The 112542-nt window shown below is 67.5% G+C and carries 112 protein-coding genes and 3 pseudogenes (1 of these 115 only partly in view); 26 read left to right on the top strand and 89 right to left on the bottom strand.

The features are described 5' to 3' along the window. The 6 genes from FPZ12_RS03620 to pqqB form a co-directional block, all read right to left on the bottom strand. Positions 1 to 375, bottom strand: the start of a protein-coding gene (locus tag FPZ12_RS03620; protein ID WP_144745533.1) for a LysR family transcriptional regulator. The gene continues 666 nt to the left of window position 1, outside the view; 375 of the gene's 1041 nt are visible here — the first part of the coding sequence; it begins with the start codon at positions 373 to 375; its stop codon lies beyond the left edge, outside the window. Positions 376 to 634: 259 nt separating this feature from the next. Then, positions 635 to 3028: an aminopeptidase N gene (gene pepN, locus FPZ12_RS03615; protein ID WP_144745532.1), complete on the bottom strand. Its 2394-nt coding sequence runs from the start codon at positions 3026 to 3028 to the stop codon at positions 635 to 637. Beyond that, positions 3025 to 4131: a pyrroloquinoline quinone biosynthesis protein PqqE gene (gene pqqE / locus FPZ12_RS03610; protein WP_144745531.1), complete on the bottom strand. Its 1107-nt coding sequence runs from the start codon at positions 4129 to 4131 to the stop codon at positions 3025 to 3027. The genes pepN and pqqE overlap by 4 nt, the downstream gene beginning before the upstream one ends. After that, positions 4128 to 4403 carry a pyrroloquinoline quinone biosynthesis peptide chaperone PqqD gene (pqqD, locus tag FPZ12_RS03605; RefSeq protein ID WP_144745530.1) on the bottom strand — a complete coding sequence of 92 codons (276 nt, stop codon included), beginning with the start codon at positions 4401 to 4403 and terminating at the stop codon, positions 4128 to 4130. Before pqqD ends, pqqE begins: the two co-directional genes overlap by 4 nt. Next, on the bottom strand, positions 4403 to 5098 hold the full coding sequence (gene pqqC, locus FPZ12_RS03600; RefSeq protein ID WP_144745529.1) for a pyrroloquinoline-quinone synthase PqqC: 696 nt from the start codon (positions 5096 to 5098) through the stop codon (positions 4403 to 4405). Before pqqC ends, pqqD begins: the two co-directional genes overlap by 1 nt. Beyond that, complete coding sequence (pqqB, locus tag FPZ12_RS03595) at positions 5095 to 6006, bottom strand: pyrroloquinoline quinone biosynthesis protein PqqB (RefSeq protein WP_144745528.1); 912 nt, start codon at positions 6004 to 6006, stop codon at positions 5095 to 5097. The genes pqqC and pqqB overlap by 4 nt, the downstream gene beginning before the upstream one ends. A gap of 361 nt (positions 6007 to 6367) precedes the next feature. Here pqqB and hxlA point away from each other — a divergent pair, with 361 nt between their 5' ends. From hxlA to FPZ12_RS03580, 3 genes are read left to right on the top strand one after another with little or no spacing between them, the layout of a single operon-like run. Continuing rightward, entirely contained in the window at positions 6368 to 6997 is a 630-nt protein-coding gene (gene hxlA / locus FPZ12_RS03590; protein WP_166462558.1) for a 3-hexulose-6-phosphate synthase, read from the top strand. A 24-nt stretch (positions 6998 to 7021) separates the two neighbouring features. Continuing rightward, entirely contained in the window at positions 7022 to 7300 is a 279-nt protein-coding gene (locus tag FPZ12_RS03585; protein ID WP_144745526.1) for a hypothetical protein, read from the top strand. A 40-nt stretch (positions 7301 to 7340) separates the two neighbouring features. Then, a complete protein-coding gene (locus FPZ12_RS03580) occupies positions 7341 to 7967 on the top strand; it encodes a GPR1/FUN34/YaaH family transporter (protein ID WP_144745525.1) in 627 nt (208 codons plus the stop codon). A 316-nt stretch (positions 7968 to 8283) separates the two neighbouring features. On the opposite strand, the gene FPZ12_RS03575 is transcribed toward FPZ12_RS03580, so the two are convergent. The 3 genes from FPZ12_RS03575 to FPZ12_RS03565 all read right to left on the bottom strand — a co-directional run bounded on the left by FPZ12_RS03575 (position 8284) and on the right by FPZ12_RS03565 (position 10973). After that, positions 8284 to 9036, bottom strand: coding sequence for a GntR family transcriptional regulator (locus tag FPZ12_RS03575; protein WP_144745524.1), 753 nt, complete (start codon positions 9034 to 9036; stop codon positions 8284 to 8286). Between the two features lie 111 nt (positions 9037 to 9147). Next, the gene (locus tag FPZ12_RS03570) at positions 9148 to 9438 is read right to left on the bottom strand and encodes an AtuA-related protein (RefSeq protein WP_424923568.1); all 291 of its coding nucleotides are present in this window, start codon (positions 9436 to 9438) and stop codon (positions 9148 to 9150) included. After that, on the bottom strand, positions 9351 to 10973 hold the full coding sequence (locus FPZ12_RS03565; RefSeq protein WP_144745522.1) for an acyclic terpene utilization AtuA family protein: 1623 nt from the start codon (positions 10971 to 10973) through the stop codon (positions 9351 to 9353). Before FPZ12_RS03565 ends, FPZ12_RS03570 begins: the two co-directional genes overlap by 88 nt. A 111-nt stretch (positions 10974 to 11084) precedes the next feature. Here FPZ12_RS03565 and FPZ12_RS46825 point away from each other — a divergent pair, with 111 nt between their 5' ends. After that, complete coding sequence (locus FPZ12_RS46825; RefSeq protein ID WP_144745521.1) at positions 11085 to 11822, top strand: FadR/GntR family transcriptional regulator; 738 nt, start codon at positions 11085 to 11087, stop codon at positions 11820 to 11822. Between the two features lie 64 nt (positions 11823 to 11886). Here FPZ12_RS46825 and FPZ12_RS03555 read toward each other — a convergent pair whose 3' ends face one another. The 21 genes from FPZ12_RS03555 to FPZ12_RS03455 all read right to left on the bottom strand — a co-directional run bounded on the left by FPZ12_RS03555 (position 11887) and on the right by FPZ12_RS03455 (position 31023). After that, entirely contained in the window at positions 11887 to 13197 is a 1311-nt protein-coding gene (locus FPZ12_RS03555) for an MFS transporter (RefSeq protein WP_166462557.1), read from the bottom strand. Positions 13198 to 13351: 154 nt separating this feature from the next. Further along, positions 13352 to 14533: a CaiB/BaiF CoA transferase family protein gene (locus tag FPZ12_RS03550; RefSeq protein ID WP_243769653.1), complete on the bottom strand. Its 1182-nt coding sequence runs from the start codon at positions 14531 to 14533 to the stop codon at positions 13352 to 13354. Then, a complete protein-coding gene (locus FPZ12_RS03545; RefSeq protein ID WP_144745519.1) occupies positions 14530 to 15336 on the bottom strand; it encodes a 2-keto-4-pentenoate hydratase in 807 nt (268 codons plus the stop codon). Before FPZ12_RS03545 ends, FPZ12_RS03550 begins: the two co-directional genes overlap by 4 nt. Further along, a complete protein-coding gene (locus FPZ12_RS03540; RefSeq protein ID WP_166462556.1) occupies positions 15333 to 16514 on the bottom strand; it encodes an NAD(P)/FAD-dependent oxidoreductase in 1182 nt (393 codons plus the stop codon). The genes FPZ12_RS03545 and FPZ12_RS03540 overlap by 4 nt, the downstream gene beginning before the upstream one ends. A 5-nt stretch (positions 16515 to 16519) precedes the next feature. After that, positions 16520 to 16714 carry a ferredoxin gene (locus FPZ12_RS03535; protein WP_144745517.1) on the bottom strand — a complete coding sequence of 65 codons (195 nt, stop codon included), beginning with the start codon at positions 16712 to 16714 and terminating at the stop codon, positions 16520 to 16522. Then, the gene (locus FPZ12_RS03530; protein WP_144745516.1) at positions 16698 to 17858 is read right to left on the bottom strand and encodes a CaiB/BaiF CoA transferase family protein; all 1161 of its coding nucleotides are present in this window, start codon (positions 17856 to 17858) and stop codon (positions 16698 to 16700) included. The genes FPZ12_RS03535 and FPZ12_RS03530 overlap by 17 nt, the downstream gene beginning before the upstream one ends. Next, positions 17855 to 18997 carry an acyl-CoA dehydrogenase family protein gene (locus FPZ12_RS03525; RefSeq protein WP_144745515.1) on the bottom strand — a complete coding sequence of 381 codons (1143 nt, stop codon included), beginning with the start codon at positions 18995 to 18997 and terminating at the stop codon, positions 17855 to 17857. Before FPZ12_RS03525 ends, FPZ12_RS03530 begins: the two co-directional genes overlap by 4 nt. After that, positions 18994 to 20031: an amidohydrolase family protein gene (locus tag FPZ12_RS03520; protein WP_144745514.1), complete on the bottom strand. Its 1038-nt coding sequence runs from the start codon at positions 20029 to 20031 to the stop codon at positions 18994 to 18996. Before FPZ12_RS03520 ends, FPZ12_RS03525 begins: the two co-directional genes overlap by 4 nt. Continuing rightward, positions 20024 to 20884, bottom strand: a complete 861-nt coding sequence (locus FPZ12_RS03515) for a VOC family protein (RefSeq protein WP_144745513.1) — start codon at positions 20882 to 20884, stop codon at positions 20024 to 20026. Before FPZ12_RS03515 ends, FPZ12_RS03520 begins: the two co-directional genes overlap by 8 nt. Before the next feature lie 39 nt (positions 20885 to 20923). After that, a complete protein-coding gene (locus tag FPZ12_RS03510) occupies positions 20924 to 21703 on the bottom strand; it encodes an SDR family NAD(P)-dependent oxidoreductase (protein WP_144745512.1) in 780 nt (259 codons plus the stop codon). A gap of 2 nt (positions 21704 to 21705) precedes the next feature. Then, a complete protein-coding gene (locus FPZ12_RS03505; protein ID WP_144745511.1) occupies positions 21706 to 22569 on the bottom strand; it encodes an alpha/beta fold hydrolase in 864 nt (287 codons plus the stop codon). Between the two features lie 26 nt (positions 22570 to 22595). After that, positions 22596 to 23567, bottom strand: coding sequence for a zinc-binding dehydrogenase (locus FPZ12_RS03500; protein WP_144745510.1), 972 nt, complete (start codon positions 23565 to 23567; stop codon positions 22596 to 22598). Further along, on the bottom strand, positions 23567 to 24085 hold the full coding sequence (locus tag FPZ12_RS03495; RefSeq protein WP_166462555.1) for an aromatic-ring-hydroxylating dioxygenase subunit beta: 519 nt from the start codon (positions 24083 to 24085) through the stop codon (positions 23567 to 23569). Before FPZ12_RS03495 ends, FPZ12_RS03500 begins: the two co-directional genes overlap by 1 nt. Beyond that, positions 24082 to 25407, bottom strand: a complete 1326-nt coding sequence (locus tag FPZ12_RS03490) for an aromatic ring-hydroxylating oxygenase subunit alpha (protein ID WP_144745508.1) — start codon at positions 25405 to 25407, stop codon at positions 24082 to 24084. Before FPZ12_RS03490 ends, FPZ12_RS03495 begins: the two co-directional genes overlap by 4 nt. 82 nt (positions 25408 to 25489) lie before the next feature. Further along, positions 25490 to 26293, bottom strand: a complete 804-nt coding sequence (locus tag FPZ12_RS03485; RefSeq protein ID WP_208025722.1) for an enoyl-CoA hydratase-related protein — start codon at positions 26291 to 26293, stop codon at positions 25490 to 25492. Beyond that, entirely contained in the window at positions 26290 to 27510 is a 1221-nt protein-coding gene (locus tag FPZ12_RS03480; RefSeq protein WP_144745506.1) for an acyl-CoA dehydrogenase family protein, read from the bottom strand. Before FPZ12_RS03480 ends, FPZ12_RS03485 begins: the two co-directional genes overlap by 4 nt. Beyond that, complete coding sequence (locus tag FPZ12_RS03475) at positions 27510 to 27932, bottom strand: acyl-CoA dehydrogenase family protein (protein ID WP_144745505.1); 423 nt, start codon at positions 27930 to 27932, stop codon at positions 27510 to 27512. Before FPZ12_RS03475 ends, FPZ12_RS03480 begins: the two co-directional genes overlap by 1 nt. A gap of 19 nt (positions 27933 to 27951) precedes the next feature. Next, a complete protein-coding gene (locus tag FPZ12_RS03470; protein ID WP_144745504.1) occupies positions 27952 to 28572 on the bottom strand; it encodes an acyl-CoA dehydrogenase family protein in 621 nt (206 codons plus the stop codon). After that, positions 28569 to 28997 carry a Zn-ribbon domain-containing OB-fold protein gene (locus FPZ12_RS03465; RefSeq protein WP_166462554.1) on the bottom strand — a complete coding sequence of 143 codons (429 nt, stop codon included), beginning with the start codon at positions 28995 to 28997 and terminating at the stop codon, positions 28569 to 28571. The genes FPZ12_RS03470 and FPZ12_RS03465 overlap by 4 nt, the downstream gene beginning before the upstream one ends. Before the next feature lie 14 nt (positions 28998 to 29011). Beyond that, the gene (locus tag FPZ12_RS03460) at positions 29012 to 30163 is read right to left on the bottom strand and encodes an acetyl-CoA acetyltransferase (RefSeq protein ID WP_144745502.1); all 1152 of its coding nucleotides are present in this window, start codon (positions 30161 to 30163) and stop codon (positions 29012 to 29014) included. Continuing rightward, on the bottom strand, positions 30163 to 31023 hold the full coding sequence (locus FPZ12_RS03455) for a MaoC/PaaZ C-terminal domain-containing protein (RefSeq protein WP_144745501.1): 861 nt from the start codon (positions 31021 to 31023) through the stop codon (positions 30163 to 30165). The genes FPZ12_RS03460 and FPZ12_RS03455 overlap by 1 nt, the downstream gene beginning before the upstream one ends. Positions 31024 to 31427: 404 nt before the next feature. Here FPZ12_RS03455 and FPZ12_RS03450 point away from each other — a divergent pair, with 404 nt between their 5' ends. Then, a complete protein-coding gene (locus tag FPZ12_RS03450) occupies positions 31428 to 33023 on the top strand; it encodes an AMP-binding protein (RefSeq protein WP_144745500.1) in 1596 nt (531 codons plus the stop codon). After that, positions 33007 to 33891, top strand: coding sequence for an SDR family oxidoreductase (locus FPZ12_RS03445; RefSeq protein WP_144745499.1), 885 nt, complete (start codon positions 33007 to 33009; stop codon positions 33889 to 33891). Before FPZ12_RS03450 ends, FPZ12_RS03445 begins: the two co-directional genes overlap by 17 nt. 18 nt (positions 33892 to 33909) lie before the next feature. On the opposite strand, the gene FPZ12_RS03440 is transcribed toward FPZ12_RS03445, so the two are convergent. Continuing rightward, positions 33910 to 34881, bottom strand: coding sequence for a DUF7064 domain-containing protein (locus FPZ12_RS03440; protein WP_144745498.1), 972 nt, complete (start codon positions 34879 to 34881; stop codon positions 33910 to 33912). Between the two features lie 17 nt (positions 34882 to 34898). Then, complete coding sequence (locus FPZ12_RS03435; RefSeq protein ID WP_243769664.1) at positions 34899 to 35846, bottom strand: phosphotransferase family protein; 948 nt, start codon at positions 35844 to 35846, stop codon at positions 34899 to 34901. Between the two features lie 303 nt (positions 35847 to 36149). Between FPZ12_RS03435 and FPZ12_RS03430 the strand changes: the two genes are divergently transcribed. From FPZ12_RS03430 to FPZ12_RS03420, 3 genes and pseudogenes are all read left to right on the top strand, one after another. Further along, on the top strand, positions 36150 to 37184 hold the full coding sequence (locus tag FPZ12_RS03430) for an MBL fold metallo-hydrolase (protein WP_144745496.1): 1035 nt from the start codon (positions 36150 to 36152) through the stop codon (positions 37182 to 37184). A 103-nt stretch (positions 37185 to 37287) separates the two neighbouring features. Further along, positions 37288 to 38443: pseudogene (locus FPZ12_RS03425) on the top strand (acyl-CoA dehydrogenase family protein). Between the two features lie 54 nt (positions 38444 to 38497). Beyond that, positions 38498 to 39196, top strand: a complete 699-nt coding sequence (locus FPZ12_RS03420) for a TetR/AcrR family transcriptional regulator (RefSeq protein WP_166462553.1) — start codon at positions 38498 to 38500, stop codon at positions 39194 to 39196. Positions 39197 to 39225: 29 nt separating this feature from the next. Here FPZ12_RS03420 and FPZ12_RS46265 read toward each other — a convergent pair whose 3' ends face one another. Both FPZ12_RS46265 and FPZ12_RS46260 read right to left on the bottom strand, forming a co-directional pair. Then, positions 39226 to 39537 (bottom strand): PaaI family thioesterase, encoded by a 312-nt coding sequence (locus FPZ12_RS46265; RefSeq protein WP_279537769.1) that lies wholly within the window; start codon positions 39535 to 39537, stop codon positions 39226 to 39228. 342 nt (positions 39538 to 39879) lie between these two features. After that, positions 39880 to 40983 (bottom strand): annotated as a pseudogene (locus FPZ12_RS46260) (CaiB/BaiF CoA transferase family protein); the annotation flags it as partial. 128 nt (positions 40984 to 41111) lie between these two features. Between FPZ12_RS46260 and FPZ12_RS03410 the strand changes: the two are divergent. Beyond that, on the top strand, positions 41112 to 42083 hold the full coding sequence (locus FPZ12_RS03410) for an NAD(P)H-dependent flavin oxidoreductase (protein WP_144745494.1): 972 nt from the start codon (positions 41112 to 41114) through the stop codon (positions 42081 to 42083). A gap of 53 nt (positions 42084 to 42136) precedes the next feature. Here the strand turns inward: FPZ12_RS03410 and FPZ12_RS03405 are convergent, their stop codons facing one another. From FPZ12_RS03405 to FPZ12_RS03305, 21 genes are all read right to left on the bottom strand, one after another. Continuing rightward, complete coding sequence (locus FPZ12_RS03405; protein ID WP_144745493.1) at positions 42137 to 43336, bottom strand: NAD(P)/FAD-dependent oxidoreductase; 1200 nt, start codon at positions 43334 to 43336, stop codon at positions 42137 to 42139. A gap of 4 nt (positions 43337 to 43340) precedes the next feature. Continuing rightward, a complete protein-coding gene (locus FPZ12_RS03400) occupies positions 43341 to 43535 on the bottom strand; it encodes a ferredoxin (RefSeq protein ID WP_144745492.1) in 195 nt (64 codons plus the stop codon). A gap of 10 nt (positions 43536 to 43545) precedes the next feature. After that, a complete protein-coding gene (locus FPZ12_RS03395) occupies positions 43546 to 44856 on the bottom strand; it encodes a phytoene desaturase family protein (RefSeq protein WP_144745491.1) in 1311 nt (436 codons plus the stop codon). Between the two features lie 13 nt (positions 44857 to 44869). Then, complete coding sequence (locus tag FPZ12_RS03390) at positions 44870 to 45733, bottom strand: SDR family oxidoreductase (protein ID WP_144745490.1); 864 nt, start codon at positions 45731 to 45733, stop codon at positions 44870 to 44872. Positions 45734 to 45752: 19 nt separating this feature from the next. Next, positions 45753 to 46913, bottom strand: coding sequence for an acyl-CoA dehydrogenase family protein (locus FPZ12_RS03385; protein WP_144745489.1), 1161 nt, complete (start codon positions 46911 to 46913; stop codon positions 45753 to 45755). Positions 46914 to 46915: 2 nt separating this feature from the next. Next, the gene (locus FPZ12_RS03380; RefSeq protein ID WP_144745488.1) at positions 46916 to 48106 is read right to left on the bottom strand and encodes an enoyl-CoA hydratase-related protein; all 1191 of its coding nucleotides are present in this window, start codon (positions 48104 to 48106) and stop codon (positions 46916 to 46918) included. A 67-nt stretch (positions 48107 to 48173) separates the two neighbouring features. Beyond that, positions 48174 to 49364, bottom strand: a complete 1191-nt coding sequence (locus tag FPZ12_RS03375) for an acetyl-CoA acetyltransferase (RefSeq protein ID WP_144745487.1) — start codon at positions 49362 to 49364, stop codon at positions 48174 to 48176. Beyond that, positions 49361 to 50686: an OB-fold domain-containing protein gene (locus FPZ12_RS03370; protein WP_144745486.1), complete on the bottom strand. Its 1326-nt coding sequence runs from the start codon at positions 50684 to 50686 to the stop codon at positions 49361 to 49363. Before FPZ12_RS03370 ends, FPZ12_RS03375 begins: the two co-directional genes overlap by 4 nt. After that, positions 50683 to 51891 carry an acetyl-CoA C-acetyltransferase gene (locus tag FPZ12_RS03365; RefSeq protein WP_144745485.1) on the bottom strand — a complete coding sequence of 403 codons (1209 nt, stop codon included), beginning with the start codon at positions 51889 to 51891 and terminating at the stop codon, positions 50683 to 50685. Before FPZ12_RS03365 ends, FPZ12_RS03370 begins: the two co-directional genes overlap by 4 nt. Next, positions 51888 to 53150: an acetyl-CoA hydrolase/transferase family protein gene (locus FPZ12_RS03360; protein ID WP_144745484.1), complete on the bottom strand. Its 1263-nt coding sequence runs from the start codon at positions 53148 to 53150 to the stop codon at positions 51888 to 51890. The genes FPZ12_RS03365 and FPZ12_RS03360 overlap by 4 nt, the downstream gene beginning before the upstream one ends. Beyond that, positions 53147 to 53371, bottom strand: a complete 225-nt coding sequence (locus FPZ12_RS03355) for a hypothetical protein (RefSeq protein WP_144745483.1) — start codon at positions 53369 to 53371, stop codon at positions 53147 to 53149. The genes FPZ12_RS03360 and FPZ12_RS03355 overlap by 4 nt, the downstream gene beginning before the upstream one ends. A gap of 9 nt (positions 53372 to 53380) precedes the next feature. After that, positions 53381 to 53866, bottom strand: coding sequence for an aromatic-ring-hydroxylating dioxygenase subunit beta (locus tag FPZ12_RS03350; protein ID WP_144745482.1), 486 nt, complete (start codon positions 53864 to 53866; stop codon positions 53381 to 53383). Then, positions 53863 to 55128 carry an aromatic ring-hydroxylating oxygenase subunit alpha gene (locus FPZ12_RS03345; protein WP_150980180.1) on the bottom strand — a complete coding sequence of 422 codons (1266 nt, stop codon included), beginning with the start codon at positions 55126 to 55128 and terminating at the stop codon, positions 53863 to 53865. Before FPZ12_RS03345 ends, FPZ12_RS03350 begins: the two co-directional genes overlap by 4 nt. After that, the gene (locus tag FPZ12_RS03340) at positions 55125 to 56831 is read right to left on the bottom strand and encodes a class I adenylate-forming enzyme family protein (protein ID WP_144748696.1); all 1707 of its coding nucleotides are present in this window, start codon (positions 56829 to 56831) and stop codon (positions 55125 to 55127) included. The genes FPZ12_RS03345 and FPZ12_RS03340 overlap by 4 nt, the downstream gene beginning before the upstream one ends. A 72-nt stretch (positions 56832 to 56903) precedes the next feature. Then, on the bottom strand, positions 56904 to 58508 hold the full coding sequence (locus tag FPZ12_RS03335) for a class I adenylate-forming enzyme family protein (protein ID WP_144748695.1): 1605 nt from the start codon (positions 58506 to 58508) through the stop codon (positions 56904 to 56906). A gap of 30 nt (positions 58509 to 58538) precedes the next feature. Then, the gene (locus tag FPZ12_RS03330) at positions 58539 to 59312 is read right to left on the bottom strand and encodes an enoyl-CoA hydratase/isomerase family protein (protein WP_144748694.1); all 774 of its coding nucleotides are present in this window, start codon (positions 59310 to 59312) and stop codon (positions 58539 to 58541) included. A gap of 2 nt (positions 59313 to 59314) precedes the next feature. Beyond that, entirely contained in the window at positions 59315 to 60124 is an 810-nt protein-coding gene (locus tag FPZ12_RS03325; protein WP_144748693.1) for an enoyl-CoA hydratase/isomerase family protein, read from the bottom strand. Between the two features lies 1 nt (position 60125). After that, the gene (locus FPZ12_RS03320) at positions 60126 to 60902 is read right to left on the bottom strand and encodes an enoyl-CoA hydratase/isomerase family protein (protein WP_243769652.1); all 777 of its coding nucleotides are present in this window, start codon (positions 60900 to 60902) and stop codon (positions 60126 to 60128) included. Between the two features lie 4 nt (positions 60903 to 60906). Then, entirely contained in the window at positions 60907 to 61692 is a 786-nt protein-coding gene (locus FPZ12_RS03315) for an enoyl-CoA hydratase/isomerase family protein (RefSeq protein ID WP_144748691.1), read from the bottom strand. 11 nt (positions 61693 to 61703) lie between these two features. Next, entirely contained in the window at positions 61704 to 62444 is a 741-nt protein-coding gene (gene fabG, locus FPZ12_RS03310; RefSeq protein WP_144748690.1) for a 3-oxoacyl-ACP reductase FabG, read from the bottom strand. Beyond that, a complete protein-coding gene (locus FPZ12_RS03305) occupies positions 62441 to 62893 on the bottom strand; it encodes a MaoC family dehydratase (RefSeq protein ID WP_144748689.1) in 453 nt (150 codons plus the stop codon). The genes fabG and FPZ12_RS03305 overlap by 4 nt, the downstream gene beginning before the upstream one ends. Between FPZ12_RS03305 and FPZ12_RS03300 the strand changes: the two genes are divergently transcribed. The 4 genes from FPZ12_RS03300 (at position 62874) to FPZ12_RS03285 (ending at position 66785) form a co-directional block, all read left to right on the top strand. Then, the gene (locus FPZ12_RS03300; protein WP_243769651.1) at positions 62874 to 63785 is read left to right on the top strand and encodes an SDR family NAD(P)-dependent oxidoreductase; all 912 of its coding nucleotides are present in this window, start codon (positions 62874 to 62876) and stop codon (positions 63783 to 63785) included. The genes FPZ12_RS03305 and FPZ12_RS03300 overlap by 20 nt on opposite strands. A 1-nt stretch (position 63786) precedes the next feature. Continuing rightward, on the top strand, positions 63787 to 64407 hold the full coding sequence (locus FPZ12_RS03295) for a TetR/AcrR family transcriptional regulator (RefSeq protein WP_144748688.1): 621 nt from the start codon (positions 63787 to 63789) through the stop codon (positions 64405 to 64407). Positions 64408 to 64477: 70 nt separating this feature from the next. Continuing rightward, positions 64478 to 65632 (top strand): acetyl-CoA C-acetyltransferase, encoded by a 1155-nt coding sequence (locus FPZ12_RS03290; protein ID WP_144748687.1) that lies wholly within the window; start codon positions 64478 to 64480, stop codon positions 65630 to 65632. Positions 65633 to 65636: 4 nt separating this feature from the next. Further along, positions 65637 to 66785, top strand: a complete 1149-nt coding sequence (locus FPZ12_RS03285; RefSeq protein WP_144748686.1) for an acyl-CoA dehydrogenase family protein — start codon at positions 65637 to 65639, stop codon at positions 66783 to 66785. 44 nt (positions 66786 to 66829) lie between these two features. Here the strand turns inward: FPZ12_RS03285 and FPZ12_RS03280 are convergent, their stop codons facing one another. Beyond that, positions 66830 to 67786 (bottom strand): NADPH:quinone oxidoreductase family protein, encoded by a 957-nt coding sequence (locus FPZ12_RS03280; protein WP_144748685.1) that lies wholly within the window; start codon positions 67784 to 67786, stop codon positions 66830 to 66832. 57 nt (positions 67787 to 67843) lie between these two features. Here FPZ12_RS03280 and FPZ12_RS03275 point away from each other — a divergent pair, with 57 nt between their 5' ends. After that, the gene (locus tag FPZ12_RS03275; protein ID WP_144748684.1) at positions 67844 to 68290 is read left to right on the top strand and encodes a hypothetical protein; all 447 of its coding nucleotides are present in this window, start codon (positions 67844 to 67846) and stop codon (positions 68288 to 68290) included. On the opposite strand, the gene FPZ12_RS03270 is transcribed toward FPZ12_RS03275, so the two are convergent. The 16 genes from FPZ12_RS03270 to FPZ12_RS03195 form a co-directional block, all read right to left on the bottom strand. Continuing rightward, entirely contained in the window at positions 68276 to 68491 is a 216-nt protein-coding gene (locus FPZ12_RS03270; protein WP_144748683.1) for a hypothetical protein, read from the bottom strand. The genes FPZ12_RS03275 and FPZ12_RS03270 overlap by 15 nt on opposite strands. Then, entirely contained in the window at positions 68488 to 69555 is a 1068-nt protein-coding gene (locus FPZ12_RS03265) for a peptidyl-prolyl cis-trans isomerase (protein WP_166462552.1), read from the bottom strand. The genes FPZ12_RS03270 and FPZ12_RS03265 overlap by 4 nt, the downstream gene beginning before the upstream one ends. A gap of 188 nt (positions 69556 to 69743) precedes the next feature. Continuing rightward, entirely contained in the window at positions 69744 to 72047 is a 2304-nt protein-coding gene (locus FPZ12_RS03260; RefSeq protein WP_144748681.1) for an MMPL family transporter, read from the bottom strand. Then, positions 72048 to 73337 carry an MlaD family protein gene (locus tag FPZ12_RS03255; RefSeq protein ID WP_144748680.1) on the bottom strand — a complete coding sequence of 430 codons (1290 nt, stop codon included), beginning with the start codon at positions 73335 to 73337 and terminating at the stop codon, positions 72048 to 72050. A 7-nt stretch (positions 73338 to 73344) separates the two neighbouring features. After that, entirely contained in the window at positions 73345 to 74601 is a 1257-nt protein-coding gene (locus tag FPZ12_RS03250; RefSeq protein WP_243769650.1) for an MlaD family protein, read from the bottom strand. Between the two features lies 1 nt (position 74602). Next, positions 74603 to 75895, bottom strand: a complete 1293-nt coding sequence (locus FPZ12_RS03245; RefSeq protein ID WP_144748679.1) for an MlaD family protein — start codon at positions 75893 to 75895, stop codon at positions 74603 to 74605. Next, positions 75892 to 77166: an MlaD family protein gene (locus FPZ12_RS03240; RefSeq protein WP_144748678.1), complete on the bottom strand. Its 1275-nt coding sequence runs from the start codon at positions 77164 to 77166 to the stop codon at positions 75892 to 75894. Before FPZ12_RS03240 ends, FPZ12_RS03245 begins: the two co-directional genes overlap by 4 nt. Beyond that, positions 77163 to 78584 carry an MlaD family protein gene (locus FPZ12_RS03235; protein ID WP_144748677.1) on the bottom strand — a complete coding sequence of 474 codons (1422 nt, stop codon included), beginning with the start codon at positions 78582 to 78584 and terminating at the stop codon, positions 77163 to 77165. The genes FPZ12_RS03240 and FPZ12_RS03235 overlap by 4 nt, the downstream gene beginning before the upstream one ends. Continuing rightward, positions 78581 to 79810, bottom strand: a complete 1230-nt coding sequence (locus FPZ12_RS03230) for an MlaD family protein (RefSeq protein ID WP_144748676.1) — start codon at positions 79808 to 79810, stop codon at positions 78581 to 78583. The genes FPZ12_RS03235 and FPZ12_RS03230 overlap by 4 nt, the downstream gene beginning before the upstream one ends. Before the next feature lie 4 nt (positions 79811 to 79814). Continuing rightward, positions 79815 to 80558, bottom strand: a complete 744-nt coding sequence (locus tag FPZ12_RS03225) for an ABC transporter ATP-binding protein (RefSeq protein WP_144748703.1) — start codon at positions 80556 to 80558, stop codon at positions 79815 to 79817. A 78-nt stretch (positions 80559 to 80636) separates the two neighbouring features. After that, on the bottom strand, positions 80637 to 81485 hold the full coding sequence (locus FPZ12_RS03220) for an ABC transporter permease (protein ID WP_243769649.1): 849 nt from the start codon (positions 81483 to 81485) through the stop codon (positions 80637 to 80639). Between the two features lie 10 nt (positions 81486 to 81495). Beyond that, the gene (locus FPZ12_RS03215; RefSeq protein ID WP_243769648.1) at positions 81496 to 82323 is read right to left on the bottom strand and encodes an MlaE family ABC transporter permease; all 828 of its coding nucleotides are present in this window, start codon (positions 82321 to 82323) and stop codon (positions 81496 to 81498) included. A 122-nt stretch (positions 82324 to 82445) separates the two neighbouring features. Then, entirely contained in the window at positions 82446 to 82826 is a 381-nt protein-coding gene (locus tag FPZ12_RS03210) for a hypothetical protein (protein WP_144748675.1), read from the bottom strand. Positions 82827 to 82841: 15 nt separating this feature from the next. Next, complete coding sequence (locus FPZ12_RS03205) at positions 82842 to 83459, bottom strand: response regulator transcription factor (protein WP_144748674.1); 618 nt, start codon at positions 83457 to 83459, stop codon at positions 82842 to 82844. Then, on the bottom strand, positions 83449 to 84135 hold the full coding sequence (locus tag FPZ12_RS03200) for a sensor histidine kinase (RefSeq protein WP_144748673.1): 687 nt from the start codon (positions 84133 to 84135) through the stop codon (positions 83449 to 83451). Before FPZ12_RS03200 ends, FPZ12_RS03205 begins: the two co-directional genes overlap by 11 nt. Before the next feature lie 33 nt (positions 84136 to 84168). Then, positions 84169 to 85629: an aldehyde dehydrogenase family protein gene (locus FPZ12_RS03195; RefSeq protein WP_144748672.1), complete on the bottom strand. Its 1461-nt coding sequence runs from the start codon at positions 85627 to 85629 to the stop codon at positions 84169 to 84171. 43 nt (positions 85630 to 85672) lie between these two features. On the opposite strand from FPZ12_RS03195, the gene FPZ12_RS03190 reads away from it, so the two are divergent. Continuing rightward, positions 85673 to 86464 carry a coniferyl-alcohol dehydrogenase gene (locus FPZ12_RS03190; protein ID WP_144748671.1) on the top strand — a complete coding sequence of 264 codons (792 nt, stop codon included), beginning with the start codon at positions 85673 to 85675 and terminating at the stop codon, positions 86462 to 86464. A gap of 53 nt (positions 86465 to 86517) precedes the next feature. On the opposite strand, the gene FPZ12_RS03185 is transcribed toward FPZ12_RS03190, so the two are convergent. The 8 genes from FPZ12_RS03185 to FPZ12_RS03150 form a co-directional block, all read right to left on the bottom strand. After that, entirely contained in the window at positions 86518 to 87774 is a 1257-nt protein-coding gene (locus FPZ12_RS03185) for a cytochrome P450 (protein ID WP_144748670.1), read from the bottom strand. Between the two features lie 15 nt (positions 87775 to 87789). Further along, positions 87790 to 89325, bottom strand: coding sequence for an acyl-CoA synthetase (locus tag FPZ12_RS03180; protein WP_144748669.1), 1536 nt, complete (start codon positions 89323 to 89325; stop codon positions 87790 to 87792). Positions 89326 to 89355: 30 nt separating this feature from the next. Next, the gene (locus tag FPZ12_RS03175) at positions 89356 to 89928 is read right to left on the bottom strand and encodes an RNA polymerase sigma factor (RefSeq protein ID WP_144748668.1); all 573 of its coding nucleotides are present in this window, start codon (positions 89926 to 89928) and stop codon (positions 89356 to 89358) included. Between the two features lie 26 nt (positions 89929 to 89954). Then, positions 89955 to 90359, bottom strand: coding sequence for an SCP2 sterol-binding domain-containing protein (locus tag FPZ12_RS03170; protein ID WP_144748667.1), 405 nt, complete (start codon positions 90357 to 90359; stop codon positions 89955 to 89957). Between the two features lie 129 nt (positions 90360 to 90488). Continuing rightward, a complete protein-coding gene (locus tag FPZ12_RS03165) occupies positions 90489 to 90761 on the bottom strand; it encodes a cytochrome C oxidase subunit IV family protein (protein ID WP_144748666.1) in 273 nt (90 codons plus the stop codon). Then, positions 90758 to 91345 (bottom strand): cytochrome c oxidase subunit 3, encoded by a 588-nt coding sequence (locus tag FPZ12_RS03160; RefSeq protein WP_144748665.1) that lies wholly within the window; start codon positions 91343 to 91345, stop codon positions 90758 to 90760. Before FPZ12_RS03160 ends, FPZ12_RS03165 begins: the two co-directional genes overlap by 4 nt. After that, positions 91342 to 92043 carry a hypothetical protein gene (locus FPZ12_RS03155; protein ID WP_144748664.1) on the bottom strand — a complete coding sequence of 234 codons (702 nt, stop codon included), beginning with the start codon at positions 92041 to 92043 and terminating at the stop codon, positions 91342 to 91344. The genes FPZ12_RS03160 and FPZ12_RS03155 overlap by 4 nt, the downstream gene beginning before the upstream one ends. A gap of 99 nt (positions 92044 to 92142) precedes the next feature. After that, the gene (locus FPZ12_RS03150; RefSeq protein WP_144748663.1) at positions 92143 to 93333 is read right to left on the bottom strand and encodes a phosphotransferase; all 1191 of its coding nucleotides are present in this window, start codon (positions 93331 to 93333) and stop codon (positions 92143 to 92145) included. A 1823-nt stretch (positions 93334 to 95156) separates the two neighbouring features. Between FPZ12_RS03150 and FPZ12_RS46820 the strand changes: the two are divergent. Together FPZ12_RS46820 and FPZ12_RS03135 are read left to right on the top strand one after the other, a co-directional pair. Beyond that, positions 95157 to 95294: pseudogene (locus tag FPZ12_RS46820) on the top strand (helix-turn-helix domain-containing protein); the annotation flags it as partial. Further along, positions 95242 to 95712 carry a bacterial transcriptional activator domain-containing protein gene (locus FPZ12_RS03135; RefSeq protein ID WP_341771199.1) on the top strand — a complete coding sequence of 157 codons (471 nt, stop codon included), beginning with the start codon at positions 95242 to 95244 and terminating at the stop codon, positions 95710 to 95712. The pseudogene FPZ12_RS46820 and the gene FPZ12_RS03135, both read left to right, overlap by 53 nt. 378 nt (positions 95713 to 96090) lie before the next feature. On the opposite strand, the gene FPZ12_RS03130 is transcribed toward FPZ12_RS03135, so the two are convergent. Then, positions 96091 to 97284, bottom strand: coding sequence for an MFS transporter (locus tag FPZ12_RS03130; protein ID WP_144748660.1), 1194 nt, complete (start codon positions 97282 to 97284; stop codon positions 96091 to 96093). A 95-nt stretch (positions 97285 to 97379) separates the two neighbouring features. On the opposite strand from FPZ12_RS03130, the gene FPZ12_RS03125 reads away from it, so the two are divergent. After that, positions 97380 to 97754, top strand: coding sequence for an ArsR/SmtB family transcription factor (locus FPZ12_RS03125; RefSeq protein ID WP_144748659.1), 375 nt, complete (start codon positions 97380 to 97382; stop codon positions 97752 to 97754). Between the two features lie 14 nt (positions 97755 to 97768). Here FPZ12_RS03125 and FPZ12_RS03120 read toward each other — a convergent pair whose 3' ends face one another. From FPZ12_RS03120 to ligD, 3 genes are all read right to left on the bottom strand, one after another. Then, the gene (locus FPZ12_RS03120) at positions 97769 to 98221 is read right to left on the bottom strand and encodes an IclR family transcriptional regulator (RefSeq protein WP_166462550.1); all 453 of its coding nucleotides are present in this window, start codon (positions 98219 to 98221) and stop codon (positions 97769 to 97771) included. Between the two features lie 587 nt (positions 98222 to 98808). Beyond that, entirely contained in the window at positions 98809 to 99477 is a 669-nt protein-coding gene (locus FPZ12_RS03110; RefSeq protein WP_144748657.1) for a tyrosine-type recombinase/integrase, read from the bottom strand. Positions 99478 to 99550: 73 nt separating this feature from the next. Then, a complete protein-coding gene (gene ligD / locus FPZ12_RS03105) occupies positions 99551 to 100564 on the bottom strand; it encodes a non-homologous end-joining DNA ligase (protein ID WP_144748656.1) in 1014 nt (337 codons plus the stop codon). Positions 100565 to 100618: 54 nt separating this feature from the next. On the opposite strand from ligD, the gene FPZ12_RS03100 reads away from it, so the two are divergent. From FPZ12_RS03100 to msrB, 4 genes are read left to right on the top strand one after another with little or no spacing between them, the layout of a single operon-like run. Continuing rightward, positions 100619 to 101347, top strand: a complete 729-nt coding sequence (locus tag FPZ12_RS03100) for a TVP38/TMEM64 family protein (protein WP_144748655.1) — start codon at positions 100619 to 100621, stop codon at positions 101345 to 101347. 20 nt (positions 101348 to 101367) lie between these two features. Further along, positions 101368 to 102924 (top strand): serine/threonine-protein kinase, encoded by a 1557-nt coding sequence (locus tag FPZ12_RS03095; RefSeq protein WP_144748699.1) that lies wholly within the window; start codon positions 101368 to 101370, stop codon positions 102922 to 102924. Between the two features lie 17 nt (positions 102925 to 102941). Continuing rightward, on the top strand, positions 102942 to 103232 hold the full coding sequence (locus tag FPZ12_RS03090) for a hypothetical protein (protein ID WP_144748654.1): 291 nt from the start codon (positions 102942 to 102944) through the stop codon (positions 103230 to 103232). Positions 103233 to 103242: 10 nt separating this feature from the next. After that, positions 103243 to 103665: a peptide-methionine (R)-S-oxide reductase MsrB gene (gene msrB, locus FPZ12_RS03085; RefSeq protein WP_144748653.1), complete on the top strand. Its 423-nt coding sequence runs from the start codon at positions 103243 to 103245 to the stop codon at positions 103663 to 103665. Positions 103666 to 103669: 4 nt separating this feature from the next. Here the strand turns inward: msrB and FPZ12_RS03080 are convergent, their stop codons facing one another. The 5 genes from FPZ12_RS03080 to hemE are packed head-to-tail and all read right to left on the bottom strand — an operon-like array spanning position 103670 to position 109302. Then, entirely contained in the window at positions 103670 to 104785 is a 1116-nt protein-coding gene (locus FPZ12_RS03080; protein ID WP_144748652.1) for a baeRF11 domain-containing protein, read from the bottom strand. A 15-nt stretch (positions 104786 to 104800) separates the two neighbouring features. After that, positions 104801 to 106138, bottom strand: coding sequence for a CoA transferase (locus tag FPZ12_RS03075; protein ID WP_144748651.1), 1338 nt, complete (start codon positions 106136 to 106138; stop codon positions 104801 to 104803). After that, the gene (gene hemQ / locus FPZ12_RS03070; protein ID WP_144748650.1) at positions 106138 to 106830 is read right to left on the bottom strand and encodes a hydrogen peroxide-dependent heme synthase; all 693 of its coding nucleotides are present in this window, start codon (positions 106828 to 106830) and stop codon (positions 106138 to 106140) included. Before hemQ ends, FPZ12_RS03075 begins: the two co-directional genes overlap by 1 nt. Before the next feature lie 19 nt (positions 106831 to 106849). Continuing rightward, the gene (gene hemG, locus FPZ12_RS03065; protein WP_144748649.1) at positions 106850 to 108226 is read right to left on the bottom strand and encodes a protoporphyrinogen oxidase; all 1377 of its coding nucleotides are present in this window, start codon (positions 108224 to 108226) and stop codon (positions 106850 to 106852) included. Continuing rightward, positions 108223 to 109302, bottom strand: a complete 1080-nt coding sequence (gene hemE / locus FPZ12_RS03060; RefSeq protein ID WP_144748648.1) for a uroporphyrinogen decarboxylase — start codon at positions 109300 to 109302, stop codon at positions 108223 to 108225. The genes hemG and hemE overlap by 4 nt, the downstream gene beginning before the upstream one ends. A gap of 86 nt (positions 109303 to 109388) precedes the next feature. Here hemE and FPZ12_RS03055 point away from each other — a divergent pair, with 86 nt between their 5' ends. The 3 genes from FPZ12_RS03055 to FPZ12_RS03045 all read left to right on the top strand — a co-directional run bounded on the left by FPZ12_RS03055 (position 109389) and on the right by FPZ12_RS03045 (position 112506). Continuing rightward, positions 109389 to 109952 (top strand): DUF3000 domain-containing protein, encoded by a 564-nt coding sequence (locus FPZ12_RS03055; protein ID WP_166462548.1) that lies wholly within the window; start codon positions 109389 to 109391, stop codon positions 109950 to 109952. A 463-nt stretch (positions 109953 to 110415) separates the two neighbouring features. Further along, positions 110416 to 111132: a response regulator gene (locus FPZ12_RS03050; RefSeq protein WP_144748647.1), complete on the top strand. Its 717-nt coding sequence runs from the start codon at positions 110416 to 110418 to the stop codon at positions 111130 to 111132. Positions 111133 to 111198: 66 nt separating this feature from the next. After that, the gene (locus FPZ12_RS03045; RefSeq protein ID WP_150980178.1) at positions 111199 to 112506 is read left to right on the top strand and encodes a ribonuclease D; all 1308 of its coding nucleotides are present in this window, start codon (positions 111199 to 111201) and stop codon (positions 112504 to 112506) included. Positions 112507 to 112542: the final 36 nt, after the last annotated feature.

The following is a 112542-nucleotide window of genomic DNA, read 5'->3' as shown; positions in this document are numbered from 1 at the left end:
GCCGAACGAGAACCGGGAACGGTTGAGCCATTCGGGAATCAGATGCTCGGAAATCGCCGGGCTGCCCGCGACACGGAGTCGTTTCGCTTCCGAAGAACGGGCCCCGGAGCCGAATTCCAGCAACTCCCGCGCCGCCTGCATCACATTGCGGGCGTACTTCGCGAGCATTTCCCCGTCCTCGGTCAGCTTCGAACCGGCGGGAGAACGGTCCAGCAGGCGAAGGCCGAGCCGGCGTTCCATCGCGCTGATCCGGATGCTGGCGGCGGGCTGGGAAAGGCTGTGCGCCTGCGCCGCCTTTCCCACGCTGCCGTACCGCTCGACCGACAACAGCAGGTCGAGGTCCGCGAGCTGGGGCATCTTTGACGGAAGAACCATTTCTTCACCCTCTCGCTCGGCACCGGCGGATCGCGGTCTTCAGCGAGACTGCCCGGCGGCGGAATACCCGGTCAATCCGCGGGAAACGAACGCAGGGGGCGCGACCATGAACGGTGCGCGCGGGGTCATCTACGGGCGGGCAGGCCGCTCCGGCGGCCGTGCCAGTGCTCACATTCCCTTTCGTGACACCAGGACCACCGTTCGTCCTCAATGGCCCGTCGTTCGTCCGGCCGGGTTCGTGGCGATTCCGGTGAATCGGTCACACCGCGTCGCGGACGCGAGCCGCCCGCATGATGAGGAGCTCGGCGCGCTCCTCCCGGACGACCTTGCGCACGTCGTCGGGCAGCAGCCCGCGCTCCAGCAACTCATCGGTGTCTGCCAGCACGCGCTGTCCGGCGTCGGTGAACCGCGGATACAGGGCACCGGCGAACGCGAGGACGAACTCGCGCCGAGGTTCTCGCGTCAGACTCTCCAGCGCCCGCCAGTAGCGGTCCGCGTACGGCGTGAGCACCGATTCCTGGCCCGGCTGCCGGAATCCCGCCATGACGGCCTTCTTCTCCGCCAGCGAAAGACCGTCATCGAACAACCGGTTCCACGCTTCTTCTTTACCGGAAGGGCTTGCGGCTTCGGCCGTCAAGGCGTTGCGGTGGCCACCGTCCCCGGGGTCGGCTTCTCGCGCGCGATCCAGGAGTCCGTCGATCTCGCCTCCGGTCGACGCGAGCCGGAACAGGCTCCGCCACCTGAGGTCGGGATCCACTGCCAGCTCCGGCCAAGGCGACCGTCCACACGCGAGTTCGCGCAGCAGATCGCCGTCCTCGACGACGCTGACGAGTACGCGCGCCAGCACCAATTGCCGGTCGCCACCCGGAACGGCACCGGCCAGTTGTTCCCGCACCCGGCCCGCCAGCACGCGAAGCCCCCTGGGATCCCCATAAACCTGCACCGCCGTAACAGCACGCTCCAGGAGCGCCTCCACGATGCCATCGCTCTCCACCCGCCCATGCGCGAGTACGGCGGACGCGTACTCCCGGGCGGCGACGCGCGCGTCGAGAACATCGTCCCAGAGCGCTCCCCACACGACCGCACGCGTTCGCTGGTCATCCATAGTGGACAGACAACGTAACGCCGCCTGCCGGGACCGCGGGTCCAGCCTGACCTTGACATAGCAAGCCGCGTCTGCGTTCGGCACCAGCAGATCCGCCGACGGCGTCGTGTCGCACGGCACCAGCTTGCCGTCGTGCTCGTCGAACGCCGCGACGACCGGATTCAGGTGGCGCGGCGGAACCTCCGGATCGGGCAGCTGCGCCACCCGTCCCTCCACTCTGGACACTTCGACCGTGTTGACCCCGGGCCGCAGCAACCACTCCGCCACCCAGCGATCCAGGTCTTCGTCCGACACCGATCGCAGCGCCGCCACGAAGTCGTCGAGCCCGGCGTTGCCCCACGCGTGCGCCCGCAGATACGTCCGCACCCCGGCGATGAAGGACTCCCAGCCGAGGCGTCCGGCGAGTTCGTGAAGGACCGCCGCGCCTCTCCGGTAGACGATCGGGCCGAAGTTCGACCGCGCGGCGTCGGTGTCGGCCGTGGTCACCCGGATCGCGTGGCTGGTCGGCAGCTGGTCGGCGTGCCGGGCCGGCGGCAGGTTGTGGTGCTCGAACGCGGTCCAGCCTTCCCCGTACCGCGTGACCTCCGGCTGCGCGACGACCGACATCAGCACCGCGAAGGCCTCGTTCAGCCACAGGTCGTCCCACCAGCGCATCGTCACGTAGTCGCCGAACCACATGTGCGCCATTTCGTGCATCAGCAGCTCGGACCGCCGCCGCCGCTTGTCCTCGGTGACGCGGTGCGCGAAGAGGAACCGTTCGTTGAGCGTCACGCAGCCCGGATGTTCCATGCCCCCGAACGCGTACTCGGGCGCGAAGACGTGGTCGTACTTCGCGAAGGGATACGGGAGCGCGAACAGCCGCCCGTAGAAGTCGAGACCGCGGCCGACGACCTCGAAGATCTCGGCCGCCTCGTCAGTAAGCCGTTCGAAAAGCGAGCTCCGCGCGTACAGCGCCAGCGGAATTCCGTGGTGGCTCGAACCGACCCGGCGGAACGGGCCCGCGCAGAACGCGACCAGGTACGTCGGCAGCGGGGGCGTCCGGCCGAACCGCCAAGTCGGCCCGGACTCCACCGGTTCGGTGTTGGCGACCACCACCCAGTCGTCCTCGGCGGTGACGCTCAGCTCGACCGTCGCCTTCAGGTCGGGCTGGTCGAAACACGCGAACACCTTGTGCGCCGCGAAAGGCTCGAACTTGGTGTGCAGGTAGACCTGTCCGTCGAGCGGGTCGCGGAACCGGTGCAGACCCTCACCGGTGCGCGAATACGGCGCGGAACCGGCCACCCGGACCGTGTTCGCGCCCGGCCGCGCGGCGAGCCGGACGCGCGTCCCGTCGTGCGCGTCGGGCACCTCGGAACCGTTGTGGGAAACGGAATCGACCTCGCCCGCGAAGTCGAGGAAGACGACCTCGCGGCCGGTCCTGGCCTGGAAGCGGACGACCGTGACCGTCGTGAATTCCCGCTCCCCCACGGTAAGATCGAGGGCTACTTCATACTCGACGTCGAAGACCTCGGCCGACCGCTCCGCCGCTTCATCCTGCGTGAGGGTCATCGTCCTCGCGCCGAAACCGTGGGACGGCGGTACACGAGCTCGCCGTCCGCGACCTCCTCCTGGTTGGCCCGCACGAGCGCGTCCCGCACCAGGTGGTGGTCCGGCGAATACCGGCACACCGGGTCGGTGCGGCCCGCGTCGCCGGTCAGCGCGAAGGCCTGGCACCGGCAGCCGCCGAAGTCCAGTTCCTTGCGCGGACAGCCGCGGCACGGGTCGGGCATCCACGCGGTGCCACGGAAAGCCTCGAACGCGGGAGAATTCGCCCAGATCCACGCGAGATCGTGCTCGCGCACCGAAGCGAACTCCATCGTCGTGATCTCCGCCGCGACCGGGCACGGGTAGACCACGCCGTCCGGGGCGACGGTCAGCGCCGTCCGCGCCCATCCGCCCATGCACGGCTTGGGGTAGGGCTCGTAGTAGTCCGGGAGGATCCAGAGCAGTTCCAGCTGCTGCGCCAATTCGGCCTTCCGGCGTTCGTAGACGCCGACCGCCTCGTCCAGCTGGGTCTTGCTCGGCATCAGGAGTTCGCGGTTGCGCAACGCCCAGCCGTAGTACTGGGCGTTGGCGAGCTCCAGCCGTTCGGCGCCCCAGTCCACGCAGACGTCGATGATCGCGTCCAGCCGGGCCAGATTCAGCCGGTGCAGGACCACGTTCATGTTCAACGGCAGCCCGGCGTCACGGATGATCCGCGCGGCCGCTTCCTTCTTGTCGAAGCGTTTGCTCGCCGCGACCAGGTCCGTCGACTCGGCGGCGTCGCCCTGGATGCTCAGCTGGGCGCTGTTGAGCCCCGCCGCGACGAGCGATCCGGCCCGGGACTCCGTGAGCCCGAGGCCGCTGGTGATCAGGTTCGTGTACAGGCCGAGGCGGCGGGCCTCGGCGACCAGTGTCTCCAAATCGCCGCGCACCAACGGTTCCCCGCCGGAGAAGTGCACCTGCACGACACCGAGCGCGGCCGCTTCGCCGATCACCCGGATCCAGTCGCCGGTGGTGAGCTCGTCCTGCCTGCCGAGCAGCGCCACGGGGTTCGAGCAGTAGACGCAGTGCAGCGGGCACTGGTGGGTCACCTCGGCCAGCAGGCCGAACGGCTGTGGTGTCCCGTTCACCGGACCACCACCCAGCCCCGCCCGCTGGCGTCCTCGAGGAACTTCATGACGTCGTTCGTGAGATCGGTCGCCTCGAAATCCCGCTCGAGCCGGTCGACCAGCTGCCGTACGGTCCGGCTGCCGTCGCAGAGGCCCAGTATCGCCGCCCCGGACTTGTTCAGCAGCACGACCCGTTCCGGCAGCAGGAGCAGTTCGACGTCCCGGACGCTGTCGTGCTTGAGCATCGCCTTGGTCACCAGCCGCGGGATGGCCGTCAGATCGTCGGTGTCCATCACGAGCTCTTGCCGTAGGCGAGTTCGACGGCGTCGAGGAGGCTCCAGAGTACATCGCACTTGAACTCCAGCGCCCGCGCGCACGCGTCCTGCTGTTCGCGGGATTTCGCGTTGTCCAGCACCAGTTCGAGCAGATGCGCGATGTCCTTGGGCTGCTGGGTGAGCCGCGCCCGGAAGTACTCCAGGCCTTCCGCCGCGATCCACGGGTAGTGGCGGCTGACGTCGGTGATCCGCCTGCTGAGCAGATCGGGCGCGAACAGCTCCGTCAGCGCCGACGCGACGGACTCCAGCCACGGCTGCCGGCGGCAGAAGTCCACATAGGCGTCCACGGCGAAGCGCACGCCCGGCAAAACCGTGTCATCGTCGAAAAGCTGCTCGCGGGTCAGGCCGACCGATTCGCCGAGGCGGACCCACTTCTCGATGCCGCCTTCGTTCCCGGTGCGGCCGTCGTGGTCGATGATGCGCTGGATCCACCGGCGCCGGTCCTCGCGGCCGGGGAGCTTTGTCAGGATGAACGCGTCCTTCACCGGCAGGTTCACCTGATAGTAGAACCGGTTCCGCACCCACCCCCGGAACTCCTCCTCGGTGAGCGTGCCCGCGTGCATCCGTTCGTTGAACGGGTGCAGATGGTGGTACCGCTTTTCACCGATCGACCGCAGCCGCGCTTCGAACTCCTCCGTGGACCAGGCGTTCATACTTCCACCTCCAAACCGGCTCGGCCGACCTCGATGCCAAGGTCCGTCAGCCACCGCCGCTCCCGGGACCCTTCGTCGAGGATCGGGTTCGTGTTGTTGATGTGCGTGTAGATCTTCCGTTTCGCGCCGAGCGCGGCCAGCGCGCGGGCGGAGCCGTCGGCGCCGCTGACGGGCATGTGCCCCATCGAGCGCCCGGTCCGGTTTCCCGCGCCCTGGCACGACATTTCGTCGTCCGTCCAGAACGTGCCGTCGAGGAACACGCAGTCGGCCGCCGCCACCTGTCCGGCGAACTTCTCGTCCCAGCGGGGAAGCGTCGGCGCGTACACCACGATTCCGCCCGTCACGGCGTCTTCCAGCCGGAAGCCCACTTCCCATTCCGCGGCCGCGTCCGCATGCGGCGAATGCCGTGAACTCCCGACGTAGCGCGGAGCTTTCGAGCCGGTCAGGAAAGCGGTTACCCGCAGCCGGTCGTCCAGCTCCAGCGGGGTGCCGATTTCGATCCGGGACCAGGACAGGGCCGCGTAGTCGCCGAGCAGTTCCCGGACGGGGAAGAACGAAGTCAGCGCGTCGAGCACGGGGGAAGTCCCGTACACCGTCAGCGTCGAGCCCTCGCGCAGCATCAGCAGACCTATCGTGTGGTCGAACTCCGCGTCGGTCAGGAGCACACCCGCCACCGGCGTTTCGCGGATCCCCGGGCCCGGATGCAGCGAACGGTCCGCCGCGATCTGATGATGGACGTCCGGGGTCGCGTTGAGCAGAAACCACCGCTCACCGGTTCCGGAAACCGCTATTCCGGCATGGCTCGACGCGAATTCGGGTTTGGCCCGCGCCGTCCGGCACCCGCCGCAGGCGCAATTCCACTGCGGATAACCTCCGCCGGCCGCGACTCCAAGGCAGTGAATGAACATGTCAGCGCCACGGCGAGCCGGGACCGGGGCTGTCCGCGCCCACCGCGGAATCAGGCTCATCGCATCTCATGGCGTCCTCCCGCAAGTTCGATCCTGGTCACGGCCGCCGCCCTGAGCTCGGCTTTTCCGACACCACCTTCCGTGCCCGCGGCGGGGCCTGGCAACCGATCGCGAACGACCGGCGCCGGATCACGGACGAACGGCGACCGTCCCGCCACGAGCGGATCACGGCTCTCGGCGGTTATTCGGAGTTCGCATTAGGGGATTGCGTTTCCGGATGTGCGGAGGTGTTGTCGGCATTCAGGGCACCGGGCGAAAGTGGTGGGACTTATCCGGTTCTCGTAATGCTGAGGAGTTCGTTGTGCAGCTGCAGGTTGCGTTGGATGTCCTGGATCTTCCCGCCGCGCTGACCCTGGCGAATCAGGTGTCCGAGCACGTGGACATTCTCGAATTGGGTACCCCGCTGGTGAAGTCGGCGGGTATCGGTGCGGTGAGCGCGATCAAGGCCGCGCACCCGGACAAGCTCGTGTTCGCCGACCTCAAAACCGCCGACGCCGGTGAGCTGGAAGCCGGTTTGGCGTTCGAGGCGGGCGCCGACCTGGTCACCGTGATGGGCGCGGTCGACGACGACACGATCCGGGGTGCTGTCGCGGCGGGCCGTAAGTACGGCAAGCAGGTCGTGGCCGACATGATCAGCGTGGTCGAGGGGCGGGTGGCGCGGATTCGTGAGGTCGCGAAGCTGGGCGTGTCGTTCGTGGAAATCCACGCCGGTCTGGACGAGCAAGCGCGTCCGGGTTACTCGATCGATCAGTTGCTGGAAGACGGGCGTCTGGCGGGGGTGCCGTTCTCCATCGCCGGTGGCGTGAAGGTCGACACGATCGGATCGGTGCGGGAAGCCGGCGCGAAGGTCGCCGTCGCCGGCGGCGCGATCTACAACGCGCCCGACCCCGGCGCCGCCGCGGCCGAACTCAAAAAACGCGCCACCCGCTAAGCCCCTACGGAGAAAGGAATCGGTGTGAACGACCAGAAGTCCGGTGCCCGGGCTCGTTCACAGGACAGTTACTGCGCCTTGATGCTGCAGGCCGCCGGCGTGCTCCGGCTGCGCTACGTGGAATGCCGCCACGACACCAGCCTGTCCCCCGCCGCGGCGAACGAACTGGCGGACACCTTCGAGGGTTTCGCCAAGGGGGACCCCGAATTCGACCAGATCGACCCGAAAGAGGCGATCGCGCTGGCGCACCGCCTGCTCGACGACGACCACCCGGAACTGTCGCGGATGTGGCCCCCGGCCTGACCGTCACCCGGGATCATTCGCAACTCGACGAGGAGTAACGATGACCACCACTGCCGCTGCCACCGAAGCACCCGCGGTCTCCGCCCCCGCCGCGCCACGGGGCGACCCCGCCCTGATCGGCGTGCCCACCTTCATCGTCGGCGCGACCGCGCTCGGCCTGGTGCTGACGGGCTACGTCCCGGCCGCCGCCGTCGGCGCCTCGATCGCGATCATCCTGCCCGCGACCGGCGTGGGGCAGCTCGTCGCCGCGGTCTGGGCGGCCGCGCTCGGCGAGAGCGCGGTCGCCGCCGTGTTCGGTGTTTTCGCCGGATTTTGGCTCAGCTACGCGGCTTTGGTGCTCGGTCTGCTCCACGGCTGGTTCGGCATCTCCGCCGACGCGGCGATCGCGACCCAGGGCCTGTTCCTGATCGCCTGGCTCGTCACGATCGGCCTGCTGACGCTGACCACCTTGCGGCTGCCCGTCGCGTTCACACTGCTGTTCGCCCTGGTCGACCTCGCGCTCGCCCTCGTGCTGTACGGCACGGTGGGCGGCTCCACCGTGGCCACCACCGCGGGCGGGTACGCCGTGTTCGCGTTCACCGCGGTCGGGGTGTACCTGTTCGCCGGCGCGGTCTCCGCCGCGACCGGCGGCAAACCGCTGCCGCTCGGCAAGCCGATCCTGAGCTGAAGCCGCATCGGGTGGGCGCCGAGAACCGGCGCCCACCCGATGACCTGCTTGAGTTCGGCGTTTTGCCAGGTCAGTCGCGCGCCTTGGACGCTGCACGCGCTTCGGTTCTCCCGGCATCTTCGGAATGCCTACCCCTTCAGCGATGTGCGACCTCGGGTTTTCCCTGGCTGGTCAGAAGCGTTTCAGCCCAAGATGCCAGGCGAGCTGTTGATCTTCGTCAGCCACGGCATCCCGCCTACAAGCCACAGCGACGCCGAGCCGATCGACCACGACAACACGCCTTCTCGCAGCCTCAAAATTAACCTCAGAAAACCACTCATGAGGGTGACACAACCCGCTCCAACACCCCGTCAGTTGGCTCGAATACTGTCAACCACTTCAGAGCCGAAGTTGGGGCACAAATGTCCACTCGGAGTGAGGACGTCGAAATCAGCGCAAAATCGGCAATAGACGGTTCAACGAGACCTGACGATGGTCTCGCCACAGCTCCGGCCAAACGCTTGCCGTCTCCGGCGCGCAGGGCGTCGAGCATGCCGTCGTGATCTTCGGCGAGGACGGCGGCGTCCGACAGGACACTGACCGACAACGCCCGGTACGCCACGGACATCCGCCAGATCCGGTCGATCTCCTCGACCAGCAGCCGCTGCGCTGACAGGGCGAGCACGCCGGCGTGAAAGCGGTCGTTCTCGCGCATCACGAGATCGACACCGGTTCCCGCGCTCCGGACGGACTCGTTGATGGCGGCCAGTTCGGCGAGCGACTCCTCCGACGGCGCCGGCAGCTTCGCGAGCACGGCGGTCTCGAGGAGATCGCGCGCCAGGTATAGTTGGTTCATCTCGTCCGCGCTGAACTGCGTGACGAAGTAACCGCGGTGCCGCTCGTATGCGACCACGCCGTCCTGCCGCAGGATCCGCAATGCCTCGCGGATGGGCCCGCGGCTGATGCCGATCTGCCGGGACAGATCCTCCTGCCGCACCTGCTGTCCCGGGACCAGCTTGCGATGCATGACGAGATCGCGGATCGCCGCGGCGGCGCGCTGGACGGCGCCCGTCCCTTCGTTGACTTCCACGGCCCCCGGATGACGGTCATGGGACAAATGCTATCTGTGACTCACGGTCGGACCCGTGGGCATCTGTCGAGACGTGTTCCATCAGAGCTCCGTCCCCCAGGCCGAAGTCGATCATCGCGCGCCGCTCGCCCGGACCAGGGACGCCGGAATGTCCACAACCTTGGCCGCCAGGTACTCCCCCAGCCCTTTCGCTTGCGGGTCGATCCGCAAGCAGGACGAGACGCCCTGCTCCAGGTAACCAACTAGAAGGAAGTTGAGCGCGGGCAGGGAAGGGAGCTCATGGCGTTCGACCCGGAGCCCGTCCGCCTCGGGAATCAACTCGTGCAGCCGTTCCACCGTGAGGTGCTCCCGTAGCCAGGCGTAGGCCTCGGCACTTCGTGCCCAGACACCGAGGTTCGCCATTCCACCCTTGTCCCCGGAGCGAGTACCGACGACCGCACCGAGGGGAAGGCGCACGGTCGGGCCTGCCGGGCAGCCGGTAGTTCCGGCGACGGGACGGGAAGGGGCTTCCCGTCCGTAACCCAAGCCTGCCAAGGAATATCGGCCGCCGGGCTCTCGTCCACCGGCACGCTGACCTGCACGTTTTTCTTGGATACAAGACAGGGCCATTGGACTCCGAAGAGCCGTTCCTTCTGCGGCGGCGTAGTCAGGTAAAAGCCGGGCACGTTCGAGGTGCCCAGCTGGACGATGCGGTCGGAGAAGTTCTTCCTGCTCACCTTCGCGCGATCGTGGTCGCGCGCGCTGATGACCACCCATGCGGACTCCTGAGCCTGATCACCGTCGACGTCCCTGGCCGGGCCGACGACCGTCCACCGGAACGCATCGAAAGTCTCGGGGGCTCCGACAGCGCGCTCGACGGCACGCTGCAACCAGGCCGGTTTTTCCTTCAGGTGCAAGCCGGTAAGGCCAACCGTCATCGTGTTGCGATAGCCGCCCTCGAAAGTCAGCGACAGCTTCGTCAGATCGTTCGGCGCCCGGCCGCGTGCTCCGCGCACCCGAACCCGGTTGTCCCCTTCCCGGACCACCGTCACCTGCGACAGGTCCACGATCACATCGGGGTTCAGGTACTCCGGGCCACCGATTTCGTACAGCAGCTGAGCGGAAACGGTGTCGGTGGAGACGAGCCCCCCGGAGCCCTTGGACTTGGTGATCACACAGGTCGCGCCCTCGGCGATCTCGGCGATGGGCATGCCCGGCAGCCCGAGATCACCGTGCTCGTGGAACAGCGCGAAGTTGCCGCCGGTGACCTGGGCGCAGCATTCGATGAGATGCCCCGCCACCACCCCACCGGCGAGCGAGTGCCAATCATCCCGTGCCCAGCCAAAGTTCCAGGCCGCTGGTCCAACGATCAAGGACGAGCCGGTCATCCGCGGGCAGATCACGATATGCGCACCCGCGCCAAGCGCCGCGACGATCGGCCACGCGCCCAGATAGGCGTTGGCCGTCAGGATGTCGTGCTCGGCTACGACCAGGTCCTCGCCCGTGTCGACGTTGCGAAGCACGCCCTCGGGGCCGAGCAACCCCGCGAGGTCCGTTTTGAGGTCATCGCCTGTCACCGCGGCGACCCGTAGGGTCACACCCTGCTTCGCGCAGGCCTCGCGCACCGCGTCGGCGCAGGCAAGTGGATCGAGCCCGCCCGCGTTCGTCACCACCTTCACCCCCTGGTCGGCGATGCGTGGAAGGTGCCGCTCGAGCTGGTCGACGAAGGCCGCGGCGTGGTCGACGCCTCCTCGCAGCTGGTTCTTGCGCAGCACGAGCATCGTCAGCTCAGCGAGATAGCCGCCGGTCAGAATGTCGACGCCGCTGTCGAGCAGTTCCCCCATGCCGTCCGGACGATCGCCGTGATAGGCCGAGAACTGTCCGACCCTGAGCGCACGATTGGCTGTAATATTGGAGCCTATCTTCGGACAATGGCACCCTGACACCTCTTCCGTCAACCGGTCGCCCTGGTGAGGACGCGCGAAGTCCGGCCGGTAAGGCGACCCCGAGAACGATCTCGGCACCGGTACAATGGTGGAGCCAATGACCCGAACCGGGAGGCGCTTCACTTGACCGATGAGGTGACGTTCCAGCCCGCTCGCCCCAGGCGGGCCATCGACGAGATCATCTCGCAGATCCGGGGCTCGATCCAGCGGGGCGAGCTTGAGCCAGGCGATCGCCTGCCGTCCGAGCGCGCACTGGCCGAGCAGTTCGCGGTCAGCCGCAACACGGTACGGGAAGCGTTGCGGATGCTGGAGATTTCCGGCCAGATCACGCTGAAGAAGGGCCACACCGGAGGCGCGTTCATCACCAAGCTAGATCACAGCACCGCCGCCCGATCCGTTTCGGACGCCTTGCAGGCGACCAATGTCTCGCTGTCCGATTTCACCGAGGTGCGGATGTGGCTCGAGCCGGCTCTGCTGCGAGCCGTCTGCGAACGCATGACCGGGGAGGACCTCCAAGCCCTCGAGGACAACGTCGAGCAGGCGTCGAAACTGTCGGCCGTCGGCGACTGGGAGCGCAAGGGTGCCGTGCACGTCGAGTTCTTCAATCTGCTCGCGGACGCGACGCGCAACCCCGTGATGCAGGTGCTCGTGCGTTCGCTTTCGGAGCTGCTCCGGGAAATGGTCATGGCGGTGGGCCCGTCCACCGACGACGACATCATCCTTCGGTCGCGACGCCGGCTCCTCGGCCATCTCCGTAAGCGGGAAGCCGAGAAGGCGGTACAGGAGGCCGAGCGGCACCTCAAACGCATCCACCGGATGTGGCTCACCGGGGCCTACGAGGGCTCGTACTTCCGCTCTTGAGCCACGCAGCACGAAAGGCGCCGTCCCACCGGGTCTGTGACGGGAAGGCGCCCTTCGGCGTGATTCAGGCGTTGATCCTCCTGGCATCGCGTTCGGGGTTCACCAGCAGCGCCAGCGCCACGCCGCCGACCACGACGAGGGCACCGCACAGCAGGAAAACGTTCCCGTAACCCGAGGCTTCGTCAGGTGCAGCCGAGATCATCGCACCGGCGACCGCGGGGGCGATGATGCCGGCGGAGTTCTGCAACGCGAGGAAAACCCCGAGGACACCGGCACGCTGGCGGGCGGGCGCGAGGCTCCCGATCGCGGCGTACATCAACGGCATCGAGCACATGCTGATCCCGTAGCCGAGCACGAACAGACCGAGGACGACGTACGGCGAGTGCAGCAGGGTGAGGAGCACGATCAGCGCGCCACCGATCACCAATGCCGCCCCCGCGACGAGTCCACGGGCGACGCGCGCCGAACCTCCGCGAGCCAGCACGCGATCGGTCACGAAGGCGCCGCCGATCATCGCGATCATCGCACCGAAGCTCGGCAGGCCGAAGAACGAGCCCGCCTGCACCTCGGAGAACCCGAGCGCGGACTCGAAATACGACGGCAGCCAGGTCATCACGACCGTGATGAGCGCGTACTGGGGGAACGTGCCCACCACGGCACCGATGAACGTCCCGCTGAGGAGAATCCGCCGGAGCGGCACTTTCGGCTCCGCTACGGCTTCATGCCCCTCCTCGGCCGGCTTGACCGCACTGTAGGGCCCTTCCTTGCCGATGAAGAGCCAGAGCAGGCACCACACGGCGCCGAGCACCGCGAGCGTGAAGAACGCCGCCCGCCAGCCGAAGCCGATGATCACGAACGTCATCACGGGCGCCATGACGAACTTGGCGATCGAGGAGCCGGAGGTGATCAGGGAACTGGGCAGCCCACGGCGTTCCGGCGTGAACCAGCTGTGCGCGGCGTGCGTGGCCATACCGTTGGATGGCCCCTCGGCCGCGCCGAGCAGGATCCGGCTCACGAGAACGACCGTCATCGAGCTGGTGAACACGATCGGCAGCTGGCACAACGACCACAGGGCGACGATCACCAGGAGGATCCACCGGCTGGAGATCCGGTTGGCGAGGAAGCCGATCACGATCCCGCTGATGCTGAACAGGAAGAAGAACGCGCTGCCGAGGAACCCGAACTGCGCGGGCGTGAGGTGCAGGGAAGCCATCATCGGCTTGGCGGCCAGGCCCAGGATGGAGCGGTCGGCCCAGTTGACGACCATGAACAGCACGAGGACGGCCACCACGAGCCACGCGCGACGGGAGGTTCCCGGTGTCGCCTCCTGTGCCGGAACAGCTGAAATCCCCCCGGGGAGTTGTTGCATCGACATTGTTCCTCCGTTGGAACGATTCTGAGGTGCGAACAGACAGACCCGGCTTATTGGCTCAACCATTGAGCCACAATGTGACACTCAGGTCAATAGCGGCCCGAGTCACGGGTGACCGAAAACCCTGTGAAGACAACGATTTCCCGCTGGCGGGAGATCAGGTGCGAAGCCATTCCCGCACGGACTCGTTGTGCTGTCCGAGAGTCGGCGGGGCAAGATGCTCCTGTCGTCCGGCGGCATGAGCGTTGTCGTCGAAGCGCACGGTCGGTCCCGGCAGCGTCAGCGTGCCCTGGGTCAGGTGGTCGACCTCGATGAGAAGTCCTTGGGAGGCAACCTGTTCCCAGGCGTACACGTCATCGAGGCCGCGCACTTTGCCTGCCGGGATCCCGGCCTCGGCCAGCCGCCGCAGCCAATGCTCCGCGGGCCGGGCCGCGAGCATGCCGGTGATCTCCGCTGTCAGCTCGCTCCGGTTCGCGACGCGGAGGGAGTTCGTGCCGAACCTCGGATCGTCGGCCGGAATGCCGACGACATGAGCGAAGGAGCGCCACAACGCTTCGGAGCCGCAGGCGACTTGCACCGGCGCTGTTTGCGTCTCGAACAACCCGTAAGGCGCGATCGAGGGATGCTGCGCGCCGGTCGGGACCGGCACTTCCTTCCCGACGGTCCAGCGGGTGCCCTGGAACGCGTGGGCGCCGATCATCGCCGCGAGCAGAGACGTCCGCACGACGCGGCCTCGCCCGGTACGCGCCCGTTCGCAGAGAGCGGACAGCACACCGATGGCGCCGTTCATCCCGGCCATCAGGTCGGCGATCGGCACGCCGACCTTGGTGATGGTGCCCTGCTCGTCTCCGGTGAGGCTCATCAGGCCGCCCTCGCCCTGCAGGATCTGGTCGTACCCTGGCCGCGCGCTTTCCGGCCCGTCGTGCCCGAAGCCGGTGATCGAGAGCCGCACCAGACCAGGGTTCAACGAACGGAGCCGGTCATCCCTGTAGCCTAGGCGCGCGAACCCGCCGGGGCGGAAGTTCTCGACGAGTACGTCCGCGCGGCGCACCAGTTCGTCGAGCGTGCCGCGATCGGCCCCGGCCTTCAGATCGAGGGTGATGGATTCTTTGTTCCTGTTGGCGCAGAAGAAATAGGTCGATTCCCGGTCTTCGTCGCCGCCGACGAACGGCGGCCCCCAGCTGCGGCTGTCATCCCCTGCTGGGCTCTCCACTTTGATGACCCTCGCGCCCATGTCACCGAGCATCATGGCGGCGTGCGGGCCCGCGAGCGCACGGGAGAGATCAAGTACCAGCATCCCGTCGAGCGGCCCGTTTGATAGCTCTTCTCCGACTGTCACAAGCGTTTCCTTTGCTCGAAGCCAGCCGACACTGTGCCGAGTCCGCTGATCTCCGCGTGGTAGGTGGCGCCGGCCCGGACTGTCGCCATTGGCCCCAGCGCGCCGGCGAGGACGATTTCGCCCGCGCGCAGGGTGAGGCCCAGGTCTCGGAGCTTGCGGGCCAGCCACAGCACGGCGAGGACGGGATCACCGAGGCAGTCGGCTCCGGTTCCGTGGGAGACCACCTCCCCGGCCGTGGTCATCGTCATCCGGGCGGCGATGAGATCAAGGCCGTTCAGCGGGGTTTTCTTGTCGCCCAGTACGAACAGCCCTGAGGAGGCGTTGTCGGCGACCGTGTCCACGATCGAGATGTCCCAGTCCCCAACCCGGCTGTCGACGATCTCCAGTGCCGGTTGGACGTAAGCGACCTTTCGCTGGACCGCGGCCGGCGTCAGCTCCGGATCGTCGAGGTCCCCGGCGAGGACGAAGGCGACCTCTGCCTCGATCTTCGGCGCGATCAGGGAGGCCAGGTCGATCGGCTCGCGCCCAGTGCGGAGCATGTCGTGGAACAGGACCCCGAAATCCGGCTGGTCCACGCCGAGCTGGCGCTGCACAGCCGGAGAGGTCAGCCCGATCTTGTGCCCGATGACGCGGCCGCCGTCGCGCAACCGGCACAGGGTGAGCAGTTCCTGGACGGCGTATCCGCTGTCGATGTCCCCGGGCTCGAACAAGTCCCGGATCGGCGGTACCGGACGGTGCAGTCGCGCGGCCGTCCACAGTTCACGGCAGGCTTGCCGGACGGTGAGTTCGTCGACCGCGGTCATGAGGCGATCGCTCTCTCGGTGCCTTGGTCCGCGTGTCCGATGAGGGCGCGGCAGCGCATCAGCTCCCGTGTCGCGCCGAGTCCGAGCGCGCCGATGACGGTGCCCGCTTTCCGGTACAGCACGACATACTCGTCGGTGCCGAGGCTGCCGTGGCTGACCCTCGAACTGTCGTAGCCCTCCGAGGTACCGAGGAACTGCAGGCGGCTCCCGTACTGATCGGACCAGAAATACGGCACCGACGGCGCGGGCGCGGAGGATCCGAGAATGGCGCGGGCAACGGCGGTGCCCTGTTCTTTCGCGGTTGTCCAGTGCTCGACCCGCATGTGCCGCCGCGCCGTGGGGTACCACCAGGCGGCGACATCCCCTGCCGCGTAGACGTTCCGGCGGTTGGTGCGGCCCGAATCGTCACACACGACACCGTTCTCGACACGCACGCCGGAACCGGCGAGCCAGTCGACGACCGGTTCCGCACCGAGGCCGAGCAGGACCACGTCGGCGTCCAGCACCGTTCCGTCGGTCAGCACGACCTGCTCGACCTTGGCCTCGCCCGAAAGCCGCGCGACCCCCTGGCCGCACAGCAGGCGCACTCCGTGCTTGTCGTGGCGCCGCGCCAGCGACAGGGCGACGTCGGCGCCGAACAGGTGCTGGAACGGGCGTTCCCTGGCTTCGACGATGGTGACGTCCGCACCGAGACTCACGGCCACCGAGGCCACTTCCGCGCCGATGAACCCACCCCCGACGATGACGAGCTTCGGCGCGCCGGACAGTTCGCGCCTCAGCGCGACGCTGTCGTCCAGGTTCCGGATGGTGTGCACGCCCCGCAAGGGCGGCATGCCGGGCAGCCGGCGCGCTCGCACCCCGGTCGCGATCACCACCGCATCACCACCGATCTCGCCGCCGCTGTCCAGCGTCACCATCGGGCGCGCCGGGTCGAGCGCACGGGCCGGCTGCCCGAGCACGAGCTCGATTCCCTGGTCCCGGTAGTGCTGTTCGGGCCTCAGCAAGCTCTTGCGCGCGTCCCAGTCCGGCTTCAGCGCACCCTTGGACAGCGGCGGTTTGTCGTAAGGCAGATGCCGGTCCGCGTCGACGAGGGTGATCCCGCCGTCGTGACCGGCCTTGCGCAGCGCGTCGGCCGTCGCGACGCCCGCGACGGAGGCACCGACGATGACGACATCCATCGCGCTCACTCCTCGATCACGATCGCGTCGGTCGGGCATGCCTCTGCCGCGTCACGCGTGCAGCCCCGCAGGTCCTCGGGGATCTCGCCGTCGATCAGGAGGACGGCGATCTGGTCGCTGTCGATGTCGAACACCTTCGGCGCCACGCTCAGGCAGGCGGCGAACCCACAGCATTTGTCTTCGTCAACTCGAACTTTCATGTCGCTTCCCGGTTTTCGTGCTTTCCCGGCCACGGCCGAGTACCGCTTCGTTGTCGGCACCGAGTGCGGGGACCAAGGCCGGTGCCCGGTCAGCGCCGAACGATTCCGTTTGAAACGGCAGGCCCACGTAGTCGTAGGTGCCTGCCGCGTCCTCTGCTCGGCGCAGGGTTCCGCGTGCGCGAAGCTGTTCGTCATCGAGCACGTCCTCGACCGTGCGGAACCGGGCACACGGAACTCCCCTGTCCAGCAGGTATTTCTCGGCTTCGGCCGCCTCCTGGTCCGCGGCCCAGCCTGCGATCACGTCCTGCCATGCCTCCCAGTTGTGCTCGCGCGCGGACATCTCGGCGAAGCGTGGGTCGGTGAGCAGGTCCGGACGCCCCATCGCCTCGGCCAGCGTCCGGAAGTTGCGATCGGTGATCGCGGCGATGATGAGGAACTCGTCGCCGGCTGGGACCGGCCGGTAGACGGTCTTGCCCAGGCTGGGGCCGGTGTCCTGCGCGGCCTGCGTTTCGTAGACCAGCGTCGAGAGCATGATGTCCAGCAACGCGATGTCCAGGTGGTCCCCGCGCCCGTGGTTGCCGCGGGCCAGCAACGCCGAGACGATTCCGCCGTACGCGACCTGCCCCGCCATCACGTCCGCGACGAAGATCCCTGTGGAGGCGGGCCGGTCGGCGTCGCGCTGGTAGTTCATGTTCGTGATGTCGTAGCCGGACATCGCGTGCACGATCGGCGCGTAGGCCGGGTACAGCGCCTTCGGACCGGTCTGGCCGTACCCGGAGATCGAGCAGTAGACCAATCCCGGGTTCACGCGCGCACAGGTTTCGTAGTCCAGGCCCAGTTTCGCCATCACCCCGGGGCGGAAGTTCTCGATGAGCACGTCCGCCCCGGCGACGAGATCCACGGCCTGCCGGTGGCCGTCCGGGTCCTTGAGATCGAGCATCACACCGCGTTTGCCGGCGTTCAGGGAGCCGAAGTAACTGCTCGCGCCCGCACGCAACGGCGTGCGCTTGCGCATCGGATCCCCTTCGGGCGCCTCGACTTTGATCACTTCGGCGCCCGCGTCGGCGAGCAGCCGCCCGCCGTACGGGCCGGCGATCATGATCGTGAAGTCGAGCACCCGGATGCCCTCGAGTGGCAGGCTCATCGCAGGATCCGCTTGGCGATGATGTTGCGCTGGATCTGGCTCGTGCCCTCGTAGATCCCGAGCAGCTTGGCGTCGCGCATGTAACGTTCGACGGGGTGGTCGGACATGTAGCCGTGACCGCCCAGGATCTGCACCGCGTCGGCGGTGGCCCGGTTGACGGTGTCGGCGGCGAACAGTTTGGCCATCGACGACAGCCTGGTCACTTCGTCACGGGGCGCGCCGCTGTCGTAGGCCTGGGCGCAGTCGTAGACCAGGTGTCTGGCCGCGGCGATGTTGGTGAAGTTCTCGGCCATCATCCACTGCAGGCCCTGGTATTCGACGATGCGCCGGCCACCCGCTTCGCGCTCCTTGGCGTAGTTGATGGCGTAGTCCAGCGCGCACTGCGCGGCACCGACCGCGATGGCGGCGACGGTGGGCCGGTTGAGGTGCAGTCCGTGCATCGCGGCACCGAAGCCGTTGCCCTCTTCGCCCACCATGTAGGCGTCGTCGACCACGACGTCGTCGAGGAAGATCTCGTTGTTGGGGACGCCGTGCTGGCCCATCTTGTCGTTGTGTTTGGCGACCTTCCAGCCTTCCTGGTCGGTGTCGACGAGGAACGCGCTGATGCCCTTGCTTCCGGGCTGGTCGTTGGTGCGGGCGAACACCAGGGCGTACTTCGCCATGCTGCCCCAGGTGATGAACTGCTTGGCACCGTTGAGGATCCAGCGGTCTCCGTCCTTGGTGGCCTTCGTCTTCATCAGGGACGGGTCGGAGCCGGCGTCGGGTTCGGTGATCGCGATGCAGGTGATGGTCCGCCCCTGCGCGAGCAGCGGCATGATCTCGCCGAGTAGTTCCTTGCTCGCGCCGGTGAGGATGGCGTTGACGACGATGGAGTTCTGGCCGGCGAGCTGCGCGAGCGCCATCGACCCGGCCTCCGCCACCGCCTCGCGGGCGAGGCAGCCGGAGAGCAGGTCGCCGCCCGGGCCGCCGTACTCCTCGGGCACGGCCAGCTGCACCAGGCCCATGTCCCCGAAGACGTCGACAAGGCCGGCCGGGAACTCATTGGTCTTGTCGATCTCGTCGGCGACCGGGCGTACGTGCTTGTCCGCCATGTCCCGCACGGCCGCGAGGAAGTCCTGGTGGTCCTGATCGAGTTTCATACCGCATGTCCGTTCTTTGTGGTGGAGGGAAAACGTGCGCGCTCGGCGCTCGTGCAGCCGAGAAAATCCAGGGCATTGCGAGTCGTCGTGTCCCGCCAACGCCCACCGAGCCGCAGTGACTCGGCGCCGAGGCGGTAGGAGGCGGCGATCGGTGATTCCATGGCGGCGAACGGGTAGTCCGATCCGACGACCATGTGCTCGGGCCCGAAGGTGTCCTCGGCCAGTGCCAGCGCGCCCGGGTCGTAGGTGAGCCCGTCCGCCCAGAGCGTGCGCAAGGCCTGCCAGGGCCCGTCCCGCGGTGGCGCGTCGTGCTGACGTTGCCAGCCGTTCAGGAGGCGGCCTCGAAGCGCCGGGACGCCCGCGCCCCCGTGCGCCAGGCAGATCCGCAGGGCGGGATGCCGGTCCAGAACTCCGCCGAACAGCAGGGAGCCGACTGCGAGTTCGGTCTCGATCGCCCTGCCGAGGCCGAAAGCCAGCCCGTGATGGCAGGAGCGCTCGGGCGCGACGGGTTGCCATGGGTGCACGAACACCGCCGATCCCGAGGCTTCCAGCTCGGCGAACACCGGGTCCAGTTCCTTGTCGTGCAGCTGAAATCGGTGCGCGTGGGTGCCGATGGCAACGCCGTGCATCCCGAGCTCACCGGGCAGACGCTTGATCTCGGCTACCGCTGCTTCGGGGTCCTGCAAGGGAATCGCGCCCAAACCGAACAACCGGCCCTGCCCGGCCGCGATGAGTTCCGCGAGCCGGTCGTTCTGTTCCCTGGCATACCGTCCGGCGATTTCCGCGGAGGCGTCGTAGAGGAACGTGAACGGGGTCGGCATGACGACCTGCCCCACGACCTCGTCCCGGTCCATGTCCTCGAACCGTGCTCCGGCGTCCCAGGCGGACGGCCCGAGGGTCCGCACATGCTTGCCGCGCTGGAAAACACGGACCTGGTCGCCCTGCGCTTCGAGCACCGGCCACCCTTCCCGCACCGCCTGGTCCGACGGCGGTGGCAGATCCCGCGGGAAGAAGTGGGTGTGGACATCAAGCATTGAGATCCACCGGTGGCAGCCAGACGTTCGACGCCCAGCGGGCCCGCGCCATCGACCGCGGCCGGTGGTCCGGGTCGGTGATCTTGCCGTGCTCGATGCAGAATTCGACGGTCGACGGCCCGGGGAGGCCCTTGGCGTAGAACCCCATCGAGCCCGACGTCGGGTGCCGCAACAGGTCGCGGGAGAACGGCTGGTCGTTCTCGATGAAGTTCTGCCGGACCCGCATCAGGTCGTCGATCCCGTCGAAGTGGAAAGCGACGTGGTCGAGCAGCGGCGGCTCACCCCGGCCGGCACCGATCACCAGCGAGTGGTGGAACTGGTTGGCGGCGCGCAGGAAGATGGTGCGCTCCAGGACGCGGTCGGACTCGAGCATCCCGAGGACCCGCCCGTAGAAGTCGAAGGACTTCTCCAGATCGGCCACGGCGACCACCGCGTGCAGCATCGCGGAGGGGTTGATCCACGGCTTGGTGGGCGGGACGCCCATGTTTCCCATGCCCGTGAACAGCTCGACGAGGTAGCCGTTGGGGTCGCGGAAGCGGATGGCCGGGCCGGTCCACTCCCCCTCGTGGTCGGTGACCTCGACGCCTTCGGCGGTCAGCCGGTCGCGATAGCGGTCGAGATCGCCGGGCTCGACCACTTCGAAGGCCAGCTTGCGGATCCCGGCCTCGCCCTCGGTCCGGTGCAGCACGATCCAGTGGTGGTCGGTGCCACCGCGCAGGTGGATCACGTCCTCGGTGCGTTCGGACACTTCGAGCATCGCGTACTTCGTCCACCGGGTGACCGCGTCGTCGAGGTCGGTCACGTCCAGCACCACGTACCCCAGGCGCTGCGGGATCAGTTTTTCTTCTGGCATCAGGTTTCTCCTTGTTCTGTTCGGCTGCGTGACGAAGCGTCAGAGCATGGTCGAGCCACCGTTGATGCTGAGCACCTGACCGGTGATGAACGACGCCTCCTCGCTGGCCAGGTACAGCACGGCGGACGCGACCTCGGCGGCTTTGGCGAACCGCCCCACCGGGATCAGGTTGCGCGTCTTCTCGAACCGCTCCACCGCCTCCGGTGGCCGCGACAGCGTGAACGGGGTTTCCGTTCCGGTCGGCGCGACGGTGTTCACCGTGATGCCGCCGCCGGCGAACTCCCGGGCCATCCCGGTGGTCAGGCCGTGCACTCCGCCCTTGGCGGCGTTGTACATCGCGTGCTCGAACAGCCCGTTGCGCACCGAGTCCGCACCCACGTTCACGATCCGGCCGTACCTCTGCTCGGACATGACCGGTACCACCGCGCGGGAACACCAGACGGTGGTCCACAGGTTGCGGTCCACGGTCTCGCGCATTGTTTCCGGTGTGTGGTCGAGGAACGGTTTGATGATGCCGCCACCGGCGTTGTTGACCAGGACGTCAAGCCTGCCGAACCGGCCGAGCGCCTCGTCCACCAGCTGCCGCGCTCCGTCCTCAGTGGACACATCGGACCCGACGTAGGCCCACTTCGGTGCATCCGCACCGAGAAAGCCCGCGACCTTCTGCTCCCCGTCGGGTGCGCGGTCGGCGGCGACGACGTGCGCTCCCTCGCGGGCCGCACGGGTGATGATCGCGCTGCCGATTCCGCCCGCAGCCCCGGTCACCACCACCACCTGGTCGCGGAACCGGTCACCCACGATCGCTTCGTGTACTGACATGGTCAACGGCCCAGCAGGAAGTCGAGGTGGATCCGGTTGAACGTCTCCGGGTCCTCGAACTGCGGCCAGTGACCCGCGTCGGTCATCACCGCGAACCGCGAGTCGGGGATCCAGTCCGCGACCTGCTTGCCGATCTCCGGCGGCGCGGTCGGGTCGTGGTCGGTCCACAGCACCAGCACGGGGCACGCAACCTTTTCCCAGTGGTGCTGTTCCAGGCAGTTGCGGTCCTGCCCATCGGGATCGGTGTGCCGCTTGAGGATGTTGGTCATCCGCGCGACGTACTCCGGGTTCCGGTAGATCGTCAGCCGGGTGTCGACGAGGTCCTCGTTGATGTCGGAAGGGTCGTGCACCAGCCATTCCAGCCGCTTGCGCACACTCTCTTCGCTCGCGTTGACCACCGCGTCCATGGACAGCGTCGCCAGCCGCTGGACGACGTCCTCGGGCAGCCGCAACGCCGCGCCGGTGTTGAGCACGATCTTGTCCACCCGGTCGGGGTAGGTCAGCGCGAACCACCCGGCGATCCCCGCGCCCATCGACTCACCACTGATCGAGACCTTACGGATCCCTTCCGCGTCAAGGAAAGCGCGAAGGTGCTCCACGTAGTCCTTGAAGTCGTAGGCCTGGTCGGGCTTGTCGCTGAAACCGTGGCCGACCATGTCGATCGAGTAGGTGTGGAAGTGCTCGGCGTGCGGACCGAGGTTACGCACATAGGCTTCGGCGTGGCCCCCGGTGCCGTGGATGAAGATCAGCGCGGGCTTGTCCGCGCTGCCCGATTCGAGCACCCGGGTCGCCACCCCGCCCGCGTCGACCCAGCGCTGCCTGAACTCCACTCCCCGCAGATCCGACCACACACTGTGGTACGTCATGAGAAACTCCTCTCGTTGTTCCCTGGTCAGAAAATGACGACGGGCTTGCCCGGCTCTCGCGGGGCGGTCAGGTGCTCGTATCCCGACCGGATGTCGGCGAACTGGATGCGTCGTCCGGTCACAGGCTTGATCCGGCCGGCGTCGACAAGTGGTTGCGCGACACGGCGAAACTCGTCCACGCACGCGGCGATCTCGTCGAGTGTCTGGTTCTTCCACGTCGTTCCGGTCACCCGCGCGCGCCGGGCGGCGAGGTCGGCAAGATCGAGTGAGGCGGACCGACCGCCCAGCCGCCCGACCGAGACCAGGCGCGCCCGTGTGCGGGCGACGGTGACGCTTGCTTCGAACATCGCGCCGCCCACGTGGTCGATCACGATGTCGACGCCGGTGGAACCCGTCTGCTCCGCGAGCTCGCTTTCGTTGTGCACCACAAGATCCGCACCGACATCGCGCAACAGGGAATCGGCGTGGAGAGACCGTGTGGTCGCCACGACCTCCGCTCCCAGGCAGTGCGCGAGCTGCACCCCGGCCAAACCGGCCGACGACGTCGCACCTGTCACCAGCACCCGGTCCCCGCTGTGGAACCCGGCCAGACGCACGAGCGCCTCGAACTCGGTCAGCAGAGCCATCGGCAACGCGGCACAGTCCGCCGACTGCAGCCCATCGGGCGACGGCAACAGCAAACGCTCGTCGACAGCGACGTACTCGGCGTAGGCGCCACCGCACATCGCCATCACCCGCCGGCCGACGGTGGCCTCACGGACGTCGGCGCCCACCGCGGCGATTTCGCCCGCGAACTCCAGGCCCGCGATGTCGGGACTTCCGGGGCGACGGAAGGCCTGCTGGCGGTAGCGGCCCCGACGGTGCAACAGATCCGCCCGGTTCATGCCCGCCGCGTGGACCGCGACGAGCACCTCGCGGGGGCCCGGCTCGGGCACCGGAACCTCGGCCAGCTCGATCTCCCCGTCGATGGGGACCGCCGCACGCATCTTTCCGCCCATCACAGGATGATCGAGAGGACGCCGCCGACGTCACGTAAGGTGTGGTGCCCGAGCACCGCGTGCTTCCGCGCGATCCGGAACGAATTTTCCTTCTGCCGCAACAGGTAGCGCACATCGGCCACATAGGACGTCGTACCCGGCACGCGCGACCGGTGTACCACCGCGGTGCAGCGCACCGCCAGATCCCCGGAATCGTCGTCGCGCAGGCGAACGTTGCTGATCACGCGCGAGGTGGTCGACCGGGGATTCTCGATGTGCGCGTAGGTACTCATCAGGCGCTGGACACGTCCCTGGAGGCCGACGTGGTCGTCGTCGATCAGGTTCAGGTCCAGGTCGACGTCACCGGCGGGATTATCGGTGGCCGGCACCACGTAGCGGCCGTCCGGAGTGAACAGGTCGCGCCACTCCTCCAGCTTCCAGGCGTCCAGCAGTTGTGCCTCGTAGTAAAGGAAATCCTCGACGGCCGCGCGGTCGAACCGCTTCGACGACGCCTGCTCGGCATCCGGGAAGTCGATCACGCCTTGCCTCCCATCAGTTCGTCCCAGCGGCGCCAGAACGTGCGCATCTGCAGCTCGTCCCAGTTCGCGGGGTCCACTTTGTCCATCCCGCGGGAAACGTCGCTCCACCCTTCGCCGGGACGACTCTGATAACCCCGCTGACAGGACTCGAGCGCTTCGTTGTCGTCCGGTGTCGCGAGACCGGCCGGCCCGAGGAAGGACAGGAACGACTCGTTGCGCACCCGCCGCGCTTCCGGGGTTTCGTCCTTCGGGGCCAGCGACCACGCCGTCACGTTCATGTGCCCGGGCGTGTTCGGGTAGAAGGTGCGGATGATGACCGCCATGATGTTGTTGATCACCAGATTGGGGAAGACCAGCATGTTGAAGTCGAGGTTGGCGATCAGTTCGGCGCGCTCGGCGCCGTGCACCTGCTCGAGCCGCCGGTAGGACTCCTCGACGACCGCCTTGGTGTCCTCCCCCATCGACGGCTGCCAGCGCGCGATCGGCCGCCCCCACGGCGCCTGTTTGACCGTGACCGTGTGCCCGTTGCCGAGATCGAAGGCGTGCGAGGCTTTCCAGTCCTTCTCCGTATTGCCCGCGATCTGGTCCCCGCGCGATTTCTGGACGTCCAAATAGGTCTTGTGCACCGGGATGGCGTGGTAGCCGTCTGAACTGTTCTCCGCCAGGAGTTTCCAGTTCGACTTCATCGAGTACTCGTGCGTGCCGGACTGGACGGCCATCCCGATGTCCGCGGCGGCCTGGTCCGCGGTCAGGTCCAGGTAGTACTTGGCGTCAGCCAAGTAGTCCACGAGCGGTTCGGCCTCGTCGTTGAAGGTGAGGAAGACGAACCCGCGGTACTGGTCCACCGACGTGGGCTGGGCCAGGCCGTGGTCCTCCTTGCGGAATCCCTCGGGGAAGCCATCCTCGTCCGGCATGGACACCAGGCGGCCGTCGTTGTCGAACGACCAGGAGTGATAGAAGCAGCGGAACCGCCGCTGGTTTCCCCGCCGCTCACGGCACACCTCCGCGCCACGGTGCGAGCACGAGTTCAGCAGCACCCGGATCTCTCCGGCGGAGTTGCGCGTGAACAGGATCGGCCTGCCCGCCACCTCCCGCGCGACGAAATCGCCCGGCTTCGGAATTTCGGAAACGTGGCCGACGTAGATCCAGCACCTGGCGAACACCTCCTCCCGCTCCCTGGCGAGCACGGTGTCGTCGGTGAACGCCGCACGATTCACAAGGAACCTGTTGGGAGAGCGCAGATCCCGGATGAACTCGGTTTCCCGCCCCGGGATCCGGATCACCTCGGCGACCTCGCTGGTTCGAGGTGCGAAGCCAGTCATCAAGACTCCTTATTGGTTCATTGGTTGGGCCATTGAATCATAGAGGGTGGCCCCTCCGTCAAGTCGAGACAGGTGACCGGCCTCAGTCCGCCGGGTTGATCACCGCAGGCAGCGCTACCGATTTCGGCGTCGGCCAGCATGGCGGACGCCGTTCCAGGAACGACTTGGCACCCTCGGCAGGCTCATCGAGAGTGCGCACCCAGTCGTAGACCCGTTGCTCGATCTCTCCACCACGATGAGCATCTGTCTCCTGTGCGCAGGTCCACAGGAGACGCTTGTTGGCGGCCACCATCGCCGGTGAGGTGTTGGTGGCGATGTCAAGCGCCAGTTCCCGCGCCGCGGGCAGCACTTCGTCTCGGGGCAGTGCGCGTGCCGCGAATCCGATCGCGGCTGCCTCCGCGCCGCTGAAGAACCTGCCGGAGATCATCAGCTCGAGCGCCCGGGACAATCCCACGAGCCGGGGCAGGATCCACGCCGAATGCGCTTCCCCGCTCACCCCGCGTCTGGTGAACGGGAACGCCAATTTCGCGTCCTCCGCGACGTAGCGAATGTCCCACTGGCTGGCCATCGTCAGCGCGACACCCACAGCCGCGCCGTTGATCGCGCCGATAACCGGTGTTCGCAACTCCCAGGCACGATGGCGGTACACCACCGGGTCCTTGCGGAACGCCTGCCCGTCACCGCCGGCGGAGAGATCGCTGCCCGACGAGAACGCCCGGCCGGCCCCGGTGACCACGATGGCACGGACATCGTCGGCCGCGTCGAGTTCGGTGAACGTCTCCCACAAGCCGACGATCATGGGCTGGGTGAGTGCGTTGAGCCTGTCCGGCCGGTTGAGGGTCACCGTGGCGACCCCAGCGTCGCAGTCGACGAGCAAGTCGGTCACCACGACTCACCTGCCCCGGCCTTTCCCAGGTCCCGAAAGGGAATGCCACGGTCCACAGCGGGTTCGCGCGGGAGCCCGATTAGCCGTTCCCCGATGATCGTGCGCTGGATGTCGTCAGTACCGCCGGCGAGCGAAGCGGCACGGGATCGCGACAGCGCCTCGGCAAGTCCCTCGCCCGACGCTTCTAGCCACGCAGTCGCCTCAGCCCCGGCGATCCGGAACGCGAGCTCCGCCGCCGACTTGGTCAGCCTGGCCTTGACGACTTTCGCGATCGAACCGGCCGGACCGGGATCCGTTCCGGCTCGCACCTTCGCCTGGATGCCGGCGCCGAGCCCGGCCAGCGCGCGTTCGCGCAGGTACAGGTCCGCGATCGTGCGGCGGATCTCGGTGTCGTCGTCCCTGCCGTGTTTCCGGGCCAGCTGGGCCAGATCGTGCGCGGAGACCCGGGACAGCTTCCGCGAGGACGCTCCGATCGAGGTCCGCTCGTTCATCAGCATCACGATCGCCGCGTTCCAGCCGCCACCGATCCCGCCGACGACCTGGGTGCCGGGCACACGCACGTCGTCGAGGAAAACCTCGTTGAACTCGGCTGAGCCGGTCATCTGCCGGAGCGGGCGAACCGTGACCCCCGGCTGGGACATGTCGACGACGAACATGGTCAGTCCCTTGTGCTTCGGCTCGCCGGCATCCGTGCGCACCAGCGCCAAACCGAAATCACAAGCCTTGGCGTGACTCGTCCACACCTTCTGCCCGGTGATCACCCACGCGTCGCCATCCTGCCTGGCCGACGACCGGAGACCGGCTAGATCGGAGCCCGCACCGGGCTCCGAGAACAGCTGGCACCAGACCTCTTCCCCGCGGACGAGCGGCCGCACGTAGCGCCGCTTCTGTTTCTCGGTGCCGAGCGTCAGCAGGGTCGGACCACACATGCCGAGGCCGACGAGGAGCAGCCGGGCGGGCGGATCGAATGCGGCGAGTTCGTCGGCGAAGGCGCGCTCGTACTCGACAGTCAGTCCCTGGCCGCCGTATTCGGCGGGCCAGGAGATACCGGCGAAACCGGCGTCGTGCAGCGCCGCTTGGAACTCCTTGACGCGAGCCACGGCCTCCTGATCGGAGCCGTCGTCGGCGCCGTCATCGGCTGCCGTCCACTGCACCAGGTGCTCGGACAGCCACGTGTGTGCCCTGTTCCGGAACTCGGAGACGGATTCGGCCGTCATCACATCACCTCCGCCGCGATCAGGTCACGAAGCTCGTCCACGTCGCCGAAGAGCGGGGCGGTCCCGAACGCGCGCCGGAAATACAGGTGTGCGTCGTGTTCCCAGGTGTAGCCGATCCCGCCGTGGTTCTGGATGTTGTCCGCCGCCAGTCGCTGGTACGCCGTGGCCGCGGCGACCTTGGCCAGCGAGGCCGGCAGCCCGGAATCCTCACCCGCGCAGATCGAGGCGACCGCCGCCTCGACCAGAACCCGGGCGAGCTCGACCTCGACCAGGTCGTCGGCGATGCGGTGCTTGACAGCCTGGAAGGATCCGATCGCCCTGCCGAACTGGACACGCTCTCGCGCATAGGACGCCGATGCGTCGAGACAAGCTTGCGCACCACCGAGTTGCTCCGCCGCCAGTGCGGTGGCGGCTAGCGACATCACCGGCTCGATCGCCTCCTCACCGGACAGCCGCCGCGCGACCGCCGATTCGAACCGGACACTGGCTTTGCCGCCTTGTCAGGTCGTAACCGGTCAGCATGTCGACCTCGACCCCGGTAGTGGCCCTGTCCACGGCGAACCACCCGCGGTGCTCACCGTCACGGACCGCGAGCAGGAAAAGATCAGCCCCGCCGCCATCGAGAACGTGGGACTTGCCACCGTCCGCCCGCCACCCGTCGCCGTCCGAGCAGACGGTCACGGGGTGGTCGATTTCGTCGGCCACCGCGATCGTCGCCATGGTCCTGCCTGCCGCGATTCCCGGCAGGATCTCACCCCGCAGCGAGCGGTCCCGGCAGCTCGAAACCGCCTCGACCGCAAGGACATGGGACAGGCAGGGAACGGGGGCCAAGGTCCGGCCCAGCTCGCCGAGCACGACCGCCGCGGCGTCGAATCCGGCATCCGCGCCGCCGAACTCCGCCGGCACGGTCATACCGACGACGCCGAGTTCGGTCGCCAGCCGGTCCCAGGCAGCACTGTCGAAGCCCGCCTGCGAGTCCATGACCTCGCGCACCCGCTCGGCGGGCATCCGGTCGACCAGGAATTCGCGGACGGTGCCGCGCAGGTCATCGATTTCGCTCATCGTGCCCTCCAGTAGGGCACGCCGACCTCGTCGTCGACCTGGACCATGTAGACCTCGACCGGCATCCCGATCCGCACCGCTTCCGGATCGACACCGGTCACGTTGCCCATCAGCCGCGGCCCCTCCGCGAGTTCGATCATGGCGACGACGTAGGGCACTTCTTCCCGGAACGGCGCGACCCCGGTCTGACGGATGACCGTGAATGTGTAAACCGTGCCCTGGCCACTGCTGCGTTCCCAATCCGGCGCCGCACCGCAGGACGTGCACAGCGCGCGGGGGTAGTGCTGAGCGTGTCCGCAATCGGGGCATCGCTGGATGAGCAGTTCCCCGCGCGCGCAGGCGGCGAAGTACGGTGCCGTCACTTCGTTCGGTTCAGGGCGTGGCCGGCTGTCGATCCGGTTCGCGATCACGTCCGCGTTGGTCACGGTGATCTCCTTCCTCATACCGGCTTCGCGCCGAGGACCGTCACGCCCATCGCAGACAGGTAACCGCCGGACCCGGCTGCCACGGCGATCTCGCAGTCCGGTGTCTGCACCTCGCCGGCCTGCCCACGCAACTGCCGGACAGCTTCGGCTATCAGGAACAGCCCTCGCATGCCCGGATGGCACGCGGACAGGCCGCCGCCGTCGGTGTTCATCGGCAACCGGCCGCCCTTGCGGATGTGTCCTTCCTCGACGAAGGGGCCGCCCTCCCCGAGCTTGCAGAAGCCGAGCGCCTCGATCAGCATCAGCGCGGTAATCGTGAAGCTGTCGTAGGTCATCACCGTGTCGACGTCTTCCGGCCTGATACCGGCCTGCCGGTAGGCCTCCGCCGCCGCGGCTGTCGCCGCGGTCGTGGTGAAGTCGGGCATCTGGCTGATGTTCCAATGAGTCTGGCCCGCGGCGGCCCCGAGCACGTATACCGGCGGCTGCCGCAGGTCTCGCGCGCGTTCGGCGGTCGTCATGATGAACGCACCACCGCCGTCGCTGACCACGCAGCAGTCGAGTTTGTGCAGCGGGTCGGCGATCATCCGGGAATCGAGCACATCCTGGACCGAAAGTGGTTGCCGGTATTGAGCTTTCGGGTTGTACGCGGCGAACTCGCGTGCGGCGACCGCGATCTGGGCCAGCTGTTCCGGTGTAGTGCCGAACTCGTGCATGTGGCGGAGGGCGGCCATCGCGTAGGAGCCGACGAGGACATTGCCGTAAGGCGCTTCGAAGCTGCCCCAGGTATCCGGCGCCTGCACCCCGGCGGCACCGCCGGTGCCCAAGGTCCGGCCACGAGCCGACAGCTGGTCGGATCCGTAACTGACCAGGACCGTGTCGGCGTAGCCCGCCCGGATCGCGGCCGCCGCGTGCTGGACGTGAAACTCGAACGAGGAACCACCCAGTGAGGTGCCGTCGACCCACCGGTGCTCGATCCCCAGGTATTCCGCTATGTCCGCCAGTTTGCTGTCGGCGTTGGCGTATCCGTCGATGTCGGACTTGCGCAGCCCGGCATCGGCCAGCGCACGGCGCATCGCGAGAGCATGGTGCCCCCGGACGGACAACAGCGGTGCCTTCGGGTAGTCGGAAAGACCCACCCCGCAGATCACGGGTGTGCGGTCGGCCATCATGCCTCCTCGACTCGGACCCCGGCGCGGCCGCGGTCCAGCACGACCGTGCCGTCCGGCTTGGTGACCTGGAAGACAGCGGTCGACGGGCTGTCCTGCCAGATGTTCACGGTCAGCTGCTCGCCGGGGAGGACGGGCGCCGACATCCGGGCGGCGAACGACGTGACCCGCCCTGGATCACCCTCGGCGAAGGAGCGCAGAACCGCGCGGCCCGCGAAACCGTACGTACACAGCCCGTGCAGGATCGGCCGCGGGAAGCCCGCGCGCCGGGCGAAGCCTGGGTCCGCGTGAAGGGGATTGCGGTCGCCGTTGAGACGGAACAGCAGTGCCTGCTCGGGCCTGGTCTGGTACGTCGAGCTCCAGTCGGGCTGCCGCTCGGGGCGGGCCCACGCCGTTTTTGGCGCCCTGGCTCCCCCGAACCCGCCCTCGCCGCGAAAGAAAAGCCCGGATCGCACTGTCGCGATGGTTTGCCCGTCGGTCGCGTCGTCGAAATCGGCTTCGACCACGACCAACGCGGCTGACCCCTGGTCGTGGATGCCGGCGACGCGGGACCGGATCACGACGTCGCCGGCCGCCGGGAGTGGGCGATGGAGTGTCAGTTCCTCTTCGGCGTGCACGACCCGGGAGCGGTCGAAGGTCCCGAGCTCCCCGGACAACCGACCGGGCACCAGGACCGAGGCGAACGTCGGCAGCACACGCTGCACCCGGTCGCCGTCGGTCTCGGTGGTGAACTCGAGTTCGGCGGCGGGGTCGGCGGCGCCCGCCCCGACGCCGAGCGCGTACAGGATCGCGGCGGCCGAGTCCCACGATCGCTTCACCGGAGGGCGTTCGCGCCCGACGACTGCGAGATCGAGAGGCATCAGGCGGCGCCTCCCTGCGGATCATCGTGGTCCGGGGCGACGGCCGGCGTTGCGCGGCCACTGCGATCGGCATGCTCGTCATCGAGCAGCATCTTGCGCTCCAAAGCGTTTCGTAGTGGGTACCGGCGGATCCGGGCGGGCTCGCCACAGTCCGGGTAACAAGGCTCGCCGGGCTCGACGGTTCGAATGTTTGGTAGGACCATTGAGCCATCGGCATACTCCGATGTCAAGCATCGAATCATTGCCGTGGAACAAAAACCAGCCTTGACAGCCATCTGACGATCTGAACAGAATGGCCCAACCAATGCCTTCCGCAGAAGGCCGAACCGGGGGCGGCGTGCCCGACTGTCCCACCGCGGGTCTTCCTGCCAGCCGAACTGATCGCGGCACCGGAAAGGACGACGATGTCGACCGCTGTCGAGAACCCTCCTGCCGAGCAATGGCGCAGGATGTCCCACGGCGAACAGCTCGCCCGCGCGGCCCGCCGCTTCCCGGACCGGATCGCGGTGCGCTGCGGCGACCGCTCGGTCACGTACCGGGTCCTGGACCAGCGGGTCACCCGGGTGGCTCATGGTTTGCGAGGTCTGGGCATCACCGCGGGGTCCCGGGTCGCGATCCTGATGCGGAACACCATCGAGGTCGCCGAGATTTTCTATGCCTGCGCCCGGATCGGCGCCATCGCCGTTCCGGTCAACCACCGTCTCGTCGCCGACGAAGTCGGCTACATCCTGCGTGACTCCGGCGCCGGAACGCTGGTCGGCGAAGGCACGCTGGGCGACGTCGCCATCGCGTCCGCACAGCTGGCCGGCATCTCACCAGTCGTTTTGACCTCACCCGCCGAAGCGGGCGAAAACGTGCTTCGCTATGAAGATCTCGTCGCGTCCTCACCGGATGAACCGTTGGCTGTGGACGTCCCCGACGGGTCGCCGATGGCCATCATGTACACGTCCGGGACGACGGGCTCACCCAAAGGCGCCGTGATTCCTCACTCGGCGATGACGCTCCAGTCCCTCGCACGGGCCCACATCCAGCAACTCGTTCCGGGCGAGGAAGTGTGGCTGTCCGGCTTGCAGCTGTTCCACGTTGGGGGGCTCAACGCACTCGTCCTGTCCATCCTCCTCGGCGGACAGGTGATCATGCTCGCCCCTCGCACGAGACCGGCGGAAATCGTCGATCTACTCGAACGGCACCGGGTGACCACGTGCAGCCTGGTACCGACACAGTGGCAGGAAGTCTGCGCACCGGAGCACATCGAGCACCGGAGTTTCCACCTCCGCAGCATCAGCTGGGGCACCGCACCGGCAGGCCCGGATCTGTTGCGGCGCTTGGACGAGGTGTTCGGGCAGACCCGGATCTTCAATATATTCGGTCAGACCGAAACATCCGGGACCGCCTGCACGCTGACCGGGGACGAGGCCAGGAACAACCGGGGATCGGTCGGGAGACCCGTCCTGAACGTCGAAGTGCGGATCGTCGACGAAGAGATGCGGGACGTCCCGGCAGGGGACATCGGTGAGATTGTCTACCGCGGGCCGACGATCATGACCGGCTACTGGAACAAGACCCGCGAGACCGCGGAAGCGTTCGCCGGTGGCTGGTTCCATTCGGGAGACCTGGCGCGGATGGACTCCGCGGGGCTGCTCTGGATCGTCGACCGCAAAAAGGACCTGATCATTTCCGGTGGAGAGAACATCTACCCCGCCGAGCTCGAACGCGTGATCGGCAGCCATCCGAAGGTGAGCGAGGTCGCCGTTGTCGGCACACCACACGAGCGCTGGGGCGAGTCACCGCTCGCCGTCGTCGTGCCCGCCGATCCACTGGCGCCCCCGACCGAGTCCGAGATCATCGAGCACTGCAGGGAAAAACTGGCTTCCTACAAGAAACCCGGCGCCGTGGTGATCACCGCCGCCCTGCCGCGCAACGCCACCGGAAAAGTGCAGAAATTCAGGCTACGCGAGATACACCGGAGCAAGGGAGAACAAGGTGAGCGAACCCGTTGAGGAGCGCGTCGTCATCGTCACCGGCGCGGGGCGGGGCATCGGCAGGGCGGAAGCGCTGGAATTCGCACGTCAGGGCGCCAAGGTCGTGGTCAATGATCTGGCCGGTGACGACGACCCCGCGGGCGCAGTAGTCGACGAGATCCGTTCCCATGGTGGAGTCGCGGTGGCGAACCACGACGACGTGTCCACTTGGGACGGTGGGCGACAGCTGATAGGCACGGCGCTCTCGGAGTTCGGCAGGCTCGACGTGCTCGTGAACAACGCGGGCATCCTCCGGGACCGCATGTTCGTCAGCATGACCGAGCGGGAATGGGACGAGGTCATCGCAGTGCACCTCCGCGGCACCTTCGTCACCAGCCGCCATGCGGCGGGCCATTGGCGTGAGCTCAGTAAGAGCGGTAAGGCGGTCGATGGCCGGATCATCAACACCTCCTCGTCTTCGGGGCTGTACGGCAATGTCGGCCAGTCCAACTACGGCGCAGCGAAAGGCGCCATCGCATCGCTCACGATCGTGCTCGCCGAAGAGCTCGCCCGCTACGGCGTCACAGTGAACGCCATCGCCCCTGCCGCCTTGACCCGGATGACCGAGGCCCTGCGAGAGCGAACCGACGCCGAGAAGGCCGAGATGGATCCGGCGAACATCGCTCCACTCGTCGCCTGGCTCGGCAGCCCGGCGTCCCGCGCGGTGACCGGGCAGATCTTCAACATCAAGGGTTCCCGGATCAGCGTGGCCGAAGGATGGGTCGCCGGCCCCGAAGCCGACAACGGCACGCGCTGGACGCAGGAACGGCTCGACGAGCTGATGCCCGGCCTCGTCGCAAAAGCCCGCGGTCGTTCCGACATGGACGGACACCCGATCCCACGCTGACGGCCGCGCCGGGCTCGCTCAGACTCCGAGCCCGGCAGGCCTGCCCTCGACGATTTGGTCCAGGTATTCCGACATGCCGTGTAGCACACGCCCGTCGGGCAGGGCCCACTTCGTCAGGCCTTCCACGATTCTGGTCGTCTGCACGACCCCGTCTGCGGCCTCACGGCGGTGGCGCAAGGGCACCTTCGCGAGGACCGTGCCGTCCAGCTTCCATTCCCTTCCAGCGGATCGCAGGACCACCGTCATCGCCACCTGCTCGTCCCGGTCGTCTCGTTCACTTGCTATTTCCAGCGAATCGAGCTCGCTGAGAGTATCGCCGTCCCAGACGAAACCGCCCCGCAGAGCCGATCCGTCGCGCTGGCCGAACCACGCGCCCATGAAACCGAAGTCTTCGGCGGCGCCGTGCACCCACCGGTAGAACCAGGGAGCCTGCCAATGACGCGGCCCCCAGGAATGGTCTCGCAGACCGTGCCCGGAGATCTGCACGACCCGACGGCCGACGCGCAGCCGTCCCCGCGCGGACAGCAACTGCTCATAGTGGTTGGGGGCGAACGCCCCGCCGGCCGTTTCGAAGGTGTGCGCCGACGCGGGTGCGGTCGCGGTGATGTCGAGTTCGAGTGCACAGGGCAGCTGCGGACTGGAGCGGAACGCGGTCCGGGGATCGCTGAGCGCGGACGGATCGTGGATCAGAAAGACGTCACCGCAGTAGGAGACCTTGTGCCGACGCATCGGCTCTCGGACGACGAACCGCAATCGGGCGGCGTCGAACCTGTCGTTCGACGACACCTCCGGACGTCCGAAGCTGAACGCGACCTCGCCATCCGGAAGGTACAGACAGACCGTCATCTCGCCGCGTCCCTCGTTGGGCCGATTGGCGAGCCGGACAAACCCTCCCAGCCGCTCGTTCGGGTCGTAGAAGTGGAAGTACATCGACTCGTTGAAGTTCGCCTCGGCACCGACCGGGTGCGTGTAGTCGTCTTCGGGGCGCACGGATTCTCCTTGCGGGATCAGAGAAGTTCGAGGGCTTCGGTCAGCAGAGCGTGGATCGTCCCCTCGAGTTCGGCCGAGGACGGGGTTCCGCGCACACCGCTGTCACCTCTGCGCCGCAGGACGCCCTGCAGGAGAGTCGCCGCCTTCCAGTGGGTGAACGCGCGGTAGTAAGGCAAATCCGTGACATCGATTCCGGCCGAGTCGGCGTAACCGGCCACGACTTCGTCCCTATCGAGGAAGCCACCGACCCGGGTAGGGCTGGGGATCGCCGTCGCCGGCTCCGCGGGTGACCGCCAGTCGTCCGCGAGCCAGGCAAGGTCTGCCAGCGGATCTCCCAGTGTGCACAGTTCCCAGTCCAGCACCGCGTTGATCCGCCCCGCGGCGACCACGACATTCGAAAGCCGGTAGTCGCCGTGGGTGATGACCACCCGTTGCTGCCCGGGTATTCGCGCAGCGAGCCGTGTACGGCATTCTTCCCACTCCGAGTGCGGCTCGCGGCCGACCGTCCAGCTCGACCAGTTCCGCGCGAGGCGGGCCAGTTGCCGTTCCAGGTAGGCATCAGGGCGCCCCAGGTCTGACAACCCAACCTCGGCCGGGGAAACGGCGTGCAGAGCCGCCAGTACCCCGGCCACATCACGACTCACCGTGAGACGCTCGCGCGCCGGGAGCCCGGCCGCGTCTTGTTCATCGTTCAGCACTTCACCCTGAGCATGCTCCATCAGGTAGAACGGGCCGTCGATGCCCGCTTCGTCCTGGCCGCTCGCCACCACCGCGGGCACCGGGACCGGGCTGCCCGCCAACGCCGTGAGGACGCGCACCTCGCGGTGAACGTCGTGCGCGGTCCGGTCGTGCCGTCCGGGAGGAGGCCTCCGCAGCACCCAACGGTGGCCCGCTTCATCGGTGACCGCAGCGGTCAGATTGGACTGCCCGTTGCCGATCCGGCGAACCGTGACGGAGCCATGCACCTCCGGCGCACGATCGGCCAGCCAACGGGCGAGCGTCCCGTCATCACGGTCCGCTCCAGCCCGATCGTGGCCGTCCTCGGCACTTGCTTCCCGCACTGGGACCACCGGCCTGACTCCTTCGCCTCGACGACACGCATACTTTTAATCTATATTTGAAATTTTGTCGAAGTCAAGAAACCGGAAGACAGCCTCGAGTGTCATCAATAACACATGGATCGCCATGGGTGGCACCGTGAGATCGTGAGCCAAATTTCTAATTTACGTTAATCTGGATGGCAAATACGAGCAGATGAGGAAGCACGAATGACAGCCGAGACAGCAGAGCAGCCGGCAGACTGGACCGAACCCGGGGCACATGCCGTCACCTCCGGCATACACCGGATTCCGCTGCCACTCCCCCTGACCGGCCTCACCACGGTCAACGCCTACGTGCTCGAAGGCCCGGACGGCCTGGTTCTCGTCGACCCCGGCTGGCAAAGCGACGTCAACGAGCAAGCGCTCACGGTCGCTCTCGGCGATCTGGGGCACCGACTCCAGGACATCTCCACCTGTCTCGCCACCCATCACCACTGGGATCACTACACCCAGGCCTACGCCTGGCGGGACTCGCTGGGCATCTCACTCTTCACCGGTCGCGGTGAGCAGCACAGCATCAGTGCTTACGACCGCCACAGCACCCGTTTCCCGGAGCACCAGACGTTGCTGGCGAGGTGCGGGGCGGACGACCTGGCAAAGCGACTCCAAACCGAGCCTGCGCCCGACTACGAGACCGGCATGCCATTCGGGCCACCCGACGGCTGGCTGGACCATGAAGACCGGATCGCCCTGCGCCACGGTGAACTGGAAGTCGTCGCCACTCCAGGACACACGCGTGGACATACGGCTTTCGCGCATGCGACAGCCGGCGTGTTGTTCTCCGGCGACCACGTGTTGCCGAGGATCACCCCGTCACTCGGCTTCGAACTGTCGCCGGAACCTCGGCCGCTGCGCTCCTTCCTTCGCTCGCTCGAGCTTGTCCTCGGCCGACCGGATTCGGTACTTCTCCCGGCGCACGGACCGGTCACGACCAGCACGCACGCCCGCGTGCATGAACTGCTGGAGCACCACCGGGAGCGCCTGGACAAGGTCGCCGACGTCCTTACGGCCGGCGCGAGCACCGCCTACGAAGTAGCCGAGCAGTTGCCCTGGACCCGCCACCAGCGGCGGCTCGACCACCTCGAACTGGAGCACCAGATGTCCGCTGTCATGGAGATCGAGGCACACCTGGACGTGCTGACCTTGCTCGGCCGGGCCAGTTCCACCGAGACGCCGTCCCACCGGCAGTACCTGCCCGCCTGACGGCGCGCTCCCGCGCCCTGGATCTCCAGCTCGTTGCATCCTTGCATATTTTAATCTAACTTAAATTGAAGCCAGCGATCGAACCCGCACAAAGTAGCCAGCGGTGGCCACGCTCTCGCCCGAGGTAGCCGGAGTCGTCAAGACCGTCCGGGAATGGGTCGACGCCGAGGTGCGCCCGGTCGTCCGCGAACTCGAGCACGCCAACGAGTACCCGGAGAAGCTCATCGAGCAGATGAAAGAGCTCGGCATCTTCGGTCTCGCGATCCCCGAACCCTATGACGAGGCACCGGTCTCCATCCCTTGCTACGTCGGCATCACCGAGGAGCTCGCCCGTGGCTGGATGAGCCTGGCCGGGGCCATGGGCGGGCACACGGTGGTGTCGAAGCTCCTGCTCGCCTTCGTGACCGAAGAACCGAAAGACCGCTTCTTCCCCGGATGGCCACCGGCGAGGTCCGCGCGACAATGGCATTGACCGAACCGGGCGGCGGATCGGACCTCCAGGCCATGACGACGGTCGCCCGCCGCGACGACGACGGCTACGTGATCAACGGGGCGAAGACCTGGATCAGCAACGCACGCCGCTCGCAGCTGATCGCCTTGCTGTGCAAGACAGATCCGGCCGCGACACCCCGGCACCGCGGAATCAGCATCCTGCTCGTCGAGCACAGCCCGGGCCTGACGGTTTCACGGGATCTGCCCAATTGGGTTACAAGGGCGTGGAGAGCTGCGAACTGTCGTTCGACGGCTACCGGGCCCCGGCCGACTCCGTACTCGGCGGCGACGAAGGTCACGGCTTCGCGCAGATGATGAAAGGGCTGGAAACGGGCCGGATCCAAGTGGCGTCGCGCGCGCTCGGCGTCGGGCGAGCCGCCTTCGACGACGCGTTCGCCTACGCGCAGCAACGCGAAAGCTACGGCAAGCCCATCTGGAAGCATCAGTCCATTTCGAACTACCTCGCCGACATGGCGACCAAGCTCACTGCCGCACGGCAGCTCGTGCTGCACGCCGCAGAACGTTTCGATTCCGGGCAGCGCTGCGACATGGAAGCCGGTATGGCGAAACTCTACGCATCGGAGGTCGCCATGGAGGTCGCGCTCGACGCCGTACGCATCCACGGTGGCTACGGATACTCCACCGAGTACGACGTGGAGCGCTACTTCCGGGACGCGCCCTTGATGATCGTGGGTGAGGGAACGAACGAGATCCAGCGGAACGTCATCGCGGGCCAGCTGGTCAACCGGGGCGGCCTGGCCCGCTGACACCCGGGAGTGTGGGTACGGGTCCACCACCCGCGGAGCAGATAGTATTGATTCGTGGCTAGAAAACCGGCTCGTAAAGAGCACGACGAGGCAGGCGGCACCAAGTCCGCGACCACACGTTTGCGGATCCTCGACGCTGCCGCACACGTGCTGAGCCGAAAGGGTTTCGCGGGTACCCGGCTGACCGACGTCGCCGAGACCGCGGACATGCAGGCGCCCGGCATCTACTACTACTTCCCGTCCCGGGAAGACCTGATCGAAGAAGTCATGTGGTCGGGGATCGCGCACATGGCCCAGCACGTGCAAGGAACCCTCGACGAACTGCCGCCGGAAGCCGCACCGCTGGACCGCATCGAGGCCGCTGTCGAATCGCATCTGCGCTACCAGCTCGAGATCTCCGACTACACGACTGCCGCGATTCGGAACGCGGGACAGATTCCGGAGAACATCCGGGCCCGGTACACCGCCGAAGCGAACCGGTACGGCGATATCTGGCGCAAGCTTTTCGAAGACGCGCGGCGAGAGGGCGTGCTGCGGCCGGAACTCGATGCGAGGGCGGCCCGCATGCTCGTACTGGGCGCGCTCAACTGGGCAGCGGAATGGTGGAACCCGCGGCGCGGGTCGCTCGATCAGGTCATCCGCACCGCCAAGTCCATTGTGCGGAACGGGCTGAGTAGCGAGCCCGAGGCCGAAGCCGAGCGGCCCGCACCCCGAAAGGCGCGCCCCAGGAAGGCCGCCAAGGCGACCGGCTAGACACCGATGTGGCCAGGGCCGCCGCACCGTCAGTCGTGCGCGGACTCCGGGGAAACCTTCGCCACCGAGCCCGCGAACATGGTTTCGACCTGGTCCGGCCGGAGCCGCACGAACCGCCCCCGCGCCTCGACCAAGGGCGTGTCCGGATCGGCGGCCGTGGTGATGGCACCGGTCACCGTAGTGTGCCTGCCGCTCACTTCGACCGCCTTCGCCCAGATCCGGAGCGGGACCTCGAGCGGCACCGGACGCAGGTATTCGACGGTGAGCCCCTTCGTCACGCCGTTCCTCGCACTCGCGGCCACGGCGTGGCCGAGGACCTGGTCGAGCAGCATCGCGCTCATCCCGCCATGCCCGTACATGTGCGGGCCTTCGTAAGCCCGGCCCAGGGTGCACCAGCCGATCGCGCTGTCGCCGTCGATCTCGATGCGCATCGGCGGGGCGATCGGATTACCGGCCCCGATCACCGGGTTCAGCATGCGCACGCCGTTTCTGAGGTCGTCGACAGACGCCTGCTCCGGCAGCGGACGAACACGGGCCGCCAACGTCGGAGCGAGCCCACGCAGCGTCCTGGCGGTGCCCTCGAGCACGGCCGACGGGACCTCTGTCCGGGTGGTGAGATCGACCAGGGAGCGCAGTGCGGCGCCGAGTTCGGTCACTGCGGCGCGCCGTCGTCCCGATTCGTCTACCTGCTCCGAAGCTCCCAGTGCGGCGAGAATTCCGGCGGTGTCCTGCCCAGGCACAGGCGGCGAAGTGCCGAGGGACGCGGGCGTCCGGGAGAACCTCGGCGCCGGCGCGGGCTGGAGGAGCCCGTCGCGTTCGACGAGCGAGCCACGCGCCTTTAGATGCGGGTGAGCCGCGGCTTCGCGAAGGCTGAGTACAGGAGCGACGCAGGCGTCCGACTGAGCGAACACCTCGGCCCACTCGGCTTGGGTTCGCTTCTCGAACACCTCCGCGATCCGCTTGCGCAGCGCGGGCCAACGGTCCCGGTCCTGCTGGTCCGCCGGGTCTTCGTCGAGGCCGAGCTTGTCGAGGAGTTCGGCGTAGAACTTCCGTTCGAGTGCTCCGACAGCCATGTGCCTGCCGTCCGCCGTCCGGTACACCGAGTAGAAGGGTGTACCACCGTCAAGCAGGTTCACACCCCGCTCATCCACCCAGGTGCCGTTGGCAAGGAAGGCGTGCGTGCCGGCCAACAGGTGAGCGGCGCCATCGACGATGGCCGCGTCGACGACTTGCCCGCGCCCGCTACGCCACGCCTCGTCGAGGGCCGCCAGGATGCCGATGACCAGGTAGGCACCTCCGCCACCGAAATCACCGACCAGGTTCAGCGGGATCTGCGGCGGGCCGTCCGCAGGCCCGATCGCGTGCAAGGCGCCCGTCAGTGCGATGTAGGCGATGTCATGACCGGCTGTGGTGGCGAGCGGACCGTCCTGCCCCCACCCCGTCATCCGCCCGTAGACCAGCCGGGGATTACGCGCCAGACACTCGTCCGGCCCCACGCCCAGGCGTTCGGCGACCCCGGGCCGGTATCCCTCGATCAGCACGTCGGCCCGCTCGACCATTGTCAGGACGGTTCGCACCGCCTCGGGATCCCGCAGATCGAGCAACACCGACTTCTTTCCCCGGTTGAGGATGTCGGAATGTTCGTGTCCCGGGAAGAAGGAGCCGCCGGGACGATCGACCCGGACTACCTCGGCACCGAGATCCGCGAGCGTCATGGCGGCGAACGGGCCCGGCCCGATGCCCGCGAGTTCGATCACCCGGCGTCCCGCCAACGGCCCCGATGTCATGACCACACCCCTCACCGACACCTCTGTTCTAATGCAAGTTAAGCAGATCGACCGCCGCCCCTCGTGCCACTGAGAGCTATCTCTCGACCAACTTTCTATTTTAGATTAAATTATTGTACACTGCGGTCATGTTGCGAACACGCTTCACGGAGACTTTCGGAGTGCAGCACCCGATCGTCCAAGGCGGTATGCAATGGGTCGGTCGCGCCGAACTGGTGTCGGCAGTGGCGAACGCGGGCGCCCTGGGTTTTCTCACCGCGCTAACCCAACCGACGCCGGAGCACCTGGCGAAGGAGATCGCACGCTGCCGCGAAATGACCGACAAGCCGTTCGGGGTCAACCTGACGATCCTGCCCTCGATCAACCCACCGCCCTACGCCGAATACCGGGACGTGATCGCCGAATCCCACGTCCCGGTCGTCGAAACCGCGGGGTTCAACCCGGCCGAACACCTACCGGCGTTCCGGGCCGCCGGGGTGAAGGTGCTGCACAAGTGCACCAGCGTCCGGCACGCCGTGAAAGCTCAGGAACTGGGCGTCGACGGAATTTCCATCGACGGCTTCGAATGTGCCGGCCACCCTGGCGAAGACGACATCCCCGGGCTGATACTCATTCCCGCGGCCGCCGAGAAGATCACGATCCCGATGGTGGCTTCCGGTGGCTTCGCCGACGCGCGTGGCCTTGTCGCTGCCCTGGTGCTGGGCGCGGACGGAATCAACATGGGCACCAGGTTCGTGGCCACCGCGGAAGCTCCGGTGCACTCCCGGGTCAAGGAGCGGCTCGTCGCCGCCAGTGAACTCGACACCGAACTGATTTTCCGCCCTCTGCGCAATACCGGGCGGGTGGCGCGCAACGCGGTGAGCACCGAAGTGGTGTCCATTCTGGACCAGGGTGGCGCCTTCGACGATGTCCGGGAACTGGTGGCCGGAGCCCGTGGCCGGAAGGTGTTCGAGACGGGCGACCTCGACCTCGGGATCTGGTACGCGGGAATGGCACAGGGCCTCATCCGCGACATCCCGGCCGTAGCCGTGCTGATCGAGCGGATCATGACCGAAGCCAAGAGCCTGATCCACAACAGGCTGGGAAGTTTGCCGGCCTGACGGTTCAGGACGATGGCAGGCGACCGGCCGTGGCAACCACCACGGCCGGTCGTTCAGGCCGCTTTCCGGCGCTCGGCGAAAGCGAGCGCATCGGTCCAGCTCGTGCGCTTCATGATAAGGCCGCGGTACTTCATGATGACGTTCTGCCCGTTCACGGCGAGCGCGCCGGCGAGCCGGTCGCCCTCCCGGTACAGCGCGGCCATGCGGCCACCGGCCTCTGGATCACCTTCGACCACGCGGATCTCGTCAGTTGCCGGTACGCCGACGAACTGGATCCTGCTGTCGTACCAGTCGGACCAGAAGTACGGGACCGTCGAGTACGGCTTGGCGGACTCCGCATCGAGCGCGTTGCGGGCCGCCGCGGCCCCCTGCTCCGCGGCGCTCGTCCAGTGCTCCAGCCGCATCGGTCGATCGAACAACGGGTTCTGCCAGCGCGCCACGTCACCTGCCGCGTAGACGCCGTCCGCGCCGGTGAACAGGTACTCGTCGCACACGACACCGTTGTCCAGCCGAAGGCCGGAATCCTCGAGCCAGCCCGTCGCCGGTACCGCCCCGATGCCGACCACGACGAGGTCGGCATCGATCGTGGTCCCGTCCGTCAGCACCACCCGCTTCACCTGGCCGGCGCCTTCGAGTGCCGCCACGCCTACACCACAACGGAGATCGGTCCCGTTGCGCAGGTGCAACGCCGCGCAAGCACTGCCCATCACCTCACCGACAGCGCGCGCCAAAGGCGTCGGAAGCGCCTCGACCACGGTGACGTCAACGCCCCGTTTGCGTGCTCCGGAAGCGACTTCGGAACCGATGAAGCCGGCGCCGATCACGACGGTGCGGGCGCCAGCGTCAAGCGCAGCGCGCACCGCGATGGCGTCATCCAGCGTCCTGAGCGTATGTACTCCGGTCAGGTCGCTGGGCAGCGTGCGGGCGGTGGCGCCGGTCGCGATCACCAGCGCGTCGTAGGGCAGGCTGCTCTCGGCGAGACGCAGTTCCTTCGTCACGGTGTTCAGCCCGGTAGCGGGAGTGCCCAGCTTCAGGTCGACGTCGAGTTCATCGCGAAGCACCTCCTCGGAGCGGAAGATCGTCGCCTCCGGCACCGCGTCGTCCAAATAGGACTTGGACAGCGGTGGCCGGTCGTAGGGAAGGTGCTCCTCCGCGCCCACGAGAGTGATCCGGCCGTCGAATCCGGCTTTACGAGCACCTTCCACCGCTCGCAGACCGGCGAGCGAGGCCCCGACAACGACGAGGTTCCGCATGAGATCAGTCCTTTTCCAATCGCAGCGCCTCGGTCGGGCAGCCCGCGACGGCGGCCTCGACATCGGCAAGCAGCCCCTCGGAAACGTGCTCGGTCTTCAATTCCAGGTCTCCGGCGTCGTTCACCTCGAACACGTCGGGTGCCAGCGACTCGCAGATCCCCAGCCCGGTGCACTTCACGCGGTCGACGGTGATCTTCATGGTTCTCTCCTCACTTCGGGCTGTGTTGGCGCGTGATCTGCTCGACGACGAGCTTCGCGGTCTCCGCACAGGCGGTCGTGCCGCCGTTCGCGTACTCCTTGACACCGTCACCTACGTTCCACAGATTCGGGATCGGCGTGGTGTTGGGCAGATCGAAACCCGCGACGGCGCGCTGCGGGGGCCATTCGTCCCGGGTGGTCGCCCAGGAAATGATCCGCGCGCCGTCGAATCCGGGGATCTGCTCGCGAAGATCCTCCAGCAGGAGTTCCCTCTCCGCCGCCTCGTCGAAATCACCGACAGCGGGCTTCGGCACGGCTGTCCCGACATAGAGGTGCCAGCCTTCCGGCGCCATTTCCGGGCAGATGTCGGTGAAGTTCGCGACGTAGCACAGGCGGCGTGTCTTCGCGAAGCTCAGCATGCCAGGAGCGTCGACGAGTCGTTCCCGGCTCGCGAAGTTCACGGTGACCATCCCGCACGGCCGGTCACCACTTTGCACGGTTTGCCGGTATTCGGCGGGCAAGTTGTCTTCACCCACCAGCTTGACCGTCCCGGCTGGGCCGACGTCGCTCACCGCGAACCCGGCCGTGACCTCGACCTGCCGGCCGTCCCGGTCGACGGTCGCCCCGGTGACCCGGCCATCGGTGAGGTGCAGCTTCAGCACCTCGGCTGAGGTCCACACCTCACCACCGTTGGCCGTGATCGTCTCCGCGAGCGAGCGCCAGATGCCGATCGTGCCTTCAGGGCAGAAGCCGAACTTCTTGAAGGCGCTTTTGCGCGTGAAATAGGTGAGGAAAACGCGCGCGGGCAGCTCTTCGGAACCGACCGCGAAGACCGAGCCGCACATGTTGCGGAAAATTCCGTGCACGGACTCGTTCTTCGTGTATTTCGCGACCCAGTCCGCAGTGGACAGTTCATCCTCGGGCAGCCCGTCGTCCTTGCGCGCCGCGCCGAGGCCGCTCACGAGTTTCGCGCCCTGCCGGGTCAGCTTCGACAGCAGGAACCCCCAGCCGCCGCCGGTGACGTCGACGTCCTTGCCGCCGATCCGGTACAGGATCGGCGGATTGGGCCTGCGGATGTCGAACTTGGCGCCGACCTCCTCGAAGGTCTCCTGGGTGATGCCGTCGACCTCGATCACGATCGCGCCGTTGTTGACCTTGAATCCGTCGATGTCGCGGGTGGACGCGCGACCGCCGACGTGCTCGAGCCGCTCGACGACGAGCGTGCGGTAGCCGAGGTGGGTCAGCCGGGCGGCCGTCATCAGGCCACCCGCGCCGGCGCCCACGACGAGGGCGTCGAAGGTGGTGTTCTGGGTGTCGGTCATCGATTCGCCTCTCTCAGCCGACTGGATTGGTACCGGGGACGGACCCGGTCATGTCGGTGATCTCGCTCCACCGGGCAGCCACCTCGTCGACGGTGGGCACGTCGCCGAAGGTCACCCCCTTCGACTGGAAGTACTGCACCCGGTGGACCTGGCCGCCGCCGGCAACGATCACCGAGCCGCTGTCGGTGCACTCGTCGGCGAGCAGGTACGCCACGATCGGCGCGATCTGGGCAGGATCGAGCTTCTTCAGCAACTCTGGCGGGGCCACGTCCTCGGTCATCCGGGTCGCGGCCATCGGAGCCACCGCGTTGGCGAGGATGTTGTACTTGCGGCCTTCCAGCGCGAGCGTGTTGGTCAGCCCGATCAGGCCCGCCTTCGCCGTGCCGTAGTTCGACTGGCCGAAGTTCCCGTAGATCCCGCTGGTCGAAGTCGCCATGACGACCCGGCCATGTCCTTGCTCGCGGAAATGCGGCCACGCGGCGCGGGTCACGTTGAAGCCGCCGAACAGGTGCACCCTGAGCACGGATTCCCAGTCGTCGTCGCCCATCTTGTGAAAGGCGCGGTCTCGCAGGATGCCGGCATTGTTCACGAGGCCGTCCACACGGCCGAAGTGGTCGATCGCGGTCTGCACGATCTTCGCCGCGCCATCGGAAGTGGCGACGCTGTCGTAATTGGCGACCGCTTCACCGCCCGCGGCGCGGATTTCCCCGACCACGGTGTCGGCCATGGACGTGCCCGCACCGGAACCGTCCCTGGCTCCGCCGAGGTCGTTGACGACGACGCGCGCTCCCCGGCTCGCGAGCAGCAGTGCGTATTCACGCCCCAGCCCGCCGCCTGCGCCCGTTACGACGACGACTCGGCCCTCGACTCCTGGCATGGTTGTGCGCTCCCTTCGGTCAGTACGAGTTGGGCAGCCCGAGGCTGTGCTGGGCCACGAAGTTCAGAACCATTTCCCTGCTGACCGGCGCGGTTCGCATCAGGCGGATGACGAACCACAGGTCGGCCAGGCCGTACTCCCGGGCGAGACCGTTGCCGCCGTGTGTCTGGATCGCCTGGTCCAGTGCTTTCAGCCCGGCCTCGGCGGCGGAATATTTCGCGATGTTGGCCGCTTCGGCGGCGTTGCGGCCCGAGTCGAACAGCTCAGCTGCACGCATGGTCGCGAGGCGCGCCAACTCCACCGCGATGTGGGATTCGGCGAGTGGGTGTGCGATGCCCTGGTGCGCACCGATCGGTGTCGACCACACCTGACGCTGGCAGGCATAGTCCCGCGCCTTCGCGACGGCGTACCGGCCCACACCAGTGCACAGCGCGGCGGCCAGGATCCGTTCCGGGTTCAACCCGGCGAACACCTGCCGGAGTCCCTTGCCAGCTTCCCCGATCAGCGCCTCCGGGCCGACACGAACCTCGTCGAGGAAGACGGTGAACTGCCGGTCCGGCGAGGTGAGTTCGGTGTCGATCCGTTGCAGCGTCAGTCCCGGGCTGTCGATCGGAACCACGAACAACGACAACGGCTTGCGGCCGCCCGGAGCGCCTTCCCCGTCACGCGCGACCAGAAGAAGTGCTTCGCTTTCGTCTGCGGCCGAGATGTAGTACTTCCCGCCCGAGATGACCCAGCCGTCGGTGTCCTCGCGGGCGATGGTGGCGACGTTGTGGCTGTTGGACCCGGCATCGGGCTCGGTCAGGGCGAACGCCATCTTCCGGCTGCCGTCGGCGATGCCCGGCAGCCATTCCGCCTTCATCTCGGCCGACCCGTGAGCCGCCAGGATCGAGCCGCAGATCGCCGGCGAGATCACCGCGATGAGCAACGGGATCCCGTGCGCGGCCAGTTCCTCGACGACAATGGTCAGCTCGGTCAGGCCCGCCCCACCGCCGCCGTGTTCTTCGGGCAGGTGCACTCCGAGCAGCCCGGCCTCGCCGAGTTCTTGCCACAGCTCACCGATGTGCTCGCCACGTCGTGCTCGCTCGGCGTAGTACTCATGCCCGTACTTGGCGGCGATCTTCGCCACGCTCTCCCGGAGCAGGCGGTGCTCGTCGTTGTCGATGACCAGTCCGGTCATGTTCACCTTCCCTCGAATATCGGAGTTTTCTTCGCGAGGAAAGCCTCGACGGCCCGCCCGGCATCGGACGTCGCGCCCGAGCGCACGATGGCCTCGGTTTCCTTCAGCAGTTGATCGGACAATGTGGACGACCACGAATCGCGAAGGAGACGGCGGATCTCGCAGTAGGCGCGTGTCGGGCCGTCGGCCAGCTTTCGCACCGCCGCCCAGGCCCGATCCTCGAGCGCCTCGTCGGGTACGACGTGCGACACCAGTCCCCACTCGGCGGCCTCGTCGGCGTCGAGCACGCGCTGCTCGTAGTAGAGCTCGAAGGCCCGGCGGAGCCCGACAAGCCTTGGCAGGAACCAGGAGTTGGCACCATCACCCGAGAGCCCGAGCCCCGTGAAACCGGTCGCGAACTTCGTGCCTTCCGCGGCGAACGCGATGTCCGCGACGTACAACAGGCCGAGCCCGCCACCCGCGACCGCGCCTCGTGCCGCCGTGACGATCGGCGCCTCGAGCCCGCTGAAGATTCTCAAAGCCTCGTGGTATGGGCTGGTCATCCGCCGCAGAACAGCAGGCAGTTCACCCGGTTCGGCCTCCGCGAACGCGGAAATGTCGCCACCGACCGTGAACGCGCGCCCCTCGCCGGTGACCAGCAACGCCCGCAGGTCATCGCGTGCCGCACAGCGCAGCGCTACCTCGTACAGTTCGTCCGCCGCGGCCTGGTTCAAGGCGTTCCGGGCTGTCGGCCGGTTCAGTCGCAGTTCGCCGACCCCGTCGGTCACTGTGAATTTGACGGTTTCGAGATCCACCGGCGCGAGCGCCTCCGCCCACCGGCCACTGTCGGTGAGCTGCTCCAGCCCGGAAATCCGGTCGTCGGAGAACGAGAGCACGTGCACGAATTCCGCGTCGAGGTCGCCGCCACCACGCGCCTTGCCCTGGTAACGACCACGTACCTGCAGCCTGCCGTCATCCAGCAGAGCGAACTCGGCGGGCACGGCGTGCGCGGCGTAGCTGCGCCCGATCCGTCCCCAGAACTCACGGCGCATCTCCGCCGGCCCGTGGTAGTCCCCGCCGAGCCCCAACGGCAGTCCTTCCGTGGCGTGCCCCTCGAACGCGGGGTGCAACAGCCGGTCCAGCCCGTCACGGTCACCTGAGGACAGTGCCCGGTACAGCTGGGTGGCCAGTTCTTGCGCCGCCGCGCGATCCATGGGCCAACCTCCGCTTCGTCGCGTGCTCACTTCTTGAATTTAATATAGATAAAAATATCCGGTGCAGTCAACCACGCTCGGAGCCCACCACGGAGACGAACGACACGCAGCTCCCCGGGCGCCCGCCGAGGTTGTGCGTCAGCGCGAGCCGGGGATCGGCCAGCTGCCGCTCTCCCGCGGCCCCCCGGAACTGAAGCCAGACCTCGTAAAGCATTCGCAGGCCGCTCGCTCCCACAGGATGGCCGAAGGACTTCAGCCCGCCGTCAGGGTTGACCGGAAGCCTGCCGCTCAGCTCGAACGCGCCGTCGAGGATGTCCTTCCACGCCTGGCCACGTTCGGCGAAGCCGAAGTCTTCCATCAGCACCAGCTCGGTCGGGGTGAAGCAGTCGTGCACTTCGGCGAAGGAGATCTCGTGTCGTGGATCCGTGACACCCGCCTGCGCGAAAGCGTCCCGTGCGCTGCGGACGACTTCCGGGAAGGTCGTGTAGTCGTATTCGCTGTCGGACGCGCCCAGCGCCGGCCCCGCGGCCAGTGCCAGGCCTTTGACGAACATCGGGCGGTCCGTGTACTCGAACGCGTCTTCGGCCCGGACGATCAGAGCCGCGGCGGCGCCGTCGGAGACTCCGGAACAGTCGAAGACGCCGAGCCTTCCGGCCACCTTCGGTGCGCGCTCGATCTTCTCCTTCGTCACCCCGGACCGGAACTGCGCCTTGGGGTTTCGGGTGCCGTTGTCGTGGTTCTTCCAGGCCACATGGGTCATCGCCGACCGCATGTCGGCCGGGTCCACCGAATATCGTGCGCAGTAGGCCGGATCGAGCAAGGAGAAGGCCGCCGGCGCGGTCAGGCTCAGCTCGGGGGCCGTCCCGTCCCCCGGCGGATCGGCCCGCAGCAGCCCGGAAAACCCGGAGTCCTTGAGCTTTTCCACCCCGATCGCCATGACTCGGTCGTAGGCGCCCGACGCCACCGCGTAGCAGGCGTTGCGGAATGCCTCCGATCCGGTCGCGCAGTAGTTCTCCACGCGCGAAACAGGCTTGTAGTCCAGCGACAACGCCTTGCTGAGTGTGAGACCGGACTGCCCCGACCCCAGGGTGCCCAGCCAGTAGGCATCCACGTCGTCGCGGGCGACCGGCGTCGTCTCGAAGACCTCTCCAGCAGCATCGACCAGCATGTCTTCGGCCGAGGACGCCCAATGCTCGCCGAACCGCGTGCAGCCCATCCCGACGACGGCGACGCGGTCACGGATTCCCTTGCTGCTCACAAGCGCGCCTTCCAGAAGTAGTTGTGCACACCGCCGGCGGTGAACAGGCGGCGAAAGGACAGGCCAACCCGGGTGCCGACCGCGAGCTCTTCCGGCAGCGCGTCGGCAACTTCGAGTGTGTACCGGCCGCCGCCGTCGAAATCGACGACAGCCTCGATCAGGGGCGGGGACGGGGAAAACGCGAGCCGGTCGACGGTGTAGGTGGCGACGGTGCCCTGTGCGGACGCGAGCCGGCGGGGTTCCATCTCGTCCACGGATCCGCATTTCTTGCACCCGCGTTGCGGAGGCAGGTGCACGAACCCGCAGCTGCCGCAGGCACTGCCGGTAAAGGAGAACTTCCAGGCCGCCGTACGCGAGCTGGGCGGAGCGGCGGGCAGGTCCGGCTCCGGCCGGCGTGGTGGCTCACGTTCGAGCCATCCTCGCCAGTTCAGGTAAGTCAGGTAAGGGACTTCGACGCCGTCAGCGAGCTGCCCAGCCACGGACCGCGCCTGCCGGGCCGCCGGAAGACGTTCCGTGGTCCGCAAGACGATGGCGTCGCAACCGTCCGCAGCCGACAAAATCAGCACCGTCTCCCCCACGCCCGCCCGGTCGAGCACGTCCGCCAGCCCGAGCGCGAAGTCCGCTGCCCCCGAATGGCCGATGGGCGAGGACGTGGCGCCGGGAAACACACGAGCCGCCTGCTTACGCACACCGGAGTTCGGCGACACGACGACCACGTGGTCAGCCTCGCCGAGCCCCGCCAGCTTCAGCGCTTCGACCGCCGTTTGCCGCAGCAGCGGCAGATAGGTCTCAAGACCGAACCGCTCCTCCCACTGGCCACCTGCCGCGTCGCCGGGTTGACGCCAGCGGTCGAGCAGCTCGGCTGAAAGGGAATGCTCCGCCAACACCTCGGCGATGCCTTCCGGTTCGTCGCCGAACAGGAAAGCCACGGCGCCGTCGCCTCCACCGCGTTCGTCGCCGGACCCGGGCCGTCCGGTCCGCACGTCCGCGACAACGGCCAGCCCGCCCGCCGCTCGCGCCGCCCGCCACGCGGCGAAACCCGAGCGAGCCGAACCGGCGAGGTCGGCGGCGAACACCGCCTGAGGCAACCCGAGAGCCGCGTGGATGGCCGACGCGTTGGTCTTGTCGAAGTACGCCGGCGAAGTGGTCGCGAAATACAGGACTTCCGGCGCGGCGTCGTGGTCACGCAGCAGCGCGGACGCGGCCTCGACGGCCATCGTCGTGCTGTCCTCGTCGAAGGAGGCGGCAACCCGATTGTCCTTTTCAGACAATCGAAGCCGATGTTTGGGCAGATAGGCCGAGTAGGCGAGGAGTGTGCTCATGAGACCCCTTCGAACAGTGCCGCCATGCCTTGCCCGCCGCCGATGCACATGGTTTCCAGCGCGAGGTTTCCTTTGCGGCGACGCAACTCGTGCAGCACGGTGGTCAAGATCCGTACCCCGGTGGCCCCGATGGGATGGCCGAGCGAGATGCCCGATCCGTTCACGTTCAACCGGGCCTCGACCTCGTCTTCCTTGACACCCCAGCCTTTGAGCACGCCGAGCACCTGGCAGGCGAAGGCCTCGTTCACCTCGATCAGGTCGAGATCGTCGAAGGTGACGCCGGTGCGGTCGAACAGCTTGGCGACCGCGGGCACGGGTCCCAGGCCCATGGTGGCCGGGTCACATCCCGCGGCTGACCAGCCGCGCAGGAAACCGAGCGGTTCCAGGCCAAGCTCACCGAGCTTGTCTTCGGCAACGATCAGGCAGGCTGCCGCGGCGTCGTTCTGCTGGCTGGCATTGCCCGCCGTCACCGTGCCACCCGGCGTGATCGGCCGCAGCCTGGCCAATGAGTCAGGTGTGGAATCCGGGCGGACACCCTCGTCCTCGGTGAAGGGCAGCGGGTCTCCCTTGCGCTGGGGGACTTGGACCGCGATGACCTCGTCGGCGAACTTGCCGTCCCGCCAGGCGGCGGCAGCGCGCTGGTGGCTGCGTGCCGCGAAAGCGTCCGCCTGCTCGCGGGTGACGCCGTGGCGCTCGGCCACGTTCTCGGCGGTTTCGATCATTCCGCTGATCGGGCCGAATCGCCATTCCGGCTGGGAACGCTCGCGCCCGCGGTCGAGGCGGTCGTAGAGCGCCACGTTGCCTGACCGGCTGCCCCAGCGAACACTGGTGGTGTAGTGCTCGATCGAGCTCATGCTCTCCACGCCACCGGCCACGACAACGTCGGCCGCGCCCGTCTGGACCATCATCGCGGCCGTCACGACCGCCTGCAGTCCACCACCACAGCGCCGGTCCGTCTGCAGACCGGGAACCTCGACCGGCAAACCGGCGTGCAGCGCTGCCCACCGGCCGATGCACGGCGCCTCCGAGTTGGCGTAGGACTGCGCGAACACCACGTCTTCGATCCGCTCGGGGTCCACAGTGGACCGAGAGAGCAGCTCCTTCAGCACGGCCGCGGCCAGCTCCTCGGCCGGAACGCGACGCAAGGCGCCGCCGAAGGCACCCACCGGCGTGCGCACCGGACTCACGATGGCGGCTCGCCTCATACCAGTACTTCCCTTCTGTCGATCGCCCCTTCGAGCGCCTGGCGATGCCCGGGATGGGCGATCGCCAGCAGCCGCTCTTGCCGTACCCGCAACGACTGTCCTCGCAGATCGGCGACCCCGAACTCGGTCACCACGAACCCCGCATCCGAACGCGCGGTACTCACCGGGCCGGACAACGACGCGACGATCCGGCTCGCGTCTCCCGCGGTCGCCGGAAGCGCGACGACCGGGACTCCTCCGCGCGACCGGGCGGCCCCGCGGAGGAAGTCCGCCGCACCGCCGACGGCGCCCACGTAGTCCGCGCCCGCGACCTCCGCGTTGACCTGCCCGGACAGGTCCACCTCGAGCGCCGAATTGATGGCCACCAGGCGGTCTTGCGCCGCAAGGACTTCGGGATCGTGGGTGTATGCGGTCTCGCGCAGGACAACAGCCGGGTTGCGGTCGGCGAAGTCGAACAACCGCCGGGTTCCCATGAGTAGCCCGGCGACGGCATGACCTCGGTCGAGACTCTTGCGCGCGTTGGTGATCACGCCGGCTTCCATCAGATCGGCCACCGCGTCGTTGAGCAGCCCGGAATGCACGCCGAGGTCCCGCCGGTCGACCAGCTCAGCCAGCACCGCCTCCGGCAGGGCCCCGATCCCGAACTGCAGCGTGGCACCGTCGTCGATCAGCCCTGCCACGTTGGCCGCGATCCGCCGGGTGACATCCCCGGCCCGTCGAGGCGCCACTTCGGCGGGCGGCCGCGACGTATGCACGACGACGTCCAGTTCGTCCTCACGGAGGCGCCTGCCCGATGTCCGCGGCGCCCGGTCGTTGATCTCCGCGATGACCACACGTGCGGTGGCGATCGCGGCCGACACGTAATCGTCGGCGAGTGCCAGCGAGTACCTTCCGGTTTCGTCGGCCGGGGACAGCTGGAGCAGCACCACATCGGCACGAAGCGAACCGGCTGAGAGCAGCTGCGGAAGGGTCGAGTAGTGCACCGGCACCACGTCGAGCGCCCCGGCACGGTACAGAGCCCGGTTCCCGCCGCTGCCGCAGTACGACACGAAGGACAGGTGGTCCCCGTGCTCCGGCTGGATCGTGCCGGACGCCGGGATGCCCAGGAAGCACCGCACAGGGCCCAGTTGCTCCCGGTGCGCGGCCAACTGTTCGGTCAGCGTGAGCGGTTCCCCGCAGGCTTGTCCCCAGACGATCGTGTCGCCAGGGCGGACGAACTCCGCGAGGTCAAGCTCTCCCGGGGTGTTCAGGACCTTCACACATCCTCGCGCCAGCGGTCCGCGGCGGGGTCGAGCAATCGCTGCAGATGTCCTTCCGGCAGCCAGACGATCGTCTCGAGCTCCAGCGCGTCCAAGTGGCGGACGCGGCCGGTCCGCAGATCTTCCAGCCGCAGTCGCGGCCCGTTGCCGTCGTGGTCGGTCGAAACAGCGATCTCGGCGAACTCGCTGCCGACGACGTTCCGGTATTCCTTGTCTGCCACAGCTTCTCCTCAGATCAGGAACGCCATCGTGGGGAGTGCCTGGTCAGCGTTGACGAGGTCCACCTTCTTGTAGGCGAGCTTGAGCTCGCCGTCGACGACGCGCAGCCGGTAGGTCGTCCGGCCGGCCCAGATCTCGGTGCCGCGGACCCGCGACTCGGCGAGCACGAAGTTCGCGGCGACGACCGTGTCTTCGCCTTCGACACCGAGAAATTCCACATTGGACACTGTGCGGCGCAGGTTCGACGGCGGTGACTGGGAATACCGCTTCCCGGTCCGCAACTGCTTGAGCCGGGTGGAGATGCGATTGCGGTTGTCGTAGACGACCGCAACGACAGTCGCCGGATCCGACGTGTCGTCCCCGGCCGGCACCCAATACAGGGCGTCGTCCGTCCACAGCGCTTCCCACGCGTCGTAGTCGTGTTCGTCGGCATAGCGCGCCTCGCGGAAGAGGAACTGCTCGACCTGCCGGATGTCCAGCTCTGTCGCGGCGGTCATTTCCCGTCCTCCATCAGCTTCTTGTAGTGCGCCCAGAAGCCACGCATACCGGTCTCGTCCGTCGCGGTACCGATCTTCAGGCCGCGCTCGTCGACCTGCTCGCGTGCCAGCCCTCGCCGGATGTCCAGCCACTCGGGGCGAAGCTGCTCGGCCCCGCGCTGGTTGCGCTCGTACATCTCGGTGTCGTCCGCGAGCAGCATGCCCGCCGGGCCGACCGAACCGATCGACTGCGACACCATGCGCCGGTTCAACTCCGGAGCCCCCTTGAGCTGCACCGCTGTCGCGTGCTGAACACACTCCCCCGCTGACAGCGGCTGGATCACGAAAACCTGGATCTCGGCGATGAACAGGTTCGGGAAGATCATCACGTGCGGAGCGCCCTCGATGAGGATGTCTTCCGCTGCCGGACCGTGGGCCTCGCGCATCTTCGCGACGTACTCCGGTACTCGGCTCTCGGTGGTGCCGAACCAGCGCATCGGTTCACCGAACTTGCGGAACTCCGGGCGCAGGTCGTTTTCACTGTGCCCGTTGCCGAGGTTGCGCGTCACGGCCGTCGACTGGTCGCTGTAGAGCGCGCCGATCGGACTGCCCGTGACACTGAAGATCGAGCCGTGTACGAACTGCGGGTGGTACCCGTCGGTTTCGTTCTCGGCCAGCAGTTTCCAGTTGGCCCGTGTCCGGTGCTTGAGCCAGCCGGCGCTGAGTTCGACCTCGCCCTCGGGCGAAAGTCGGCAGAGCCGGTCGATCTCGCCGGCTGCGGGGCCGAGGTGCTCGACGAGGCTCGGTCCGTCCTCCGCGAAGCTGCCGAAGACGAATCCCCGGTAGGACTCCATCCTCGGTACCCGCCCCATGGCCAGGTCCAGCTTTCCCTTGCCGCCGTAGCCCATGTTGTACGGGTAGCCGAGCAGTTCACCGCTGTTGCGGTAGGTCCAGCCGTGGTAGGGGCACCGGAACGAGTTCGAGTTCCCCCGCTGGTCCTCGCACACCAGGTTCGCGCGGTGCGCGCAGCGGTTCAGCAGCAGATGCACTTGACCGTCCCGGTCCCTGGTCATCACCAGGTCCTGCGGGCCGATGTTCTTGCGCACGTAGTCACCAGGCTGCGGAATCTCGCTCTCGTGGCCGACATAGACCCAGGTGCGGTACCAGATCCGGGCCAGCTCGTCGGCGAAGATCCGCGGCTCGGTGTAGAGCGACCCGTGTACCCGGTCGGGCTTGATCAGGTCGTCGTAGATCGTGCCGTTGCCGGGCACTGTGGCGGTCACGCTTCCACCCCTTCGGTCGTGATTTTCTGCTGTGCCCACTTCACCAACCGGAACTTCTGGACCTTCCCGGTCGGCGTGGTCGGTAGTTCCACCGAATCGAGGAACAGCACGTGCTTGGGTACCTTGAAGCGGGCCAGCTTTTCCTTACACAACGCGAGAATCTCCTCGCGTGAGATCTGGTAGCCCGGCGCAGGGACGACGCAAACACAGCCCGCGTCGCCCCAGCGCTCGTCCGGGACACCGATCGCGAACACCTGGCTGATTGCGGGGTGGGTGCTGAGCAGGTCTTCGATCTCCTTGGGCATCACCAGTTCGCCACCGCTCTTGTAGAGCTCCTTGCTGCGCCCCGTCACCTCGATGTAGCCGTCTTCGCGAACCCGGCCGAGGTCGCCCGAGACGATCCAGCCTTCCCGCTTCGCGGCAGCGGTTTCCTCGGGTTTGTTCCAGAACCCGAGCATGTTCGTCGGGCCGAGCGACGCCAGTTCCCCTTCAGCGTGCGGCGGTAGGTCTTCGCCGGTCACCGGATCGATCGTCTTGTAGACGGTGATGGCGTCCTGCCCCTGAACCCCGGCACTGCCGGCCAGTTTGCTCCTGCCGACCGTCTCGGACGAGTAGCTCAGGTCGTCTTCCGGGAGCGTGAGGGTCATCGCGCCACCGCATTCGGTCATTCCGTAGCCGGTCACGATCTCGTCCACACCCAGTTCGGCACTCACCCGCTCCCACAACCACAGGGGCGCCGGCGCCGCGCCGGACAAGATCGCGGACAGCGAGGAGAGATCGAATTCCGGGCGACGGGGATGCTCCAGTAGCGCAACCGTCATGGTCGGCACACACAGGATGTCGGTCGCGCGGTGCCGATGGATGCCCTCGAAATAACGCACGGGATCGAACGTCGTCTGCGGGATGATCGCGCCGCCCACCACCATCGTGGCCAGCAGGCCTTCCACATATCCGAACATGTGGTAGCAGGGCAGGGAAAACAGAATACGACGACCGTCTTCGAACGCGCGCGTGAGTGCTGACGCGTATGCGGTTCGCTGCACGGCGTCGTGGGTGACCAGAACCCCCTTGGGAGACCCGGTGGTCCCCGAGGTGTAGAGCATGTCGCCCACGTCGCCGGGCTGCGCGGTGTCTTCGGCGAGGCCGACGTGCTCGTCGCCCAACTCTCCCAGGCCCGCGACGGTCAGCACTCCGTCGCGGTCCCGGCCATCGGTGGAGAGCACCACGACATGCCGCAGGTGCGGAAGTCCTTCGGGCTTGCCCTCGGCCCAGCCCGGCGCGATCCGGTCGAGGGTGCCCAGGTAGTCCAGATCGCCGAATCCGGTCATGGTGATCAGAACCGAACACTCGGATTGTTCGAGCACGTACGCCAGTTCTTCTGCGCGGTACAGGTAGTTGAACGGGATCGCGACCGCCCCGGTCTTGGCGACCGCGAACTTCACCGGCGCGAACTCGGGGTAGTTCGCCAGCAGGATGCCGACCCGGTCACCCGTACGCACACCGAGCGCCGCGAGGCCGTCCGCCATCCGGTCCGCCCAGCGGGCGGTTTCCGCGTAGGACAACGTGATCTCGTCGCCGATGACGAACGGCCGGTCACCGTACTCCTGCGCACAGTGGTCCATCCACGCGCCGAGGGTCCTCGGTACCCAGCGGGGGAACCGCTCGCGTAGCCGGGAGCGGCGCTGCTCGATGTCGATGGCCACGACTGCCTCCAAATTTAATCGTAATTAGATTAACCGATGCGCAGGGGCCGGGACAACCCGTGCGGGTGCGGGTCAGGGCAACTGAGTCAGCGCGCCACGCATGACGGCGTCGACGAGCTTGAACTTCTGCACTTTCCCGGTCGGAGTCGTCGGCAGTTCGTCGGCGAACAGCCAGTGCTGCGGGATTTTGTACGCCGCGAGGCGGGCGCGGCAGACCGCGTCGAGTTCGTCACGCAACCCAGGCCGTGGCCGGTCCCGCAAGCGAACGATCGCGCCCACGGTCTCCCCCCACTTGTCGTCCGGCACGGCGATGACGGACACTTCGGCCACAGCTTCGTGGTTCAGAAGGCAGGCTTCGATCTCCGCCGGTGCGATGTTCTCTCCGCCTCTGATGATGAGGTCCTTGATCCGCCCGCCGAGTGTGATCATGCCGCGCTCGTCCATGCTGCCGAGGTCACCGGTGTGCACCCAGCCCTCCGCGTCGACCGTCCGTGCCGTCGCGTCGGGATCGTGCAGGTATTCCACCAGCTGCTGGTAGCCGCGCGCGCAGATCTCCCCTCGCACGCCGAGAGGCTGGATCTGACCGGTCGCCGGATCGATGATCTTGCAGTCGACCTGAGGCAGCGGCCTGCCGACAGTGTTCACCTGGTCGTCGCGGGTGTCCCCGCGCCGGGTCATCGTCAGCACGGGAGCCAGTTCCGTCTGCCCGAACAAGTTGTGCACCGAGGCGCCGAAGAGGGTTTCCGCAGCTTCGATCATCGGCCGCGGCACTTTCGCCGCTCCGCCCATCACGGTTGTCAGGCGCGGCGCGGGTTCGCCTGTTTTCTTGGCCGTCTCGATCAGGCTGCCCAGCACGGTCGGTACATAGAACAACACGTCTGCGCGTTCGGTGCGCAGAACATCCAGCACGGCCGACGGTTCGAACCGCTCGATCAGGATTTCGCACCCACCCAGCCACAGCGGGCCGAGCGTGCCGATCACGCAAGCGGCGGTGTGGAACATCGGCAGCGGATTGACGGTCACGGCACCGGGCTGAACCTCCGCGGTGTCCATCGTCAGTTTGGCGACGTTCACGAGCGAACGATGCCTCAGGAGGACTCCCTTGGGTTTGCCGGTAGTACCCGACGTGTACTGCAACATCACCGGCGAATCGGTATCGCAGTCGGAAAGTGGTTCGTGTTCGTCGCCGGAGTCCAGCCAGCTGTCCCAATCGGACAGACTGATCACGTGACGAAGCTTCGGGCACTCGTCGCGCACTGACGCGACCACCGACGCCATGTCGTATTCGCGGCTACGATCGGCGTGGACCAGCACCACCGACTCGGAGTGGTTGAGCGCGTAGCTCAGGTCGTTCTTGCGCAGGACAGGGTTGAGCGCCACCAGGTACACGCCGGCGAGCGCGGCCCCGTACTGGATGATCGGCCATTCCACGATGTTCTGCGCCCACAACGCCACGAACTCCCCGGGCTCGGCCAGGCGCAGCAGCGCGCGTGCAACCTGCCGCGCCTCGGCGTAGAGCTCCCCGTAGGTAAGCCGACGTTGCGAGCCATCGCGATAAGCGTTTCCCACCAATGCGGGCGCATCCGCGTGCTCGCCGGCGCGGGCCGCGAGCAACGACCCGACTGTGTGGTCGACAAGCGGGACGGATTCGTCCTTGTGCCACAAGGATTCCTGCATGCCTCCAACCTCCGTTGGCTGAGCGCTGGTTCAGTGTCCGTGAAACGACGGACGCCGCCGTTCACGGAAGGCGGCGACACCTTCGGCGAAGTCTTCGGTGTCGAACAAGCGGGACTGCAACTCGACTTCCCGGTCGAGAACCTCACACGGATCCCGGGGCCAGGAAGCGAACATGAACTTGATACCCGCGAGCGCGAGCGGAGGCCCGCCCGCGATCACGGCGGCCTCCTCAAGCGCGGACTCCAGCGCACGCCCTGGCTCCGCCAGGCGGTCGACCATGCCAAGGTCGCGGGCTTCGGTGCCGGGAATCCGACGGGGCAGCAACATCAACTGCCGTGCGGTCGCGGACCCCACGCGGGCGGGGAGCGAAGCGAAAATTCCCATGTCCCCCGCGAGACCGACACCCGTGAACGTCGTGCTGAAGGTGCTGCCGGTCGACGCGACAACACGGTCACACGCGAGCGCGAGCGCCGTGCCCGCCCCGAACGCGTACCCTTCGACAGCAGCGATGACCGGCTTCGGGCCGGTCCAGATCGCCCGGATCACACGTTGAGCGGCCTGCGCACGAGGCACGGTTTCCGCTGCCGGTTGCCGTCGCATCGTCGAGATGTCCCCGCCCGAGCAGAACGTGCCCGCGGCACCGGTGAGAATCACGACTCGGACCGCGGTGTCCTCCATCGCCGCTTCCAGCGCCTCGGCTAGCACGACGCGCAGTTCGAGATCGATCGCGTTGCGCTTTTCCGGCCGATTGAGAGTGATCGTCCGGATTTCGTCCTGGTCTTCTGTGAGTACGCAGTCGGTCACGGCTACTCTCCCGTGAAATTCGGCGACCGGCGCACGATCACTGCAGCCAGGCCCTCGCGGGAGTCGGCGGTGCCGGATAGCTCCGACACCGTGCGAGCCTCGTCGGGCAGCTGCGAATCCAGCGACGATCCCAAGCCCTGCCACAGCAGGCGCTTCGTCGCGGCGATCGCCTTCGGCGGCAACGCGACAATCGTCCGCGCGAGTGCCAAAGCTTCGTCGCGCACCGTCTCGTCCGGCACGACCTTCGTGAGTAGTCCCGCGTCGAGCGCCTCGCGTGCGGTCAATGTCGGGTTGGTGAGCAGGATTTCCATCGCCTTGCGCAAGCCGACCAGCCGGGCCAGCGTCACCGTGACCCCGGCGTCCGGTGCCATCCCCACACGCACCGCACCGGAAAAGAACTTCGCCGACTCCGCCGCGACGACGAGATCGGCGGCGCAGGCCAACCCGAACCCGCCTCCCCCGGCGGCGAACCCGTGCACCGCCGCGATCACCGGTGGCCGCAGCTGCACGAGTGCCGACACCGCGATCTGGAGCCAGGACGTCGCCTCACGCAGGTAGTCCGGCAAGCCCTCGCCCTTGCTCGCGAAATCCCGCACGTCACCGCCGGCGCAGAAATGCCGACCCTCGCCAGACAGCACCACCGCCCGGACCCGGCTTTCCCCGTGCACCAGCATGATCGCGCTGTGCAATGCCTTCAGCAGCTCGACGTTCATGCCGTTCGCCGCTTCCGGCCGGTTGAGCCTCAACCGCGCGACCCCGTCCGCGTCGAGGTCCAGCAGGACCGGCCCCGAATCGATCAGCTTGTCCGTCATTTCAGGCTCCTTCGCCCTGGGTGAAGGTGGCGATCCCGGCGCCTGCCGATGCCCCGGCGACGTGGTCGACCACCGTGCGCAGTTCCAGTGCCAGCCCTTCCGCCAGCGACCCTCGCAGGCCGTCGTCCACGAGTTTCTTGATCTTCCCGAGCGCGATCCGGTCCTTGCCGGCGATTCGCGCGACGAACGCGGTGACGCCCTCTTCGAACTCCTCTGGCGCGAAGCTGCGGTAGGCCAGTCCCCACTCGGCGGCCTGTGCCCCGGACAGCCGTTCACCGGAGAGAATGTGTCCGAGCGCGCGCTGCCGGCCGACCAGCCGTGCCAGCCGCTGGGAACCACCACCGCCGGGCACTTGCCCGAAGTTGGCATGGTTGTCCGCCAGTTTGGCGTCAGCACGGACCAAGGCGATGTCGGAGGCCTGCATCAGCTCGAAACCACCGGCCATCGCGTAGCCTTCGACGACCGTGACTACGGGCACCGCCAGTTCCGCGATCGTCGTACAAGCTCGCCCGAAGTTCTCGAACAACGGTTTCAAGGCCGCCGGCCCGTCGGTTCGAAGCCGCTCGAGCTCGTGGAAATCCCCGCCGACGGAGAAGTTGCCGCCCGCGCCGCGGATCACGATGACGGCCGCCGACTCGGCGAGTTCACGCAGCGCTTCCTCGAGCTGTCTGCCCAGTTCGACGGTGATGGCGTTCATCGCGTCGGGCCGGTTGAGCACGATCCGGCCGATCGCACCGTCGAGCCGGGCGACGACCGCGGGCTCGTCCTTCGTGGTCACATTCTCACCTGTTCTCATAGACCGGTTCGCGGCGCTGTTCCCTGGCCCGCAAGGCCTCAGCCATGTCCGCGGTGCGGGAGGCCAGGATCTGGTTGCGGTTCTCGTTGTCCACCGCGGCCCTCAGCGACGGCGCATCGACCCCGCTTCGCAAAGCCTGTTTCGTCAGCCGGACGCCGAACGGGCTGTTGGCCGCGATCTCCCTGGCCAGCGCGAGCGCGGTCGGGGCCAGTTCGGCTCCCTCGCACAGTTTGTTGACCATTCCGAGCCGTACCGCCTCGTGTCCGTCGATGCCGCGGCCCGTGAGCATCAGCTCCGCGGCGGCGCCCATCCCGATCACGCGCGGCAGGCTCCAGGACAGTCCGAGATCGGCGCCGGAAAGGCCGATCCGCACGAAGGCGGCACCGAATCGCGCGGATGGCGTGGCCACCCGCAGATCCGCGGCCATCGCCAGCGACAGGCCGGCGCCGACCGCCGGTCCCTGCACGGCGGCGATCACCGGTATCGGTAGTTCGACGACCCGCTCGACAGCTCTCGCCCAGCCCTCCTGGTGCGTGAGCAGTTCAGGCAGCCCTTGTGTCCCGGTCTCCGCGATCTCTCCGAGATCGAAGCCGGAGCAGAACGCGCGCCCGGCACCGGACAATATGACGACACGCGCGGACTCGCTGCGCGCTGCGGTCCCGAGCGCTTCGGTGAAGCGGTCCAGCAGTGCCGGGGTGAGCGCGTTCAGCCGATCCGGCCGGTTCAAGGTCAGCCGGATGATTCCGGGCTCGGGCTCGTCGACCCGAACCAAATCGTCACCAGTCACATCAACCGCCCGCCTCCGACTTCGAGGACGGCTCCGGTCATGTAGCTGGAAAGGTCCGATGCGAGGAACAGCACGGCGCCCGCGACCTCGTCCGGTTCGCCCGCGCGCTTCATCGGCACGCCCGCCTCTCGTTCGGCGAAGACATCGGATGGCATCGCCTCGGTCATAGGGGTGCGGATGAGCCCCGGCTGCACGGCGTTGACCCGGACACCCTTGTGCGCCAACTCTTTCGCGGCGGCCTTGGTGAGCCCGACGATGCCGGCCTTGGCGGCGCTGTAGTTCGTCTGGCCCGGGTTGCCGGACTTCCCGGACAGCGACGACATGTTCACGATCGAGCCCCGCCCGGCCTCCCGCATGATCGCCGACGCCGCACGAACACCGAGCCAGGTGCCCTTCAAGTGCACGTCCATGACCGCCTCGAAATCCTGCACGGTCATCTTGCGCAGCGAGGCGTCGCGGGTGATGCCCGCGTTGTTGACGTGGACATCCAGCGACCCGAACTCCTCGACCGTCCGCCGCAGGACCGTGTCCATCGACTCCTCGTCAGTGACGTCGCAGGCCAGCGGCAGCACCGCGCCGCCGAGTTCGGCAGCCGCCTGCCCGGCCCGGTCACCGTCGAGGTCGACCAGCGCGACCTTCGCTCCCTGTGCGTGCAGTGATCGCGCGATCGCCAGCCCGATCCCTTGCGCCGCACCGGTGACTACCGCGGCACGGCCGCTCAGCAGCCCGCCGGTCACGACAGGTACCGCACGATCGACTCGACAACACAGGCCGGCTTCGGAGCGTCCTCGATCTCGATCGTCGTCGACAGCACCGCCTGTACCGCGCCGTCGAGCGGAGTCACCTCCACGAGCCTGGACGTCGCACGCAACTTGGCCCCCGCCGGCACCGGAGCGGGCAACCGCACCTTGTTCAGGCCGTAGTTCACGGCCATCGAGACGTTGTCGACTCGGTAGATCTGGTGCAGGAAGGTCGGCAGCATCGACAGAGTGAGGAGCCCGTGCGCGATGGTGCCACCGAACGGGCCGGTCGCCGCCTTCTCGACGTCGACGTGGATCCATTGGTGGTCACCCGTCGCGCCGGCGAACGCGTTGATGCGCTCCTGATCGACGACCGTCCAGTCGCTGCTGCCCAGTTCCTCACCCACCGCGCCCGCGAGCTCGGCGATGCCGTTGAAGATCCTCATACACGCTCCAGTGCGCCGACAGCATTTTCAAATTGAAGATAAATTAGATAGGATCCCGGAGTCAACCACGGCAGGCACCGGCAAAGGAGCACGGATGGATCTCGACCTGCGCGGAGCCCGCGTTCTCGTCACCGGCGGGGCCTCCAACATCGGACGGGGCATAGTCCACGGTTTCGCGGCCGAAGGCGCGCGGCTGCTGATCTGCGACGTCGACGGCGAGCAGGCTGCCAAGGTCCAGGCGGAAGCACTCGAGCGCGGTGCGACCGCCGCCGAAGTCGTCGAGCAGGACCTGACCCACGAGGGGGCGGGCGCCCGGGTGGTCGGCGAACTGATCGACCGCTGGGGTGGAATCGACGCGCTCGTCAACAACGCCGGCTGGAGTGTGCCCGGTTTCTTCACCGAAGACACCGATCGTGCTCGCTGGCAGAAACTGGTCGAGATCAACGTCTTCGCGGCGATCGACTGCACCCAGGCGGCGATCACCCCGATGCGGGAGGCAGGACAGGGTTCCATCGTCTTCATCGCCAGCGATGCCGCGTTCGGCGAAATCCGCCAAGGCGTCTATGGCGCGACGAAAGCATCGTTACTGGCACTCGCCCGCACAGTCGCCAAAGAGCATGGCAGGCACGGGATCCGATCCAATGTCGTGTGCCCCGGCCTCGTCGTGCCAGAAGGCAAGGACGCCGTCGGACCGAAGAGCCTGTGGGCCGCCGATCCGGAAGCCGTCTTCAACGAAAAGCAGATCGAGGCGATGACGAAGGGAATCCCCCTGCGCAGGCTCACCACGGCCGACGACATCGCGAACGCGGTCGTGTGGGTCTCGTCCGAACGCACCGCGCGCCAAGTGACCGGACAGGTGTTCTCGGTCAGCGGCGGCTACTCGATGCCCTGACATGGCCAAGGGAAAATCCAAGAAGCCGGTCACGCCGTCGGCGACCCGCGAGCGCATCCTCGCCGCCGCGGCCACGATCCTCAGCGCGAAGGGCTATTCCGAGACCAGGCTGTCGGACATCGCCGACTCGGCCGAGCTCCGCGCGCCCGCCGTCTACTACTACTTCGACTCACGGGAAGATCTCATCGCCGAGGTGATGGCCGTTGGCCAGCGACGACTGAGAGAGCATGTCGAGTCGGCGCTCGCCGGACTGCCGTCGGCCACCGCGCCGATGGACCGCATCGAGACCGCGGTACAAGCCCACCTTCAAGTGGAACTGCAACTTTCGGATTTCGCCACCGCCGTGACCCGGAACATCGGCCAGCTTCCAGACGAGGTCCGCGACCGACTGCGAGCAGAGGGCGCCGAGTACATCGGCTTGTGGCGTGGCCTGCTGGAGGCGGCACGCCGTGCGGGCCAGCTGCGACCGGACCTCGATCTGCGGGCTGCCCGCATGCTCGTGATGGGCGCCTTGAACTGGACCACCGAGTGGTGGAACCCGCAACAGGGTTCCCTCTCCGCCGTCATAGAGACTGCCCAGAGTCTCATCCGGCACGGCCTCGGGTTCGCTACGCCACACTAGATCCTCATTGTTTTGAATCTATGTTAAATTCCGTCTGCCGGTTCACGGTAGTTCCAACGGAGGAGACACCATGCCCGACGCCTATCTCGTCGACGCCATCCGCACCCCGGTCGGCCGCCGCAAGGGCGGATTCGCCACCACACATCCGGCCGACCTCGGCGCCCACGTCATCCGCACACTCGTCGCCCGCGGCGACTTCGATCCCGCGGCCATCGACGACGTGATCTACGGCTGCCTCGATGCGATCGGTTCGCAGGCGGGCGACATCGCACGCACCTGCGCGCTGGCCGCCGGGTTACCGGAGACCGTGCCCGGCGTGACGATCGACCGGCAATGCGGTTCGTCGCAGCAGGCCGTGCACTTCGCCGCGCAGGCGGTCATGAGCGGCACGGCCGACCTGGTCGTGGCCGGTGGCGTGCAGAACATGACCCAGTTCCCCATCCTCAGCTCCTTCACCGCCGGAGAGCCTTACGGGGCAACCGATCCGTGGTCGGGCTCCCAGGACTGGGAAGCGCGGTACGGCACGCAGGAGATCTCGCAATTCCGGTCCGCCGAGACCATCGCCGAGTCGTTCGGCTTCACCCGCGCCGACATGGAGGAGTTCGCGCTCCGCAGTCACCAGCGTGCCGTCCACGCTCGCGAAGAGGGTCGTTTCGACCGGGAAATCATCCCCTTCGGAGACGTCAAACAGGACGAGGGTCCTCGCGCGGACACCTCACTGGAAAAGATGGCCGGACTGAAGACTCTGGTCCCCGGCGGACGTCTCACCGCCGCGGTCTCCAGCCAGATCTCCGACGCCTCCGCCGCGATCCTGGTGGCCTCGGAGGAAGCCGTGCGAACCCACGGCTTGAAGCCACGCGCGCGTATCCACCACCTGTCCGTGCTGGGCGCGGACCCGGTCAACCTTCTGATCGCACCGCTGCCCGCCACGCAGCGGGCGCTGGAGAAGACCGGGCTCGGTGTGGACGACATCGACCTGTTCGAGGTCAACGAAGCGTTCGCCAGCGTCGTGCTGGCCTGGCTCAAGGAGACCGGGGCCGACCCCGCGAAGACCAACGTCAACGGCGGCGCCATTTCGCTCGGTCATCCGCTCGGCGCGTCCGGCGCCAGGATCATGATCACGCTCCTGCACGAGCTCGAGCGCACCGGCGGACGGTTCGGGCTGCAGACCATGTGTGAAGGCGGTGGCCAGGCCAACGTCACGATCATCGAGCGACTGGGCTGACGACATGCGGCGGACACTGTACACCGCGGATCACGAGGCCTACCGGGAAACAGTCCGGGAGTTCGTCGCCAGGGAGGTCGTGCCCCATCACGAACGCTGGGACGCCGAACGCTGGATCGACCGCTCGGTCTTCGCCGCCGCGGCCAAACAGGGGATCTACGGACTGCAGATCCCCGAGATATACGGCGGCGCCGGTGAACAGGACTACCGGTACCGGATGATCGTGTGCGAAGAGATCGCGAAGATCCACGCGTTGTCCTTCGGCCTCACCATATCCCTGCAGGACGACCTCGTCCTGCACTACCTACTCGACCTGACCACCGACGAGCAGAAACAACGCTGGCTGCCCGGGATGGCCGCCGGTGAGCTCATCGGCGCGCTCGCGATGACCGAGCCCGGGGCCGGCAGCGATCTGCAGGGGATCCGGACCACAGCCAGGAAGGACGGCGCGGACTGGATCCTCAACGGACAGAAGACGTTCATCAGCAGCGGCATCATGGCCGACCTCGTGATCGTCGCGGCACGCACGGATCCGGACGCCGGCTCGAAGGGCTTCAGCCTGTTCGTCGTGGAGCGGGACATGCCCGGATTCGTCCGGGGCCGCAAGCTCGACAAGGTCGGGCTGCCGGGACAGGACACCGCCGAACTGTTCTTCGAAGACCTCCGTGTTCCCGCCGCCAACCTGCTCGGCACCGAAGGCAGGGGCCTGCACCACCTGATGAGTCACCTTCCGAGGGAGCGCCTCGGCGTCTCCGCCAAGGCGATCGCCACCTGCCGTGCGATCTTCGAGGACACCCGCCGTTATTGCTTCGAGCGCCGCGCTTTCGGCCAAGCGATCGGGGACTTCCAGCACGTGCGGTTCGAGCTAGCGGAGATGGCGACCGAGATCGACATTGCTCAGTCCTATGTGGATGACTCCGCGCTGGCGTTCAACGCCGGAGAACTGACACCCGTCGACGCGGCCAAGGGCAAGTGGTACATCAGCGAACTGCAGAAACGGCTGGTGGACCGCTGCCTGCAGCTCCACGGCGGGTACGGCTACATGACCGAGTACCCGGTCGCGAGGGCGTACCTGGACACGCGGATCGAGACGATCTACGGCGGGACGACCGCGATCATGAAAGAGATCATCGGGCGGGACCTCGCCCGCTGAGCGGTGGCGGGGGCCGGACATCGGGCGGCCGGCCCCCACGACCACTAGACGGTCAGCACAGCCTTGCCCACGATCCGCCCCTCCTCGAGGTCAGCCAGTGCTCGCGATGCCTGCTCCAAGGGGTACCGGCGGGTGACAGGTGGCCGCAACCCTTTGTCCACCAAGGTTTCCAGCGCGCCCGCCGTTTCGGCGAGCGCTTCGGGATGAGTGCGAAGGAACTCTCCCCAGCCCGCACCCACGATGCTGACGTTGCGCAGCAGCAACCGGTTCACCTTGATCCTCGGAATCGCGCCCCCGGCGAACCCGAGCACGAGCAGCCGCCCCTCCGGGGCGAGCACTCGCACCGCATCGTCGAACACCTCCCCGCCGACCGGGTCGACGACGATGTCCACACCTCGGCCAGTCAGTTCACCTACCCGCTCCCGCCAGCCTTCGCCGAGCGCTGTCACCTCGTCCGCCCCAAGCCCTCGCAGGAATTCGTCGTGTCCGCTCCGGCGGACACCGGCGAGCACACGGGCACCGAGGGCCTTGGCGACCTGTATCGCCGCGGATCCCACTCCCCCGGCCGCGCCCAGCACCAGCACAGTCTCCCCGGCGACAAGCCCCGCCCGCCTGTACAACGCGAAATGCGCGGTGTGGTGGTTGGCCAGCAAGGCCGCGCCGTCGGCGAAATCGAGGCTCCGCGGGAGTTTCCGGACGACGGCGGGCGGCACGAGGACGCGCTCGGCGTAGCCGCCCTGGTTCGTCATCGCCGAAACCCGTTCTCCCGGGCGGAATCCGCTGTCGTCCGGTGCGGTCAGCACGACGCCGGACACCTCCGACCCGGGTACGAACGGTGGCTGCATTTGCACCTGGTAACGCCCGTGCGTCACCAGGAGATCGGGATAGCAGATCCCGGCGGCGCGGACTTCGATCAGTACGCCCTCGCCGGCCGGATCCGGCAACTCGGCGCGCTCGATGGCTTGTGGCCCAGCGAGTTCTCGCAGCAGCATGGCTTTCATCGCATCAGCGTAGCGAACCCGTATCCACATTTCTTAGTCTGTGTTAAATTCCACGGTATGCCTGCTCCCCGAGCGCTGGTGGCCGCGTCAGTGGCCTGGTCGGCACTGGGCACGCTCGAACTCGTCGTGGCAGCGGAAGCCTTCGATACCGGTCGGACGCCGGGTGATGATCCGCTCGCGCAGACCTACGGCCCTGAATACACGTCCTTTGTGGAGCGTCCGCTCGGCCTGATGCTCATCTGCGTGATCGCCGCTGCACTGACGCTCGCGGCGGTTCGCCCGCTTCTGCGCGGCCAAAAGGTGATGGCGTACCTGCTGCCCCCGGCGAGCGCCGCGGTCGTCCTGGTGTTCGCACTGAGCGGTCATGCTTTCGCGACGATCGCCGGGCTCGTGCTCATGGTTCTCGGTAGTGCACCGCTAGTCACCACGAAGGTCCACCGCTACCTGCGGGGACTGCCGCCGCCGTGGCGTCCCAGCCCGTTCCCGCGGTCAAGCCGCAAGTGACGCTATCAGCGCGGCCGCGGCGAACAGCGCGAACGCCGCAGCGAGCGTCCAGCAGGCGCGGACACCGCGCCGGAGCACGCGCTGCTTGTGCTCGCGCTGGCGCGGGTCACTGAACACCAGCGAATCCCACGACTGGCGGCCGCCCCACCAGGCCAGTCCCGACAGGACGGCCGCCAGTACGAAGAACGGCAGGGCATTCACTTGCCACCGGCCGGGATACCGCTCTGGGTCGGCGTTCCGCTGGGTGCCGCGTCAGGGTTGGCAGGGCGGTAGTCGTCGGCGTAGCGGATGCCGGCGTCCGCGATCTCACTCCCGAGCCAGTTACGCCACTTGTCCACCGCGCGCTCGACTTCCAGCGTCTGCCGGAGCTGGTCCTTCACCTGGGCGAAGTCGGCGGGTACCGGCGGTGTCACCTGGCCGATCACGCCGATGTTCCAGCCGTAGGAGTTCTGGACCGGTCCGAAGGGCTGCCCCGGCATCGCGGTGAAGGCGGCGTCGCCGTAGGCCTGTTCCAGCTGGTCCCGGCTTACCGCACCGAGATCTCCCCCCTTGTCGCGGGTGCTGCCGTCGAGGCTCGCCTGCTGGGCCTCCGCGGCGAAGGGCGTACCAGACCGCAATGCCGCCAGCACGCGGTCGGCGTCGTCTTGGGATCCCACGACGATGTTGGAGATCTGGCGCTTCTCGGGGGCCCCGAGCGAATCCTTGCGCTGGGCGAACGCCGTCTGTACATCCTGGTCAGTCACCTGGGGCAGCCCGGCGGTCACCTTGTCGAACAGCTGGGCCATCGCGAGCCTGCGTTTGAGCTCGTCCACCACGGCCTGTTCGGTGGTGCCCTGGTCACCGAGCGCCGCCACGAACTTGTTGTAGGCGTCGGGTCCGTCCCCCAGCTTCTCCTGCACGAACTTCGCCAGGGTGTCGCGGGCCGTCTTGTCGGCGACGACGATTCCATTGTCGAGGGCGGCCTGGTCCAGGATGAGGCTCACCGCGTACGCCTTCGCCGCATCCTTGCGGAACGTAGCCAGTTGCCCTGGATCAGTCGGCACCTGCACGCCGTAAAGCGCGCGCAGGGTCTGCACTTCGGAGTCCAGTTCGCCGGAACTGATCTGGCGATCCTTGTACTCGAACGCGACGCCCTCGGGCAGCCAGGTCGGCAGGAAGGACAGAACCCCCTCACCGGATTTCAAGCCCAGCAACGATTTACCCGATTTGACCCAGAAGAAGCTTCCGGTACATACGAGCGCAACAACCAGCAGCGCAACCAGCACGACGCGCGAGCGCCGCGACCGCGGCAGTCGCGGACGCCAGCCCGGAAGCCGGGGGCGCCACCGCTTCCGCTGCGGTTCTTCCCTTTCCTCCACAGGCTTTTCCGGCCCGGCGAGGGCGTCCCGTAGCTTGGCGCGGGCCTGTTCCGCCCGGGGACCGAGTGCGGTGGCTTCTTCGGTGTCAGTGCTCATCATCGAACTCCAACCATGGGCTTGCGAACTTCGGGGATGTCTGCGGTTTCCGTTCCTCGCCCGGGTCTGCCCACCGTCGCCCACACGACGCACGCGGCGGCGGCGAGCGCGAGCAGGACCGAGCCGGCGAGCAGCAGGCCGAACTCCCGGATCGCCGTCAATCCGGAGAAGGAAAGCACGGTGTAGCCGACCGCCGAGGTCAATGCCGCCAGCCCGACCGACCGCCGCAACGTGCGACTGTTCCGGCGGGCCGACTCGGCGAGCAGCACAGTGAACTCACAGCCGACCGCCGCGGTGAGGGAACCGAGCCCGACGGTTACCGGGCTCAGCGGAACCCCCGCCAGGTGCATGCCGGCCAGACCGGCACCCGTCGCGATCGCCGCGGCGAGCACTGCCCGCCCTGCGTCAGCGCGGCGGCGCAGACCGAGCGCGAGCACGGAGCCGGCCGCGACGATGCCCGCGAGGTTCATCAGCACCCGGTCTCCGGAAAGCAGCTCGTTGCCCCGGACGGCGACGGCGGGCAAGCCGGTGATCTCCACGTGATAGCCGGCGGGCGGCGGAGGCAGGGAGGCGGCCAGGTCGTCGCGGACGTGCTGCAGCGAGCCCATGTCGTCGAACCGGACACCGAAGCTGAGCAGCGCCGTCTTGTTGTCGTCGCTGAACACCGCGCCGGTGAGGTACTTCGGCAGCAGGCGAACTCCCGCCTGTATCTGGTCCGCGTTCGGTGCCGCGCCGAGGAAAGGCAGCAGTGTCGGCGGCGAAACCACCGGACGAAGCTGATCACCATACCGGGACACGGCGACGTTCTGGGCCTGCTGCGCCCACGCGATCGCCTGCGGAGCAAGGGCATCTCCCCCGTCGAGCACCACGTCGAGCTCCCCTGAGGAACCCATCACGGATTCGACGTCCCTGGCGTCCGACAACGCGGGCAATCCTGCCGCGAGCTTCTCGAAGCTGCCTTCCAACGGCATGCCGGGCAAGGCCGCCCAGCCGAGTGCCCCGACCACGAGCCCGGCGGCCAGGACGGTCGACCTGGTGTGCCGCCGCGCGCGAGGTGCGGTTCGTCCCGGTTCGGAGTCTTCCTCCCGCGGGTGGCGTCCGAGCAGGACGAACCCGGTTCCGGCCGCGAGCAGCACACCAACGGACATGGCCAGTCCCAGGTCCGAGATGAACGGCATCGGCGAGAGGGTCAGCGTCGCGAAGCTGGCCGCGCTCGCCGTGACCACGACGAACACCATCCGCCATCTCGCGTGCTGAGCGAAATAGGTCGGGTAGTAGCTGCCGATGCCCAACAACACCGGCAGGAAGGCCACCACACCCAGTGAGACCGGTTTGTCCAGCCAGCCGAAGATCGCCAGCGTCATCGCCACGGCCAGCAACGTCGTCGCGACCGGCAAAAGCCGGCGCCGCCATCGCGTCCAGGGCACCAGGAGGAAGCAGCCGGCCAGTGCCAGCACCGCGATCCCGCCGAGCAACGGGATCTCACCGCGCACCTCGTCACCGAGTGCCGAGATGATCACCGGGACGCCGGATACCTGTACCTGTGCCGCGTCGAGCTTCGCGTCGGCCACCGTCGACCGGACACTGTCCACAAGGGACTTCGCGGCAGTCTCGTCCAGGCCCTGACGCGGGCGAATGAGGACGGCGGCCGAGTCGGCGCTGGGGATGATGAAGCGCCACTGCCCCTTGGGCTTCCCCTGCGTGTCGTAGACGACCGAACGGACGAAGCCAGGGTTGTGCAGGGTGGGCAGACCTGCGGGCATCGCCTGCACCAGCAGCGGGCCGTAGCGGAGATCGAACTGCCGCAAGGCTTCCTGACCTGCCTCCTGTGCCGCCGAATCGGAGGCGCCGCGCTGTTTTGCGGCATCGACGGCCTGGCTCTGGATCCCGTCACGCCGGCCGGTGAGCTCGGCGAGCAGGAGCTGTGTCTGCCCCGCGATCTGGTTGAGCGTCGTGCCCGGACCGTAGACCGCAGCGACATCGGGGAGCTGGGACAGCTTGCCCTCGAGCCCGAGTAGGGGCAACAGGTGCGCCTCGTCCAGTTGCTGCCCCGGCTGGTGCGCCCGGACCAGCACGACGATCGGGTCCGCACCGAACACGCGGGACACGGAGTCGAACTGGGTCAGCTCCGGATCGTCCCGGGGCAGAAAGGAGTCCAGATCCGTCTGCACCCGTAACCGCGCAGCGCCGCCGGCCACGAAACCACCGACGACGAGTACGGCGAGTACGGCGAGTACCGCGAACGCCCCGCGGCGCGTCGGATGACGCACCGCGGACAGGATCCGCCGGGCCCTGGCCTTCATTTACTTGCCTTCTTGCTGGACACGCGGGTACTGGCCGGAGAACGACTTGGGATCGTTCAGCGACCCCGCGGCCGGGTACGGGTTGTTCCGGTCGAACAACGGGGGATTCGTCGTCAAGGGCAGGCCGGAGGCACTCTGCTCGTTGACCACCAGCGTCATCTTCAGCACCCCGTTCTGGGTGTTCAGCGACTGTCCGAAGTTGACGAAGAACCCGGTGATCTCGTGCCCGTAGGGCGCCAGGTACGACAGCATCGGGTTGACATCACGCAAGGCGACGTCCGCCGGCGGAATCAGTGCGTCCGCATCACTCGCGACAACGGGCACCCGGGCCAGCGTCGGCGACGCGGTGTCGAGCACGCCGTTCAGCGAAGGCAGCAGCCGCCGCAGATCGGCGGCGGTCTGGGGCAGTTGTTGCAGTGCCGCACTGACATCGGGTGCCGCGGTCTTCAGGTTCGCGGCGACGGGAGCCAGCGACTGCGAAAGCTGCGTGAGTCCGGTGCTCGCGCTGCGCGCCTTGTCGAGCAGCCCGGGCAGCTCACGCATGACCGAAGTCAGATCGTCCTTTCCGGCCGCGGTAACCGAAGTCAGCTGTTCGGCGTCGGTCACGAGCTGCGCGATCTGGCCCTGCCGGCTGTCGAGCGCGGCGACCAGGCTGGCCGTGTCACCGGTGAGCTGTTGCAACTGGTCGGACTGCGCCGCGAGCGCGCCCAGCGCGTCCTTGCCCTGTCTTGCCGCGTCCCCGAGCCCGGACAGCGCGGCCGAGATGCTGTCGCGGCCGTCCGCGGTCGCGGCCCCGAGCGAGCGGATCGAACCCGCGAGCGCGTCGCGCGTCGGCTGGTCCAGGCTGTTGAGCACGTCGTTCAGCTCGACGGCCGGCTTGCCCGATCCCGCCGGGAGCCGCGATCCGTCGGCGATCGGCGCACCCGTCCCGTCGGTGACTTCGAGGAACGTCTCCTCGAGCAGCGTCTTGTACCGCACGACGACCGCGGCCCCTTCGTGCAACGGTCGCGGCCCGCCGTCGAGCTGCATCATCACCGAGGCCTGGTTACCGTCGACGTGGACGTCGGCGACCGTGCCGATCTTCACCCCGGCGGACATCACGTCGGACCCACGCACGAGGTTGGACACGTGCGGGATGTCCAGCGACACCCGGTATCCCTTGCCGGTCACGAGCGGGATACCGCCGCCGGAACCGACCCAGAGGTAGCCGAAGAACGTCACGCACGCCGCGACGAACGCGAGCACGACGGCCAGCTGGATGTGCGGAAGCAGTGACTTCTTGATCTTCATGAGAGCCTCACCTGCCCGACTGGCCGAGGGTGCGCAGCAACGGGATCGTGTCCGGCCCGACCTGCCCGATCCCGCGCAGCATGCCGCCGGAACCGTCCACCACGCTGGTGGCCGACGCGGTGTTGTAGACGAACGCCTGCAGGTCGGGCAGGTAGGGCACGAGAGCCGCCGTCACGGGATTGAGCTGGCTGGTGATCTGTTTCAAGTCCGGCAGGGCCGCGTTGACGTCGCCGACGAGCGGCCGCAGATCCGCAACCACCGGGCCCGCTTGGTCGACGACAGGCGTGGCCTTGTCCGCCACCGAGCCGATCTTGTCCGCGGTACCGCTCAGTTTGTCCAGCGCACCGGGCAGCGAAGAGCTGGCGTTCCGGAGATCGTCCAGTGTGGGGTCCAGCTGGGTGGTCAGCTGCGAGACCGCGTCGGTCGCTTGCTTGAGCTGGGTGGTCAGGTCCGGGAGCTGCTGCAGCGAGTCGTTGAGCGGGCTGCTCTGGTTGCTCAGCGTGTCCAGGGTTCGTTGCAGGTTCGCCGCGAGCTCGGTCAGCCGCGAGTCGTTCCCGCCAACACTCTGCGACACCACGGAAATCGCGTGCACGAGCTGCGCCAGCGTCTCCCGACGGGTGTTGAGCGCGGTGACCACCGGCTGCAGCGACCGCATCACCTGGTCCGTCGCGGTCAGCCCGGACGGAAGCGTTTGCGGCGCGTCCGCGAGCGCGGTGTCCGCCTCGTTCACCAGTGCACCCAGTGCTTGCCTCGTGTTGTCGTCGAGGTGCTGGGTGACCTGGTCGATGGTGACCGGGCTGCGGGTGTTGCCGACTGGGAGAGTCTGGCCGTCCGTCACCTGCTTTCCCGGCGGGCCACCGGGGTTGATCTCGACGTACATCTCGTTGAGCGGGCTCTTCGGCCGCAGCACGAGGGTCGCGTTGTCGTATACCCGGTACTTGCTGTCGATGCCCAGCTCGAGGTCCGCCGTGCCGTCCTGGCTCACCGAAGCGGACTGGATCGCGCCCACCGTGACCCCGGCGATGCGCACCTCCTGTCCCTGGCCCGCCGCCACTCCTTGCGCGTCGGCGAACTCGGCGTGGAACGTGAAGCGGTCGCTCCAGGGCCAGTTCGTGAGACCCGACCCCTGGTGGGAAAGGATGTAGCCACCCGAAACCGCTGCCAGGAGGAGCAGTACCACCAGCAGGGACACATTGCGTCCCAGCTTCGGTTCAGTGCGGAGCCGTTGCCAGGAACGGCGCGCGCGGCGCGTCAGTGCGCTCATCTCAGCGACTCCCCTTTTGTCCGATGCCGGTCAGGTTCCCGAACAACTGCTCGAGGCTGATCGGCAAGCCGCCCACGGTGCCCGGGCTGAGGCCGATCCCGTAGCCGATCGTGGCGCCGTTGGCATCGGTCACCTGGGCCAGCCGGTCCATTCCGGTGACCAGGTAGGCGAGTTCCTTGTAGAACGGATCGTCGGTGCCACTGCCCTCGTAGTGGCCGGTGCCGTGATACGGCGAGAGCACGGTGGACTTGATCGGTCCGTTGAGCCGGTCCAGAACCGGCCCCTGCACGTCCTGCAGGACGGCGGTCGCTTGCTGAGCCGTAGGTGTCAGCTCGTCGACGAGCGGGCGCGCGTCGACGAGCAGGTTGTTGGTCTTGTTCACCAGTGGCCGCAGCTTCGCCAGCACCGGATTGAGGTGCTGCAGGGCGGTGTCGAGTTCAGTCGCGACCGGGCGTGCCGGGCCCGCGGTGTCCCCGAGCTTGTGCAGCGAAGTGTCTAGTTTGGACAGTCCGGTGGTCGTCGAATCGAGTGTCGCGGGCAGGTTCGCTATCGCCTGGCTGAGATCGTGGGAGCGGTCGCCGAGCACGTCGCTCGTCTTGTCCAGACCGTTCACAATGGAGTCGAGCTGCCCCTGTTGCGAGGTCAGTGCCGCGGCCGTCTGCTCCAGCCCGCTGACCAGGTTCGGCAGATCGCTGTCGGGTTCGGTGCCCTGCAAGGCTTGCAGCACGGGTCCCGCGGGCCGCAGTGCGCCGGGTGCGTCCGCGGCCAGGTCCTGCAACGCCGTGCGGCCATCGCCGGACAGCACGCCGTCGAGGTCGCGCAGGTCACCCTGCAACGAAGTGAGAGTGTCGGGTTGCAGCGTCCGGCTGATCTTGTCCATCTCCACGGGAACCGACGTGCGCTCCTTGGGGATGTCGCCGGTGAACGGGCCGGGCGGCCCGCCGGGAACGAGATCGAGGAAGTAGTTGCCCCCGAGCAAAGTCGTCGGGCGCACCTGCCCCGAAGGCTGGGTCCGCAGTTTTCCCGGCACATCGGTGTCCACCTCGACGGTGACGAGCGCACCGCCGGGCTCCGGCTGGACATCGGTCACCTGCCCGACTTCGACGCCGGCGACCTTGACCCGGCTGGCGTACGGCGACATGCCGTAGTTCTCGGCGAGGTGCACTTTGATCGTGGAGGTCGGCGTGAGCGCGACGGTGATCCGGTCCTTCCAGAAGATCAGCACCGCGACGACGGCGGTGACCGCGATCAGCAGGATCCCCAGCCGCAGCGGCGTGACGGATGTGGCCTTCACTTGGCGCCTCCGAGCAGTGCCGAATTCCGTTCGTTGGCCGCCTGGCCGGGAGCCGCGTAAGGGTCGCGCTGGGTCAGCGGCGCCTTCAGACCCGGTACCAGACCCGTCACCATCTCCGGGCTGGGCAGGACCATGAATCGCGCCCAGTGCCCCGCGTCATCCCCGTCGCTGAGTGCACGGGAAATGTAAGTGAAGAAATCACTGATCTCCGGTGCGTACGGCGCCATCACCGCCAGCGGGTCGGCCGCCGTCGTGACGGCGCCGGTGACGCGCGGCGCGAGCGGGCGCGCATCGGTGAGCACCTTGGTGAGCCCTTCTTCGGCCGGCTGAGCCTGGTCTGCGATGGCCGGCACCTTGGCGAGCGGCGGCACCGCTTCCCGGAGTACACCACGGACATCCGGCGTTGCCTGGCCGAGCGCCTGCGCCCCGTCGCGCAGGTTCGTCATTGCCGATCGTGTGTCGGCCAGTGGCTGCTTCAAGGCGTCGAGCGCACCCCGGACGTCCTGCAAGGTGGCCGGAGCATGGTCGATGCTCTCGCCGAGCGGCGCGCCGCCGTCCACGCCGACCGCGCCGAGCGTCGTGTTCAGGTTTCGCACCAGGGCAGCGATCTGGTCCTGCTGCCCGCTGAAGCGACCGGCAAAAGAATCCAGCGCGGTGAGCATCTGCGTCGTGTCGGCTCCCCCGTCCGCCGACAGTGCCCGCGACACCGCAGCCAGGTCGGGTAACTCCTGCGGCAGGTTTTTGAGCGCGTCACTGAGGTTTCCGCCCTGACCTGCCATCCCGTTACCGGTCTCGCGCAGCGTGGAACCGAGCGCGTCGCGGGTCGGCTGGTCGAGCACGGTCAGCAGGTCGGTGATGTCCTGCGCGCCGGTCGTTTTCGACGAGGGGATCACTTGGTCGGGCGGGATGACCCCGGCATCGGGAGTGCCGGGTTCCAGGTTGACGAACTTCAGCCCCAGCGCCGAACGGGCACCCACCGACGCGGTGTTCGCGGTGGCGTTGCGGTACACGTTGTCCACTCCGGACAGTTCCAGTTCCGCGATGGCTTTCCCACCGGACAACGTTATCTTGCCGACCTGGCCCACGCGCACGCCGGCGATCCGCACCTCGTCCCCGGCTCGCAACGAACCGACGTCGTCGAATGCGGCCTGCACAGTGGTTTCCGTGCTGCCCGGCAGACCGTGCTGCGCGTTGACCGCGAACAGCACCGCGCCGACGAACAACACCACGACAAGACCGCCGATCACCACTGAACGCTTTTTCGCCTTCATTTCCCGCCTCCCAGGAGGAACTGCAGGGCACCGGACTCCTGGGTCTGGTCGAGGCCGGTGGCGCTGTCACCAGGCGCCGCCTGTGGGGCGAGCAATCCGGTAGGCGCGCCTCCTTGTGCGCCCAGCAGGTTGGAGATGATGCCGTCCACGCCTCCCGGAGCGGATTGCTGTGGCGCGGCACCGGCGACGGGTGGGGGCGGCTGGTTCAGCGGCGGGACACTCACGTCCGGGCCGAGGAGATGCCCGGCCGCGATGCTGGCGTCGAACGTCACGTGGCCGCGGAAGTAGTGCGAGATTCCGTCATAGCCGTTGGTTGTCAGCGCCCAGTACCGCAGGAAGTTCAGCACGTTCTGGAAGTTGCCCGCCACCGCGGTCACGATGGGCTGCGCGTCGGCAGCCACGCTGCGCAAGGCCGGTCCGGCGGCGCGCAGCGCGTCGGTCACGGGGCGAGCCTGATCCAGCAGGTCCTTCGCCTTGTCCAGCACCGGCTCCGCGGCGGACAGCGCGGGATCCGCACTCGCCGTGAACTGGGTGATCTCCTGGCTGATGGCGGTCAGGTTGTCCGTGGCCGGGCGCAGCGAGGCGAGCGTCGGGGTCGTCTGCTGCGCGGTGCCCGTCAGGGAACCCAAGACTTGGCGGGCGTCGGTCAGCGTCTGCGGCAGCCCGGCGAGCGTGCTCTCCAGGTTCTGCTGCCGGTCGGCCGCGGTACGGGCGAGCGTGGCGGCGTTGTCGACGAGGGAGTCCATGCTCTGCCCGTTGTCGGCGGCCAGCGCCGTCACCACCGGCTGCAACCTGTCCACGACGTTGTTGAGCAGTCCGTTCTGCTGGCCGAGGATCCGCACCAGGCCGTTGGTGTCGTTCAACGCCGGACCGAGAGCCTTGATCAGCGCGGCGGCGTTCTGGCCGTTGCCGTCGAGCCCGTCGCCGAGTGCGCCGACCAGTTCGGCCAGCGCGTCACCGGTCGGCTGGTCGATGGTGTCGAGAACCTGGTCGAGGTCGGTGCTCTGCGAGGTCTGGCTGATCGGCAGCCGTGCCCCTGGCATGAGCGCGGGTGCCGAATCGGTGCCGCGGTCGAGGTCCAGGTAGCGCTCGCCGAGCAGGCTGACAGCCCGTACGCGTGCTGTCGCGTCCCGGTGCAGCGGCAGCGCGGAGTTGTCGAGCTTCATCGCGACGAGCGCCTTGCCATCCTCGAGCGTGATCGACGAAATAGTGCCGACCTTGACCCCGTGCACCTTGATGTCGCTTCCGGTCAGCAACGGACTGGCGTTGGCGAACTCCGCCACCACGACGGCTCCGGAGTCGTCGCCTTCGGAAAGCACACTCATCCAGCCGGAGGTCGCGAGCACCACGGCCGTGAGTACCGCGATCAGCCGGCCGGCGGGCCACCTGCCGGGCGGCCGCCGGTGTTTCCGGGTCATTTCACCCCACCGCCCGTCGCATCGGTCCACGGCTGGTTGACCAGCGCACCCGGCGCCGGCTGAGTACTGGTGCTGAACCCGGGCGGGGTGATCCCCGGGTTGATGTTCACGCTGGACAGCCCGACTTGCGCGAGCACGCGGGCGTAATGCCCGTCCCCGCCGTAGTTCGACATCGCGGAACTCCAGTTCGTGAGAAAACCGATCAGCTCCGGGGTGTACGGCCGGAGGAAGTCGACGGCAGGCACCAGGTCGCTGACGAGTGACGTCGCGCCCGGCACGACGGCATGGGCCTCGTCGAGCAGGCCCGGCGTGTATTGCAGCAACGTCTGTGCCGACGCGAGCGTCGGGCGCAACTGGGCCACCAGTGGGCGCAGGTCTTGCAGGACCGGCTTCAGATTCCCGGCGACAGCGGGGAGCTGGTCGGTCGCGGGTTTGAGATCGTCGAGCAACGGAACTGTCTTGTCGACCGCCCCGGGCACGTCACCAAGGGTGTCGGTGGCGGTCTGCAACGCACCGGGAAGCTTCTGCAGCGACTGGTCCAGCGCTTGCCGCTGCTGCACGACGTTCCCACTCAGCGCGGAAAGCCGGTCGACGATGTCACGCACCTGACCGTCCCGGCCGGACAACGTCGAAACCATCTGCTCGACCTGCGTCACGAGAGCCGAGATCGCCGGTCCATCGGTGCCAAGCGCCTGCAGCACTTGACCGAGCGCCTGCAGCGCCGGCCCCGCACTCTGCACTGTCGCGTTGAGGTCCTGCTCGTGACCGTTGAGAGTCTGCTGCAGGTTGTTGATGAGCGAAGTCAGCCGCTGCCGCGTCGGCGGGTCCAGTGCCGCCAGCACCTGGTCGAGCTCCATCGGCTGCGGCATGTTCCCCTTCAGCATCCCGCCGCTGGGCACTTGGACGTTCGCGGACGGGCCATCGGTAATGGCCAGATGCCGCTCGCCCACGAGAGAATTCCACCGGACGGTCGCCACCGCGCCGTCATGCAGCGGAGCGTAGGACGAATCCAGCTCCATGGTGATCTTCGCCTGCCCGCCGACCGGCTCGATGTCACTGACCTTGCCCGCGGAGAAGCCCTTGATCTCCACCGTGCCGCCCGGCACGAGATTCGTGGCGGACGGGAGCATGACACTCACCTGGTAGTCGGGCGCCGAGACGGCGGCCACTCCGGTCACGACCGCTGCGGTCACCGCGATCGCGGAGATGACGACGACTGTTCGCATGGGTTCAGTCCATTCCGAGCGGACCGGCGGACTCGCCGGCCAGGAACTGCCGGACGAAGGGGTCGTCGCTGGCGAAGGCTTCTTCCGCCCCGCTGTAGTGGACGACCTCACCACGCCAGATGACCCCGACGTAGTCGGAAACCTTGCGAGCGCTGCGAATATCGTGGGTGACGACGAGGTACGCGCCACCGTGTTCCCGGTGCACGTCCAGGATCAGGTCACACAGCAGGCTCGTACGCACCGGATCCAGACCCGAGTCCGGCTCGTCGAACAACACGATCTTCGGGTTGAGCACGAGCGCCCTGGCGAAACCGGCGCGCTTGCGCATCCCACCGGAGATCTCGTTGGGGCGTTTACCCAAGGACGCCTCGAGACCGACCTCCCTGGCGCGTGACAGCACGATGTGTTCGATCTCGTCTTCGCTCTTAGGGGTGTGCTTGCGCAGCGGAAACGCGATGTTGTCGTAGAGGTTCATCGAGCCGAACAGGGCGCCGTCCTGGAACAGGACCCCGAAGTTCTTGCGGATCTCGTAACGCTCGTTCTCACTGATCTGCCAGATGTTCCTGCCGAACACGATGACCTCGCCGGCATCCGGTTCGAGCAACCCGACCAGGTGCTTGATCAGCACACTCTTGCCGGTACCGGACGGGCCGAGGACTGTCGTGATGGCATTGTCCTCGAAAGTGAGACTCAGGTCCTTCATCACCTGGAAGGACCCGAAGGACTTCTTGAGGTTCCGCACCAGCATGGGCGGCTGCCCATTGCTCTCCGCCAGACCTCGGACGGCTGGGATCGGTTGTGTCGTCACGACTTTTCCTCCAGGGACTCAGTTGGCGATCGGCGCGTTGAGGTTCGTGCCCCAGAGCAGTTCCGTGGCCAGGAACGCGATCACGTGGACCAGCACCATGTTGAGCATCATCGATCTGGCCGTGTTCCGGCCGACCCCGACCGGGCCACCACCGGCGGTGTAGCCGTAGTAGCACCCGACGAAGATGATCGCGGTGGCCATGAGCATGACCTTGATCAAGGCGAACAACAGGTCGAGCGGGTTCTGGAACAGCCAGAAGATGAACGAGTAACCGCCGGGTGAAACACCACCCAGGAGCTGCACCGTCACCAGGTATCCGCCGATGAAGGAAATCCCGAGCCCCACGATGAACAGGAACGGGATCGCGATCCAGGCGGCGACGATCCGGGTGCCGACCAGGTAGCTGCGGGACTTGACACCCATGACTTCGAGCGCGTCGATCTCGTCCGAGATCCGCATCGACCCGATCTCCGCGACGAGCCCGCAGCCGACTTTGGCCGCGAAGATGTACCCATACATATAGGGTGACATCTCGCGCAACAGACACCACGCGTTGAAGACGCCGGAGTACAGCGGAGCGCCGATCTGGTCGAGTACGTATTTGCCTTCCAGCCCGCACTCGTAGCCGATGACGAACTCCATCAGCCAGATGATCAGGCCGCTGGACAGAATCAGGATTCCGGTCTGCTGCAGGATTTCCGGAACGAAATGCCGGAGATCGCCGAACGAACGGATCGTGCGCCCGGAGAATTTCACAATCTCGCCGCCAGTGGTGACCGAGGTGCGCACCTTCTCCGTGACCCGCGTCAGCGAGACCTCGACGTCCTGGTCTTCGGTCGGCCGTTTGGGGGGCAGTACGGTCGTCATTTCCGCCCTCTCACTTGAATGCCTGCATCGCGGGGTTGAGCCCCAGCAGGATCGCGGTGAACACCGCGTTGAAAATCCAGGTCGCCGCGAACGCGATCACCACCGCCTGGTTGACCGCGCGCCCGACGCCGACGGGCCCGCCGCTCGCGGTGAATCCCTTGTAGCTGCAGACAACCCCGATGATGAGCCCGAACAACGCGGTTTTCGCGACGGTCGCCCAGATGTCGATCGTCGTCGAGTTCGCGAAGAACAGCTGGAAGAACGACGCCGCGTCGGCTCCGTGGATCGGAACCGCGCCGATGTAGCCACCGATGACCCCGCACGCCAGCGAAACCATGTCCATCAAGGCGGTGACGATGATCATCGCGATCACCCGGGGAACCACGAGCGTCCGCAACGCGTCGACGCCCAGCACCTCCATCGCGTCGATCTCCTCGCGCGTCCGGCGGGCGCCGAGGTCTGCCGTCATCGCGGTCCCGACGACCCCGGCAACGATCATCGCGTCGATCCACGGACCGAACTCACGCACGCTGCCGACCACCATCAGCGAACCCAGACGCTCGGGAACCCCGAGTAATGCCAACAGGTTTCCCGCCTGGATACCCACCACTCCGAGGCCGAATGCCGTGCTGGAGATCAGCAGCGGAAACCAGCACAACCGCAACGCGTCGAACAGCTGGTTGCGCACCTCGCCCCAGTAACCGAACGGGTGGCGGATCGCCGACCAGAGCACCTTCCCGCCGAACCCGACGATGTCACCGGCGTCGCTGAGCGGAATCGCCGCGGCGTCACGCCAGCGGCGGACGAATCCACCAGCTCCTGCAGTGGGGATGCTCACCGTTGCGCCTCCCGGTTGGTTGCCGTGTCACGGGTACAACGGGTGGCGACCGGTGGTCAGTACGGTTGCGCGCTGGATCACCCTTGAACGGGGTGGGAGCCGACCCCCATTTGGGGGTCCGTCTACTTCAGACGGTCGCGCCGGTAACCGGCGAGGAAACCGGAACCGGCACCGACGAGTACCGCCGCGAGGAAGGTCAGTCCCATCTGCCCGACGTCATGCGACCCGCCGAGCAGGACGAGCGGAAGGACCAGCAAATAGGCGGACAGCGCGGCAACCATGCCGTGCAACCACGGTCTCGGCGCGGTACCGACCCTCGCGGCGGCGACCACGAACGCCACGAGGGCGACCACTGGCAGCCAGACAGTGCCGGCCACGGGAACCAGCGCGCCCAACGGCGCGGCCAGCCCACCGAGCACGAGAACGGTGAACCCCGTCGAAGCGCCCCTGACGACGCCTGGGGCATCCACTTCGTCCGCCCAACGCATCGGATCCCACTGCATTGGCCCGGCCTCCCTTCACACCTGCCGCAGCAGTCCCTGTTGGACAGCCTTGGCCACGGTCTCGGCGCGCGTACCCGTCCCGAGCTTTCGCATGGCCTTCGTGAGGTGATCCTTGATCGTGTAGTGACTCAGGTGCATCCGCTGACCGATCTCGCGGTTCGTCAGCCCTTCGGCCACCAAGCGCAAAACCGTCACCTCGGTCCCGCCCAGCAGATCGGACGGTTCGAAAACTGCTGCGGCGACACGAGCGTCGACGACCAGGTTTCCTTCGGCGACCTCACGCAACTGCCGCCCGAGATCGCTGGAAAGCGTGGTCTTCAACAGAAAACCGGTCGCGCCCGAACGGATGGCCGCGGCAGCCGCCACGCGGTCGTCATAACTGGTGAGTACCGCGACTCGCGTCTTCGGCGAGAGCCGCCGGATTTCGCCGACCACACGAATCCCCGAGTCACCACCCAGCCTCAAGTCGACGACAGCGAAATCGACCGGATGCTCCGAGAGATACCCCAGAGCCTCCGGCGCCGCCACGAACGAACCGACGACCCGCAGCCCTTCGCGAGCGAGCGCACGGGAAAGCCCTTCCAAAACGAGTTGATGGTCGTCGATCAGGACGGCCGTGAGCTCAGCCGGCATCGCTGCTCACCACCCTCACCGGGACGGAGATACTGAGATTGACGCCGCTGAGCCGCCCTGCCGACGACAACCACAGGCGCCCGCCAAGCCGGTCAGCCTCCGCCGCGAGGCTCGCCAGTCCCAGCGTGAGCCCGGCCGACTTCACGATCATGTGCCGGACCACGGTCGCGTCCCCGAGGCCGTCGTCTTCCACCATGACCGTCCACCATGACGTGCCTCTCCGCATGATGACCAGCACCTCGGTCGCGTCGGCGTGCTTGACCACGTTGGCGAGCCCTTCGCGGACCGAACGCACGATCAGGTCCGCGCAGTCCGGGTCCGGCTCGGGCCCGGTCCCCTCGAGCCGGATGTCGATCGTCAGGTCACTCCGGTGCAAGGCCCTCTCGACACACGACCGAATCCGCTCGACGACGGTGTCACCACGGCGATCCAGGTTTCCCTCGAACATGCCCGTGAGCACGCCACGCAACTGCAGGGAACTCTTGTGCAGATTGGACGCGATCCGGGCGAGCTGGTCGCCCACCCCGGGAGGAAGCCCGCCCGCACGAGTCAGGTCCTCGACCTCCATGCTCGCGGCGAACAGGTCCTGTGCCACGCCGTCGTGCAGCTCGGCCGCTGCTGAGCGCAGCACCTTCGACGGGTCCTGCGACATGGCGTCGGCAGCTGGGAATTCCATAGTGGTCACGGCTACGGCCCTTCCCGACCGGACTCAGAAGAAGCGGCGCATCAGCTTGAGCTTCCTGTCCGTGTACGGCGGGTACATCAGCGACGGATCCGGCCGGGACGGCTTGGACAGCACCGCCTTTCGATGGCTCAGCGCCTCGAATCCCCATCGCCCGTGGTAGGCACCGATGCCGCTGTCACCGACTCCACCGAAAGGCAACTGCGGGGCGAGGCAATGCATGGCTATGTGGTTGACGACCGCGCCACCCGAAGTGGTGTTTCCGAGAACCTTGTCGCGCTCGGCACTATTCTTTGTGAACAAATACACCGCGAGCGGCTTGGGCCGTCCATTGACGAAGGAAATCGCGTCGTCCAGAGAGTCCACTGTGAGCACTGGGAGGATCGGGCCGAAGATCTCCGACTCCATCACCGGCGAGTCCGGGCTCGGGTCCACGACCACCGTCGGCGCGATACCCATTGTGTCCACGTCGGTTCCCCCACCGAGGACGACGTCTCCGTCCGAGTGCTCGAGGACAGCGGCCAGGCGATCGAACTGGCGGCGGTTGACGATGCGCATCGACGGCGCCTGCCCGGTACGGAAAGTGCCCATGGTCCGCACAATGGCATCGACCAGTTTGTCCCGGACACTCCTGTCGACGAGAACGTAGTCGGGCGCGATGCAGGTCTGACCGGCATTCATCAGCTTCACCCAGGCGATCCGCCGCGCGGCCACCTCGATGTCCGCATTGCCCGTCACGATCACCGGGCTCTTGCCGCCCAGTTCGAGGGTGACCGGAGTCAGGTGTGGGGCAGCGGCAGCCATGATCCGCTTGCCGACTTCGGTACCGCCGGTGAAGAAGGCGTGATCGACACCTTGCGCGAGCAGTTCCTGAGTCACCTGCGCTTCACCCTCGACGACTGTTACGGCCTCGCTGTCGAGGTACTCCGGCAGCAGCCGGGCCAGCAAACGCGATGACGCGGGAGCGTGTTCGGACGGCTTGACCACCGCGCAGTTGCCCGCGGCCACGGCGGCCACGAGCGGCCCGAGGGTGAGGTACACCGGATAGTTCCACGGGCCGATGATCAGGACGACGCCGAGCGGTTCGTACTGGTACCAGCCCCTGCCAGGCAAAGAGCTCAACGAGAGCGAGGTGCGGCGGCGTTTCATCCACTTCCGCAAGTGCTTCCGCGCGTACGTCGCTTCCGACTTGGTCGAGGCGATGTCTCCCAGCCAGGCTTCAGCCTTGGTTCGCCCGAGATCGTCGGCCAGCGCCGCGGCGATCTCGTCCTCGTGCTCGTCGAGCATGCGCTCGATGCAGGCCAACTGGCGGGTTCTCCAGGCGGGACTTTTCGTCCGCCCGGTCGCGAAGGTGGCGCGGAGCTCCGTGACCGCGTCGCCGACGGTGTCGGCGGCCGGCCTGGTTTCGCTCGATACGTCTGAGGTCACTGCAATCTCCTTCGATACGCAGCCGCGGCCGGTAGCCCTTGAGCTGACACCGTACCGCATTTTATAGTCTAAATTAAATTGAAGCGAGCTGGAAGGAAGTCCTATGTCGAGTGTGAGCGGCCTGCGCTGCGTCGTGACCGGCGCCGCGTCCGGAATCGGGCAGGCGGTGGCCGAACAGCTGACCAAGGGGGGCGCGACCGTGGTGAGCTTGGACCGCAACCACCCCACGGTGCCTGTGTCGCGGCACATCCCGATCGACCTGTCCGACCCGGCGAGCATCGACGAGGCCCTCGCGCAACTCGATTCCGGCTTCGACGCGCACATCAACGTGGCAGGCCTCCCGGGAACCGCGCCGTCCGAACTCGTCTTCAAAGTCAACTTTCTCGGCCTGCGCCACCTCACGGAGGCGATGTTCGACCGGCTGAACCCGGGCGGCGCGATCGTCAACGTCTCCTCCACCGCCGGGTTCGGCTGGGCACAACGTCTCGAGTCGATCCGGGAGCTGCTGGCGGCCGACACCTTCGAATCCGGGTTGGACTGGTTCCGCGACCATCCGCAGGAGGGCAACACGTACAACTTCTCCAAGGAATGCGTGACGGTCTACACCATGGCGATGGCGACCGGGCTGGTCGAGCAGAACGTCCGGATGAACGCGATCCTCCCCGGCCCCGTTGAAACCCCCATTCTGGCCGACTTCGAGGAGTCGATGGGCAAGGACAACCTCGACGGGGTCAAGTTCCTCCTCGGTCGCCACGCCACGCCGGACGACATCGCCGAGCCGATCCTCTTCCTGGTGTCGCCCGGCGCCCGGTGGGTCAACGGTCATGCGCTCGTGGTGGACGGCGGGATCACCGGCGCAGTGCTCTCAGGTCTGGTGCCGGCCCCGGAAATCTGAGCGGGGCATGAGAAAGAGCCCGCCTCCGGATTCGGAGGCGGGCTCTTTCCCCGTCAGCGGATGGTGCAGGGCAACGACTTCACGCCTCGAACGAAATTGCCGGTCAGGTAGGTCGGCTCACCCACCTGCAACCCTGGTACCCGGTGCAGCAGTTCACCGAACAGCGCACGGAGCTGAGTCTTTGCAAGCATGTTCCCCATGCAGAAGTGCGGCCCGCCGCCACCGAACCCCACATGTGGATTGGGGTTGCGGGTGATGTCGAAACGGTTCGGGTCGGCGAACACACTCTCGTCCCGGTTGCCCGAAGAGTAGAACATCACCACCCAGTCTCCCGCCGACAAGTGGCGGCCATGGAGCTCGACGTCCTTGGTGACGGTTCGCCGGAACGTCATGACCGGGCTGGCCCACCGGACGAACTCTTCCGTGGCAGTCTTGATCCGGCCGTCGAAGTCCTCGAGCAGCAACGCCTTCTGATCCGGGAAATCGGTGAATGCCTTGGCCGTCAGGCTGATCGTATTGCGTGTCGTGTCGTTGCCCGCGACCGACAACAGCACGAAGAAGGCGCCAATCTCCTCATCCGACAGCCGGTGACCGTCCACTTCGGCCTGCACCAGGTTGGTCATGAGGTCTTCGGCCGGGTTCGCACGCCGGAACTCGGCGAATTCCAGGCCCTTGCTCAGCAAGGTCACCAGCGATTCGTTGAGCACGGTGCCCGGCTCCCGCCCGGCGGCAACGTCCTCGTCGGCCCAGGACACCATGCCGTCGGCAGCGTGCGCGGCGGCCTCCCGGTCGGCGACGGGCAAACCCATCATCTCGTAGATCGTCCACATCGGAAGACGCTTCGAGACCTGAGAGACCAGGTCGCAGTCACCGGCGTCGAGCAACTCGTCGACAATGGTCCTGGCCTGGTTCTTGATCTGCTCCTCGATCTTGGCGACCTGCCTGGGCGTGAAGGCCGCACTGACGAGCTTCCGCAAACGAGTGTGCCGTGGCGGGTCCATACCGAGAAACGACTCAGCGGCTTCGAGGATCTCGTCCGGCACTTCCTCCTGTTGCACTCCTTCCGCGGACGTGAAGGTCTCCCAGTCCTTGCTCACGCGCAGGATGTCCTCGTGCCGGACGACGGCCCAGATCCCATCCTGCTGCGGGGGCATCAGTGATCCCTCGAGCGGCGGGTGCCAGCTGATCGGCCGTTCCCGTCGCAGAACGCGGAAGCTCTCCTCGCGCTCCTCCGCGGTGGCCGCCCAAAACGACAAGGGCGACACGGAGACCGGGTCGTACGTTTTTTGTTCGGAGACAGCGGATGTCATGGTTCCTCCGGTCGTTCAAGCAGGGGTGAGATAGCGATCCCGTAACGTGCGTTTGAGCAGCTTGCCCGTAGGTGTCCTGGGCAATTCCTCGACGAAGTCGATACTACGGGGCGCTTTGTAATGCGCGATGCGATCACGGATGTAGCCAATGAGCTCCCGCTCCAGTTCGGCTCCCGCCCCGACACCCGGCGCTACCTCGACGACTGCCTTGACCTGCTCGCCCATCTCCGGATCCGGAACACCGATGACGGCGACGTCACGCACCTTGGGATGCAGCACCAGGATGTCCTCGACCTCCTGCGGGTAGATGTTGACCCCACCGGAGATGATCATGAAAGCCTTGCGGTCGGTGAGGAACACGAAACCATCCTCGTCCACATAGCCCATATCGCCGATGGCGGTCCAATGTGGATGATCGGGATGCTGTGCGTCCTTCGTCTTCTCCGGGGCGTTGTGGTACTCGAAGGGCAACTGCTCACGTTCGAAATAGACCAGCCCCACTTCGCCTGGCGGTAGCTCACGGCCCTCGTCGTCACAGATGTGCACCGGTCCGAGTGCGCTACGCCCGACGGAACCCGGCTTGCGACGCCACTGTTCCGTGTCGATGAACGTGACACCATTGCCTTCGGTCGAGCCGTAGTACTCGTGCAGGATCGGCCCCCACCAGTCGATCATCCGCTGTTTCACCTCGACCGGGCAAGGCGCGGCGGCATGGACCGCGACCTTGAGACTCGAGGTGTCATAGCGCGCGCGGACATCGTCCGGGAGCTGCAACATCCGGACGAACATCGTCGGCACCATCTGCGTCACTGTGACGCGGTGCTGCTCGATCGCCCGCAACGCGCCCTCCGCATCGAACTTCTCCATCAGCACGACGGTCGCGCCCAGCGCGTTGAACACCGCGCACCACCGGAGCGGGGCAGCGTGGTAAATCGGCGCCGGGGAGAGATAGACATCGTCTTCGGTGAGGCCGTACATCTTCTGGAACAACGGGAGCAGTAGGTCCGGCGCTTCGTGGACCTGATGTTCCGGCAGAGGCAAGCGAATCCCCTTGGGTCGGCCAGTCGTCCCCGACGAGTACAGCATCTCCGCCCCGCGCGGCTGATCTTCCAGCCGCGCGCCGACGGCTTGCAGCACCTCTTCATACGTTTCATGCCCCGCCACCGGGCCGCCGAAGGCATACCTGCGCTTGATCTGGGGTGTCCGATCCGTGATGGCCTCGGCAATCGGAGCAAGCGTCGCGGAAACGGCCAGGGCACGCGCACCGCTGTCGTTGACGATATAAGCCACTTCGCCGGGCGACAGGTGTCGGTTGATCGCGGTGACATACAGGCCCGACCGGATCGCCGCCCAGTAGAGCTCGAAGCACTCGAGCGTGTTCTCCGACAACATCGCCAGGACGTCCCCGCGGCGCAGTCCGGCGTCATGCAGGACCCGCGCGAACTTCGCCGAGCGATCGTCGAGCTCGCGATAGGTGAGCGCACGGCCGGATTCCGCCATCACCACCGCCAGTTTGTCCGGGTTCCTTCGCGCGTGGTTTCCGGGATACATACCAGCTTTCCTTTCCAGTTCACGGCCGGTTCAGCGGCCGGCCGCCCCCGTCGTGAGAAAGTCGCCAAGCCTGCGTACCGCCCGGTTCTGCAAGGCTCGCACCGATCCTTCGCTCTTGCGCATCAACCGCGCGACCTCCGCGACCGGCCGGTGCTCGAAGAACCGCAACGTCAGGCATCGCCGTTGCTCATCGGTGAGCTGCGCCATCGACCGGTGCAATTCGATCGCGGCCTCGCGCTGACACACCCGGACTCCCGGGTCGGTGGCCTCGCCCGGCCAGTCAGCACCTTCCAGCCACGGCACTTCCCTGCGCCTCCGCGAGGATTTGAACTCGTCGATGATGATGTTGCGAGCGATCGTGCTCAGCCAGGCCGCGGGTGACGAACCGCGATAAGTCACCGAGTCGATGCGGCGCAGCGCGCGGCAGAACGTCTCCGCGGTGATCTCCTCCGCGAGAGTCCAGTTCCGGGCACGCACCAGCACGAAATCGAAAACCTCGGCGTAGTGACGCCGGTACAGGTCGGAAAACGCGTCGATGTCACCGGTACGCGTGCGGTCGACGAGATCCCAGGCTTCGACCGCACTGCCGAGACTTGTGCTCATTGCGACGATCCCTCCACAAGCAACGGTCAGACGAGCAGGTCGGTACGTCCGTCATTGCGAAGGGTCTCGATGTACACCGGGTACAGCTTCTTGCCCAGCGGAGCCAATTTCAGCAGGTTGGCGACGTTCCCGTCCACCTTGATCTTGCCGCGCGCCATCGCGAACGGCAGGTTCACCTTGCCCTGCCAATACGCGTTGCCGGTCTCGCTCTGCATCGACATCGTGGCGGACGGCTCTTTGCCGGGCGCATCCCCCAGGTGGACCTGCTGCTCCGGCATGTCGATCACGATGTGCGCATCCGGTTCGGTGAACGCGAACTTGAGCACCAGGCCGGTCTCGACCAGCTTGGGGCCGATCTCCTGGTCTTTGAACGCCGTTTCGAAGATACCGCCGATGTAGCGACGGACCTCGTCCTCATTGGCGAACGACATACTTCCTCCACGTCTCTGTGGGCCTGGACCGCACCCCGACGGGCGGCCGGATGCCATGCTAGCGATTTTTAATCGTGATTCAAAGATCTGGCCAGAACTCAGATGTCACCCGTTCGAGTGAGTGGTGGGTCAGACGAGCGCGAGCAAGGTGACCGCGGCGCCGACAACGGTCGTCCAGACGGCAAAAAGGCCGCGGAGCATACGTGATGCTTGCCGCAGTCCCATGAAGTCGAGACCGATGTAGCGGGCCTTGATGAAGGCGATGGACACCACCGCGGCTGCCGCCCAATGCGGACCGGTACCACGGATCGGATGATCAGTGCCGATCCACCAGCCACACGCGGTCGCGAGCATCAGCCCGGCCCATACCGCCAGGATCCGGCGTCGGTTGTCTCCACTCATGCGGCACCCGCCAAATAGAACAGGGAGAAGAGAACGACCCACAACAGGTCGACCAGGTGCCAGTATGTTCCGGCCCCCTCGATGAACCGCCTGCTCGTGCCGTGCCGTGCACTGACCAGCAGGACACCGCCGACCAGCACGTGTAGCAGGTGAATACCAGTGAACACGTAGTAGAAGGTGAAAAACGAGTCCGTGGCGAGCGTGTTGCCGAGCCCCGCTTCGTGCACGTACTCCGTCACCTTGAGCACCACGAAGAGCGATCCGCACAGCAGCGCGCCGGTGAACGCTCCCCGGCGGCCGCGATGGACTCCGAGCACAACCAACAGTGAGCTGGTCAGCAGGACGAGCGTGTTGACCGCTCCCAGCGGAAGAAGCAACTGATCCGCCGAAGCCGAGAAGCCGGACCTGTCTTGCCTGAATTCCCAGAGGAACACGACGAAGAACGCCGCGAACAAGGTCATGTCGCCGAAGATGAAGACCCACAGCCCGGATTCGCCCGGCGGCGGTGCTCGATCAGGGACGACTGCCGCCCGCGGCACCTGCCCGGTTTCCTCGACCAGGAATTCGGGCAGCTCCGGCGTCATGCCGCCACCGGCACAGCGGCGGACGTCTTCACCGAGCGACGCAGGACCAGCCCCATCGTGACAAGCCACACCGCATACGCCGTCAAAGCCAGCCAGAATACGAAGATGCCTTGCCAGGCAAACGGTCCACTGTAGAAGAAGTAGGCCAGGACGTCCGGCACGAACAGGAAGGCCACCCAGAAGTTCAGATAACCGACCCACCGCGGTAAAACCGGTTCCGGGTTGCGGTCCGCGAGTACCGCGATACCGATGGCGACATTCTGGATCATGAAGGGAGCGATCGGCGTGATGAACAGCAGCCAGGCCACATCATTGAGCAGCAATGTCAACTCGGGCGATCGGTCGGGCCGGAACGCGCAGACCACCATCAACAGCAACGGGATCAGCAGCAGCACGCCGGTCGCCGCACCGGTGACCAATTGCAGGAAGGTCATCAGCGGGGTACGGCCTTCCATCCGCACCATGTGCACACCGATCAGCGCCACCAGCGGGAACACCAACCCTACCGCGAGCGCCGACAGGATGAGTCCTGCCATCGTGCGCGACGGTGAATCCTCATAGAAGGCAGCGATATCCGCAGCACTCTGATGTGCCGCGGGCGGGATCGGTAGGACGCCCGCGATCAGCCAGCCGATCAACGCGAGCACGACGGTGGCGGGACCACACCACGCGCAGAGCAGCTTGACCCGTTCGTTCATCGAATACACCTCACTGAAGTCAGGTGACCACACGGCGGCAGGCGCCGCGGACACAACATCGAGCTCACCAAACCGATCCGGCACCACGGGCTGACGGCGTCATCCGATCGCGTTGATCGACTCCAGATCCACTACGTGCTGGGCGATCCGCTTGATCGCTGCGAGCGTGTAGTCACGGGGCTGAAGCTCAGGTTCGAACCTGCTGCCGCCCAGGGTGAACAGCCCGAACACCAGCGCGTGCATCGGCTGTTGGCGGTAGCCGAGCCAGGCTTCCTCGAACGATGGTGGCTCGCCGACACCGTGCTCCCCCAAGCGTTCGAGGTAGAGGTTCAGGAGGTCCTTCTCCCAGTTGCGCCGGTCCTCGGTCGCTAGACCACCGGCGAGCGCGTACGAGTAGTCCAGAGCCCAATGTCCTCGGGCGACACATTGCCAATCGTAGAGACCCATCCGGCCGTCCGCGTCGCGCAGCCAGTTCCCAAGGTGCACATCCTGGTGCAGAAGTGTCGCCGGAGCCGTGCGGTGCAGCTCCAACGAGCGCATGAAAGCGGGGTACAGCGCATTCCGGTCCGCGTACAGCTCCCGTGGCACAACTTCTCGAGCTCGTTCGAGGCCGACCAATGTTCGCTTTTCGAAGCCGACCTTGCGGTTGAGGTTCTCCTGCCACTCGCGCGCGGGCCGCAATCTCCGCAGATCGGTGTCAAAGCGCGAACTGTCCCAGAATGCGGCGTGGTACGTGGCCATCTCGGACACCATGTCCTCGGCGTCGGCCCGGGTGACCCGGTTGTGAAGTGGATCCGGAAATTTCCAGCCTTCGTGCGCGAGATCCTCCACAAGCACGAGAGAGCGGTAGGTGCGCGGATCGAAGCAGGCGTGGAACGACCGTGGACTGCGGATCGTCAACTCCGGCCGCATTCGGTTGTAGAAAAGCGTCTCCCCCTCCACGATCTCGGTGAGGCCGAGCAGCAGCCGAGACGCGAACGTCGCCGTGGATTTCGTGAACAGCCGCGTCGGCAGGCCAGCGGTTGCGCCCTTTTCGTTGTACGTCACGGCGACCGCTCGCCGCGCACTGGTTCCATTATCTCCACGTCCAAGGCCGACCTTCACAACGCGCGCGCCGGGAACGTTCCGGCACAGAACAGCGGTCAGCCATTCAGTCGTGATCGACTCGGCCGACGGAGGCACTGCCTCCGGGGTGGTCGGCCGGACCTTGGGGCCGACCTTCTCGCGGGCGACATGCCGGCCAACACGCGCCGCAAGGCCGACCGCGCGCACCTTGTCCCTCACCACCATGAACCGGGCTCCTCGACCATCACGGCGTCTCCGCACTCCCTCAGTGCGACTGCGGGCATGGCGAGGCGACCGTCCCCGGCCCCGACCTCGGAACCACCTGGCACGACCTCTTCGTCGAAGCTCCTCAGTGTGAGACGACCTGCGTGCAATTTTTAATGTAGAGTAAATTAAACTTCTGCGTGACGCAACCACGCCGTGTGCCGCGCCGGACCTCTGCCTACGACGCCGACACAGCGAGCTCCGAACGACCGGCACACGCCCTCACGAAGCTATCCGGCACTGTCACCAAAAGGCTGGCGGACTTCGACGGGCAACCTCGGTCGCGACGGCTTCGACGGTGAGTACGGTCAGATGGGTGGCTGGCTCCCTGCCCCTGGGAAACCATCCGGCCGGGCGATGCCCTCGTGCTTCATCGCCTCCTCCAGGTCCTTCTCATAGCCGGAGCACCCGCTTGCCGGCTCGCAGGTGCCTTCCCGCGTCGGCGAGGCGTTGGAGAAAGCCTCGTTCGTCGGGCGGGGCATCATCGGTACCTTTCGACTCGAAGTTTTGTACCCGGCGGCTGCGTTCGATCGCCGCGGCGCGATGTAGGAACCCTGGCTGGGCCGCGTGACGATCAGGCTGCGGGCTTGCAGCACCTGGACGGCTTGGAGGGCGGTGTGGCGGGACACGCCGTCCTCGCCCGGTATCTGGTGTTGGCCAGAGAACAGCGCTCCTGGTGGCCACGCGCCTGATTCGATCCGCACAGCCAGGTAATCAGCGAACTGCTCGTAGAGGCCCGGCGGTCACATCAGGCTGGAAGACGCTCATAAGGTCCTCGCCGGGGCACGGCTCGGCGCATCATCGACATCTCGATCCGGCCAGCGCCATCCGGCTGGTAGACCGTAGACACGACGGGGCAGTCGGTCAGTGCCCTGCGCTCGTCGCTCCTGCTCGACCCGCGTGATGACCTGCCAAACGGAAGGTGACGTGCACGTTCACGACGCCGCGCAAGCCGGCGACGTATCAACAGCAGCGCCAGCGCAACCGCGACGAGTCCAAAGTAGACGAGAGCCACCAGCCCTACCCGACTCACGGCGAACCACGCCGCTCTGTACCGCGGTCTGGCACGCACGAGGCGCTCCCGTGGGCCGCGTCACGTTGTCCCCCAGTGAGGTCGGCGTGTTGGTGCAGGAGTTCGCCGAGCCGGATCAGGAACTCGCCGAGTTCGTGTTCTCGCTCCGAACTCAGCACTCCCTGCTGTAGTTGCACAGCCGCAGTGGGCAAGTTGGCTGCGTTGACGACCAGAGCGCGCACCAAGGCGTCCATTTCGATCGTGGTGGCGGACACGGTCAAAACCCCTCTCGCAGCCTGCACGCCAGCCGAACTGGCTCGCACGGCCACGCTGCTTTACAGCTGCAGCAACAGTTATCTGTCGCCGGGCCATGGAGACAGAGCGTCAGAACGACGAGGGTGTAGAGCTGTGCCGGCTCCGGGACCCGTCGCGCCGGCCTCGCCAGCCGATCGTGGCTGCGGCGTAGCCCATCGACCGGGCCTGAGATTTTGGCGCGTTCAACGAATCGGACGGTCATGGCTGCACTCCCTTGCTACGCCAACGAAACCGATGACGCACTCAGCGCCGGGGCAACCGAACCAGTAGCGCGCACGCGCAAGAATCGCGTGTCACCAAGGTCCGGTGGGCGGGGATTCGTCCCCGACGCTGGGGCCACAGTCGACCTTGACGGGCCGTGCCCCACCCCACCAGAGCGAGAGACCGGCGAAATCCTGGCGAAAACCTTGCATCTGCATGCTTGACCTGCAGTAATGTGACCAGGACTCGATCTCTAATGATGAGGACACTCATGGCAACCAAGCGCACTGGTCTGGTACGCGCCCGGAAGGCCGCCGGGTACACGCAGGAGTCGCTCGCGTATACCTTCGGCGTCGATCCCAGTACCGTCGTGCGCTGGGAACGAGGGACGTCCGAACCCTCGCCGAACGGCCGACCGCTTGGCGGCCCTGCGGCGAGTTCCCGAGCTGTACCGCGGAGACCTTGGCGGCGGAATCACAGCCAAGTGGATCGAAGGCCCCCGCGAAGCGCTCCGACGGGAAGTCCTTGACTCGCTTAGCTTCCTGATCGCCGAGATCAGGAACGAGGCTCCCGAAGAGGCTCTCGAACTGCTGGAGAACGCGCGTCAGCTCGATCCGTACAATGAAGCGATCTACCGCGACCTCATGCGCATGCAAGCTCGCCTCGGGCACCACGCCAACATCGAGCGCACGCTGCACCTGCTGACCACATCACTGTCTGATTTGGGCCAACGTCCGGCACCCGACACCTTGCGTCTTGCCGAAGCCCTGCGGCAACGGGACAATCCACTGGAAAGTCGACAAGCCAATTGAGCTGACCTCGATCTCCTACTGAAACAATCACCGCTCCCTTTTGGACGCATGCGCCGTATAATTGTCAAGTTGCCGCACTGGCACTGACCAGCCCCTCACGCTGTGCACTACGGCAGCGGCGGCGAGGGCAGCCCGCTACTGCGCGCAGCATCCCCAGAGACGACGAGCTCATTGGCGATTGATGCAGGTCGTAAGCGCCCGCTCGAACAACCGCCCTGCAGGGTCTCACCACGCGTGACATGTCGATCTTCATTGACTTGCGAGTTTTCCGGTTGTCTCACCGTAATTTCGTCAAGATCAGTCTCAGGCTCGTGACATTTCTTGCGACGGGCAATTAGCGATTGGTGCTGTCGCGGCGATTGGGCGATGATGGTGTGCTCATGTCGTGCGCGTGTGGCGCCAGACGAGCCCGCCAGCCGCAAGGGATGCGACAACGATAGCGGCAGCGAAGATGGTCGATCCGGTCGCGAATCCCAGGGCGTCACTGAGGTAGCCGGTGCCGACGGGCAGTAGCGCGGCGGGGATGTAGCCGCCGAAGTTGAGCAGAGCGTTGGCTTCGGCGCGCCGCTGTTCGGGCACGTGGGTGCTGATCATGGTGAGCCCGCCGAGTTGACCGAGCCCTTGTGCCGCGCCGGCGAGTACAGCGGTGACGACGATCGCCAGGATCCAGCGTGCGTGCACGGCGACGAGGAGTGCGGCCATGCAGGCGAGCGCCGCGACCGCGCCGGTGAGCAGAATGGCGCGGACCCCGAGGCGCCGCGCGGCGAACTGGACGGCGGTGGCGGCGCCGAACATGACGAACGCGGTCGCCCCGGCGAGCAGCCGGTTGCTGGTGCCGAGCACGTCGGCGAGCAGTGCCGGGCCGAGCGAGAGCACGAACGAAGTGGACGTGATGCCCGGCGCGAAAACCGCGATGCCCAGCCAGACGGGCCGGCGTTGCGCGCGGGGCACGGCGGGTACGCGCACCCAGCCACCTGTGCCGCGTTCAGCCGGGCGCTGGAGCGGCTGTCGAGCGACCACGAGGGCCGCGCTGAGCAGCACTGCCGCCGAAAGCACGAAGATCGTCACCGTGGGCCCGGGCAGGGTTTCCGACAGCACTCCGGCGAGCAGCGGTCCGAGCCCTGCGCCGAAGACCATGGCGGTGGACGCGGCGAGCGTGGCGGTGCGCGCGCGTTCGGGTCCGCCGACGTCGACGACGGCCGCCATACCTGCCGAGACCGTGATGCCGACCGCGATCCCGGCGAGCAGCCGTGCGATGCCCAGCGCGAGTACGGAGGTGGCGGTGGCGAACAGTGCGCACGCGACCAGCGCGAGCAGTACTCCGGGCAGGACGACGGGTTTGCGGCCGACCCGGTCGGAGGCGCGGCCCGCGACCAGCAGCGCGGCGAGCAGTCCGGCGATGTAGGCGGCGAAGATCACCGTGAGCGTTCCGGCGGAGAAGCCCAGCCGGTGCTGCCACAGCACATACAGCGGGGTGGGCGCGTTCGACAGCACGAACACCGCTGTGACCGGCCATGCGGCGAGCCACGGATTGCCGGCGCGAGGCGGCGCGGCGTCGGATACGGCGACCATCTATCCTCCAGTACGAATCAAGTCGAACTAGTACGAGCAGACTCGAACATAGCATTAGTTCGACTAAAGTCGTACTGGAGTGGTTGAATGTGGGCATGCGCACGTCACCGGTGACCGACCTGGATCTCCCGCCCGCCGAACTGCCGCCGCCCCTGCCCGAGCCGGCGCGTGAGGACCTGCGGCTGGAGGTCGTGCTGAGTGCGCTGAGTGACCCCTTGCGGCTGACGATCGTGCGCAAACTGCTACTGGAACGCGAGGCGTACGACCATCCGTGCGGCTGGTTCGGGCTGGACCGGCCGAAGTCGTCGCTGACCCACCATTTCAAGGCGCTGCGGGAGGCGGGCATCCTGCGGCAGCGGCAGTACGGGCTGGAGCGGCGCAGCCGCGTGCGCGCCGAGGACCTCGACGCGCGCTTCCCTGGTCTGCTGGACCTCGTCGCCGCCTGGGAGCCCGCATCCGGTGGGGATTGATCGCAAGCGTTGTCTCACGACGCGGAGGCCCGTCGTTCTTCCGAGGCGATGACCGTGTCCAGAGTGGTGTCCGGGAGCGTGTCGTCGGGGGCGCCGAGCTGGCGCGAGATCTGCACGCCGGTCTGCAACATCTGGGTCAGCACCATGGGGCGGCGGTCGGGTGCCAGCCGACCGCGTGGCGCACAGATGTGCACGGCGGCGATGACGGTGCCGCTGGCGTCGATGACGGGAGTGGCCAGCCCGATGATGCCCTCGACGCTTTCGCCGTCGCTGATGCTGTAGGCCTGGTCGCGGATGGCGGCGTATTCGACGCGCAACTGGTCGCGGTTGGTCAGGGTGAAGGCGGTGAACTGTTCCAGGCGGGAGGCGCCGAGCGCGCGGGCTTCGAGGTCGGGGTTGTAGGCGGCGATGAGCTTGCCGACGGCCGAGCCGTGCAGTGGACGTCCGCCGCCGAGCTGGATGACCACGGACAGCAGTCATCGAACGAGTGCTTTCGGTGACATGTTCGCGTGTGCGAACACCACCCGCCGCACGGGACGACCCACGACCGTGGTGTCCAAGCCACGGGGACAATCTCTCAGGCCAGGTTTGACCGCTGTCACAAAGGCAGTTTTCGACGGGCACCACCGGACCGGAACTGCCGCTGGGCGATCTGCGATCGGACCGGATCGAGCGCCGTATGTTTATTGGGGGGCCGTTCCCGCCGTGCTGGGCTCCGCCAGGGCCCCGGGGAAGCAACAGCGCGAGGAGCAGGCCCTGCCCTCGCGGCAACAAGGAGCATCGCCGGGGCTACCTGTGAAGCCTTCACGTCAAGTCGTGACCAGACAACTTCTCGATTGCCTCGACATCAGCGTCCTCGATTCGCCGCGAGGCACGAGCGGTCCGCCGTCGAACGGCGGCCGACCGCAAGGCCAGGCGACCGAACCAAGCCTTCCGCGCGCTCACAAGGCGGCGGGAGTACTCGGCATGCGGCAAATCTGAAGGGATGCCGAAGTCAGCCGCGATGCGACGGTCGAGGCCGTCGTGGGCGGGGACCGTCCGTGCGGCTCGGTCTTCACAGCGTGCCCACGAGGCGTGGGCGGCGAGGCGGTGCGTCCGTCGGACCCGCAGGTAGCGATCGAGCGCTCGTTCGGTGCGCGCACCGAAAATATACGGCACGCTGCTTACCGCGCTTGCCCGTCACCAGGGCTGAACCGCTTTCGAGATGGACAGTCCCCGGGATGGTCCTGCCTTCGATTTCCCGATCGATCGTCAGCCCGCAAAGCTCGGACACCCGAACGCCGCAGTCGAGCAACAGCCGGATGATCGCTTCATCGCGGCGTTCCTTGAACCCTCGGCCTTTGCACGCTTTCAGCAGCGCGGTCAATTCGGCATCGGACAGCACCGGGACGGGTGTGTCCGGAAGGCCGGGTTTGCGGATGCCGACCATGGGATTGCTGTCGAGTTCGTCCTCGTCAATGAGCCAGCCGATGAACCGGAGCATCCCGGCGTGGCGAATCCGGACGGTGCCGGGCTTCTGTCCCCGGTCTCGCAGATGGTTGAACCAGCCGACGAGGTTGTCACGGGTCAGCGCGTCGAGGTCAGGCTCATGCTGACCTTCCGCGAGCCATCTCGCGAAGAAGCGCGGAGCCTGGGTGTGCAGTTTGACTGTGCGATCCGCGCGTCCTTCGGCACGGAGGTAGCGGGCGAACGAATTCGCGAGGTCGGCCAATGCTTCGGTCATAAGATCGAAGTTATCCGGGGAGTAAGCGCTGTGCGAACCGCCGAATCGAGCTCCGAGCCCCCTTTTCCGCAGGTCAGTCGCGCGCCTTGCTCGGCTGCACGCGCTTCGGTTCGCCCGGCATCTTGGGATAATCCGGCGGATACGGCATTTCCCCCAGGCCCCGGTCCCGCTCGTCCCGCGCGTACCACTCCAGCGCGGTCTCCAGCCCGAAAGCCTCGGCATCCAGGTCCGCGTGCGGGTCGCCGTGCTCGGCCAGCCAGCCGGGCACGGTGAGCACATCGAAGTCGTCCGGCCGGACCTCGCCCAGCTGCTCCCAGGTCAGCGGCGTGGACACCGTCGCACGCTGGGTGGCGCGGACGGACCAGCTCGACGCCACCGTCCGGTCCCGAGCCGCCTGGTTGTAGTCCAGGAAGACCCGGCCGTTGCGCTCTTCCTTCCACCACGCGATGGTGGCCAGCTTCGGCATCCGCCGTTCGACCTCGCGGCCGATCGCGATCACCGCGTGCCGCACCTCGACGAAGTCCCATTCCGGCCGGATCCGCGCCAGCACGTGCACCCCGCGCCCGCCCGAGGTCTTCGGGTACCCGGTCAGCCCCGCTTCGGCGAGTACCTCGCGCACTGTGCCCGCCACGCGCACGGCGTCGTCGAAACCCGTCACGTCCGACGGGTCCACGTCGATGCGCAGCTCGTCGGGATGGTCGACGTCGGGGCGCCGCACGGGCCACGGGTGGAAGTCGAACGTGCCGAGATTGGCCGCCCACAGGATCACCGCGGGCTCGGTCGGGCACACCTCTTCCGCGGTACGCCCGGACGGGAACGTGATCCGCACCGGCTCCACCCACGACGGCGCGCCCTTGGGCACGCGCTTGGCGTAGAAGAATTCGCCGCCGACCCCGTCCGGGAAACGCTTCAGCGTCGTCGGACGCTCGCCGATCGCCCGCAGCAACGGCTCCGCGACCGCGAGGTAGTACTCGGCCACCTGCCGTTTGGTGATGCCCCGCTCGGGGAAGTACACCTTGTCCGGACTGGACAGGCGCACTTTCCGGCCGCCTGCCTCGAGTTCGATCGGTTCGCCGTTCTTGGGCACAGCCTCACCGTAGCCTTCACACCCCTGTTTTTCCGCGTGCAATACCGTGTAGCCGTGCCCCGCCGAGTCAAACTGGTCGTCGCTCTCGTGCTGCTCGCCGCGGTCGTGGCGGCGGCCTTCCTGCTGCCCGTGCCGAGCCCGGCGCAGCTGCGCGACTGGGCGTCCGGCGCGGGCCCGGCCACGGCTTTCCTTTTGCTGGCGGCATATTCGGTACTCACAGTGGCCCCCATACCGCGCACGGTGTTCAACCTCGCGGCCGGTCTCCTGCTCGGCAACGCGGTCGGCATCGTCGTGGCGATCGTGGCGACGGCCATCTCCGGCGCGCTCGGCTTCGGGCTCGCCCGGCTGCTGGGCCGCGATCTCATGTCCCGGCACCTGCAGCGGAAATCCGTGCGCGCGGTGGACGAACGACTCGCCGGCGGCGGCGTCCTCGCGGTCACCTCGCTGCGCCTGATCCCCGTGGTTCCCTTTGCCCCCTTGGGGTACTGCTGCGGGATCCTCAACGTGCGCTGGTGGCCGTACCTCGCCGGTACCGTGCTGGGCAGTCTCCCCGGCACGATCGCGGTGGTGGTGCTCGGCGACGCGCTCACCGGCGGCACCCCGCCCGCGCTTTTTGTGTGCTACCTCGCATTCGCGCTGGTGGGAGCGCTCGGAATGATCAAGGTCGTCAGGGGGACAGCTTACGACGGCCGCACGAGGCCGCCCGCTACACTCAGTGCGGCGCGCGAGGAGGGTGTGCGTGCCCCGTCAGGCCAAGAAATGCAGGTAGTTTCCGAGGAGTAGTCGCCATCGACACCGGTCAGCTGATCGCAGGGCACTATCGCCTCGTTGAGCACATCGGCAGCGGCGCCATGGGCGTCGTTTGGCGCGCGGTCGACGAGCGGCTCGAACGCGCGGTGGCGGTGAAGCAGATTCTCGCCCAGCCGGGGCTTTCCGAGGCCGAGCGCAGCAGCATGCGGCAACGGGCGATGCGCGAGGCCAAGAACGCGGCACGCTTCCAGCACCCCAACGCGATCGTCGTGTTCGACATCGCCGAGCAGGACGGCGACCCGTGCCTCGTCATGGAGTACCTGCCGTCGCAGAGCCTCTCCGCGGTCATCGCCGAGCACGGCACGCTGCCGCTGAGCCAGGTCGCCAGGATCGGCGAGCAGGTGGCGGCCGCGCTGGTCGCCGCGCACCGCGCGGGCATCGTGCACCGCGACATCAAACCGGCGAACATCCTCATCGACGAGCACGGCACGGCGAAGATCACCGACTTCGGCATCTCCCGCGCGGCCGGTGACCTCACCCTCACCCAGACGGGCCTGATCGGCGGCACCCCCGCGTACCTCGCGCCCGAGCTGGCCCGCGGTTCGGACCCGTCCCCCGCGTCCGACGTGTTCTCCCTCGGCGCCACCCTCTACCACGCGCTGGAGGGCCAGCCGCCGTACGGCAACTCGACCAACCAGCTCGCGCTGCTCTACACGGCGGCGAACGGCCAGGTCATCCCGCCCAAGCAGTCCGGGAAGGCCACCGCGCTGCTGATGCACCTGCTGCGGGTCGAGCCGGACGAAAGACCCAGCATGGCGGAGGCGCGGGACAGGCTCTCCGCGCTGGCCACGGACGATTCGACAGACGTGGATCAGGCCGCCACGCGCGTGTCACCCCCGCTGTACGCCCCTGGCCGCCAACCCGCCGGAGTCGCCGCCGAGCCCCCGGCCGAGCGGCCCCCGTGGGCGCGCAACTCCGCCGCGGCGAACAACGTCGCGGCCCCGGCCCCGCAGCGCTCCCCGCGCCAGCCCACGGCGGCTTTCATCCCGCCGGCGCGCCCCGCCGGGCAGCAGCAGGCGAGCTCGCAGGCCCCGAACAAACGCCGCAACATCATCATCGGCTCGGCCGCCGCCGTGGTGGTGATCGTGGCGCTGGTGTTGTTCTTCACGCTCAATTCGGGTGATTCCGGCACGGGCAGCAACGCGCAGGGCGTGCCGACCGGCGGCCAGCAGACGTCGGCCCCGCCGTCCAGCGCCTCCAGCTCCGCCTCGAACGCCGCGCTGGGCCAGACCCCGAACACCGGCGGCACGGTCGGCTACACCGAGGCCTCCGTGCCCGTGCAGAGCTACATCAACAGCGTCGGCACCGACACGGCGTGGAACCTGCTCACCCCGGCGGCGCAGGCGGTCTTCGGCGACGAGGCGGCGTTCGAGGCGTACTGGGCCCAGCACAAGATCGTCGGCTACCAGTCGATCAGGGCCGACAACGGCGCGAACGCCGACGGTTCGGTGGACATGTACGTCTCGATCGACGGTGCCGGCCGCCCGCACTGGCGTGTCGTGAAGACCGCCGCGGGCCTGCGCATAGACGCGGACACGCGCATCGGCTGATGGCTTACCTTGGTCCTATGACCGAGAGCGAGCGCAATCCTCGCTTCGACGAGGAGCTGGCCGGGCTGGATCCGGAGGATCCCGAGGCCAGGGCGTTCGCCGCGCACCTTGACCGCATGCAGCGCTGCGAACCGGGTTTCACGATCGAGTCCTCCCTGCGCCAGGTCGAGGACTTCGCCGACTCCAGCAACCGCGCCGGCGGGCTCCGGTACTGGGTCGCCGCGCTGGTCGCGGCCCTGATCGTGTTCGGCGTGGTGGTGGCCTCGTGGGACATCATCGTCCGGGCCCTCCAGTGGCTCGCTCGGTAAACTCGGCCGCATGGAACCTGTCACCGGAACCGCGCCCAAAGTGGTCAAGTCGGACCAGGAGTGGCGGGAGCAACTGGCCCCCGAGGAGTACGCGGTGCTCCGCAAGGCGGCCACCGAGCGCCCGTTCACCGGCGAGTACAACGAAACCAAGACCGAGGGCGTCTACGAGTGCCGCGCCTGCGGGGCCGAGCTTTTCTCGAGCGACACCAAGTTCGAGAGCCACTGCGGGTGGCCGTCCTTCTTCGACCCGGCCGACAGCGACGCCGTCGTCATCCGTGAAGACCGTTCGCTCGGCATGGTGCGCAAGGAGGTGCTGTGCGCGAACTGCCACAGCCACCTCGGCCACGTCTTCGAGGGCGAGGGCTACGCCACGCCCACCGACCAGCGCTACTGCATCAACTCGATCGCCATGAAGCTGGTCCCGAAGGACTGAGCGCTCAAGCGCCGGGCGCGAACCGCAGGATCGCGGCCGTCTCGCCGCCGCCCGGGACGTCCTCCCGGCGGACGGCGAGTATCCGCCCGCCCGTGAGCCACACCCGGCGGGCGATCTCGTCCAAAACGCCGTAGTCCACCGAATCCCCTTCGCGGAACTCGATCTCCCCGGTCTGCTCGTCCACGAGCCCGGAAACCGTCGCGTCGATGTCCACGAACAGAGTGCCGACGGCGCCTGCCGTGGCGAACCGCGCGACATCGGCGGTGTCGGTGACAGTGCGGCCCTGCGAGGTCCGCTGCTCGAACAGCTCCCGCGCTTCCCGAAGCTCCCCGGCGTGCACTTCGTCGAGGACGCGCCGGGCGTTCTCGATCAGCTGGGTGTCGCCTCCGCTGGGCGAAATCGTCGTCGGCGCGAGATGCGGATAGCTGCAGACCGAACGGAAGATCCCGTCCAGCGGCTCCACCGCGGCCAGGATCAGCGGCACGGCCTGCCCGGCGAGGATGGGCCGGATCGCCTGGTCCACCTGGCGGGCGTACTGCCGCATCCGGACCTTCTGTCCCTCGCTCCCCTGCAACCGCCCGACCGGCGCGCGGTCGGCGATCGAGGACTTCCCCACCGCGCTCGCCACGTCCGTCGGCAGGCCCGGCACGGCCACCTCCGCCGGGCGCAGCTCGGGCACCACCTCCAGCAGCCGCACCGAACCCTGCGCCAGCTCCAGGACGAACGCCGCCTGGGTGAAGGTCAGCGCGCGAAGCAGCGGCTTGACGTGGAACCGGTCGGAGACCTCCACCGAGCGGCTGAGCTGGTTGGGCAGCCGGAACGTCGTGAGCCCCGCCGGGGTCACGAACACGGCCAGGCTGCGCGCCTGGAAACGCCAGAACTCGTCGTCCTCCACGAGGTCCGCCAGCTGTTCCTCGACGGAGGCCAGCTCGTCCCGGCCCGCGTCGCCCTCACGCAGCTGGGCCCCCGCTTCGCCCGCGAGGTTCTTCAGGTCGATGCGCTCCCCGTCGCCCGGTCCCTCCGGCTGGGTCGGCAGGTACAGCGAGACCGCGACCGGCGACCGCGTGGTCAGCAACCGCGTGACCTGCGCCGGCGTGGGCATGTCGGTGTGCAAGCTCATCAGCGCAGGAAACCGTCAGAATTCCGCGGTGTCCTCACCCGGCAACGGTGAACCTTGTGCCCAGAACGGGTTCGCCCCGGGCAAGGTCCCCGGCACCCGGACGTGGGTGAGCCGCCCGAACGGGCTGTCGAGCTCGTCGAACAGGCCGGTCGTGTCCAGCTCCTCGGTCGTATTCTCCTTGCGTCCCAAGGAATCCAGCCAACGCCCCGTGCTCGCCAGCGCGAGCAGGGCGCGGTAGGAGCCGCCCTCGGCGGCACGCCTGCGCAGCCCCGTCATCGCCGCGGCCGCGGCGAGCCAGCCCGTCGCGTGGTCCAGCGCCTGAGCGGGCAACGGGCGCGGCTTGTCTACCGCCGTCTCCGCCGCGATCCCGGAAGCCATCTGCACCAGGCTGTCGAAGCCCCGCCGCCGTGCCCACGGGCCGCTCCAGCCGTAGGCGTCGAGTTCCACGAGCACGATCCCCGGGCGTGCTTCGGCGAGCTTCTCCGGCGTGAACCCGAGCGCCGCCAACGCTCCTGGCCGGTACGACTGCAGCAGCACGTCCGCCTCGGCGATCAACCGCCACAGCCGCGCCCTGCCTTCGCCGGTGCGGAGATCGACGAAGGCGGACCGTTTGCCGAGCCCGGTGTCGATGTCCAGCGTCCGCAGCCTTGGCAGGTGCGCCGCGCCGATCTGCAGCACGTCGGCGCCGTGCGCGGCCAGTGCCCGCCCGGCGACCGGGCCCGCGATCACGTGCGTCAGCTCCAGCACCCGGACTCCGCCGAGCGGCCTGTCCGAAGTGGACAGTGGGCGGGCCGGGGAGTGCGCGATCGGCGTGAACTCCACCAGCGGCGCGTCCGCGAGCGCCTGTCCCTGCGGGTGGGCCAGCCACTCGTCGCGGGTGCGCATAGCCGCGGCCGCGCCACCCGCCTCGACGACGGCCTCCTGCACGTCCCACGCCGTCCGCTTCGCGACGGCCTCGGCCGCGGCGTCCGCGCTGTCCGGGATCCCGAGCGCGCGCCGCGCCGCCGCGTTGTGCTTGGGGTAGTTGCAATGCAGCTTCACCCAGCCGTCAGCCGCGCGGTAGTCGCCCGAGAGCCCGCCCCACACGCCGGGCGGCGCTTCGCCGTCCACCCGCACGTACTGCTCGCTGCGGAACGCGGCCGCCGCGTGCCGGGTGTCCACGGACACCGTGCCGGGCTCGATCCCGTTGAGGCGCAACAACTCGCCGGCCGCGAGCGTGGCCGCGGCGATACTCGCCGAGGCCGCCGCCGCGACCCGGAACGGGCCGGGCAGCACGGCCTCGCCGCCCTCGATGACCGCGGCGCCCGGCCGGAGTTCGTCCCCGGTCAGCGACCGCCACAGTTCGCCGAGCACTACGGCAGGGCGGCGATCAGCTCGGCAGGGGGCACCTTCGTCCCGGTGTAGAACGGGATCTCCTCGCGCACGTGCCGCCGCGTCTCACTGCCGCGCAGGTGCCGCATGAGGTCCACGATCCGGTGCAGCTCGTCGGCCTCGAAGGCGAGGATCCACTCGTAGTCGCCGAGCGCGAACGAGGCGACCGTGTTGGCCCGCACGTCCGGGTAGTCGCGCGCCATCTTGCCGTGCTCCGCGAGCAGCTTGCGGCGCTCGTCGTCCGGCAGCAGGTACCACTCGTACGAGCGGACGAACGGGTACACGCAGATGTACTTGCGGGCCTCTTCACCTGCCAGGAACGCCGGGATGTGGCTCTTGTTGAACTCCGCCTCGCGGTGCAGCGCGAACTGGCTCCACACCGGCACCGAGACGCGGCCCAGCGGCGTGTGCCGGAAACCGGTGTACGCGGCCTGCACCTGCTCGACCTCTTCGGCGTGCCACCAGATCATGTAGTCCGCGTCGGCGCGCAGGGCCGACACGTCGTACACCCCGCGCACGACGACACCCTTGCCCTCGAGCGCGTCGAGGTACTCGGTGGTCTCGCTCGTGACGGCACCGCGGTCTTCGGGGAGCTTGCCCTGCTCGACCCGGAACACGGACCAGGCGGTGTAACGAATGCTGTTGTTCAGCTCGGAGTAGTTGAGGCGCGCCATGACCCCATCTTGGCACTACTCAGTGCCGCCGCAGCTCCGAGGTGATGCGGCTCGCGGCCTCGGTCGCCGTCGCGATACAGGCCGGCACGCCGACCCCGTGCAGCGCCGCGCCCGCGATGGCCAGGCCGGGCACCGCCGCCACGGCGCTTTCGGCCCGCTCGACGAGCTCGCCGTGCCCGACGCCGTACTGCGGCAGCCCGCCGCCCCAGCGCTGGACGTGCACGTCGATCGGCTCGGCGGTCACTCCGGTCAGCTCGGCCAGATCCGCCCGCACGAGCCGGACCAGCTCCTCGTCGTCCGCGCGCAGGGCGCCGGGCTCGCCGAACCGCCCGACCGAACCGCGCAGCAGCACGGGATCGTCCAGATGCGCCCATTTCCGGCTGGAGAAGGTGAACGCCTTGGCGGCCAAGGGTTTGCCGTCCGGATACCGCTCACCGGCCCCGATCAGCACGCCCGACGCCGCGGGCAGCTCCGTGCCGGGCGGCAACGCGAGGCCGACGACCGCCATCGACGCCAGCTCGACCTGGCCCAGCGCGGCCGAAGCGACGGGCGCGGCCTGCTCCAGCAACCGGCGCGCGGCCGGCGCGGGCACCGCGAGGATCACCGCGTCGACGTCGTCGATGCCCTCGGTCAGCTCGAGCCGCCAGCCTTCGGCGGTGCGGGAAAGCCCGCGCACCAACGTGTTCAGCCGGATCTCCGGTTTGGCCAGCTCGATCAGCCTGTCGATGAGCGTGCTCATCCCGCCGGTCAGCGTGCCGAACACCGGCTTCGTGCTGGGCGCGCTGGGCAGCAGCGACGCGGCCGCGGCCGTCAGCGAGGGCGCTCCCGCGTCGATCGCGGACGCCAGCGCGGGCACCGTCGCGCGCAGCCCGAGCCCGTCCGCCCCGCCCGCGTATACGCCGCCCAGCAACGGGTCCACCAGCCTGTCGACCAGCTCGTCGCCGAAGCGAGCGCGCAACAACTCGCCCAGCGCGACATCCCCGTTCACGTGCACGGGCGGCAATTCCGGTTCGGCGGCGACGCGGCGGCGCCCCTCCTCGGACAGCACGCCCGCGACCGCGTCCGCCGAACCCGGGATGCCCATCATCGTGCCGCCCGGCATCGCGACCTTCTGCCCGCCTGCCCGCACCGTCGACTTCGCGCCCGTCGGATGGGCCAGCTCGCCGTCGAGGCCGATCTCCTCGATCAGCGCGACCGCCTCCGGCCTGCGCGCGAGAAAAGCCTCCACGCCCACGTCGTACCGGGTGCCCGCGAGCTCCACCGTGCGCAGTTTTCCGCCCAGTGAAGCCGAAGACTCGAAGACGACGAGCTCCGCGGCACCGCCGAGCGACTGCCGCAGCCGGTACGCCGCGGTGGCCCCGGAAACCCCGCCGCCGACGACCGCGACCCTGGTCACGGCTCGAGCTCGTGCACCAGTTCGGCGACCCGGGTCAGCACCTCGGGATCCGTCCCCGGCGGCACGCCGTGGCCCAGGTTGAAGATGTGGCCGGCCGCGGCCCTGCCCTCCTCGGCGATCCGCCGGACCTCGGCCTCGATCACCGGCCAGGAAGCGCCCAGCAGCGCGGGATCCAGGTTGCCCTGCACCGCGGGCTTGGGCTCACCGTCGGCGGTCAGCCGCCGCACGGCCTCGTCGAGCGGGATGCGCCAGTCGACCCCGACGACATCCGCGCCCGCTTCGCGCATCGCGGTGAGCAGTTCGCCGGTGCCGACGCCGAAGTGGATCCGCGGCACGTCGTACTCGGCGACCCCGCCCAGCACCTTCGCCGAATGCGGCAGCACGAACTCGCGGTACTCGCGCAGCGACAGCGCACCGGCCCAGGAGTCGAACAGCTGCACCGCGTCCGCCCCAGCGTCCAGCTGCGCGCGCAGGAACGTCAGCGCGATGTCGGCGAGCTTGCCGGCCAGCTCGTGCCACAGCGCGGGCTCGGAGCGCATGAGCGCCTTGGTGCGCTCGTAGTTCCGGCTCGGCCCACCTTCGATCAGGTAGGAAGCAAGCGTGAACGGCGCGCCGGCGAAACCGATCAACGGCGTTCGGTCCAGCCGCCCGACGAGCAGGCGCACGCCTTCGGCCACCGCCGCGACCTGTTCGGCGTGCAGCTCCGGCAGCGCGCGGATGGCGGCGGCGTCGCGGACCGGCGCGGCCACGACGGGGCCGGTGCCGGGCACGAGGTCGATGTCCATCCCGGCCGCGTAGAGCGGCACGACGATGTCGCTGTACAGCACCGCCGCGTCCACTCCGTGCCGCCGCACGGGCTGCAGGGTGATCTCGGCGAGCAGCTCCGGTTCGAAGCACGCCTTGAGCATTGGCACGCCCTCGCGCAGCGCGCGGTACTCGGGCAGCGAGCGGCCGGCCTGCCGCATGAACCAGACCGGCAGCCGCGACGGGCGGCCACCGCGAGCGGCGACCAGCAGGGGAGCGTCCGACAGACCGCGCTGTGCCGCTTCACGGCGCGACGGAGCAGTAGTAGCCATCGTAAATATCGTGCCACGCGGGCCGTCGCGGGCTTTCCTCGGCGCGTCTACGCCTTCCGGCCGGCGTTCGGATTTACAGTCGGCTCGTGACCGCGATGACGCAAGCACCCGAGATGTTCCGTGAAGCAGTCGCGGCACTGCAGGCCGTCCGGCCCCGTCCGGAGATGACCATGGAAACGGTGCGCGCTCCGCAGCGTCTCGCCCCCTGGGCGTACGCGCTGAGCTGTGAAGTCACCGGCCCCGCCGACGTTCCCGCGACGGGGCGGCTGGTCCTCCTGCACGACCCCGAAGGCCAGGAGGCCTGGAACGGGGTGCTGCGGATGGTGATCTACGTCCGCGCGGAGATCGACCGCGAACTCGCCACCGACCCGTTCCTGCCCGCCGTCGGCTGGTCCTGGCTGACCGACGCGCTGGAAACCTCGGGCGCTTCGTGGACCGCGCTGGGCGGCACTGTGACGGAGACCTCATCCGCCCGATTCGGTGACATCTCCGGCCCGTCCCGCACCGACGATCTGGAGCTGCGCGCGTCCTGGACCCCGTCCGACGAGCACCTCGGCCCGCACGGCGACGCGTTCATCCAGCTCATGTCGAGCGTCGCGGGCCTGCCGCCGGTCGGCGTGACGCTGTTCGGGCACCGGCAGAGTTCCTGAGCTCCCCGGAAACCGGAAATTCGCACTGAACCCCCAGTGGCTGACGCGCGTCCTCTGATGGGCCACCTGGACGGGCGTAGCGCGGCCGTTCGAACGCCAGGAGAACGGCTTACATCGATCCGGTGAAGCCCCTCCCCCGAGCGGTGGTCGCGGGGCTAAATTGGTGAACGAGCAGATGCACGCACTGTATGCACGCGCAGACGGCGTACCGGCATCTAGCTCTATCGTGTTCGTTGAGCGAATCGTTAACCACTACGCGTGAATTAACCCATTCGTGCTACACGGACACCACTTAGTAACTACCCGATCGGGATAGATACCCGTTCGATCCCCCCGCTGACCCTCTCGGGCGGCTAGAGTGCCTCTTCGACGACACCACTTTCGGTCTAGAGCTGGCGCGGCTGTTTGGCCGAAAGTCCCGGTGCCGGTCGGGGGGCACGACCGACTCCAGGGAGGTAGTGACGTGGCTGCCGTCGGCTTATCTCAGGCCGTCAGATCCACGCCAGCCGGCGCCTTGCCGGCGAGCATGGTTCCGCACCCGCGGGAAGAGCTGTTTTCCGTGCTGGTGGTCGATGACCACCCGTTACTGAGGGAGGCTATTGCCGCACGACTCGCTCAAATGGGAGCGGGCACAGTACACGAGGCTGCCTCGGTAGCCGAAGCCAGAGCCCGGGCGACCGCAACCGGTCCCTGTGATCTGGCGATTCTCGATCTGGGGTTGCCCGACGGTTCGGGCATCGAACTGGTTACGGAACTTCGCAACCACGGCTGGCCCCGGATCGTGGTGCTCGCATCCTCGGACGACCCGTACGCCGTACGTTCGGCGTTCCAGGCGGGCGCCCAGGCATACCTGCTCAAGTCGGCCTCGCCCATGGTGGTGACGGACGGCGTGCGCCGGGTGCTCGAGGGCGGCGTGTACGCGGACCCGAGCGTGGCACCGGTGCTGGCCACCGGGACAAGGGTCCCCGGCACGGACAACACGCCGCGGGAGCTGTCCGCACGCGAGGTGGAGGTTCTCCAGCTCGTGGCGGACGGTCAGTCCAACAAGGAGATCGGCGAGGAGCTCAGCCTCTCCGCGCTCACCGTCAAGTCGCATCTGTCCCGGATCGGGCGCAAGCTCGGCACCGGTGACCGGGCGCAGATGGTGGCGCTGGCGATGCGCGCGGGCGTCATCCGCTGACACGCTCGAGGCTCTGCGGGACGGGCTAACCAGGCGCGGTCCGCCCGTCCCGTAGGGTTGAAAGCTGTGGAAGCCGCTGATCACGAGCCCGCCGGACCGATCCTGCTGAAGGAACCGGCCGACGGGACCCCGCCAGTGGTAGCCGACCCCACGGACCTGGCCCGCGCGAGCGAGAAGCTCGCCGCTGGCACCGGGGCCATCGCGGTCGACACCGAACGCGCGTCGGGTTATCGGTACTGGCCCAAGGCGTACCTGGTGCAACTGCGCAGAGAAGGCGCCGGCACGGTCCTGATCGATCCGATCGCGCTGGACGGCGAGCTCGAACCCCTGCGGCAGGCCATCAACGGCGAAGAGTGGGTGCTGCACGCCGCCTCGCAGGACCTGCCGTGCCTGTTCGAGCTGGGGCTCACCCCGGCCAGTCTGTTCGACACCGAGCTGGCGGGCCGTCTCGCCGGTTATGAGCGCGTCGCCTTGGGCACGCTTGTCGAGCGGCTGCTCGGGTACACGCTGGAAAAGGGGCACAGCGCCGCGGACTGGTCGAAACGGCCCTTGCCCGTGGACTGGCTCAACTACGCCGCTCTCGACGTCGAGCTGCTCGTGCAGCTCCGCGAGAAGCTCGAGGCGGAACTCGACGCCCAGGGCAAACTCGAGTGGGCGCGCCAGGAGTTCGAAGCCGTGCGCACCGCTCCCCAGCCCGCGCCGCGCGCCGAGCCGTGGCGCCGCACTTCGGGTATCCACAAGGTTCGCACCGCGCGGGGCCTCGCCGCCGTCCGGGCGCTCTGGGAGGCCCGGGACGAGCTGGCCCGCAAACGCGACCGCGCGCCCAGCCGGGTGCTGCCGGACAGCGCGATCGTCAATGCGGTGCTGTCGGAGCCGAAGACCGTCGCCGAGTTGCAGGCGCTGCCGGTGTTCGGTGGGCGCGTGCAGCGGCGGTACACGGCGAACTGGTTCCGGCACCTGGAGGCCGCGCGGGCGTTGCCGCGTGAGGAGCTGCCGAACCCGGCGCAGCACCACGACGGTCCGCCCCCGGCGAACCGCTGGGCGGACAAGGACCCGGATGCCGCCGCCCGCCTCGCCGCCGCCCGTGCGGCGTTGAATGCGATCGCGGAGCACCACCGGCTGCCGCCGGAGAACCTGTTGCTGCCGGACCTTTTGCGCCGCACCTGCTGGCGGCCGCCGGAGGACAAGAGCGTCGAGGGCGTCACCGAAGCGCTGCGTGCGGGCGGTGCGCGACCGTGGCAGGTGGAGCTCACCGCCGAGGCTCTTTCCACCGCCCTGCACGCGACGGCGCCGGACAAGGGCGCGGCTGGCTCGGCCGGTGCGGCTGGGAAGCCGGATGGCGGCGGGGCGACGGAAGGCTCGGTCGGGAAGTAGCTCGCATCCCGCGCTCTGGGTTTTGGGGTTCGGTGC

It is taken from the genome of Amycolatopsis acidicola (genome assembly GCF_007713735.2).
Classification (GTDB): Bacteria; Actinomycetota; Actinomycetes; order Mycobacteriales; family Pseudonocardiaceae; genus Amycolatopsis_E; species Amycolatopsis_E acidicola.
This window is presented reverse-complemented; position numbering and strand designations above follow the sequence as displayed.

Bases quoted from the DNA above. Each gene is read 5' to 3' on its own strand.
- FPZ12_RS03580 (WP_144745525.1), top strand. From the start codon at position 7,341: ATGACCACCACTGCCGCTGCCACCGAAGCACCCGCGGTCTCCGCCCCC.
- FPZ12_RS03125 (WP_144748659.1), top strand. From the start codon at position 97,380: ATGCGCACGTCACCGGTGACCGACCTGGATCTCCCGCCCGCCGAACTG.
- FPZ12_RS03290 (WP_144748687.1), top strand. From the start codon at position 64,478: ATGCCCGACGCCTATCTCGTCGACGCCATCCGCACCCCGGTCGGCCGC.
- FPZ12_RS03325 (WP_144748693.1), bottom strand. From the start codon at position 60,124: ATGACGGACAAGCTGATCGATTCGGGGCCGGTCCTGCTGGACCTCGAC.
- FPZ12_RS03190 (WP_144748671.1), top strand. From the start codon at position 85,673: ATGTCGAGTGTGAGCGGCCTGCGCTGCGTCGTGACCGGCGCCGCGTCC.
- FPZ12_RS03505 (WP_144745511.1), bottom strand. From the start codon at position 22,569: ATGACGTACCACAGTGTGTGGTCGGATCTGCGGGGAGTGGAGTTCAGG.
- FPZ12_RS03385 (WP_144745489.1), bottom strand. From the start codon at position 46,913: ATGACCGGACTGGTCATCGACAACGACGAGCACCGCCTGCTCCGGGAG.
- FPZ12_RS03475 (WP_144745505.1), bottom strand. From the start codon at position 27,932: ATGTCGCTAGCCGCCACCGCACTGGCGGCGGAGCAACTCGGTGGTGCG.
- FPZ12_RS03350 (WP_144745482.1), bottom strand. From the start codon at position 53,866: ATGACCGCCGCGACAGAGCTGGACATCCGGCAGGTCGAGCAGTTCCTC.
- FPZ12_RS03185 (WP_144748670.1), bottom strand. From the start codon at position 87,774: ATGACATCCGCTGTCTCCGAACAAAAAACGTACGACCCGGTCTCCGTG.
- FPZ12_RS03230 (WP_144748676.1), bottom strand. From the start codon at position 79,810: ATGCGAACAGTCGTCGTCATCTCCGCGATCGCGGTGACCGCAGCGGTC.
- FPZ12_RS03250 (WP_243769650.1), bottom strand. From the start codon at position 74,601: ATGAGCGCACTGACGCGCCGCGCGCGCCGTTCCTGGCAACGGCTCCGC.
- FPZ12_RS03520 (WP_144745514.1), bottom strand. From the start codon at position 20,031: ATGCTTGATGTCCACACCCACTTCTTCCCGCGGGATCTGCCACCGCCG.
- FPZ12_RS03280 (WP_144748685.1), bottom strand. From the start codon at position 67,786: ATGAAAGCCATGCTGCTGCGAGAACTCGCTGGGCCACAAGCCATCGAG.
- FPZ12_RS03210 (WP_144748675.1), bottom strand. From the start codon at position 82,826: ATGCAGTGGGATCCGATGCGTTGGGCGGACGAAGTGGATGCCCCAGGC.
- FPZ12_RS03555 (WP_166462557.1), bottom strand. From the start codon at position 13,197: ATGTCGATGCAACAACTCCCCGGGGGGATTTCAGCTGTTCCGGCACAG.
- FPZ12_RS03410 (WP_144745494.1), top strand. From the start codon at position 41,112: ATGTTGCGAACACGCTTCACGGAGACTTTCGGAGTGCAGCACCCGATC.
- FPZ12_RS03130 (WP_144748660.1), bottom strand. From the start codon at position 97,284: ATGGTCGCCGTATCCGACGCCGCGCCGCCTCGCGCCGGCAATCCGTGG.
- FPZ12_RS03380 (WP_144745488.1), bottom strand. From the start codon at position 48,106: ATGGATCGCGCGGCGGCGCAAGAACTGGCCACCCAGCTGTACCGGGCA.
- FPZ12_RS03535 (WP_144745517.1), bottom strand. From the start codon at position 16,714: ATGAAAGTTCGAGTTGACGAAGACAAATGCTGTGGGTTCGCCGCCTGC.
- FPZ12_RS03225 (WP_144748703.1), bottom strand. From the start codon at position 80,558: ATGCTGGTGCGGAACCTCAAGAAGTCCTTCGGGTCCTTCCAGGTGATG.
- hemE (WP_144748648.1), bottom strand. From the start codon at position 109,302: ATGGCTACTACTGCTCCGTCGCGCCGTGAAGCGGCACAGCGCGGTCTG.
- FPZ12_RS03570 (WP_424923568.1), bottom strand. From the start codon at position 9,438: ATGGCGAACCTCGGTGTCTGGGCACGAAGTGCCGAGGCCTACGCCTGG.
- FPZ12_RS03460 (WP_144745502.1), bottom strand. From the start codon at position 30,163: ATGGCCGACCGCACACCCGTGATCTGCGGGGTGGGTCTTTCCGACTAC.
- FPZ12_RS03195 (WP_144748672.1), bottom strand. From the start codon at position 85,629: ATGCGGTACGGTGTCAGCTCAAGGGCTACCGGCCGCGGCTGCGTATCG.
- FPZ12_RS03335 (WP_144748695.1), bottom strand. From the start codon at position 58,508: ATGCAGGAATCCTTGTGGCACAAGGACGAATCCGTCCCGCTTGTCGAC.
- FPZ12_RS03515 (WP_144745513.1), bottom strand. From the start codon at position 20,884: ATGCCAGAAGAAAAACTGATCCCGCAGCGCCTGGGGTACGTGGTGCTG.
- pqqB (WP_144745528.1), bottom strand. From the start codon at position 6,006: ATGTTCATTCACTGCCTTGGAGTCGCGGCCGGCGGAGGTTATCCGCAG.
- FPZ12_RS03525 (WP_144745515.1), bottom strand. From the start codon at position 18,997: ATGAAACTCGATCAGGACCACCAGGACTTCCTCGCGGCCGTGCGGGAC.
- FPZ12_RS03455 (WP_144745501.1), bottom strand. From the start codon at position 31,023: ATGCCTCTCGATCTCGCAGTCGTCGGGCGCGAACGCCCTCCGGTGAAG.
- FPZ12_RS03255 (WP_144748680.1), bottom strand. From the start codon at position 73,337: ATGAAGATCAAGAAGTCACTGCTTCCGCACATCCAGCTGGCCGTCGTG.
- FPZ12_RS03450 (WP_144745500.1), top strand. From the start codon at position 31,428: ATGTCGACCGCTGTCGAGAACCCTCCTGCCGAGCAATGGCGCAGGATG.
- FPZ12_RS03275 (WP_144748684.1), top strand. From the start codon at position 67,844: ATGCCTGCTCCCCGAGCGCTGGTGGCCGCGTCAGTGGCCTGGTCGGCA.
- FPZ12_RS03175 (WP_144748668.1), bottom strand. From the start codon at position 89,928: ATGAGCACAAGTCTCGGCAGTGCGGTCGAAGCCTGGGATCTCGTCGAC.
- msrB (WP_144748653.1), top strand. From the start codon at position 103,243: ATGGAACCTGTCACCGGAACCGCGCCCAAAGTGGTCAAGTCGGACCAG.
- FPZ12_RS03545 (WP_144745519.1), bottom strand. From the start codon at position 15,336: ATGACCGCGGTCGACGAACTCACCGTCCGGCAAGCCTGCCGTGAACTG.
- FPZ12_RS03110 (WP_144748657.1), bottom strand. From the start codon at position 99,477: ATGACCGAAGCATTGGCCGACCTCGCGAATTCGTTCGCCCGCTACCTC.
- FPZ12_RS03370 (WP_144745486.1), bottom strand. From the start codon at position 50,686: ATGAGCACACTCCTCGCCTACTCGGCCTATCTGCCCAAACATCGGCTT.
- FPZ12_RS03220 (WP_243769649.1), bottom strand. From the start codon at position 81,485: ATGACGACCGTACTGCCCCCCAAACGGCCGACCGAAGACCAGGACGTC.
- FPZ12_RS03180 (WP_144748669.1), bottom strand. From the start codon at position 89,325: ATGTATCCCGGAAACCACGCGCGAAGGAACCCGGACAAACTGGCGGTG.
- FPZ12_RS03300 (WP_243769651.1), top strand. From the start codon at position 62,874: ATGCCGTTGAAGATCCTCATACACGCTCCAGTGCGCCGACAGCATTTT.
- FPZ12_RS03170 (WP_144748667.1), bottom strand. From the start codon at position 90,359: ATGTCGTTCGCCAATGAGGACGAGGTCCGTCGCTACATCGGCGGTATC.
- FPZ12_RS03080 (WP_144748652.1), bottom strand. From the start codon at position 104,785: ATGAGCTTGCACACCGACATGCCCACGCCGGCGCAGGTCACGCGGTTG.
- FPZ12_RS03540 (WP_166462556.1), bottom strand. From the start codon at position 16,514: ATGGATGTCGTCATCGTCGGTGCCTCCGTCGCGGGCGTCGCGACGGCC.
- FPZ12_RS03530 (WP_144745516.1), bottom strand. From the start codon at position 17,858: ATGAGCCTGCCACTCGAGGGCATCCGGGTGCTCGACTTCACGATCATG.
- FPZ12_RS03165 (WP_144748666.1), bottom strand. From the start codon at position 90,761: ATGAGTGGAGACAACCGACGCCGGATCCTGGCGGTATGGGCCGGGCTG.
- FPZ12_RS03365 (WP_144745485.1), bottom strand. From the start codon at position 51,891: ATGAGGCGAGCCGCCATCGTGAGTCCGGTGCGCACGCCGGTGGGTGCC.
- FPZ12_RS03155 (WP_144748664.1), bottom strand. From the start codon at position 92,043: ATGAACGAACGGGTCAAGCTGCTCTGCGCGTGGTGTGGTCCCGCCACC.
- FPZ12_RS03305 (WP_144748689.1), bottom strand. From the start codon at position 62,893: ATGAGGATCTTCAACGGCATCGCCGAGCTCGCGGGCGCGGTGGGTGAG.
- FPZ12_RS03480 (WP_144745506.1), bottom strand. From the start codon at position 27,510: ATGACGGCCGAATCCGTCTCCGAGTTCCGGAACAGGGCACACACGTGG.
- FPZ12_RS03090 (WP_144748654.1), top strand. From the start codon at position 102,942: ATGACCGAGAGCGAGCGCAATCCTCGCTTCGACGAGGAGCTGGCCGGG.
- FPZ12_RS03430 (WP_144745496.1), top strand. From the start codon at position 36,150: ATGACAGCCGAGACAGCAGAGCAGCCGGCAGACTGGACCGAACCCGGG.
- FPZ12_RS03150 (WP_144748663.1), bottom strand. From the start codon at position 93,333: ATGGTGGTGAGGGACAAGGTGCGCGCGGTCGGCCTTGCGGCGCGTGTT.
- FPZ12_RS03470 (WP_144745504.1), bottom strand. From the start codon at position 28,572: ATGAGCGAAATCGATGACCTGCGCGGCACCGTCCGCGAATTCCTGGTC.
- pqqC (WP_144745529.1), bottom strand. From the start codon at position 5,098: ATGAACGCCTGGTCCACGGAGGAGTTCGAAGCGCGGCTGCGGTCGATC.
- FPZ12_RS03205 (WP_144748674.1), bottom strand. From the start codon at position 83,459: ATGCCGGCTGAGCTCACGGCCGTCCTGATCGACGACCATCAACTCGTT.
- FPZ12_RS03390 (WP_144745490.1), bottom strand. From the start codon at position 45,733: ATGCCAGGAGTCGAGGGCCGAGTCGTCGTCGTAACGGGCGCAGGCGGC.
- FPZ12_RS03510 (WP_144745512.1), bottom strand. From the start codon at position 21,703: ATGTCAGTACACGAAGCGATCGTGGGTGACCGGTTCCGCGACCAGGTG.
- FPZ12_RS03160 (WP_144748665.1), bottom strand. From the start codon at position 91,345: ATGACGCCGGAGCTGCCCGAATTCCTGGTCGAGGAAACCGGGCAGGTG.
- FPZ12_RS03395 (WP_144745491.1), bottom strand. From the start codon at position 44,856: ATGACCGACACCCAGAACACCACCTTCGACGCCCTCGTCGTGGGCGCC.
- pqqD (WP_144745530.1), bottom strand. From the start codon at position 4,403: ATGGACACCGACGATCTGACGGCCATCCCGCGGCTGGTGACCAAGGCG.
- FPZ12_RS03240 (WP_144748678.1), bottom strand. From the start codon at position 77,166: ATGAAGGCGAAAAAGCGTTCAGTGGTGATCGGCGGTCTTGTCGTGGTG.
- FPZ12_RS03405 (WP_144745493.1), bottom strand. From the start codon at position 43,336: ATGCGGAACCTCGTCGTTGTCGGGGCCTCGCTCGCCGGTCTGCGAGCG.
- FPZ12_RS03235 (WP_144748677.1), bottom strand. From the start codon at position 78,584: ATGACCCGGAAACACCGGCGGCCGCCCGGCAGGTGGCCCGCCGGCCGG.
- FPZ12_RS03260 (WP_144748681.1), bottom strand. From the start codon at position 72,047: ATGAAGGCCAGGGCCCGGCGGATCCTGTCCGCGGTGCGTCATCCGACG.
- FPZ12_RS03285 (WP_144748686.1), top strand. From the start codon at position 65,637: ATGCGGCGGACACTGTACACCGCGGATCACGAGGCCTACCGGGAAACA.
- FPZ12_RS03490 (WP_144745508.1), bottom strand. From the start codon at position 25,407: ATGACTGGCTTCGCACCTCGAACCAGCGAGGTCGCCGAGGTGATCCGG.
- pepN (WP_144745532.1), bottom strand. From the start codon at position 3,028: ATGACCCTCACGCAGGATGAAGCGGCGGAGCGGTCGGCCGAGGTCTTC.
- FPZ12_RS03400 (WP_144745492.1), bottom strand. From the start codon at position 43,535: ATGAAGATCACCGTCGACCGCGTGAAGTGCACCGGGCTGGGGATCTGC.
- FPZ12_RS46265 (WP_279537769.1), bottom strand. From the start codon at position 39,537: ATGAGCGCGATGCTGCTCGACCAGGTCCTCGGCCACGCCGTGGCCGCG.
- FPZ12_RS03200 (WP_144748673.1), bottom strand. From the start codon at position 84,135: ATGGAATTCCCAGCTGCCGACGCCATGTCGCAGGACCCGTCGAAGGTG.
- hemQ (WP_144748650.1), bottom strand. From the start codon at position 106,830: ATGGCGCGCCTCAACTACTCCGAGCTGAACAACAGCATTCGTTACACC.
- FPZ12_RS03295 (WP_144748688.1), top strand. From the start codon at position 63,787: ATGGCCAAGGGAAAATCCAAGAAGCCGGTCACGCCGTCGGCGACCCGC.
- FPZ12_RS03500 (WP_144745510.1), bottom strand. From the start codon at position 23,567: ATGGGCGGAAAGATGCGTGCGGCGGTCCCCATCGACGGGGAGATCGAG.